Annotated in this window: 95 protein-coding genes and 1 riboswitch (2 of these 96 running past the window's edge); of the genes, 37 read left to right on the top strand and 58 right to left on the bottom strand. The window is 72.9% G+C overall.

Annotation, left to right across the window (positions count from 1 at the left end; all coding sequences use genetic code 11):
- Both QIY60_RS24995 and QIY60_RS24990 read right to left on the bottom strand, forming a co-directional pair.
- Positions 1 to 77, bottom strand: the 5' portion of a protein-coding gene (locus QIY60_RS24995) for a roadblock/LC7 domain-containing protein (protein WP_101387296.1). It extends 364 nt beyond the left edge of the window; the window shows 77 of its 441 coding nt (coding positions 1-77); its start codon is at positions 75 to 77; its stop codon lies beyond the left edge, outside the window.
- Complete coding sequence (locus tag QIY60_RS24990; protein WP_283144425.1) at positions 74 to 2,815, bottom strand: nitrate- and nitrite sensing domain-containing protein; 2,742 nt, start codon at positions 2,813 to 2,815, stop codon at positions 74 to 76. The genes QIY60_RS24995 and QIY60_RS24990 overlap by 4 nt, the downstream gene beginning before the upstream one ends.
- Positions 2,816 to 3,152: 337 nt before the next feature.
- Here QIY60_RS24990 and QIY60_RS24985 point away from each other — a divergent pair, with 337 nt between their 5' ends.
- From QIY60_RS24985 to QIY60_RS24950, 8 genes are all read left to right on the top strand, one after another.
- On the top strand, positions 3,153 to 3,650 hold the full coding sequence (locus QIY60_RS24985) for a hypothetical protein (protein WP_283144424.1): 498 nt from the start codon (positions 3,153 to 3,155) through the stop codon (positions 3,648 to 3,650).
- Between the two features lie 18 nt (positions 3,651 to 3,668).
- A complete protein-coding gene (locus QIY60_RS24980; protein WP_283144423.1) occupies positions 3,669 to 4,484 on the top strand; it encodes an IclR family transcriptional regulator in 816 nt (271 codons plus the stop codon).
- Between the two features lie 154 nt (positions 4,485 to 4,638).
- On the top strand, positions 4,639 to 7,104 hold the full coding sequence (locus QIY60_RS24975; RefSeq protein ID WP_283144422.1) for an FAD-dependent oxidoreductase: 2,466 nt from the start codon (positions 4,639 to 4,641) through the stop codon (positions 7,102 to 7,104).
- Positions 7,105 to 7,172: 68 nt separating this feature from the next.
- Entirely contained in the window at positions 7,173 to 8,378 is a 1,206-nt protein-coding gene (solA, locus tag QIY60_RS24970; protein ID WP_283144421.1) for an N-methyl-L-tryptophan oxidase, read from the top strand.
- Positions 8,375 to 9,517: an aromatic ring-hydroxylating dioxygenase subunit alpha gene (locus tag QIY60_RS24965; protein WP_283144420.1), complete on the top strand. Its 1,143-nt coding sequence runs from the start codon at positions 8,375 to 8,377 to the stop codon at positions 9,515 to 9,517. Before solA ends, QIY60_RS24965 begins: the two co-directional genes overlap by 4 nt.
- 104 nt (positions 9,518 to 9,621) lie before the next feature.
- Complete coding sequence (locus QIY60_RS24960) at positions 9,622 to 11,091, top strand: aldehyde dehydrogenase family protein (RefSeq protein WP_283144419.1); 1,470 nt, start codon at positions 9,622 to 9,624, stop codon at positions 11,089 to 11,091.
- A 116-nt stretch (positions 11,092 to 11,207) separates the two neighbouring features.
- Entirely contained in the window at positions 11,208 to 12,803 is a 1,596-nt protein-coding gene (locus tag QIY60_RS24955; RefSeq protein WP_283144418.1) for an amino acid permease, read from the top strand.
- A 19-nt stretch (positions 12,804 to 12,822) separates the two neighbouring features.
- Entirely contained in the window at positions 12,823 to 14,400 is a 1,578-nt protein-coding gene (locus QIY60_RS24950) for a GMC family oxidoreductase N-terminal domain-containing protein (RefSeq protein ID WP_283144417.1), read from the top strand.
- A gap of 33 nt (positions 14,401 to 14,433) precedes the next feature.
- On the opposite strand, the gene QIY60_RS24945 is transcribed toward QIY60_RS24950, so the two are convergent.
- The 4 genes from QIY60_RS24945 to QIY60_RS24930 all read right to left on the bottom strand — a co-directional run bounded on the left by QIY60_RS24945 (position 14,434) and on the right by QIY60_RS24930 (position 22,746).
- Entirely contained in the window at positions 14,434 to 19,098 is a 4,665-nt protein-coding gene (locus tag QIY60_RS24945; protein WP_283144416.1) for a hypothetical protein, read from the bottom strand.
- Between the two features lie 59 nt (positions 19,099 to 19,157).
- Entirely contained in the window at positions 19,158 to 20,057 is a 900-nt protein-coding gene (locus QIY60_RS24940; protein WP_283144415.1) for a hypothetical protein, read from the bottom strand.
- 382 nt (positions 20,058 to 20,439) lie between these two features.
- Entirely contained in the window at positions 20,440 to 21,963 is a 1,524-nt protein-coding gene (locus tag QIY60_RS24935; protein ID WP_283144414.1) for a hypothetical protein, read from the bottom strand.
- A 78-nt stretch (positions 21,964 to 22,041) separates the two neighbouring features.
- Positions 22,042 to 22,746, bottom strand: a complete 705-nt coding sequence (locus QIY60_RS24930) for a GntR family transcriptional regulator (protein ID WP_283144413.1) — start codon at positions 22,744 to 22,746, stop codon at positions 22,042 to 22,044.
- Between the two features lie 180 nt (positions 22,747 to 22,926).
- On the opposite strand from QIY60_RS24930, the gene QIY60_RS24925 reads away from it, so the two are divergent.
- The 4 genes from QIY60_RS24925 to QIY60_RS24910 are packed head-to-tail and all read left to right on the top strand — an operon-like array spanning position 22,927 to position 26,496.
- A complete protein-coding gene (locus QIY60_RS24925) occupies positions 22,927 to 24,207 on the top strand; it encodes an MFS transporter (RefSeq protein WP_283144412.1) in 1,281 nt (426 codons plus the stop codon).
- On the top strand, positions 24,204 to 24,965 hold the full coding sequence (locus QIY60_RS24920; protein ID WP_283144411.1) for a 5-oxoprolinase subunit PxpA: 762 nt from the start codon (positions 24,204 to 24,206) through the stop codon (positions 24,963 to 24,965). The genes QIY60_RS24925 and QIY60_RS24920 overlap by 4 nt, the downstream gene beginning before the upstream one ends.
- A 14-nt stretch (positions 24,966 to 24,979) precedes the next feature.
- Positions 24,980 to 25,600, top strand: coding sequence for a 5-oxoprolinase subunit PxpB (gene pxpB / locus QIY60_RS24915; RefSeq protein WP_283146063.1), 621 nt, complete (start codon positions 24,980 to 24,982; stop codon positions 25,598 to 25,600).
- Positions 25,597 to 26,496 carry a biotin-dependent carboxyltransferase family protein gene (locus QIY60_RS24910; protein ID WP_283144410.1) on the top strand — a complete coding sequence of 300 codons (900 nt, stop codon included), beginning with the start codon at positions 25,597 to 25,599 and terminating at the stop codon, positions 26,494 to 26,496. Before pxpB ends, QIY60_RS24910 begins: the two co-directional genes overlap by 4 nt.
- Here the strand turns inward: QIY60_RS24910 and QIY60_RS24905 are convergent.
- From QIY60_RS24905 to QIY60_RS24885, 5 genes are all read right to left on the bottom strand, one after another.
- Positions 26,484 to 30,059, bottom strand: coding sequence for a hydantoinase B/oxoprolinase family protein (locus QIY60_RS24905; RefSeq protein WP_283144409.1), 3,576 nt, complete (start codon positions 30,057 to 30,059; stop codon positions 26,484 to 26,486). The genes QIY60_RS24910 and QIY60_RS24905 overlap by 13 nt on opposite strands.
- A gap of 310 nt (positions 30,060 to 30,369) precedes the next feature.
- A complete protein-coding gene (locus QIY60_RS24900; protein WP_283144408.1) occupies positions 30,370 to 31,599 on the bottom strand; it encodes a glycosyltransferase in 1,230 nt (409 codons plus the stop codon).
- Positions 31,596 to 32,711 carry a glycosyltransferase family 1 protein gene (locus QIY60_RS24895; RefSeq protein ID WP_283144407.1) on the bottom strand — a complete coding sequence of 372 codons (1,116 nt, stop codon included), beginning with the start codon at positions 32,709 to 32,711 and terminating at the stop codon, positions 31,596 to 31,598. Before QIY60_RS24895 ends, QIY60_RS24900 begins: the two co-directional genes overlap by 4 nt.
- Positions 32,712 to 32,853: 142 nt before the next feature.
- Entirely contained in the window at positions 32,854 to 34,272 is a 1,419-nt protein-coding gene (locus QIY60_RS24890) for a HEAT repeat domain-containing protein (RefSeq protein ID WP_283144406.1), read from the bottom strand.
- 259 nt (positions 34,273 to 34,531) lie between these two features.
- On the bottom strand, positions 34,532 to 34,924 hold the full coding sequence (locus QIY60_RS24885; protein ID WP_283144405.1) for an ankyrin repeat domain-containing protein: 393 nt from the start codon (positions 34,922 to 34,924) through the stop codon (positions 34,532 to 34,534).
- A gap of 321 nt (positions 34,925 to 35,245) precedes the next feature.
- On the opposite strand from QIY60_RS24885, the gene QIY60_RS24880 reads away from it, so the two are divergent.
- On the top strand, positions 35,246 to 35,440 hold the full coding sequence (locus tag QIY60_RS24880; RefSeq protein WP_067155558.1) for a hypothetical protein: 195 nt from the start codon (positions 35,246 to 35,248) through the stop codon (positions 35,438 to 35,440).
- Between the two features lie 37 nt (positions 35,441 to 35,477).
- Positions 35,478 to 37,031 carry a hypothetical protein gene (locus QIY60_RS24875; protein WP_283144404.1) on the top strand — a complete coding sequence of 518 codons (1,554 nt, stop codon included), beginning with the start codon at positions 35,478 to 35,480 and terminating at the stop codon, positions 37,029 to 37,031.
- 93 nt (positions 37,032 to 37,124) lie between these two features.
- Here QIY60_RS24875 and QIY60_RS24870 read toward each other — a convergent pair whose 3' ends face one another.
- Positions 37,125 to 38,621, bottom strand: a complete 1,497-nt coding sequence (locus QIY60_RS24870; RefSeq protein ID WP_283144403.1) for a PLP-dependent aminotransferase family protein — start codon at positions 38,619 to 38,621, stop codon at positions 37,125 to 37,127.
- 104 nt (positions 38,622 to 38,725) lie between these two features.
- Between QIY60_RS24870 and QIY60_RS24865 the strand changes: the two genes are divergently transcribed.
- The 4 genes from QIY60_RS24865 (at position 38,726) to QIY60_RS24850 (ending at position 42,194) form a co-directional block, all read left to right on the top strand.
- Complete coding sequence (locus tag QIY60_RS24865; RefSeq protein ID WP_283144402.1) at positions 38,726 to 39,394, top strand: hypothetical protein; 669 nt, start codon at positions 38,726 to 38,728, stop codon at positions 39,392 to 39,394.
- Complete coding sequence (locus tag QIY60_RS24860) at positions 39,391 to 40,155, top strand: glycerophosphodiester phosphodiesterase (protein WP_283144401.1); 765 nt, start codon at positions 39,391 to 39,393, stop codon at positions 40,153 to 40,155. Before QIY60_RS24865 ends, QIY60_RS24860 begins: the two co-directional genes overlap by 4 nt.
- A 57-nt stretch (positions 40,156 to 40,212) precedes the next feature.
- Entirely contained in the window at positions 40,213 to 41,565 is a 1,353-nt protein-coding gene (locus QIY60_RS24855; protein WP_283146062.1) for an MFS transporter, read from the top strand.
- A gap of 254 nt (positions 41,566 to 41,819) precedes the next feature.
- Positions 41,820 to 42,194, top strand: a complete 375-nt coding sequence (locus tag QIY60_RS24850; RefSeq protein WP_283144400.1) for an RNA polymerase-binding protein RbpA — start codon at positions 41,820 to 41,822, stop codon at positions 42,192 to 42,194.
- 123 nt (positions 42,195 to 42,317) lie between these two features.
- Here QIY60_RS24850 and fxsA read toward each other — a convergent pair whose 3' ends face one another.
- The 4 genes from fxsA to QIY60_RS24830 form a co-directional block, all read right to left on the bottom strand.
- Entirely contained in the window at positions 42,318 to 42,896 is a 579-nt protein-coding gene (gene fxsA / locus QIY60_RS24845) for an FxsA family membrane protein (protein ID WP_283144399.1), read from the bottom strand.
- A gap of 80 nt (positions 42,897 to 42,976) precedes the next feature.
- Entirely contained in the window at positions 42,977 to 43,744 is a 768-nt protein-coding gene (locus tag QIY60_RS24840; RefSeq protein ID WP_101387320.1) for a polyprenol monophosphomannose synthase, read from the bottom strand.
- Positions 43,745 to 44,156: 412 nt separating this feature from the next.
- Entirely contained in the window at positions 44,157 to 45,836 is a 1,680-nt protein-coding gene (locus tag QIY60_RS24835; protein WP_283144398.1) for an amidohydrolase, read from the bottom strand.
- Positions 45,837 to 45,845: 9 nt separating this feature from the next.
- Entirely contained in the window at positions 45,846 to 46,286 is a 441-nt protein-coding gene (locus QIY60_RS24830) for an Lrp/AsnC family transcriptional regulator (protein ID WP_067155585.1), read from the bottom strand.
- A 203-nt stretch (positions 46,287 to 46,489) separates the two neighbouring features.
- On the opposite strand from QIY60_RS24830, the gene QIY60_RS24825 reads away from it, so the two are divergent.
- Positions 46,490 to 46,918 (top strand): hypothetical protein, encoded by a 429-nt coding sequence (locus QIY60_RS24825; RefSeq protein ID WP_283144397.1) that lies wholly within the window; start codon positions 46,490 to 46,492, stop codon positions 46,916 to 46,918.
- 8 nt (positions 46,919 to 46,926) lie between these two features.
- Here QIY60_RS24825 and QIY60_RS24820 read toward each other — a convergent pair whose 3' ends face one another.
- The 3 genes from QIY60_RS24820 to QIY60_RS24810 form a co-directional block, all read right to left on the bottom strand.
- Positions 46,927 to 48,021 carry a phosphotransferase family protein gene (locus QIY60_RS24820; RefSeq protein WP_283144396.1) on the bottom strand — a complete coding sequence of 365 codons (1,095 nt, stop codon included), beginning with the start codon at positions 48,019 to 48,021 and terminating at the stop codon, positions 46,927 to 46,929.
- 31 nt (positions 48,022 to 48,052) lie between these two features.
- Entirely contained in the window at positions 48,053 to 49,174 is a 1,122-nt protein-coding gene (locus QIY60_RS24815) for a hypothetical protein (RefSeq protein WP_283144395.1), read from the bottom strand.
- Positions 49,175 to 49,288: 114 nt separating this feature from the next.
- Positions 49,289 to 50,461 (bottom strand): acyl-CoA dehydrogenase family protein, encoded by a 1,173-nt coding sequence (locus QIY60_RS24810; protein ID WP_283144394.1) that lies wholly within the window; start codon positions 50,459 to 50,461, stop codon positions 49,289 to 49,291.
- A 359-nt stretch (positions 50,462 to 50,820) separates the two neighbouring features.
- Between QIY60_RS24810 and QIY60_RS24805 the strand changes: the two genes are divergently transcribed.
- Positions 50,821 to 52,056, top strand: a complete 1,236-nt coding sequence (locus QIY60_RS24805) for a glycoside hydrolase family 18 protein (protein WP_283144393.1) — start codon at positions 50,821 to 50,823, stop codon at positions 52,054 to 52,056.
- A gap of 57 nt (positions 52,057 to 52,113) precedes the next feature.
- Here the strand turns inward: QIY60_RS24805 and QIY60_RS24800 are convergent, their stop codons facing one another.
- Positions 52,114 to 52,743, bottom strand: a complete 630-nt coding sequence (locus QIY60_RS24800; RefSeq protein WP_283144392.1) for a TetR/AcrR family transcriptional regulator — start codon at positions 52,741 to 52,743, stop codon at positions 52,114 to 52,116.
- Positions 52,744 to 52,911: 168 nt separating this feature from the next.
- On the opposite strand from QIY60_RS24800, the gene QIY60_RS24795 reads away from it, so the two are divergent.
- The 3 genes from QIY60_RS24795 to QIY60_RS24785 are packed head-to-tail and all read left to right on the top strand — an operon-like array spanning position 52,912 to position 55,261.
- Positions 52,912 to 53,460: a DUF6230 family protein gene (locus QIY60_RS24795; RefSeq protein ID WP_283146061.1), complete on the top strand. Its 549-nt coding sequence runs from the start codon at positions 52,912 to 52,914 to the stop codon at positions 53,458 to 53,460.
- Positions 53,451 to 54,377, top strand: coding sequence for a DUF6114 domain-containing protein (locus tag QIY60_RS24790; RefSeq protein ID WP_283144391.1), 927 nt, complete (start codon positions 53,451 to 53,453; stop codon positions 54,375 to 54,377). Before QIY60_RS24795 ends, QIY60_RS24790 begins: the two co-directional genes overlap by 10 nt.
- A complete protein-coding gene (locus QIY60_RS24785; protein ID WP_283144390.1) occupies positions 54,374 to 55,261 on the top strand; it encodes a hypothetical protein in 888 nt (295 codons plus the stop codon). Before QIY60_RS24790 ends, QIY60_RS24785 begins: the two co-directional genes overlap by 4 nt.
- Here QIY60_RS24785 and QIY60_RS24780 read toward each other — a convergent pair.
- Together QIY60_RS24780 and QIY60_RS24775 are read right to left on the bottom strand one after the other, a co-directional pair.
- Positions 55,239 to 55,400 (bottom strand): SCO1431 family membrane protein, encoded by a 162-nt coding sequence (locus QIY60_RS24780; protein ID WP_107503676.1) that lies wholly within the window; start codon positions 55,398 to 55,400, stop codon positions 55,239 to 55,241. The genes QIY60_RS24785 and QIY60_RS24780 overlap by 23 nt on opposite strands.
- Before the next feature lie 116 nt (positions 55,401 to 55,516).
- Positions 55,517 to 56,890: a peptidase C39 family protein gene (locus QIY60_RS24775; RefSeq protein ID WP_283144389.1), complete on the bottom strand. Its 1,374-nt coding sequence runs from the start codon at positions 56,888 to 56,890 to the stop codon at positions 55,517 to 55,519.
- 177 nt (positions 56,891 to 57,067) lie between these two features.
- Here QIY60_RS24775 and QIY60_RS24770 point away from each other — a divergent pair, with 177 nt between their 5' ends.
- A complete protein-coding gene (locus QIY60_RS24770) occupies positions 57,068 to 57,697 on the top strand; it encodes a hypothetical protein (RefSeq protein WP_283144388.1) in 630 nt (209 codons plus the stop codon).
- 360 nt (positions 57,698 to 58,057) lie between these two features.
- Positions 58,058 to 59,941, top strand: a complete 1,884-nt coding sequence (locus QIY60_RS24765; protein WP_283146060.1) for an AAA family ATPase — start codon at positions 58,058 to 58,060, stop codon at positions 59,939 to 59,941.
- Positions 59,942 to 60,198: 257 nt separating this feature from the next.
- Here QIY60_RS24765 and QIY60_RS24760 read toward each other — a convergent pair whose 3' ends face one another.
- The 10 genes from QIY60_RS24760 to ribD all read right to left on the bottom strand — a co-directional run bounded on the left by QIY60_RS24760 (position 60,199) and on the right by ribD (position 68,672).
- A complete protein-coding gene (locus QIY60_RS24760) occupies positions 60,199 to 61,266 on the bottom strand; it encodes a hemolysin family protein (protein WP_283144387.1) in 1,068 nt (355 codons plus the stop codon).
- Positions 61,263 to 62,597, bottom strand: coding sequence for a hemolysin family protein (locus QIY60_RS24755; RefSeq protein ID WP_283144386.1), 1,335 nt, complete (start codon positions 62,595 to 62,597; stop codon positions 61,263 to 61,265). Before QIY60_RS24755 ends, QIY60_RS24760 begins: the two co-directional genes overlap by 4 nt.
- A 203-nt stretch (positions 62,598 to 62,800) precedes the next feature.
- A complete protein-coding gene (locus QIY60_RS24750; RefSeq protein ID WP_190089803.1) occupies positions 62,801 to 63,256 on the bottom strand; it encodes a PH domain-containing protein in 456 nt (151 codons plus the stop codon).
- A gap of 37 nt (positions 63,257 to 63,293) precedes the next feature.
- Positions 63,294 to 64,142, bottom strand: a complete 849-nt coding sequence (gene hisG / locus QIY60_RS24745) for an ATP phosphoribosyltransferase (RefSeq protein WP_283144385.1) — start codon at positions 64,140 to 64,142, stop codon at positions 63,294 to 63,296.
- A gap of 50 nt (positions 64,143 to 64,192) precedes the next feature.
- On the bottom strand, positions 64,193 to 64,474 hold the full coding sequence (locus QIY60_RS24740) for a phosphoribosyl-ATP diphosphatase (RefSeq protein WP_283144384.1): 282 nt from the start codon (positions 64,472 to 64,474) through the stop codon (positions 64,193 to 64,195).
- Between the two features lie 35 nt (positions 64,475 to 64,509).
- Positions 64,510 to 64,995, bottom strand: a complete 486-nt coding sequence (gene ribH / locus QIY60_RS24735; RefSeq protein ID WP_101387336.1) for a 6,7-dimethyl-8-ribityllumazine synthase — start codon at positions 64,993 to 64,995, stop codon at positions 64,510 to 64,512.
- A 56-nt stretch (positions 64,996 to 65,051) separates the two neighbouring features.
- A complete protein-coding gene (locus tag QIY60_RS24730; RefSeq protein WP_283144383.1) occupies positions 65,052 to 66,341 on the bottom strand; it encodes a bifunctional 3,4-dihydroxy-2-butanone-4-phosphate synthase/GTP cyclohydrolase II in 1,290 nt (429 codons plus the stop codon).
- Positions 66,338 to 66,982, bottom strand: coding sequence for a nicotinamide mononucleotide transporter family protein (locus QIY60_RS24725; RefSeq protein WP_283144382.1), 645 nt, complete (start codon positions 66,980 to 66,982; stop codon positions 66,338 to 66,340). The genes QIY60_RS24730 and QIY60_RS24725 overlap by 4 nt, the downstream gene beginning before the upstream one ends.
- A complete protein-coding gene (locus tag QIY60_RS24720; protein WP_283146059.1) occupies positions 66,979 to 67,587 on the bottom strand; it encodes a riboflavin synthase in 609 nt (202 codons plus the stop codon). The genes QIY60_RS24725 and QIY60_RS24720 overlap by 4 nt, the downstream gene beginning before the upstream one ends.
- Before the next feature lie 2 nt (positions 67,588 to 67,589).
- Positions 67,590 to 68,672, bottom strand: coding sequence for a bifunctional diaminohydroxyphosphoribosylaminopyrimidine deaminase/5-amino-6-(5-phosphoribosylamino)uracil reductase RibD (gene ribD / locus QIY60_RS24715; protein ID WP_283144381.1), 1,083 nt, complete (start codon positions 68,670 to 68,672; stop codon positions 67,590 to 67,592).
- A 160-nt stretch (positions 68,673 to 68,832) separates the two neighbouring features.
- Positions 68,833 to 68,963, bottom strand: a riboswitch (FMN riboswitch).
- A 287-nt stretch (positions 68,964 to 69,250) separates the two neighbouring features.
- On the opposite strand from ribD, the gene QIY60_RS24710 reads away from it, so the two are divergent.
- Entirely contained in the window at positions 69,251 to 71,617 is a 2,367-nt protein-coding gene (locus tag QIY60_RS24710) for a chitinase C-terminal domain-containing protein (protein WP_283144380.1), read from the top strand.
- Positions 71,618 to 71,731: 114 nt separating this feature from the next.
- Here the strand turns inward: QIY60_RS24710 and QIY60_RS24705 are convergent, their stop codons facing one another.
- Positions 71,732 to 72,859, bottom strand: coding sequence for an ROK family transcriptional regulator (locus tag QIY60_RS24705; protein ID WP_283144379.1), 1,128 nt, complete (start codon positions 72,857 to 72,859; stop codon positions 71,732 to 71,734).
- A gap of 107 nt (positions 72,860 to 72,966) precedes the next feature.
- Between QIY60_RS24705 and QIY60_RS24700 the strand changes: the two genes are divergently transcribed.
- Entirely contained in the window at positions 72,967 to 74,187 is a 1,221-nt protein-coding gene (locus QIY60_RS24700; protein ID WP_283144378.1) for an MFS transporter, read from the top strand.
- A gap of 193 nt (positions 74,188 to 74,380) precedes the next feature.
- On the opposite strand, the gene QIY60_RS24695 is transcribed toward QIY60_RS24700, so the two are convergent.
- Positions 74,381 to 75,685: an alginate lyase family protein gene (locus QIY60_RS24695; protein WP_283144377.1), complete on the bottom strand. Its 1,305-nt coding sequence runs from the start codon at positions 75,683 to 75,685 to the stop codon at positions 74,381 to 74,383.
- 202 nt (positions 75,686 to 75,887) lie between these two features.
- Here QIY60_RS24695 and QIY60_RS24690 point away from each other — a divergent pair, with 202 nt between their 5' ends.
- On the top strand, positions 75,888 to 77,306 hold the full coding sequence (locus QIY60_RS24690; protein ID WP_283144376.1) for a solute carrier family 23 protein: 1,419 nt from the start codon (positions 75,888 to 75,890) through the stop codon (positions 77,304 to 77,306).
- Here QIY60_RS24690 and QIY60_RS24685 read toward each other — a convergent pair.
- Positions 77,288 to 78,388, bottom strand: coding sequence for a glycoside hydrolase family 6 protein (locus QIY60_RS24685; protein WP_283146058.1), 1,101 nt, complete (start codon positions 78,386 to 78,388; stop codon positions 77,288 to 77,290). The two genes, QIY60_RS24690 and QIY60_RS24685, sit on opposite strands and share 19 nt — an antisense overlap.
- 188 nt (positions 78,389 to 78,576) lie before the next feature.
- Between QIY60_RS24685 and QIY60_RS24680 the strand changes: the two genes are divergently transcribed.
- A complete protein-coding gene (locus QIY60_RS24680) occupies positions 78,577 to 79,344 on the top strand; it encodes a DUF5995 family protein (RefSeq protein ID WP_283144375.1) in 768 nt (255 codons plus the stop codon).
- Positions 79,308 to 80,237: an LLM class F420-dependent oxidoreductase gene (locus tag QIY60_RS24675; protein ID WP_283144374.1), complete on the top strand. Its 930-nt coding sequence runs from the start codon at positions 79,308 to 79,310 to the stop codon at positions 80,235 to 80,237. Before QIY60_RS24680 ends, QIY60_RS24675 begins: the two co-directional genes overlap by 37 nt.
- Positions 80,238 to 80,304: 67 nt before the next feature.
- Here QIY60_RS24675 and QIY60_RS24670 read toward each other — a convergent pair whose 3' ends face one another.
- Positions 80,305 to 81,999 carry an NAD(P)/FAD-dependent oxidoreductase gene (locus QIY60_RS24670; RefSeq protein ID WP_283144373.1) on the bottom strand — a complete coding sequence of 565 codons (1,695 nt, stop codon included), beginning with the start codon at positions 81,997 to 81,999 and terminating at the stop codon, positions 80,305 to 80,307.
- Positions 82,000 to 82,057: 58 nt separating this feature from the next.
- Positions 82,058 to 82,855: a carbon-nitrogen hydrolase family protein gene (locus QIY60_RS24665; RefSeq protein ID WP_283144372.1), complete on the bottom strand. Its 798-nt coding sequence runs from the start codon at positions 82,853 to 82,855 to the stop codon at positions 82,058 to 82,060.
- 307 nt (positions 82,856 to 83,162) lie between these two features.
- Here QIY60_RS24665 and QIY60_RS24660 point away from each other — a divergent pair, with 307 nt between their 5' ends.
- A complete protein-coding gene (locus QIY60_RS24660) occupies positions 83,163 to 83,729 on the top strand; it encodes a Repetin (RefSeq protein WP_283144371.1) in 567 nt (188 codons plus the stop codon).
- Positions 83,730 to 83,735: 6 nt separating this feature from the next.
- On the opposite strand, the gene QIY60_RS24655 is transcribed toward QIY60_RS24660, so the two are convergent.
- A complete protein-coding gene (locus tag QIY60_RS24655) occupies positions 83,736 to 84,191 on the bottom strand; it encodes an Lrp/AsnC family transcriptional regulator (RefSeq protein ID WP_190089512.1) in 456 nt (151 codons plus the stop codon).
- A gap of 10 nt (positions 84,192 to 84,201) precedes the next feature.
- Complete coding sequence (locus tag QIY60_RS24650) at positions 84,202 to 85,611, bottom strand: amino acid permease (protein WP_283146057.1); 1,410 nt, start codon at positions 85,609 to 85,611, stop codon at positions 84,202 to 84,204.
- A 432-nt stretch (positions 85,612 to 86,043) separates the two neighbouring features.
- On the opposite strand from QIY60_RS24650, the gene QIY60_RS24645 reads away from it, so the two are divergent.
- Positions 86,044 to 86,931, top strand: a complete 888-nt coding sequence (locus tag QIY60_RS24645) for a GDSL-type esterase/lipase family protein (protein ID WP_283144370.1) — start codon at positions 86,044 to 86,046, stop codon at positions 86,929 to 86,931.
- A gap of 208 nt (positions 86,932 to 87,139) precedes the next feature.
- Here the strand turns inward: QIY60_RS24645 and QIY60_RS24640 are convergent, their stop codons facing one another.
- The 3 genes from QIY60_RS24640 to QIY60_RS24630 form a co-directional block, all read right to left on the bottom strand.
- Entirely contained in the window at positions 87,140 to 88,621 is a 1,482-nt protein-coding gene (locus QIY60_RS24640) for a GuaB1 family IMP dehydrogenase-related protein (protein ID WP_283144369.1), read from the bottom strand.
- 98 nt (positions 88,622 to 88,719) lie between these two features.
- On the bottom strand, positions 88,720 to 89,064 hold the full coding sequence (locus QIY60_RS24635; protein WP_283144368.1) for a barstar family protein: 345 nt from the start codon (positions 89,062 to 89,064) through the stop codon (positions 88,720 to 88,722).
- Positions 89,061 to 89,489 carry a ribonuclease domain-containing protein gene (locus tag QIY60_RS24630; protein WP_283144367.1) on the bottom strand — a complete coding sequence of 143 codons (429 nt, stop codon included), beginning with the start codon at positions 89,487 to 89,489 and terminating at the stop codon, positions 89,061 to 89,063. Before QIY60_RS24630 ends, QIY60_RS24635 begins: the two co-directional genes overlap by 4 nt.
- A gap of 58 nt (positions 89,490 to 89,547) precedes the next feature.
- Between QIY60_RS24630 and QIY60_RS24625 the strand changes: the two genes are divergently transcribed.
- Genes QIY60_RS24625 through QIY60_RS24615 form a run of 3 tightly spaced genes read left to right on the top strand, consistent with a single transcriptional unit; the run spans position 89,548 to position 93,590 of the window.
- A complete protein-coding gene (locus tag QIY60_RS24625; RefSeq protein ID WP_283144366.1) occupies positions 89,548 to 91,092 on the top strand; it encodes an ATP-dependent DNA ligase in 1,545 nt (514 codons plus the stop codon).
- A gap of 4 nt (positions 91,093 to 91,096) precedes the next feature.
- Entirely contained in the window at positions 91,097 to 92,425 is a 1,329-nt protein-coding gene (locus QIY60_RS24620; protein ID WP_283144365.1) for a glutamine synthetase family protein, read from the top strand.
- Between the two features lies 1 nt (position 92,426).
- A complete protein-coding gene (locus QIY60_RS24615) occupies positions 92,427 to 93,590 on the top strand; it encodes an amidohydrolase family protein (protein ID WP_283144364.1) in 1,164 nt (387 codons plus the stop codon).
- 186 nt (positions 93,591 to 93,776) lie between these two features.
- On the opposite strand, the gene QIY60_RS24610 is transcribed toward QIY60_RS24615, so the two are convergent.
- On the bottom strand, positions 93,777 to 94,829 hold the full coding sequence (locus tag QIY60_RS24610; protein WP_101387357.1) for a sugar-binding domain-containing protein: 1,053 nt from the start codon (positions 94,827 to 94,829) through the stop codon (positions 93,777 to 93,779).
- 79 nt (positions 94,830 to 94,908) lie between these two features.
- Complete coding sequence (rpe, locus tag QIY60_RS24605; RefSeq protein ID WP_101387358.1) at positions 94,909 to 95,592, bottom strand: ribulose-phosphate 3-epimerase; 684 nt, start codon at positions 95,590 to 95,592, stop codon at positions 94,909 to 94,911.
- Positions 95,593 to 95,889: 297 nt separating this feature from the next.
- On the opposite strand from rpe, the gene QIY60_RS24600 reads away from it, so the two are divergent.
- Positions 95,890 to 97,956 carry an MMPL family transporter gene (locus tag QIY60_RS24600; protein ID WP_283144363.1) on the top strand — a complete coding sequence of 689 codons (2,067 nt, stop codon included), beginning with the start codon at positions 95,890 to 95,892 and terminating at the stop codon, positions 97,954 to 97,956.
- 56 nt (positions 97,957 to 98,012) lie between these two features.
- Here the strand turns inward: QIY60_RS24600 and QIY60_RS24595 are convergent, their stop codons facing one another.
- Entirely contained in the window at positions 98,013 to 99,470 is a 1,458-nt protein-coding gene (locus QIY60_RS24595; protein ID WP_283144362.1) for a transcription antitermination factor NusB, read from the bottom strand.
- Positions 99,471 to 99,572: 102 nt separating this feature from the next.
- Positions 99,573 to 100,502 (bottom strand): methionyl-tRNA formyltransferase, encoded by a 930-nt coding sequence (gene fmt, locus QIY60_RS24590; protein WP_283144361.1) that lies wholly within the window; start codon positions 100,500 to 100,502, stop codon positions 99,573 to 99,575.
- A 280-nt stretch (positions 100,503 to 100,782) separates the two neighbouring features.
- Here fmt and QIY60_RS24585 point away from each other — a divergent pair, with 280 nt between their 5' ends.
- Entirely contained in the window at positions 100,783 to 101,313 is a 531-nt protein-coding gene (locus QIY60_RS24585) for a hypothetical protein (protein WP_101387362.1), read from the top strand.
- Positions 101,314 to 101,555: 242 nt separating this feature from the next.
- On the opposite strand, the gene QIY60_RS24580 is transcribed toward QIY60_RS24585, so the two are convergent.
- The 12 genes from QIY60_RS24580 to QIY60_RS24525 form a co-directional block, all read right to left on the bottom strand.
- Entirely contained in the window at positions 101,556 to 103,703 is a 2,148-nt protein-coding gene (locus QIY60_RS24580; RefSeq protein ID WP_283144360.1) for a primosomal protein N', read from the bottom strand.
- A 98-nt stretch (positions 103,704 to 103,801) separates the two neighbouring features.
- Complete coding sequence (gene metK / locus QIY60_RS24575; protein ID WP_101387364.1) at positions 103,802 to 105,010, bottom strand: methionine adenosyltransferase; 1,209 nt, start codon at positions 105,008 to 105,010, stop codon at positions 103,802 to 103,804.
- Positions 105,011 to 105,251: 241 nt separating this feature from the next.
- Entirely contained in the window at positions 105,252 to 106,469 is a 1,218-nt protein-coding gene (coaBC, locus tag QIY60_RS24570) for a bifunctional phosphopantothenoylcysteine decarboxylase/phosphopantothenate--cysteine ligase CoaBC (protein ID WP_283144359.1), read from the bottom strand.
- A gap of 79 nt (positions 106,470 to 106,548) precedes the next feature.
- Positions 106,549 to 106,821: a DNA-directed RNA polymerase subunit omega gene (gene rpoZ / locus QIY60_RS24565; protein ID WP_003970369.1), complete on the bottom strand. Its 273-nt coding sequence runs from the start codon at positions 106,819 to 106,821 to the stop codon at positions 106,549 to 106,551.
- Positions 106,822 to 106,847: 26 nt separating this feature from the next.
- Complete coding sequence (gene gmk / locus QIY60_RS24560; protein WP_283144358.1) at positions 106,848 to 107,441, bottom strand: guanylate kinase; 594 nt, start codon at positions 107,439 to 107,441, stop codon at positions 106,848 to 106,850.
- 38 nt (positions 107,442 to 107,479) lie between these two features.
- Positions 107,480 to 107,803 carry an integration host factor gene (locus tag QIY60_RS24555; protein WP_016638838.1) on the bottom strand — a complete coding sequence of 108 codons (324 nt, stop codon included), beginning with the start codon at positions 107,801 to 107,803 and terminating at the stop codon, positions 107,480 to 107,482.
- A gap of 275 nt (positions 107,804 to 108,078) precedes the next feature.
- Entirely contained in the window at positions 108,079 to 108,918 is an 840-nt protein-coding gene (gene pyrF, locus QIY60_RS24550) for an orotidine-5'-phosphate decarboxylase (protein WP_283144357.1), read from the bottom strand.
- Positions 108,918 to 110,027, bottom strand: coding sequence for a quinone-dependent dihydroorotate dehydrogenase (locus QIY60_RS24545; protein ID WP_283144356.1), 1,110 nt, complete (start codon positions 110,025 to 110,027; stop codon positions 108,918 to 108,920). The genes pyrF and QIY60_RS24545 overlap by 1 nt, the downstream gene beginning before the upstream one ends.
- A 57-nt stretch (positions 110,028 to 110,084) precedes the next feature.
- Entirely contained in the window at positions 110,085 to 113,393 is a 3,309-nt protein-coding gene (carB, locus tag QIY60_RS24540; protein WP_283144355.1) for a carbamoyl-phosphate synthase large subunit, read from the bottom strand.
- Positions 113,386 to 114,525 (bottom strand): glutamine-hydrolyzing carbamoyl-phosphate synthase small subunit, encoded by a 1,140-nt coding sequence (gene carA / locus QIY60_RS24535; protein WP_283144354.1) that lies wholly within the window; start codon positions 114,523 to 114,525, stop codon positions 113,386 to 113,388. Before carA ends, carB begins: the two co-directional genes overlap by 8 nt.
- A complete protein-coding gene (locus tag QIY60_RS24530) occupies positions 114,522 to 115,112 on the bottom strand; it encodes a hypothetical protein (RefSeq protein WP_283144353.1) in 591 nt (196 codons plus the stop codon). The genes carA and QIY60_RS24530 overlap by 4 nt, the downstream gene beginning before the upstream one ends.
- Positions 115,109 to 115,343, bottom strand: partial view of a dihydroorotase gene (locus QIY60_RS24525; protein ID WP_283144352.1) — the 3' portion only. 1,052 nt of this gene lie beyond the right edge of the window; the window shows 235 of its 1,287 coding nt (coding positions 1,053-1,287); the start codon falls outside the window, past its right edge — the gene reads right to left on this strand; it ends in the stop codon at positions 115,109 to 115,111. Before QIY60_RS24525 ends, QIY60_RS24530 begins: the two co-directional genes overlap by 4 nt.

Here is a 115,343-nt window from a genome sequence, read left to right as displayed (position 1 = left end):
AACTCGTCCAGCAACCAGTTGAGTTCCCCGGCGCCCTTCCCGATGACGTCGTGTGCTGCGGACTTCGGTGCGGTCATCGACCGTCCCCCTCCGGTGTATTGCGTCGTACGCCGCCCAGGGCCTGGTCGGGCCCGTCGGCTGTGGTCTCTGCGCTGGTCATCGCGTTGTGCCGACGCCCGCGCTGCCAACCACGCTGCATCGACGCCATACGGTTGCGCACTTCCTCTGCGTCGCGCTCGGGCTGCGGCTGAGCGCCCGGGCCGCCCGGCCCGGTGCGGTCCGCGGGCTCGGCGGAGGTCTCTTTCAGCTGGGGGGCGAGGCTGGCCTGGCGGACCCGGCGGGGCAGGGCGCCCTGCAAGCCGGTTCCGTCGGCGGCCTCGCGGCCGGGAGCGGGCCGCAGCGGCTCGGGCGCCGGGGCCGGGACGAGCCCGCTGGCGCGCAGCGCGTCGGCCCGCCGCCGCTCCGGGGCCGGCCCGGACGGACGGACCGGCTCCGCCGCGGGCGACGGGTGGTCGCGGCCGGGCTGGTCGTCGACCCGGCGCCCGTGGTCGCTGACCAGGGTCGGCGCGGGCGGACGGCGGCGCGGCAGCGGTACGGGACCGGACGGCCGGCCCGGGGCTCCGGCGCCTTCGTCGGCCGCCTGCTGGTGCTGTCGGCGCTCGGCCGGGACGCCGCGGGGCGCGCCGAGGAAGCCGGTGCGGTCGTCGTCCCGCTCGTCGGCGCCCAGGGGGTGCGGCGTGTCCAGCTCCAACGGGTCCACGGGTGCCTCCAGTTCGACCGGCCCGTCGAGCAGGGCGCGGTCGGGGATGCCCACCGGGAGCGGGGAGAGCGCACGGGGTCCGGCGTCCCGCTCGCGGCGCCCGACGGCGTCGCCGTGGGCCGCCTTGCGGTCCAGGCGGAAGCCGGTGCCGTTGGTGTCCGGCGCGTCGGTGAGCAGGGCCGCCGGGATGAACACGACCGCCGTGGTGCCGCCGTACGGGGAGGGCTGGAGCGAGACGCGGACGTTCTGCCGCTGGGCGAGCCGGCTGACCACGAACAGGCCGAGCCGGTCGGTGTCGGAGAGCTCGAACTCGGGGGTCTCGGCGAGGCGCAGGTTGGCGTCGAGGAGCGCTTCGGGCGTCATGCCCAGGCCCCGGTCGTGGATCTCCAGGGTGAAGCCGTTGGCCACCCGCTCGCCGTGCACCTGGACGGCGGTGTGCGGGGGCGAGAACACCGTGGCGTTCTCCAGGAGTTCGGCCACCAGGTGGGTGAGGTCCGCGACGGCCGGGCCGCCCACGCCGAGCCGGGGCAGTCTGCGGACCTCTATGCGCTCGTAGTCCTCGACCTCGGCCACGGCCGCCCGGACGACGTCCATCAGCTGGACGGGCTTGCGCCACTGGCGGGAGGGGGCGGCGCCGGAGAGGATCACCAGGCCTTCGGCGTGGCGGCGCATACGGGTGGTGAGGTGGTCGAGCCGGAAGAGGTCGGCGAGCTCGTCGGTGTCCTCGGTGCGGCGCTCCATGGTGTCGAGGAGCGTGAGCTGGCGGTGGAGGAGGACCTGGTTGCGGCGGGCCAGGTTGACGAAGACCTCGGCCACCCCGCGCCGCACGTCGGCCTGTTTGACGGCGGCTTCGACGGCCGCGCGCTGAAGGGTGTTGAGGGCCTGGCCGACCTGGCCGACCTCGTCCTTCTCGTAGTCCAGGCGCGGTGCCTCGGTCTCCACGTCGACGTGTTCGCCGGCGGCGAGGCGGCGCATCACGCTCGGCAGGCGCACGCCGGACACCTCGTGCGCCTCCTTGCGGAGCCGGGTGAGGTCGCGGATCAGCTCGCGGCCGATGCGGACGGAGAGGAACAGCGAGAAGACGAGGGCGAGGAAGCCGAGGACGCCCGCGACACCGGCCTTGATGAGGACGTTGAAGGCGACCGGGTGGACGCGGTCGCGGTAGCGGTCGTCGGCGTCCGAGACGGCCTGCGAGAGGCGCGTGAGCAGCGGGGTCGCGGTCTGCTGCCAGCGGGCCAGGTCGACGCGCGGGTTCTTGGTGGGGCCCGCGGTGATGATGTTCTGCTCGGCGGCGCGCAGCGACTCGGAGCCCGCGGCGGCCCAGAACCGCTCGAAGATCTCGCGCTCGCCGCCGGGCAGGTTCTCCAGGCTGATCTCGTACAGGAGCGTGCGGTTGGCCACCAGGTTGACCACCTCGCGCAGCTCGTTCCAGGTGAACTGCGGCGGGGCGACCAGCGAGGAGGCGACCAGGGCGTCCTCGCGCGCCAGCATCTCGCGGGCCCGGGCCAGGCCCACGACCGCGCGGCCCTGCTTGTCCATGTCCACGTTCTCCAGCGCGTGGAGATTGGTCAGGAACGTGTAGCAGGGGTCGATGACGCCGCTGTACGCCTCCAGCGCACGGGTGCGGTTGACGCTGCGTCGGTCGATCTGCTGGCGCAGATCGCCGATGCCGTCGAACTCCTGGAGGACGGTCTTCAGCCGAGCCCGGGCCGCCGGGCGCAGATCGTCGCGCACCTGGGAGTCATTGGCGGCGGAACGAATCTTCGCCACCGCGCGGTCGGTGTCCCGGCGGCGGTTCTGCAGCGCGGCGAGCGCGTCGGCGGCCCGCTGGTCGGCCAAGTAGACGAGCGTCTGACGGCGTTCCTCCTGGATGACCTGGACCGTGTCCTCCATCGGGGAGCCGACCTTGTCCACGATGTACGTGACGTTCAGCAGCTCGTTGGCCTCGCGGCCGGTGATGTAGGTCGTGAATCCCCACAGAGCGGTGAGGGAGACGAGCGGCACCAGCAGCAACGCCACGATCTTCCTGCGGATGGACTTCCCGCGAAAGCGCATGGCCTCCCCCAGATCAACCGTCAACAAACGGCGTGAGCCTACTACTGCCACATAGACAACTCGAAGGCACGTCCGGACGATTTTCGGCCGCCCTCAGCAGAGTTGATCATGGGTTGTCCTGGTATTACGTGAGATCACCTCCAGGGTGTGGCCGAGGACACCCGTAGGGCCGGTGGTTCCCGTCCGGGCCCGGATGGCTGGAATTCTGCCTTCCACGCAAATCCGGGGAATCTTAGGGGAGTTCCGTTCGTCCTTCTGTACGGGGGTTGTGACGGGGATGTACGGACCCGTGCGCATCGGGAGGCATCGATGTGCCGGTGGTGGGGAGTGAGTATCCATGGGCACTGAAGGCATGAGTGCGGACCGCGCGGCCGGAAAGGACTCGCGCGCGGACGGCAGGCATGACGACAGCGGGCACGGCACGGGCGGACGCGGCGCGGGTGAACTGCCGCCGCTGTGGGTGGAGGAGCCCGCGATCCGGCCGCGGCTGCCCGATCCGATCAGGGACGCGGCGGTGCGCTCGGTGCTGATCGTCGCGGTCACGCTGATCCAGGCGGTGATCGCGTTCCTGTGCACGGTGGCGGGCTCCTGGCTGGCCTTCCCGATGGTGCTCAGCAGCGTGGCGAGCACGGTGGTGGCGACCTGGGCGGTCCTGGACGTGTGGGTCACCCGCCAGGTGTGGAACCAGCGCAACGGCGTGGTGTCGGTGCCCAGCAGCACCGCGCGCCAACTGCGCCGCGAGCGGCGCCGGGTGCGGCGTGCGGCCCGGGCGGCCGAGCGGTCGGGGACCGGCCGAATAGGCACGAGCGAGACGGGCAGCCTCTCCCGGGCATAGCGGCCTGGAGGAGTGCCGGTGGGTGAGGTGCAGGAGCCGGACGCGGCCGCGGGCAGACGCCGGGGCGGCGCCGGGGCACTGCGGTCGGTCGACCGCGCGGTCAGCGTCCTTGAGGCGCTGGCCCGGCTCGGCGAGGCCGGAGTCACCGAGATCGCCGATGAGTTGGGGGTGCACAAGTCGACCGCGTTCCGGCTGCTCGGGGCGCTGGAGAACCGGGGCCTGGTCGGCCAGGAGAAGGAGCGGGGGAAGTACTTCCTGGGTGCCGGGATGCTGCGCCTGGCCGGTGCCGCGGCCGTGCGGCTCGACATCTCGCAGGAGGGCGTGCCGGTCTGCCGCGCGCTCGCGGACAGCACGGGCGAGACCGCCAACGTCGCCGTGCTCGACGGCGACGCGGCCGTCAACATCATGCAGGCGCGCGGTGCGGCGGCCGTCACGGCGTTCAACTGGCTGGGCCGGCGCACCCCGCTGCACGCGACCGCGAGCGGCAAGGCGCTGCTCGCCCACCTCCCCGAGGAGCGCCGCGAGGCACTGCTCGCCCAGGGGCTGGCGCGCTTCACCGCGCACACCCTCACGGATCCGGCCGTGCTCCGCACCGAGCTGGCGCGGGTGGTCGAGCGGGGGTACGCGCAGACGGCCGAGGAGCTGGAGGACGGGCTCAACGCCCTGGGGGTGGTGGTGCGCGGCCACGACGGCTCGGTGATCGGCGCGATCGGCGTCTCGGGCCCGGCGTACCGGATGGCGCGGGAGTCACTCCCGGAGGTCGCCGAGCGCGTCCTGGAGGCCGCCCGGGACCTCTCGCGTCGCATGGGGCATCCCGGGCAACACCTGCGCTGACAGCACATCACATTCTGTGTCTGACAGGCGAATTCAGGTCCGGGGAGCCCTCGGACGGCGACCGGTCAGACACTCTTGACGCTCCCCTGGGCCGTCCTCACCATGTCTCACATCGCGCAACCGGTAGTGCTCTGCGCAACAGGAGGGTGAGGCCGTGTCTCACGAGGTCCGCACCGCCCCCGCAGCCGACCCCGCCCACGCGCGCGCAGTCGTCATCGGCGCCGGGATCGTGGGCTGTTCGCTCGCCGACGAGCTCACCGCACGGGGCTGGTCGCACGTCACCGTGGTGGAGCAGGGGCCGCTGCCCGCGCCGGGCGGGTCCAGCTCGCACGCGCCCGGTCTGGTCTTCCAGACCAACGCCTCCCGGACGATGACGGCGTTCGCGGCGTACACGGTGAACACGCTGCGCGGGCTGAGCGTGGACGGCGAGCCCTGCTTCCGGGCGGTCGGCGGGCTCGAAGTGGCCACCACCCCGGAGCGCTGGGCCGATCTGCACCGCAAGGTGGGCCTCGCGGCCGCCTGGGGGGTGCGGGGCGAGCTGCTCACCGCGCACCAGTGCAGGGCGCTGTGGCCTCCGCTCGACAGGGAGAAGGTCCTCGGCGGCTTCCACACCCCCGACGACGGGCTCGCCGACGCGGTGCTCGCCTCCCGGGCGCTGCGGTCACGCGCCCAGGCCCGGGGCGCCCGCTTCCTGGCGCGGCACACGGTCACGGACATCGAGCGGGAGGACGGCCGCGTCACCGCCGTCGTCACCGACCGGGGCCGCTTCCCGGCCGATGTGGTGGTCTCGGCGGCCGGGTTCTGGGGCCCGGTGATCGGACGGATGGCCGGGGTGACCGTGCCGCTGCTGCCGCTCGCCCACCAGTACGCGACGACCGCCCCGCTGGCCGGACTCACCGCACGGGCGGCGGCCGCGCTGCCGATCCTGCGCCACCAGGACCGCGACCTGTACTTCCGTGCGCACACCGACGCGGACGGGGCACGGCTCGGCATCGGCTCGTACGCCCACCGGCCGCTGCCGGTGGACCCGTTCGCGGTCCCGGCGTACGACGACGCGCCCGTCATGCCCTCCTCGCTCGCCTTCACCCCGGAGGACTTCGCGCCGAGCTGGGCGGACGCCACGGCGCTGCTGCCCGAGCTCGCGTACGGCTCGGTCGCGCACGGCTTCAACGGCGTCTTCTCCTTCACGCCCGACGGCATGCCGCTGCTCGGCGAGTCCCGGGAGCTGCGCGGGTTCTGGCTGGCCGAGGCGGTGTGGGTGACGCACTCGGCGGGGGCGGCCAGGGCGGTCGCCGAGTGGCTGACGGACGGCCGCCCGTCCCTTGACGTGCACGCCTGCGACGTCCGGCGCTTCGAGGACGTCCAGCTCACGCCGCGGTACATCGAGGAGCGGGCGGCCCAGAGCTTCGTCGAGGTGTACGACGTCGTCCATCCGCTCCAGCCGATGGAGCGCCCGCGCCCGCTGCGGACCAGCCCCTTCCACGTACGCCAGCGCGAGCTCGGGGCGTACTTCCTGGAGGGCGGCGGCTGGGAGCGGCCGCACTGGTACGAGACGAACGCGCCCTTGGTGGACGGGCTGCACATTCCCGTGCGCGACGCCTGGTCGGCGCGGTACTGGTCGCCGATCGCGGCGGCGGAGGCGAAGGCGACGCGCGAGCGGGTCGCGCTGTACGACATGACCCCGCTGCGGCGCCTGGAGGTGACCGGGCGCGGCGCCCTCGCGTTCCTCCAGCGGATGACGACCAACCAGCTGGAGAAGAAGCCGGGTTCGGTGACGTACACGCTGCTGCTCGACGGGGCGGGCGGGATCCGGTCCGATCTGACCGTGGCCCGCCTGGCCCCGGACCGCTTCCAGGTGGGCGCCAACTCCCCCGCCGACCTGGACTGGCTGCTCGCGCACGCGCCGGACTCGGTGACCGTGCGGGACATCACCTCCGGCACCTGCTGCGTCGGCGTGTGGGGCCCGCTCGCCCGCGAGCTGGTGCGGCCCCTGACCCGCGACGACTTCTCGCACTCCGCGTTCGGCTACTTCCGGGCGAAGGAGACGGTCATCGGGAACGTCCCGGTCACCGCGATGCGGCTGAGCTACGTCGGCGAGCTGGGCTGGGAGCTGTACACGAGCGCGGACCTCGGACTGCGGCTGTGGGACACGCTCTGGGAGGCCGGGCAGCGGCTCGATGTGGTCGCTGCGGGCCGCAGCGCCTTCGAGTCGCTGCGCCTGGAGAAGGGCTACCGCGCCTGGGGCCGCGACATGACGGCCGAGCACACCCCGTACGAGGCGGGGCTCGGCTTCGCGGTCCGGCCCGGCAAGGGCGAGTTCATGGGCCGCGCGGCGCTCGGCGACCCCGCGGCCGTCAAGCGCCGGCTCACCTGTCTGACCCTGGACTCCCGTTCGGCGGTGGTCCTCGGCGCCGAGCCGGTGCTGGTCGACGGCGTGCCCGCCGGTTACGTCACCAGCGCCGCGTACGGCTACACGATCGGGCGCTGCGTCGCGTACGCCTGGCTGCCCGTCCTGGCGCCGGGCACTCCGGTCCATGTCGAGTACTTCGGCGAGAAGGTCCCCGCGACCGTCGCCGAAGAGCCGCTGTTCGACCCGCGGATGGCCCACCTCATGCGTTGACCGGCGTCCTGCGTCGAACCGCGTCACGAGGCGGGCCCGGCCGGGCACCGACCCCTCCGGGAGGAAGCATGGCTCCGACGTACGACGTGATCGTCCTCGGCCTCGGCGGCATGGGCTCGGCCGCCGCCCAGCACCTCGCCGCGCGCGGCGCGCGCGTCCTCGGCCTGGAGCGGTTCGGCCCGGTGCACGCGCACGGCTCCAGCCACGGCGGCTCACGGATCACCCGGCAGTCCTACTTCGAGGACCCGGCGTACGTGCCGCTGCTGCTGCGGGCGTACGAGCTGTACGACCGGATCGAGCGGGATTCGGGGCGCGAGATCGCCCTGCTGTGCGGCGGGATGATGGTGGGCCGCCCCGACTGCCGTACGGTCGCGGGCGCGGTGCGCTCGGCCCGGCAGTGGGACCTGCCGCACGAGATGCTGGACGCCCGCGAGATCCGCCGCCGCTTCCCGACCATGAACCCGCTCGACGACGAGGTGGCGCTCTACGAGGCGCGGGCCGGACTGCTGCGGCCGGAGACCACCGTGGCGGCCCACCTCCAGCTCGCCACCAAGGCGGGCGCCGAGCTCCACTTCGAGGAGCCGGCGACCCGCTGGGAGGAGCTGCCGGGCGGGCGCGGGGTCCGCGTCCACACGCCCGAGAACAGCTACACGGCGGGCCAGCTGGTGATCTGTCCGGGTGCCTGGGCGCCCGAGCTGCTCGCGGACCTCGGTGTGCCGGTCCGCATCGAGCGGCAGGTCATGTACTGGTTCGGGCCCGAGGGCGGCACCGAACCGTTTCTCCCGGAGCGCCGGCCCGTCTTCGTGTGGGAGAAGGCGGACGGGGTCCAGGTGTACGGGTTCCCGGCCATCGACGGGCCCTCGGGCGGCGTCAAGGTCGCGTTCTTCCGCAAGGACGGCGCCCCCTGCACGCCCGCCACCATCGACCGTACGGTGGCCCCGGCCGAGGTCGAGGAGATGGCGGCGGCCATGCGCCGGGTGACCCCCACCCTGCCTGGAACGTTCCTGCGGGCCGTGACCTGCATGTATTCGACCACTCCGGACGAGCACTTCGTGATCGCGCGGCACCCGGCGCACCCCGGGACCGCCACCGTGGCCTGCGGTTTCTCGGGGCACGGCTTCAAGTTCGTGCCGGTGGTCGGCGAGATCCTCGCCGATCTGGCGCTCGACGGCACGACGGCCCACCCCATCGAGCTGTTCGACCCGCTCAGATTCGGTACGAAGGCGCAAACGGGCACCGCGGCCCCCGCGAGCGCCCGTGGCGGCGCGCGATGACCGCCGGGGCCGCCGAGCGCACCCCGAGCCTGCTGGAGACCCTGCCCGGCCGCTTCTACTGCGACCCGGCGGTCTTCGCCCGCGAGCAGGAGCGGATCTTCGAAGCGCTGTGGTTCTGCGCGGTGCGCGCCGCCGACCTCGACCGGCCCGGCGCCTTCCGCACGGTCCAGGTGGGCCGCGAGAACGTGCTGGTGGTACGGACCCGCGAGGGCGCGCTGCGGGCGTTCCTCAACGTCTGCCGACACCGGGGCGCCCGGGTGTGCGCCGAGGAGAGCGGCACGGTCCGGCGCACCCTGCAGTGCCCGTACCACGCCTGGACGTACGACCTGGAGGGCAGACTCGTCGCCGCGCCGAACCTGGCGCGGATGCCGGACGTGGACCGCGAGGAGCGCGGGCTGCTGCGGGTCGCGCTGCGCGAGTGGCTCGGCTACGCGTGGGTGTGCCTGGCCGAGGAGCCGCCGTCGTTCGAGGACACGGTGGTCGGCGCGGCCACCGAGCGCCTGGGCGATCCGGCGGCGGTGGAGCGCTACCGGGCCGCGGAACTGGCCCTGGGCCGCCGGATCTCGTACGACGTGGGCGCCAACTGGAAGCTGATCGTCGAGAACTTCATGGAGTGCTACCACTGCGCGACCATCCACCCCGAACTCACCCACGTACTCCCGGAGTTCGCCAAGGGGTTCGCCGCGCAGTACTACGTGGGGCACGGCGCCGAGTTCGCGCGGGGCGCGGAGGGGTTCACCGTGGACGGCGGCGCGGGGTTCGGGCGCCTCGCGGGCCTGGCGGACGCGCAGGACCGCCGCTACTACGCGATCACCGTGAAACCGCAGGTGTTCGTGAACCTGGTGCCCGACCACGTGATCGTCCACCGGATGTTCCCGCTGGCCGTGGACCGCACGGTCGTCGAGTGCGACTGGCTGTACGCACCGGAGGTCGTGGCGTCCGGCGCCGATGTGTCGCGGTCCGTGGAGCTGTTCCACCGCGTCAACGTGCAGGACTTCGAGGCGTGCGAGCGCACCCAGCCCGCCATGGATTCGCGCGCGTACCGGCGCGGCGGCGTGCTGGTTCCCAGCGAACACCACATCCGGGCCTTCCATGAGTGGGTTCTCACATGTCTGAAGCCTCACATGTCTGAAGTGTGAATACCTGGGTAGCGGCGCCCCGGGGCGCCGATGTGATCACGGCTGCCCTGACTCAACTCTCGTGACCGAGGAGCTGAGGGAACTGACGGAAGTCAAGGAGCGTCATGCCTGAACTGTTCATCGGCGGCCGATGGAGCGCCGCCGTCGACGGGGAGACCCGCGAGATCCGCTGCCCGGCGGACGGCTCGCCGGTCGCCGTGGTCGACGAGGCGGGTCCCAAGGACGCGGCGGCCGCGGTGGCCGCCGCCCGCGAGGCCTTCGACCGAGGCCCCTGGCCCGGGACCCCCGCCGCCCAGCGGGCCGCGCTGCTGCTGCGCGTCGCCGACCTCATCGAGCGTGACGCGGCCGCGCTGGCCCGCGCCGAGTCCCTGGACACCGGCAAGCGGCTGGTCGAGTCCGAGTACGACATGGCGGACATCGCCAACTGCTTCCGCCACTTCGGCCACCTCGTCGCGGCGCAGGAGCCCGGCCGGGTCGTCGACACCGGGAACCCGGTGACGGACAGCCGTACCGTCACCGAGCCGGTCGGCGTCTGCGCGCTGATCACTCCGTGGAACTACCCGCTGCTGCAGACCGCGTGGAAGGTCGCGCCGGCCATCGGCGCGGGCAACACCTTCGTCCTCAAGCCCAGCGAGCTCACCCCGCACACCGCGATCATGCTGATGCGGCTGCTCACCGAGGCCGGACTGCCGGACGGCGTCGCCAACCTGGTCCTGGGCACCGGCCCCGCCGTCGGGGCGCCGCTGGTCGAGGACGAGCGCGTGGACCTGGTGTCGTTCACCGGCGGACTGGCCACCGGCCGGCACGTGATGGCGTCGGCGGCGGCCACGGTCAAGCGCACCGCGCTCGAACTGGGTGGCAAGAACCCCAACATCGTCTTCGCCGACGCCGACTTCGAGACGGCCGTCGACTACGCCCTGACCGCCGTGTTCCTGCACTCCGGCCAGGTCTGCTCGGCGGGCGCGCGCCTGCTGGTGGAGGACTCGCTGCACGACCGCTTCGTCGACGAAGTGGTTCGCCGCGCCCGGCTGATCAGGCTCGGCGGCCCCTTCGACGAGCAGGCCCGCACCGGCCCGCTGATCTCGGCGGCCCATCTCGCCAAGGTCGAGGCGTACGTCGCGGCCGGGCTCGCCGAGGGCGCGGTGCTGCGCTGCGGCGGCGCCCGCCCGGACGACCCGGCGCTCGCGGACGGCCACTACTACCTGCCCACCGTCCTGGACGAGTGCACGGCCGCGATGTCCGTGGTCCGCGACGAGTCGTTCGGACCGGTGCTCACCGTCGAGCGGTTCCGCGACGAGGACGAGGCCCTGGCGCTCGCCAACGACACCATCTACGGCCTGGCCGGGGCGGTGTGGACCCGCGACGAGGCACGCGCGCGGCGGGTCGCCGCCCGGCTGCGCGCGGGCACGGTGTGGATCAACGACTTCCACCCGTACGTCCCGCAGGCCGAGTGGGGCGGGATGAAGCAGTCGGGAACGGGCCGCGAGCTCGGTCTCGCCGGGCTCGCCGAGTACCAGGAGACCAAGCACATCTGGCGCAACACCGAGCCGCGCCCGCAGCGCTGGTTCGACTGAACGACCGCTGCCCGCGGCGCCGTTCCGAGTGAACGGCCGCCGCCCGCGGTGCGGCCCCGCCGAACGCCCGTCCCTGCCCTCCCCTCTGCACGATCCTGTACGAGGAGTGATCCCCGATGACCGCCACCACACCCCCGCCCCCCTCCCCCTCCCCAGCCCGGGCGGGCGCCGACGCCGATGACGCCGCGCTCGCCGAACTCGGGTACAAGCCGGGGCTCAAGCGCACCCTCGGCAACTTCCACACCTTCGCCGCCGGGATCAGCTACATCTCGATCCTGACCGGCACGTTCCAGATGTTCTACTTCGGCGTCAGCCTCGGCGGCCCGGCCTACTGGTGGTCGTGGCCCCTGGTCTTCGTCGGCCAGCTGATGGTCGCGCTCTGCTTCTGCGAGCTGGCCGCCCGCTACCCGGTGGCCGGATCGGTCTACAACTGGGCCAAGAACCTGGGCGGTCCGCACGTCGGCTGGCTGGCCGGCTGGATGATGACGCTGGCGAGCATGGTCTCGCTGGCCGCCGTCGCCCTGGCACTCCAGCTGACGCTCCCTCAGATCTCGTCGTGGTTCCAGTTCGTCGGCGACGGCAGCGGGAAGTACGACGCCGCCGCCAACGCGGTCGTGCTGGCGTGCGGCCTGATCCTCTTCACCACCGTGGTCAACGCGTTCGGCGTCAAGCTGATGGCCCGGATCAACACGGCCGGCGTCTTCATCGAGCTGATCGCCGCGGTGATCCTGGTGATCCTGCTGGCCGCGCACATCACCCGGGGCCCCAGCGCCATCGTGGAGACCCACGGCATCGGCGCCGGCCAGAACCTGGGCTACTTCGGCGCGTTCCTCACCGCCTCGCTCGCCTCCGCGTACGTCATGTACGGCTTCGACACCGCGTCCTCGCTCGGCGAGGAGTCGGTCGACCCCAGCCGCAACGCGCCGCGCGCGATCCTGCGGGCGCTGATCGCCTCGTTCGTCATCGGCGGCCTCATCCTGCTGTGCGCGCTGCTCGCCACACCGGACCTGAGCGCGCCCGAACTCTCCGTGGACGGGCTCCAGTACGTGGTCCTGAGCACGCTGGGCGACACCATGGGCCAGGCGCTGCTGTGGTGCGTGGTGATCGCGGTCGTGGTCTGCGAGCTCGCCGTGCACACCGCGGGCATCCGGCTGATGTTCGCGATGGCCCGGGACAACAACCTGCCGGGCGGCAGCCGGCTCGCCAAGATCAGCCCGCGCTTCCAGACCCCGATCGCGCCCGCCGTGGTCTGCGGGCTCGTCGCCATCGGGATCCTGCTGGTCAACATCAAGCAGCCGCAGATCTTCTCGGTCGTCACCAGCATCGCGATCATCATGATCTACCTGGCGTATCTGCTGGTCACGATGCCCATGCTGGTCCGCAGGCTGCGCGGCACCTGGCAGCCCGCGCCCGGGCGCTTCTCGCTCGGCCGCTTCGGTCTCCCCGTCAACATCGTCGCGGTGCTGTGGGGCCTGGGCATGACCGTCAACCTGCTGTGGCCGCGCGCCGCCGTCTACAACGCGGCGGCCCCGTACCACTGGTACCTGCGCTGGGGCGGCGTGCTGTTCGTCGGCGCCGTCACCGTGGGCGGCTTCGCCTACTACTGGTTCGTCCAGCGCCACCGCACCGGCGTCCTCGCGGACCACGCCGCCGAGAAGCGGGACACCGACCCCACCACCACCCCCGGCACCACCGCCGCCGCCACCGGCTGAAGCAAGGAGCGAAGGAATCATGAACGAGGCCAACACCGGTACGCACACGGACGAGTTCGACTACGTCGTCGTCGGCGGCGGCACCGCGGGCAACGTTGTCGCGGCCCGGCTCAGCGAGGACCCCTCGGTGACCGTCTGCGTCCTGGAAGCGGGCCCCTCGGACGTCGGCGACGACGACGTGCTGCGCCTGGAGCGCTGGATGGGGCTGCTCGAATCGGGCTACGACTGGGACTACCCGGTCGAGCCGCAGGAGCGCGGCAACAGCATGATGCGCCACGCGCGCGCCAAGGTGCTCGGCGGCTGCTCCTCGCACAACTCCTGCATAGCCTTCTGGGCGCCCGCCGAGGACCTGGACGGCTGGGCCGCCGAGGGCTGTACGGGCTGGGGCGCCGAGGACGTCTTCCCGCTCTACCGGCGCCTGGAGAACAACGACGCGCCCGGCGAGCACCACGGCCGCAGCGGCCCGGTGAAGCTGCGCACCATCAAGGGCGAGGATCCCTGCGGCAGCGCGCTGCTCGACGCGTGCGCCCAGAACGGCATCCCCACCACGCCCTTCAACACCGGCCGTACGGTGGTCAGAGGCGCCAACTGGTTCCAGATCAACTCGGACGAGAACAACATCCGCCAGTCGTCCTCGGTCGCGTATCTGCATCCGATCATCGGCAAGCGGCCCAATCTGACCGTACGGACCGGGATCCGCGCCAAGCGGCTGGTGATCGGCGAGGACCGGCGCTGCACCGGGGTCGAGTACCTGGACCCCGACCTGGTGCACACCCGTACCGTCTCCGCGCGGCGCGAGGTCGTCGTCAGCTGCGGCTCGATCGACACGCCCAAGCTGCTGATGCTCTCCGGGATCGGGCCCGCCGACCATCTGCGCGAGGTGGGCGTGGAGACGCTGGTGCACTCCCCCGGCGTCGGCGAGAACCTCCAGGACCACCCCGAGGGCGTCATCATGTGGGACGCCAAGCGGCCGATGCCGACCCGCTCCAACCAGTGGTGGGAGATCGGGATCTTCGCGGACACCGAGCCGGGCCTGGACCGGCCGGACCTGATGTTCCACTACGGCTCGGTGCCGTTCGACATGAACACCGCCCGGCACGGCTACCCGACCAGCGAGAACGCGTTCTGTCTGACGCCCAACGTCACGCACGCCAAGTCGCGCGGCACGGTCCGGCTACGCACCCGCGACTACCGCGACAAGCCGATGGTCGACCCGCGCTACTTCACCCATGAGCACGACGTACGGGTGATGACGTACGGGCTGCGGCTCGCCCGGGAGATCGCCGCGCAGCCCGCCCTTGCGGACTGGGCGGGCGCGGAGCTGGCGCCCGGGCCCGACGTCCGTACCGACGACGAGCTGTTCGAGTACATCCGCACCACGCACAACACGGTCTACCACCCGGCGTGCACGGTGAAGATGGGCGCCGACGACGACGCGATGGCGCCGCTCGACGCCCGTCTGCGCGTCAAGGGCGTACGCGGACTGCGCGTCGCCGACGGCTCGGTGATGCCGGAGCTGGTCACCGTCAACCCGTGCATCACGACGATGATGATCGGCGAGAAGTGCGCGGACATGATGAAGGCGGACGCGCGCTGAGAGGGCCCGGGGGGCGCTTGCGCGCCCCCCGGCTCACGCCGGCTTCTTGAACATCCTGGTGGCCGTGATCTCCCCGTGCACCGACCCGTCCGGGTCCTTCGGGAGGCCCGGCCGCAGGTGCTCCTCGACGCTGATGTACTTCAGCCCCGCCCGCAGGTCCGCGTCATTGCGCAACCGGATGACCAGCGGGAACTCCGCGAGCGCCGTCGTGTCGAACAGGCCCGTGGTGTACAGGAGCTGGACGCCGAGCGCGTCCGACACGGCCCGCTGGAGCTCAAGGAGATACGTGGCGTTGGCCCGGCCGATCGGGTTGTCCAGGAACAGCGTGCCCGCGTGGCGGTGCTTGTCGCGGCCCCGGTCGTTGCTGCGCAGCGCGGCCATCGTGCAGTACAGCGCGATCGCGGCGGTGAGCAGCTGCCCGCCCGAGAACACGTCGCCCATCTGCCCGACCGGGACGCGCTCGGCGCGCAGCACCGCGTCCGGCTTGAGGATCTCCACGGCGATGCCGCGCGGCTCCAGGGCCGCCTGAACTCCCCGCAGCAGCAAGGACATTCCGTCCCGGCGCATGTCGGAGTTCTTCTTCAGGGCCGCGCGCGTCGCCTCGTCGATGACCTCGCCCAGGCGCTCGGTCAGCGTCGCCTGGTCGGGCTCCTCGAACCGGATCCGCAGGAACTCCTGCCCCGACCACTCGCCGAGACCCTCCGGCAGCTGCGAGAGCCGCTGGGCCGAGCGCAGCGTGGTCAGCGCCGACTCGACGAGCCCGCGCAGCCGGTCCACGATCGAGTCCCGGTTGCGCTCCAGTTGCTCCAGCTCGTCGGTGAGGACCCGCAGCCGGGGCGCGAACGCCGCCGCCCACGACGCCGCGTGCTCGGGCAGCGCGGCGGCGGGCAGCTCCCGGATCTGCTGGCGGGCGGGGGTGCGCACCTGCTCGTACCGGGTCGCGTTGGCGTGCCGGACCAGGACGTCCGAGGCCTCCCGGACGGCGGCCTCGGCCGCCGACAGGTCGCCCGCGCAGCCGCGCAGCGAACGCCGGGCCTCGGCGGCCGACTGGCGGGCCTCGGCCAGGTCGCCGGGGAACGGCTCGGGCGTCTGCTCGTCCTCCTCCTGCTGGTGGTCGCGGAGCAGGTCGCGCAGGAGCGCGGCCGTCTCGTCGAAGCCTCCGGCCGCGTCCTCGGCGGCCCGGTGGGCCTGCAGGAGCTCGGCGTGCGCGGCGCGCGAGGTCTCCAACTCGGCGGTGCGGGCGGCCAGTTCGGCCGTGGCGGTGCGCAGCAGGCCCTGCGCCTGCTCGGCGTCGCCGGGCACCTGCTCCTCGGGCAGCTCGGTGTGCGCCTCGCCGTCCTCGGGGGCCAGCCGCTCGGCCTCGCCGCGCAGCCGGCCGAGCTGCTCGCTCGCCGCCGACGCCCTGGTCTCCAGGAGCTGTACGAGGGATTCCGCGCGGGCCGCGGCGGCCTGCCGGGACGGGCCGTCGGCGCCGTCGGTGCCCTCCAGGAGCTGGGCGGCGCGGGTGCGGACCTTGTTGGTGAGCCGGTCCAGCTGGGCGAGCGCGGCGCTCTCGTCGCTCTCCGCGCGCGCCTGCTCGGCGCGCAGGTCGGCGCCGACGCCGACCTTCTCGTACAACTGCGAGGCGGCCCGGTAGGCCTCGCGCAGGGCGGGCAGCGCGGCCTTGGGGGCGTCGCCGTCCGGCTCCGGCAGGTTCTCCGGCGCGCCCGCGATCTCGGCGCGCTCGGCGCGCAGCGCGCGGGCGGTGCGGTGGGCGTCGTCGGCGGCGCGCTGGGCGCCGCGGCGGTCCTCGTCGGCGGCCCGGGCGCGCTCCAGGAGGGACTGGGCGCGGGCCTCGGACTCGGCGGCCTCGTCGACGAGTTCGCGCAGGGTGCTCTGCCAGCCCGCGCGCTCGCGCAGCCGGAAGGCGAGCCCGGCCAGCGCGTCGGCGGCGCGGCGGGCGCGCTGGGCGGCCTCCTGGCGCTCGTCGCGGACCCGGGACGCCTCGGCGGCGGCCTCGTCGGCCTCCGCCCGTTCCGTACGGGCCTCGGTCAGCTCCTCCACGGCGGCCTTGGCGGCGGCGCGCGCGTCCCGTGCGGCCGTGGCGAGCTCGTCGAGCATCCCGGGCGGGCAGTCGGCGCGCCAGGAGCCGATCCGTGCGGCGAGCCCGCGGTCGCCCGCGAGACGGGCGGCGAGGGCGCGGATCTCCTCGTCGCGGGCGGCGGCGCGGGTGCGCAGCGCCTGCCGCTCCTCGTCGGCGGCGTGCTCGTCGTGCATGGCCGGGTTCGGCGGGACGAGGAAGACATCCGTCTCGCCCGCGCCCTGCTCGCCCTGCCGGGGCACCGGCGCGAGCAGCGCGGCGGCGGTGCCGACGGCCACCGCGGACCGGGGCAGCAGCGCGGCGCCGGCCAGCGCCTCGCGGGCCCGGACGTGCGAGGCGGGGTCGGTGATCACCACGCCGTCGACCAGCTCGGGCCGGGCCGCGAGCACCGAGGCGTGGTCGGCCGGGTCCACGGCCTGGGCGAGGTAGCGCCAGCCGGGCAGGGCCGGGATGCCGTGCTCGCCCAGGTACTCGACGGTGGCGAGGACGTCGGGGCCCGGCGGCAGCAGTCCGCCGTCGCCGAGCGCGCCGAGGATGCGGGCGTCGTCGGCGGCGGCGGTCCGCAGCTCGAAGAGGTGCCGCTCGGCGGAGGCGATGCCCTGGTCCAGGAGCTGCCTCAGCTCGTCGGCCTGGCGGTCCAGCTCCTCGGCGGTCAGCGGGCTGTCCGCGCCGTCCGCCGCGAAGGAGGCGGGGGTGCCGTGCACCGCGTGGTGGACGGCCTCCGCCGCGTACATCGTCGCCCTGCGCGGCAGCGGGATCCCGGCCGCCGGGGCGGACGGGAGGCCGAGGAGCTCGGCGAGGCGCTCGTCGGCCGCGATCGACTCGGCGGCACGGCGCTCCGCGTCGTACGCGTTGCCGGCGGCCTCGGCCGCGTCCTGGGCGCGGGCCGCGGCCAGTTCGGCGCGGGCCTGCTCGGCGGCGGCCTCGCGGGCGCGGTCGGCGGTGGCGCGGGCGCTGTCGCGGGCCGTGTCCCAGGCGGCGACCGCCGTCTTCTCGGCGTCGCTCGCGGCGAGCGCGGCCCTGGCCGGGTCGGCGTCCGGGGCGCTGTCGTCCAGCCAGCCCGCCCGCACCGCCTCGGCGGTCTCCTGCTCGACCTCGGCGAGGCGCTGGCGCAGGTGCCCGGCCTCGCTGCGGGCGCGCTGTGCCTCGGTGGCGGCGGCCGTGGCGTCGCGGTGGGCCGCCTCGCTCGCCTCCTGGAGTGCGGCGGACCGCTCCTCCTCCTCGGCGGCGACCCGCTCGCCGTCCTCGGCCGCCGTGTGCAGCGCCCGTACGAGATCGGCGGCGGCGGTGGCGCGGGCGGCGAGCGCGGGCGCGGCGTCCCGCTCGGCCTCGCGGATCGCGGCGGCCACGCGCGCGGAGCGGTCGGCGGCGGCCTTGTGCCGCAGCACCGCCTCGGCGGCCTGCCAGGCGGAGTGCAGCGTACGGGCGTCGGCCAGCTCGCGGCGCTGGGCGGTGGCGGCCTTCTCGGCGACGGCGAGCGCCAGCGAGGCGTGGCGGTAGGCGAGTTCGGAGGCGATCAGGGCGCTGCGGCCGCGCGTCCGCTCGGCCTCGGTGACGGTGTGCGCGGCGGCGGTGACCCGGCCCGCGAGGTCGGTGGCGCGCCCGCGCTCCTGGCCCGCGCGCGCGGAGAGCCTGCGCGCCAGCGTACGGGTACGGCGCTCGGCCCCGGCGTGGACGTCGCGCGCGCGGGAGCGGGCCTCGGCGGCCTCGACGATCCGGTTGAGCAGGTCCACCGAGCCCGCGGTGAACTCGCGCTCGGCGGTCAGCTCTGCGCGGCGGCCCAGCTTGTCGCCGAAGCCGCCGACCAGGTCCGCGAGGCCGTCGGTGTCCCGGGTGTCGGTGACGGCGCGCAGCAGCAGGTCGGTGAAGTCGGAGTCCTTCTTGACCGCGAAGAGACCGGCCGCCTCGCCCTCGTCGGCGTTCATCTCGCGCTGGTAGCGGAAAAGTTCGGGGTCAAGGCCCAGGTCGCCCAGGTGCTCGTTCCAGCGGTCGTGGATCTCCTCCCAGACCACGTCGAGGTGCGGGTACGCCTTGCCCGCCTCGGTGACCGCGTCGCGGAAGCCCTTCATGGTGCGGCGCCTGCCCTGGGCGCCGGACGCGCCCTCGGCGGCCGGGCGCACCGCGCTGGACTCGGCGACCGGCAGCGAGTCCAGGCTCAGGCCCGGGCCGGGCCGGAACGAGTACCAGGCCTCGGCGAACTTCCTCGGGTCGTTGGAGACCTGCCGCCCGCGCCACTCGCTCACCTTGCCGACCACGACCAGCTCGCCGGTGAGGGTGTGCTGCCACTCCAGGGCGACGTGGCCGCAGTCGTCGGCGAGCAGGAACTTGCGTAGCACGCCGGAGCTGGCGCCGCCGAGGGTGTTGCGGTGGCCGGGCAGCATCACCGAGAAGATCAGCTTGAGCAGGACGGACTTGCCGCCGCCGTTCTCCAGGAAGAGCACGCCGGCGGGGGCGGGGCGGCGCGGCGGGCCGACCGGCTCGTCCTCGAAGAACTCCGCCTGGGTGGGCGCCGGGTGGGGCACGGGCGCGCCCACGCCGCGCAGGTCCAGCACGGTGTCGGCGTAACGCGCACCGGCGGGGCCGATGGAGTAGAGGCGGACCCGGGACAGCTCGTACATGGCGGACTCTCGTAGATGTGGCGGGTGGGTGTGTCTGGGGGCGGGTGTGCCTGTGGGGGTCAGGCGTGGAACGGGAGGCCGGCGTCGGCGGCCAGGTCGAGGTCGTCGCCGTCGGGGGGCGGCAGCAGGGTCGCGCTGCCGTCGCTGACCGCGACGACACCGAGCTCCAGGAGCTCGGCGAGGGCGGCGCTGCCCGCCATGTCGCGGACCTGGAGCTGGTAGCGGGCGGTGGTGCGGTAGGCGCCGCCCGCGTCGTCGCCGGTCCGCTGGAGGAAGCCGGACTCGGTGAGGAACGCGACGGCCTTGGCCACGATGCCGGTGGTGGATCCGGCGAGGCGGCGGGCGTCCTTGGTGGCGCCGGTGGAGCTGCGCCGGGCGTAGATGCGCCAGGCGGCCTCCAGGCCGGGGGCGCCGGTCTCGGGGTCGGTGTTCTCGCCCTGCTCGGCGGCGCGCTCCTCCAGGCGGCGGCAGGCCTGGCGTACGAACGCGTCGACGCCGTTGACCGTGATCCGCCCGATGTAGCCGTCGTCGGCCAGGTCCTCGGGGCGGGGGAAGGCCATCGCGGCGACGGCGAGGTGCGCGAGGCCGTGCAGGAAGCGGTCCGCCGAGTCGGTGGCGGCGCGGCGGGCGTAGTCGCCCATGCGGACGGCGAAGACGGAGTCCTCGGCGGCGGTCACGGCCATGCCGGCGCGGGGCGAGACCTCCAGGACGACGAGTCCGAGGCCCGCGGCGACGGCGTCCGCGAGGCGGGCGAACCCGGGGTCCTCGCGGTGGCGGCGGAGCAGTTCCGCGTACTCCGCGTCGCGGGCGGGGAGCAGTTTGGGCTGGAGCCCGAAGGCGACGAGGCGGGCGGCGTCGGCGGCGTCGGCGGGGGTGATCCGCCGGTCGCCCGCGTCCCGGGGCGCGTCGCCGACACCGTCGCCGGCGTCGGGCTCACGCTCGGGGTGGTGGTCGGTCACGGGGTCTCCTTGGGGGGTGGTCGTTCTTTGGTGCGGTGGGGGGTGGGGGGGTGCGGTGCGGGTGGGCGGCGCGGATTCCCCACCCCGCCCCTTCCCTAAAGCCCTCTGGCGGACGGCCGGGTGGTGGGTCGGGGCGGGCTGCTGGGGGCTACGCCCCCAGCCCCCCTGAGTTCGTCTGCGGACCGTGCTGGGTTGCTCGCGCAGTTCCCCGCGCCCCTGAAAGCGCCCCTCCGGGCGCCCCGGGGATTGCCGCGCAGCGGCATCTAAGGGGCGCGGGGAACTGCGCGACCAGCCACAGACGACCCGCAGACGAACGCAGCGGGGTGCAGGGGCCGCAGGCCCCGCAACGGGGGCCGGGAGCGTAGCCCCCGGGGAAACCGGCTCACGCCGCCTCCCGGGCCGCCGCCATCCCCGCCGCGTCCAGCCGGGCCGTTCCCACGATCAGGTCCGCCCCGCCGAACTCCGGGTCGTCCAGCTCCGTCCCGTCGTCGACGGCGAACAGCAGCCGCTCCTCGCCCTGCCGGTACGCCGTACCGACCGGCGGGCTCGCCGCGTGCACCGCGAGCAGCGCGACCAGGTACGGCAGCTCGGGGTCGAGCCCGCGCGCCTCGGCGAGCAGGCCGGACAGCCGGCGCGGCGCGTCGTGCTCCAGGTCGAGCAGCTCCATCGCCGCCGCCAGCTGCTCCTCGCTGAAGCGGCTGTCGTCCGGCGTGGCGATCAGATCGGGCTCGGGCATCTCCGCGCCGAGGTGCTCCCGCTCGATCGGGGGCGTCAAAAGGATGTCGACGAGGTCCGCCACCCGCACCGAGACCGGCGTGCGCAGCCCCGTCCCGCGCGCGAAGAACGCGTCCGTCACCCGCGTCGCGTCCTCGACCGGCAGCGGCAGCAGCGGCGCGACCAGCTGCCCGTACAGGTCGAGGCCGGTCCGGGCGGCCGGGCGCGCGAACGCCTGGCGGTCCTGCTCGGCGCGGAACAGCGGCCCGGCCTCCAGGAGGCGCGACTGCAGCTGCGTGTGGCGCCGGATGCAGTCCTTGACGATGTCGACGAGCTCGGCGGCCCGCCGCTTGTTCTCGGGCTCCTCCGCCTCGTCCCGGGCCTTGCGGATGTTGGTCAGGATCGCGTTCTCGTGCCGGTAGCGGTCGGCCACGTGGTCGAGCGCCTCCGCGATCATGTCCGGGACCGCGTTGAGCCAGTCGACCGCGCGGACGTTGCGCCGGGTCGCCTCCAGGGTGCGGCGCAGGGTCTCCGCGTACTGCACGGTCCGGTAGCGCGCCTGCTCGGCGGCGAGCTGGGCGTCGGCCAGCCGGCCCCGGCTGATCAGCACCTCCAGCTTCACCTCGGCGGCGATCTGCGCGCTGGTGACGTCCGTGTCGAGCGCGCCCACCAGCACGTTCACGGCCTCGTCCGTCGTACGGAGGTAGACGCTGCCCCCGTATCCCGGGACCTCTTCGATCAGTTTGAAGTCGTAGTCCCGGCGGACATAGACGCCGTCCGGGCTGAACGTCCCGTACACCGCGCGGAAGCCGCGGTCCACGCTGCCGACGTTGATCAGGTTCTCCAGGACCCAGCGGGCCACCCGCTCGTGCTCGGCGGCCGGGCGGCCCGGCGCCTGCGCGGCGACGCGCGGGATCAGCCTGGCCACTATCTGCTCGTGGTCGGCGCCCGTGTCGAAGTCCATGTTCAGCGTGACGAGGTCGATCGAGGCGAGGGCGACCTCCGCCATCGCGTACACCGAGTACTCGCCCGCGAGGTTCGCCTTGCGCACGTCCAGGTCGTGCAGCGGCGCGGTGCAGGCGAGCGCGCGCAGCCGACGCGCCAGCCCCTCGTCGGCGGCCGGGCCCGGTGCCGGGCGCGGCCCCGCGCTGAGCTGGGGCGGAACGGGTTCCGTCGAGGCAGGCGAAGTCACGCTGCACAGATTAGGTCCTCGCACTGACAACGGTCGAAACGGCGCAGATACGACCGTGCGGACCGCCTCCGCCGCTGCCTAGCCCCCGGCCGCCACCAGCCCCGCGTACGCCTCCACCAACTGCCTGCGGGAGTCGTCGAGATAGTCGGCGAGCAGCCGGACCGCCCCGTTCCGCTCGCCCGTCCGCAGCGCTTCCAGAATCTCCCGGTTTCTTATGAGATAAGGCTCATGGAGCCGTTTCGGGTCGTCCACCACATGGAAGGCGAGCCTCAGTTCGGCCAGGACACCGCGCATCAGCTCGTCCGTGCGCGCGCTGCCCGCCAGGCCCACGAGCTCCCGGTGGAAGTGGATGTTGGCGGTGGAGACGCCCTTCCAGTCGTGGCGGCGGGCCGCCCGCTCGCCGTCCACGACCGCCGCGTCCAGCGTCTGAAGCGCGTACGGGGGCCCGCCGAGGCCCTGGACGACGGCGCACTCGACCAGGCGTCTGGTCCGGTAGATGTCCTCGACGTCCTCGACCGCCAGGATCCGGACGAACACCCCGCGGTTGAGCTCGTGGACCAGCAGCCGCTCGTGGGTCAGCAGCCGGAACGCCTCGCGCAGCGTGTTGCGCGAGACCCCGAGCGCCTTGCCGATGGCGTCCTCCGCGAGGCGTTCCCCGGGCGGGAAGTAGCCCTCGGCGATGCGGCTGCGCAGGATGTCCGCGACCCGCTCGGCCGTACTGGTGCGGCCGAGCAGCGGGCGGTCCTCCGCCAGCCCGCCGACCTCGGACTCCGTCGTCCCCACGGCATCCTCACTCCCCCGCCGGGCTCCCGGCGACGCACGGCTCCCATCGTAGGACTCGGGCGCGGAACGCAGGACGTGCCGACACGACTCTTGTCGGATTGTTCAACGATCCTCTAGCTTGGGCGGCACCGCACAGCCACACCAGACCCCCCACGCACGCCCTCCCCCTGCGAGGTGCAGATGAGCACGGCCCAGGCACAGTCGGAACAGGGCGAACTCCCCGGCGGAGGCGGCCCGTTCGGGTGGCTGCGGGACCTCGGTCCGCGCGGCCGCCGCGCCTTCGGCGGCGCGTTCGGCGGCTACGCCCTCGACTCCTACGACTACTTCACGCTGCCGCTGAGCATGGTCGCGATCGGCGCGTACTTCGGCCTCGACCACGGCCAGACCGGTCTGCTCACCACGGTGACCCTGGTGGTCTCGGCGGTCGGCGGCGCGCTCGCCGGGATCCTGGCCGACCGCATCGGCCGGGTGAAGGCGCTGATGATCACGGTGATCACGTACGCGGTCTTCACCGTGGCCTGCGGCTTCGCGCCCACGTACGAGACGCTGATGGTCTGCCGCGCCCTGCAGGGCTTCGGCTTCGGCGGCGAGTGGGCGGTCGGCGCGATCCTGGTCGCCGAGTACGCCTCGGCCAAGGAGCGCGGCCGCACCCTCGGCGCCGTGCAGAGCGCCTGGGCGGCGGGCTGGGCGCTGGCCGTGATCGTCTACACGCTGGTCTTCCACTACGTGGACGCGGACACCGCCTGGCGCGTGATGTTCTGGACGGGCGCGCTGCCCGCCCTCCTGGTGATCTACATCCGGCGCCATGTGAGCGATGCCCCGGAGGCCGCCGAGCAGCGGCGCGCGGCCGGCTCCGGGCGCGGCTCGTTCGCCGCGATCTTCAAGAAGGACCTGCTGCGCGCCACGTTCTTCGCGACGCTGCTGTCCACCGGCGTCCAGGGCGGCTACTACACGCTCGCCACCTGGGTGCCGACGTACCTCAAGACCGACCGCGGGCTCACCGTCGTCGGCACCGGCGGCTATCTGACGTTCCTGATCTCCGGCGCCTTCCTCGGCTACCTCACCGGCGGCGTACTCAGCGACCGGCTCGGCCGCAAGCGGAACATCCAGCTCTTCGCCGTCCTGTCCGCGCTCTGCATCCTCGTGTACACGCACATCCCGTCCGGCGCGAACACCCTGCTGCTCGTCCTCGGCTTCCCGCTGGGCTTCTGCATGTCCGCGATCTTCAGCGGGTTCGGCTCGTTCCTGAGCGAGCTCTACCCGACGGCGGTACGCGGGACGGGCCAGGGCTTCACGTACAACAGCGGCCGGGCCGTCGGCGCCTTCCTGCCCACTTTCGTGGGCTACCTCTCCGACAGCTGGGGCGTGGGCGGCGCGCTGACCCTGGGCGCGATCGGCTACGCACTGGCCGTCGTGGCCCTGTTCGGACTCCCCGAGACGCGCGGACAGGAGCTCAAGTGACCCCGGTCATCGACCTCAACGCCGACCTGGGCGAGGGCTTCGGCCGCTGGCGGCTGACCGACGACGAACAGCTGCTGTCCGTCGTCACCAGCGCCAATGTGGCCTGCGGCTTCCACGCGGGCGACGCGGCCACCATGCGGCGCGTGTGCGCCCTGGCGGCCGAGCGCGGGGTGCGGATCGGCGCCCAGGTCTCCTACCGCGATCTGGCCGGGTTCGGACGGCGGGCCATGGACGTCCCGCCGGACGAGCTGGCGGCCGAGGTCGCCTACCAGATAGGCGCGTTGGAGGTCTTCGCCCGGGCCGCGGGCAGCCGGGTCGCCTACGTCAAACCGCACGGCGCGCTCTACAACCGCGTCGTCCACGACGAGGAGCAGGCGGCGGCCGTCGTCGAAGGGGTGTGCCTGGCGGGCGGCGCGCTGCCGGTGCTCGGGCTGCCCGGCTCCTGGCTGCTTGAGCGGGCCGAGAAGGCCGGACTGCCCGTCGTCACCGAGGCGTTCGCGGACCGCGCCTACACCGCGCGCGGCACGCTCGTCCCGCGTGGCGAGGGCGGCGCGGTCGTGGCCGACCCGGACGCGGTCGTCGAGCGGTCGCTCGCCCTGGCAAGCACCGGGACGGTCGTGGCCGCGACCGGCGAGAGCGTCGACGTACGCGCGCGTTCACTGTGTCTGCACGGCGACACGCCCGGCGCCGCCGCCCTCGTCCACCGGGTGCGGCAGGCGTTGGAGGGCGCGGGCGTGCGGGTGGAGGCGTTCGCGTGAGACGTGCCCTGCCGATGCGGACGCTGCCGGTCGGCGACCGCGCGCTCCTCGTCGAGCTGGACAGCGGCGAGGACGCCGAGGCCCTCCACGCCGAGCTGCTGCGCCGCCGCGCCGCCGGAAGCCTGCCGCCGGTACGGGAGATCGTCCCGGCGGCCCGTACGGTCCTGCTCGACGGTCTGGACGACCCGGCGCGCCTCGCGGCGCTGCTGCCCGGCTGGAAGGTCGCGCCGCCGCGCGCGGACGTGGGCGCGGCGGTGGAGATCCCGGTCCGCTACGACGGCCCCGACCTGGCCGAGGTCGCGCGCACATGGGGCGTCTCGCCCGAGGCGGCGGTACGGATCCACCGCGCGGCCGAATTCCGGGTGGCCTTCTGCGGGTTCGCGCCCGGCTTCGGCTATCTGACCGGCCTTCCCGAGCGGTACGGGGTGCCCCGCCGGGCCACCCCGAGGACCTCGGTCCCGGCCGGGTCGGTCGCCCTGGCGGGCCCGTACACCGGCGTCTATCCGCGCTCCTCGCCGGGCGGCTGGCAGCTCGTCGGCTCCACGGACGCCGTGCTCTGGGACCCGGACCGGGAGCCCGCCGCACTCCTCGCACCGGGCACCCGGGTGCGCTTCGTCCCCCGGGGCGGGGCATGACGGACCGGGCCTTCTGCGCGGTGCGGGCCGGTGCGCTCACCTCCGTCCAGGACGAGGGGCGCCACGGCCACGCCCACCTCGGCGTGCCGCGCTCGGGGGCGCTCGACCTGCCCGCGAGCCGCCTCGCCAACCGGCTGGTGGGCAACGCGCCGGGCGCCGCCGTCCTGGAGACGACGCTGAACGGGTGCGCGGTGCGCCCGCGCCGGGCCGTCACGGTCGCGGTGACGGGGGCGCCCTGTCCGGTGTCCGTCGACGGGCGCCCTGCGGCGTGGGGCGCGCCGGTGCGGGTGCCCGCGGGGGCCGTGCTGGACGTCGGCGCCGCCGTGCGCGGGGTGCGCTCCTATGTGGCGTTCGCCGGGGGGATCGCCGTCGAGCCGGTCCTCGGCAGCCGCTCCACCGACCTGCTCTCGGGGCTCGGCCCGGCGCCGCTCGCGGACGGCGCCTTACTGCCTCTGGGGCATCCGGCCGAGCACTACGCGCGCGTGGACGCGGCTCCGGCGCCAGGGCCGCCACGCGAGTTGGTGCTGCGGATGCTGCCGGGGCCGCGCGCCGGCTGGTTCACGGAGAACGCTTTCGCCACCCTCGCCACCGGCCGCTACCGGGTCTCCGCCGCGGGCAACCGCATCGGGCTGCGCACCGAGGGTCCGGCGCTCGAACGGGCGGTCCACGGCGAGCTGCCCAGCGAGGGCATGGTGTGGGGCGCGGTCCAAGTGCCGCCGGACGGGCGCCCGGTGGTGTTCCTGGCCGACCATCCGACCACCGGCGGATATCCGGTGGTCGGCGTGGTCGCCGGGGCGGACCTGCCCGCCGCCGCACAGGCCGCGCCCGGCACGCCGCTGCGGTTCGTGCCCGTACGAGGCCGTCCCGGTTCCGTACGGACGCGTCAGGCGCCGTAGCCGCCGCCTCCGGGCGTGCGGACGACCAGGACGTCCCCGGGGCCCACCTCGACCGTGTCCACGCCGCCCAGCGGCTCGCTGCGGCCGTCCGCGCGCTCCACCAGGTTCGCGCCGAGCCCGCCCGGTGCGCCCCCCGCCATGCCGTACGGCGCCACGCGCCGGTGGCCGGTCAGCAGGGCGACGGTCATCGGCTCCAGGAAGCGGATCCGGCGCTCGACCCCGCACCCGCCCGTCCACCGGCCCCGTCCGCCGCTGCCCTCCCGTACGGCGAAGGCGTCCACCCGTACCGGATAGCGCCACTCGAGGACCTCCGGGTCGGTGAGGCGCGAGTTGGTCATGTGGGTCTGCACGGCGTCCGCGCCGTCGAAGCCGTCGCCCGCGCCCGAGCCACTGGCCACCGTCTCGTAGTACTGCACCCGGTCGTTGCCGAAGGTCACGTTGTTCATCGTGCCCGAGCCCTCGGCCTGGATCCCGAGGGCCGCGTAGAGCGCGCCGGTGACGGCCTGCGAGGTCTCGACGTTTCCGGCGACGGTCGCGGCCGGGTGCTCCGGCGCCAGCATCGAGCCCGGCGGCACCCGTACCTCCAGCGGCTTGAGACAGCCGCTGTTGAGCGGGATGTCGTCGTCCACCAGCGTCCGGAAGACGTACAGGACGGCCGCCATCACCACCGACCGGGGCGCGTTGAAGTTGCCCGGCTGCTGCGGCGAGGTGCCGGTGAAGTCCAGTACGGCGCTGCGGCTCTCGCGGTCCACGGTGACGGCGACCCGGATGACGGCGCCGCTGTCGGTCTCGTACGTGTACGAGCCGTCACTCAGACGCGCCACGATCCGCCGCACCGACTCCTCGGCGTTGGCCTGCACGTGCCCCATGTACGCCTGGACGACGTCGAGCCCGAACTCGTCGGTCATGCGCCGCAGTTCGGCGATGCCCTTCTCGTTGGCGGCGATCTGGGCGCGCAGGTCGGCGAGGTTGGTGTCGGGGTCGCGCGAGGGGTACGCGGCGCCGGTCAGCAGCTCCCGCGTCTCCGCCTCGCGCAGCCGCCCGTCCCGTACCAGCAGCCAGTTGTCGAAGAGCACGCCCTCCTCCTCGACGGTGCGGCTGAAGGCGGGCATGGAGCCGGGGGTGATGCCGCCGATCTCGGCGTGGTGGCCGCGCGAGGCGACCAGGAACCGCAGCTCCTCGCCGTCGAACACCGGGGTCACCACGGTGACGTCGGGCAGATGGGTGCCGCCGTGGTACGGGTCGTTGATGGCGTAGACGTCGCCGGGCCGCATGGCGCCCGTATTGCGGCGCAGCACCTCCTTGATGGACTCGCCCATCGAGCCCAGATGCACGGGGATGTGCGGGGCGTTGGCGATCAGGTTGCCCTCGGCGTCGAAGAGCGCGCAGGAGAAGTCGAGGCGTTCCTTGATGTTGACGGAGTGGGCGGTGTTCTCCAGGCGGACGCCCATCTGCTCGGCGATCGCCATGAAGAGGTTGTTGAAGACCTCCAGCATCACCGGGTCGGCGTCCGTGCCGACGGCGGTGCGGCCGGGGCGGGGGCGCACCCGGGTGAGCAGCAGGTGCCCCAGGTCTCCGGCGGCGGCCCGCCAGCCGTCGTCCACCACGGTGGTGGCGTCGGCCTCGGCGACGATCGCGGGCCCGGTCACCGTGTCGCCCGGCCGCAGGGCGGCGCGCCGGTACAGCGGGACGTCCCGGCGCTCGCCCGCCACGAACAGGCCCACGGTGGCCGAGGGCCCGCCCGCGCCCTCGCGCGCGTACTCCTCGACCTCGGGGGCGCCGTGCGGACCGGCGGCGCCGACCGCCTCCACCGAGACCGCCTCCACGACCAGCGGTTTGTCCATGGTGAAGGCGTACCGCGCGCGGTGTTCGCGCGCGAACGCCTCCTTCATGGCGTCGGCCGTTGCCAGGGCGACCGGAAGGCTCGCGTCCGTACCGGCGTAGCGGAGCAGCACGCGCGCGTGGGTGGTGATCGCCTCGTCCGGGATGCTGTCGGCGCGCAGTTCGGCGCGCGTGCGTGCCGCGAGTGCGTCGCACAGTTCGCGCACCCTTGTGACGGAGTCCTCGTCGAGCTCCGCCTCGACGGACCGCTCGCGCATCGCGGTCGCGTCGGCGAGGCCGATGCCGTAGGCGGAGAGGACTCCGGCCAGCGGCGGTACGACGACGGTGTCGATGCCGAGCGCGTCGGCGACCGCGCAGGCGTGCTGGCCGCCGGCGCCGCCGAAGCTGGTCAGGGCGTAGCGGGTGACGTCGTGGCCGCGCTGCACGGAGATCTTCTTGACCGCGTTCGCCATGTTGAGCACGGCGATCTCCAGGAATCCGGCGGCGACCTCCTCGGGGGTGCGCCCGCCCCCGGTGCGCGCGGCAAGGGCGGCGAACCGCTCCCGTACCACCCCGTCGTCCAGCGGCAGATCGCCGCCGGGGCCGAACACCGCCGGGAAGTGGGCGGGTTGGACGCGGCCGAGCATCACATTGGCGTCGGTGACGGTGAGCGGGCCGCCGCGCCGGTAGCAGGCCGGGCCCGGGACCGCGCCCGCCGAGTCGGGGCCGACCCGGTAGCGCTGTCCGTCGAAGTGGAGCACCGAGCCGCCGCCCGCCGCCACGGTGTGGATGTTCATCATCGGGGCGCGCATCCGCACCCCGGCGACCTGGGTGGCGAAGTCCCGCTCGAAGGCGCCCGCGTAGTGCGAGACGTCGGTCGAGGTGCCGCCCATGTCGAAGCCGATCACGCGCGCGTAGCCGGCCTGTCCGGAGGTACGGGCCATGCCGACCACGCCGCCCGCGGGTCCGGAGAGCACCGCGTCCTTGCCCCGGAAGTGCGCGGCCTCCCGCAGGCCCCCGTTGGACTGCATGAACATCAGCCGTACGCCGTCGAGTTCCTTGGCGACCTCGTCGACATAGCGGCGCAGGATCGGCGAGAGGTAGGCGTCCACCACGGTGGTGTCGCCGCGCGGCACCAGCTTGATGAGCGGGCTCACCTCGTGCGAGCAGCTGACCTGGGTGAAGCCGAGCGCGCGGGCGGCCTCGGCGACGGCGACCTCGTGGTCCGGGTAGCGGTAGCCGTGCATCAGGACGACGGCGGCGCTGCGCAGTCCGTCGCTGCGGGCGGCCCGCAGCCCCTCGGTGACGCCCGCGAGGTCGAGCGGGCGGACGGTGGCGCCGTGCGCGTCGACCCGCTCGGCCACCTCGACGACCCGCTCGTACACCGCCTCCGGCAGCACGATGTGCCGGTCGAACAGCCGCGGCCGGTTCTGGTACGCGATCCGCAGGGCGTCCCGGAAGCCCTCGGTGACGACCAGGACGGTCGGCTCGCCGCGCCGCTCAAGGAGGGCGTTGGTGGCGACGGTGGTGCCCATCTTGACGACGGAGATCCGGTCGGCCGGGACCGGCTCGTCGGGCCCGAGGCCGAGGAGCAGCCGGATCCCGGCGACGGCGGCGTCGCGGTCGCGCTCCGGGTCGTGGGAGAGGAGCTTGCGGCTGACCAGGCGCCCGTCGGGCCGTCTGCCCACCACGTCGGTGAAGGTGCCGCCACGGTCGATCCAGAACTCCCAGCGCCCTGTCATCCCTCCATTCTGGCAAGGCGGGCCCGGCCGGGGGGCACGCTGACGGCCGCGAGCGCGGCGGAGAGCGCCTCCGCGGCGCGCAGATCGAGGTGGGCGGCGGTGCCGCGCGCGGCGTGGCGCAGCTCGGCCCCGGCGAGGGCCTGTCGTCAAACTCCCGTCGTCGCCCGAAGGGCGGCCCAGCCACGCCCCCCCCCGGGCACGGGGTCGCCGACGCCTTCAGTGAGCGAGTCCCCGAGCGCGGCGAACCGCAGGGGCCGCCCGGCGCCGACGGGCGCCGCCGTAAGGGGCGGCAGGGCCGCGACCGACGCGGTCATGCCGCCACGCCCGGTTTCCGGGGCCTCGGGATGGGGGCGTGCGTGCGGGGTGCCTGGGCAACCGATGGTTGAGCGAGAGGCACCCACGCATCCCGCGCCACCCCCGCCGGCGCGTCATGCGCCGCCAGGAACGCCGTCACCGAGGCGTCCCAGCCGAAGAGTTCGGCACGCGCGCGTGCCGCGTGTCTGCGGGCCTCCTCCGGGCGGGACAGGAGCTCCTGGACCGCGTCGGCGAAGGCCGCGCCCGTGTCGGCGGCGGCCAGGCCCGCCGCGCCCACCACCTCGGGCAGCGCCGAGGACCGGCTGCACACCACCGGCGTCCCGCCCGCCAGCGCCTCCAGGGCCGACAGGCCGAACGTTTCAGCAGGCCCCGGCGCCAGACAGACGTCCGCCGCGGACTGGAGGTCCGCGAGCCGCGCCCGGTCTGGGACGTGGCCCAGGAACTCCACCGGCAGCCGCGCGGCCCGCGCCCGGCGCTCCAGGCCCGCCGCCAGCGGCCCGTCCCCGGCCACGACGAGGCGCGCGCGCACGCCCCGGCGCCGCAGCCGGTCGAGCGCGTCCAGGGCGGTGCCCGGCCGCTTCTCCACGGAGAGGCGGGAGCACAGCACCAGCAGCACGCGCTCCTCGCCCAGCCAGTGCTCGCGCAGCGGCAGGGAGCGCCGCCCGGGGTGGCAGCGCACCAGGTCGACGCCGAGCGGCGCGCGCGTGACATTGCCCGCCCCGATCCGTACGAACTCGCGCTCGGCCCACTCCGTGGTGCAGACAACGCGTGAATACGCCCAGGCGGAGCGCCTGTTGAGCCGGTCTGCGGCGGCGCGCGCGAGGTGCCCGGGGGCGCCCCAGGTCCGCAGCACGCCGTCCGCCGTCTCGTGCGAGACCATCACCGAGGGCACCCGCTCGCGCCGCGCCCACTCCCCCGTCCAGCGCAGGGTCGTCCGGTCCGACACCTCGATGCGGTCGGGCCCGAGCGCCTCCAGGACGCGCCGCACCCGGCGGCGGTCGGCGAGCACCCGGTAGCCGCCGGTGCCGGGCAGCACCACGCCGGGCAGGGTGATCACCCGGCCCTGTTCGGTGTGTTCGTCGCGCGCGCGGGTGCCGGGGACGATCAGCACCGGGTCGTGGCCCGCGGCCAGATAGCCGCGGCCCAGCTCCCGCAGCGCCGTGCGCAGCCCGCCCGAGGAGGGCGTGACGAAGTTCGCGAGGCGGACGATCCGCAGCCCGCTCATGCCGCCACCACCGGGCGCTCGCACAGCACGTCGGCGTAGTGGTCGAGCAGTTGGTCGCCGACGGCGGCCCAGGTCCGGCCCGCGACGGCGGCCCGCCCGGCCCGCCCGTACGCCTGCCGCAGCGCGGGGTCCCCGAGCCGCAGCACCGCGTCGCGGACCGCGTCGGCGTCGCGCGGCGCGACGAGCAGCCCGGTGCGCCCGTGGTCCACCAGGTCGAGCGGCCCGCCCGCCGCCGGGGCGATCACCGGCACCCCGCTCGCCATGGCCTCCTGCACGGTCTGGCAGAACGTCTCGTACGGCCCGGTGTGCGCGAAGACGTCCAGGGAGGCGAAGACCCGGGCGAGTTCGCCGCCGGTGCGGCGGCCCAGGAACAGCGCCCCGGGCAGCGCGCCCCGCAGCGCCCCGGCGCTCGGCCCGTCCCCGGTGATCACCACCCGGACCCCGGGCAGCGCGCAGACCCCGGACAGCAGCTCCACCTGCTTCTCGGCGGCGAGCCGGCCCACATAGCCGACGATCAGCTCGCCGCCGGGGGCGAGTTCGCGCCGCAGCGCCTCGTCGCGCAGCTCTGGCCGGAACCTTTCGGTGTCGACGCCGCGCGGCCACAGCCGCACCCGCTCCACCCCGTGCTCCGCCAGATCGCGGACGGCGGCGGTGGAGGGGGCGAGGGTGCGGTCGGCGGCACCGTGGACGGCTCCGATCCGCCGCCAGGCGGTGTTCTCGCCGGTGCCCATGTACGTACGGGCGTACCCGGCGAGGTCGGTCTGGTAGACGGCGACGGCGGGCACCCCGAGCCGCGCGGCGGCCGCCATCCCGCGCACCCCGAGCACGAACGGGCTCGCCAGATGGACCAGTTCGGCCCGGTGGGCGGTGATGGCGGCGCTTACCCGGCGGCTCGGCAGAGCCACCCTGACCTGCGGATAGCCGGGCAGCGGCAGCGAGGGTACGCGGACCACGGGGCAGGGGGCGGCGCCGTCGTCCCCGGCCGCCGCGGCCGGGGCTATGACGAGCGGTTCATGACCGCGGGCGGCGAGGTGCCGGGCGGTCTGCAGGGCGCAGTGGGCGACGCCGTTGACATCGGGCGGGAAGGATTCGGTGACGATGACGACACGCATACCCGTGTTGTCGTCGCCGCCGGGGTGGCCCCGCCGACTTGGATCTTTCCGCCCGGGGAACGTCCCATGAGCTTTTCAGACAGCGTGTCTTTCGGACAGCGCTCCCAGCTCGTTCGGACAGCGCCCGCGGAGCCCGCTCGGCTCATATCACGGGTGCGTCCGGGCCCATCCGGTTGTGGATGGCCGTCTGTACCTCGGCCTCCTCGGCCGGGTCGTCGGCGAGGCGCCGCAACCGCTCGGCCACGCGCGCGTCGACGAGCTCGGCGTACTGCGCGGCCACCTCGCGGGTGGTCTCCTCGCAGTCCCACAGGCACTCGACGGCGAAGCCGGTGGCGAAGGAGGGGTCGGTGGCGGCGAGCGCGCGGGCGGTGCGGCCGCGCAGCTCGGAGGAGGCGGTCTCGCGGTAGAGGTGCCGCAGTACGGGGGCGGCGCAGCCGATGCCGAGCCGTCCCGCCCCGTCGACGAGGGGGCGCAGCAGGGGCGCGTCGGGCCCCTCGGAGCGCACGCACTCGCGCAGTGCGCCGAGGACCAGCTGGGCGTCCTCGGCCTCGCCCCGGCAGGCGAGGACGCCCGCGGCGGCGGCGCCGAGCGCGTCGGGCCGGTGCACCCAGCCGCGCGCCCGGTCGACGGCCTCGGGCCCGCACATCCGCTCGAAGGCGTGGACGGCGGCCTCGGCCACCGTGCGGGAGCCGCCGCCGACGGCGGCCTCGATGAGGTCGAGCACACGGGGGTCGCGTGACTCGGTGAGGTAGTGCAGGGAGGCGCAGCGGGCGCCGTCCGAGCCGGCCCGCGCGGCCTCGACGATCAGGTCGCGGTCGTCGGGCCCGGCCACCGCGCCCAGGCAGCGGGCGGCGGGCAGGGTGAGGTCGGCGCCGCGCTCCAGGCCTTCCTGGGCCCAGTCGAAGACGGCTTGGACGCTCCAGCCGGGGCGGGGTCCGGACGGCCGCATCTGGCGCTGCCAGCGGTCGAAGGACCCGGCTTCCTGGGCGGCGCGCACCCTGGCGCCGACCGCGTCCCGGGTGTCCTCGGCCCACAGCCGCCAGGGCCGGGGCTCGAAGGCGTCCCGGACGGTGGCGGCCAGTTCGGCGTCGCCCTCGGGGGTGCCGGGGAAGCGGGCCAGGACGGGCCCGGCGAGGGCGCGCAGGCCCTCGTCGTCGTCACGCAGCGCGAGCTCGTCCAGGGCCCAGCCCCAGTTGGCGCCGCGCACCGCGTACCGCCGCAGCAGCAGCAGCGCGTCGTCCCTGCCGTAGGAGGCGAGGTGGCCGAGGACCGCGAGCGCGAGACCGGTGCGGTGCTCGTCGGCGTCGAGGACGTCCTCGGCACTGAAGAGGTGGGCCTCGATCTCGTCGAGTCCGCCGTCGAGATCCAGGTAGAGGCGCGCGTAGTACAGGGAGCGGTTCTCCACCTGCCAGTCGTGGCGGGGGTCGCCCAGTACACAGTGGTTCAGGGCCGCCAGGGCTTCTGGGCGCGGGGCGGCGAGCGCGTGCAGGGTGCCGTCGCCGCGGCCCCGCTGCAGCAGGCCGAGCAGCGTACCGCTCGGCGCTATGACCGGATCAAACATGGAAGTAGCCTCACATCAAGCTGTCGACGCAACCGGGATTCGTGCCGTGCCCTAGTAGGCCGCGCGCCAACATGTTCGGCCGTCCGCCGTCTTCCGCTTGCTGTGAGTCATCTTCCTGCCTCTCGTCGTGTGGCCCCCGATGTAAGGACCCTGCCCCTGATGAAGGGGCTCGTCGTCATGATGACCCAGGCATTTCGCCACCGCGACCACATTTACGAGCCCCTCTCACCAGGTACGCAGGGGGCACCCGGCGCAAACCTCAGCGGTCGCCGAAGAGTGCGATCAGTTCTGTCTTGCCGAACATCCGCGCGGTGTCGAGCGCGGACGGCGCTCCGGCGGAAGGATCGGCTCCGCCTGCCAGCAGCGCCTTGACGACCGCGTCCTCGCCCTTGAAGACCGCACCCGCGAGCGGGGTCTGGCCGCGGTCGTTGGCGCGGTCCGGGTCGGCGCCGCGCGCGAGGAGCGCGGAGACCGCCTCCGCGTGCCCGTGATAGGCGGCGAGCATGACGAGCGTGTGGCCCTTGTCATTGGTGAGGTCGGGCGAGACCCCGGCGTCGAGGTACACGGCGAGCGCCTCCGCGTCTCCCCGGCGCGCCAGATCGAAGATCCTGCTCGCCAGCTCGACCACCTCGGGATCGAGGGCATCGCTCATCGCACGGACCGCCTTTCGCTGCGTACGGCGCTCCTCGGAACGCCTGTGACCTGGCCCGTACGGCACCGGGGCCGTACGAGTGAATCGACAGGGTACTGCCCGTCGGACGACATGGTTCGGTCCGCCCGGGGCAAAGCTCACCGCGAGTGACGGCTTCCGGTCCCGCGGCCGCACAGTGTCCCGCCCGCGACCCGGTTCCATGTCCGCCACTCCAGTGAAAATCAGAAAATTTCACCCGATTGCAGCTTTTATCACATAGATACTTCCTGTGATCCTGGAAGAACTCATGGTGACTGTCCCCATCAACCAGGAGAACTCCTCATGATCCTGTCCATCTCAGGCGTCGTCCTGCTCGGAATCATCGTCTTCCTCTTCTTCCGGAAAGACGGTCTGAAGGCGTCGCACGCCATGGTCTGCGCCCTCTTCGGCTTCTACCTCGCGGGCACCGCGATCGCCCCGAGCATCAAGGCCGGCGGCCAGAGCCTGGCCAGCCTGCTGGGCGGGATCAAGTTCTGACCTCCCGCAGTCCCGACCATCCCGTCAGGAGACCGACGTGGCCCGGCGACCACTCCCCCGCATTCTGAGCAGCACGAGCGTGCCGATCGCCCGCAGCCGCGAGATCGCGCGCACGGCCGCCGACAGCGCCACCGACGTCCTGCATCCGCTCATCACGATCAGCCGCGGCCTGCGGCAGATCGCCGCCGCCCTGCGCGGCAAGTGGGCCGCCACACCCAAGGAACGGCGTGGTCCCGCGCTGTTCCTGGTGGCGGCCGTGGTCCTGGTGGTCGCGCTCATCCCGTACGGGCCGCTGCTCGCCCTGATCACGGTGATGGCCGCGGCCGCCTGGAAGGGCCGCGAGCGCACCCCCGTCAGGACCGGCCCCGACGAGGCCGAGACCGGCCGCCTCCAGGCGCTCTACGAGGCGCTGGTGCCGTACTTCTCGGTGGCGGAGGACCCCAGCCCGCTCTTCGCCCACGGCGGGGAGTGGGCCAAGGCCTTCAGCGAGTACGAGTTCGACGACGCGGGCCGCGTCACCCGGCTGCTCATCCGCTACCCCGCGTACTTCACGGACGGCGAGCCCGAGGCGCGCGCCCGTATCGAACAGCTGCTGCACACCAAGTCCGGGCGCGGCCGGGAGTACCGGTTCGAGTGGGACGAGGAGGGCAACCAGCTCGTCATGCGCGTCCTCGACGCGCTCTCCACCTCGATCGCCGCCCAGCGGTTCGTCGCGGGCCCCGGCGAGACCGTGCTCGGGTTCACCGACGCCGACGCGGTGCAGCGGACCGTGCCGGTCACCGAGGGCGAGGACGTGCGCGACGCGCCGCCGGTCGTCTGGCGCACCGGCCCCCGCTCCACCGAGCCGCACCTGCTGGCGGTGGGCGAGCCCGGCAGCGGCACCACGACCCTGCTGCGCTCCATCGCGCTGCAGGCGCTCCAGCACGGCGACGTGCTCGTGGTCGAGGGCAGCGGCACCGGCGAGTACGCCTGTCTGACCGGGCGCCGGGGCGTGCTCGCCGTCGAGTGCGGCCTCGCCGGGGCGCTGGCCACCCTGGAGTGGGCCGCGCACGAGACCGAGCGCCGGCTCATCGCCGCCAACCGCGCCCGCCAGGGCGGCCACCCGACCCCCGACGACATCAAGCGGCCGCTGTGGATCCTGCTCGACCGGCCGAGCGTCTTCGGGCACCTGGCCGACGCCGACGGCCGCCCCGACCCGCAGCGGCTGCTCCAGACCCCGCTGCGGCACGGCCGGGCGGCCGGGGTGACCGTGGTGGTCGCCGAGCAGTTCGACAGCCTGGAGGCGCTGACCGAGCCGGTACGCACGCACACCCGCGCGCGCGTGGTGCTCGGCCCCTGCACCCCGACCCTGGCCGAGTGGGTCCTCGGCGTCCCGCCGCACACCACCCCGACCACCGCCGTCCCGCCCGGCCGCGGCTACGCCCGCCTCGGCACCGGGCCCGTGCTGCGCCTCCAGGTCCCGGCTACGCCGGACCCGTACGACGACGCGACCAGCGAGCAGCACCGCCAGGCGGTCCTGGACCTGCTCCCGGAGCGCGACCTCCCGGTGGAGGCGGCGCCGCCCCAGCAGGCGGTACCGGCGGAGGGCTGACGGCGGACAGGCAGCAGAAAGCAGATGTCGGCGGGCAGATCGCGAAATCTGCCCGCCGATACCCGGTAGCTGACATCTGTCAGCCCATACCTGTCACGCCACGAACGTCCGCGGCGACTCTCCCCCGTTGCTCGCGCCCTTCTCCACCAGACGGGCCGCCGCGGCGAGCCGGACCGCCGCCTCCTCCGCGACCGGGCCGCTGACCGTGAAGGGCAGCCGTACGTACCCCTCGAAGGCGCCGTCCACGCCGAACCGGGGGCCGGAGGGCACCCGTACGCCGACCCGTTCGCCCACTTCCGCCAGGCGCGATCCGGAGATCCCGCCGGTGCGCACCCACAGCGTGAGCCCGCCCACCGGCACGTCGAACTCCCACTCCGGCAGCTCCCGGCGGACCGCCGCCACCAGCGCGTCGCGGTTCTCGCGCGCCTGGGTGCGGCGCAGGTCGACCGCCTGCTCCCAACCGCCCGTGGCCATCAGCCAGTTGACGGCGAGCTGCTCCAGGACCGGGGTGCCGAGGTCGGCGTAGGCGCGGGCGGCGACCAGGGAGCGGATGACGTCGGGGGCCGCGCGCACCCAGCCGATGCGCATGCCCGCCCAGAACGCCTTGCTCGCCGAGCCCACCGTGAGCACGGTCGCGCCCGCCGGGTCGAAGGCGCAGACGGGGCGCGGCATGTCGACGCCCTCGTCCAGCCAGAGCTCGGACATGGTCTCGTCGACGACGAGCACGGTCCCGGCCGAGCGGGCCGCGTCGACCAGGGCGCGGCGCTGGTCCTCGTCGGCCAGCGCCCCCGTCGGGTTGTGGAAGTCGGCGACCACATAGGCGAGCCGGGGCGCGGAGTCGCGCAGCACCTGCCGCCACAGGGGCAGGTCCCAGCCAGCCAGCTCCTCGGCCATGGCGACCGGCACGAGCCGGGCCCCGGCCTCGCGCATCAGCTGGAGGATGTTGGCGTACGAGGGCGACTCGACCGCGATCCGCTCGCCGCGCCCGGCGAAGAGGTGGCAGATGGCGTCGATGGCGCCCATCGCGCCGGTGGTGACCATGATCTGCTCGGGCATGGTGGGGATGCCGCGCGCCGTGTACCGCTCGGCGAGCATCTGGCGCAGCGCGGGCAGCCCGGCCGGGTAGTCGCCGTGGGTGTGCGCGTACGGCGGCAGCTCCTCCAGGGCGCCCTGGACCGAACGGGTCAGCCAGGGCTCGGGCGCGGGCAGCGCCGCGCACCCCAGGTCGATCATGGAGCCCAGCGACTCCGGCGGCAGCGGCTCCAGGCCGCGCGCGGGCAGCGGGTTGCCCGCCGGGACGGCCGTCCAGCTGCCCGCGCCCCGGCGGGACTCCAGGAAGCCCTCGCCGCGCAGCGCCTCGTAGGCGGCGGCGACCGTGGTGCGGCTGACCGAGAGCGCGAGCGCCAGCTCCCGCTCGGCGGGCAGGCGGGCGGCCACCGGCACCCGTCCTTCGAGGACGAGCAGGCGGATCCCGTCGGCCAGCGCCCGGTAGGCCGGTGGCTTGCGGGTGCCCGCCGGGCGGGGCTGCTGCTGTGCGTTGAGCTGACGGGCGAGCTGTGCCGGCCCGACCGCCGAGGTCCACTGCGCCATGGAAGTCAGTCCACCTTCCCCGAATTGGCCATGGTTGGGATGGGTTTCCCAGCCACAGAGTGTCATGCGCCGGTCCACTACCACCAGACAGGGGGGGCACTCACGTGTCCACGCACCTCACCCGCAGGCTGCTCCAGCTCTACGTCGGCCTGACGCTGTACGGCGTGAGCTCCGCGCTGCTCGTGCGCAGCGGGCTCGGGCTCGAACCGTGGGGCGTGCTGCACCAGGGGATCGCCGAGCGCACCGGACTGACCATCGGCGTCGTCTCGATCATCGTGGGCGCGCTGGTGCTGCTGCTGTGGATCCCGATCCGGCAGCGCCCGGGCCTGGGCACGGTCTCCAACGTCTTCGCCATCGGCATCGCGATGGACTCCACGCTCGCCCTGGTGCCGGACGTGCGCGGACTCGCCGCCCAGATCCCGCTCCTGGTCGGCGGGATCCTGCTCAACGGCGTGGCGACCGGCCTGTACATCTCGGCCCGGTTCGGCCCCGGCCCGCGCGACGGTCTGATGACCGGGCTGCACCGGCTCACCGGCCGCTCCATCCGCCTTGTGCGCACCTCGATCGAGGTGGCGGTCGTGGTGACCGGCTTCCTGCTCGGCGGCTCGCTGGGCGTCGGCACGGTCGCCTACGCCCTCGCCATCGGCCCGCTCGCCCAGTTCTTCCTGCGCTTCTTCGCCGTCCCCGAGCCGGAGCGGACGGCCGCCCCGGAGACGACGCCCGCCGAGCCCGTCACCGAGGCGGCACCGGCACAGGCGATACTGCGCGGGTGACTCGCGTACGCCACCCCTATCTGGACCACCCGACGCCGATCGCCTTCGCCCACCGCGGCGGGGCGGCCGACGGCATCGAGAACACCGCGGCCGCCTTCGGCCGGGCCGCGGCGGCCGGTTTCCGGTACTTCGAGACCGATGTGCACACCACCGTGGACGGCCGTCTGGTCGCCTTCCACGACTCCACCCTGGACCGGGTCACCGACTCCGTGGGGCGGATCGCCGATCTGCCGTGGGCCGAGGTGCGCCAGGCCCGGGTGGCGGGCCGCGAGCCGCTGCCGCTCTTCGAAGAGCTCCTGGAGGCGTTCCCCGAGGCGCGCTGGAACGTCGACCTGAAGGCCGAGTCCGCGCTCGTCCCGCTCGTGGAGCTGATCCGCCGGACCGACGCGTGGGACCGGGTGTGCGTGGGCTCGTTCTCGGAGGCCCGGGTGGCCCGGGCCGCGAAGCTGGCGGGCCCGCGCCTGGCCACCTCGTACGGCGTGCGCGGCGTCGCCGCCCTGCGGCTGCGCTCGCTCGGCCTGCCCGTGCCGCTGCGCCGGGGCGCGGTGTGCGCGCAGGTGCCCGAGTCCCAGAGCGGGATCCCGGTGGTGGACCGGCGCTTCGTGGAGACCGCGCACGCCCTGGGCCTGCAGGTACACGTATGGACAATCAATGATCCCGATCGGATGACGAAACTCCTGGACCTCGGAGTGGATGGCATCATGACCGATCATCTGGAGACGCTGCGCAAGGTACTGACCGACCGGGGAACCGGGTTCTGACACCCGGCGCGCGCCCGAGGAACGAACGAGAGGGCGCGGGGTTTGACCGCCGAGACCATGGGCCGGGCCGCCGCACAGGCGGCGCCGGACACCGACCGCCGCCGCGAGCAACGCGGCTGGTACTTCTACGACTTCGCGTGCTCGGTCTACTCGACGACCGTCCTGACGGTGTTCCTCGGGCCCTATCTGACGGCCATCGCCAAGGACGCCGCCGACGCGGACGGCTTCGTGCACCCGCTGGGCGTTCCGGTGCGGGCCGGGTCACTCTTCGCGTACGCGGTGTCCGCCTCGGTGGTACTCGCGGTGGTCCTGATGCCGATGGTGGGCGCCGCGGCGGACCGCACCGGCCGCAAGAAGCCGCTGCTCGCGGCGGCCGCGTACACCGGGGCCGCGGCGACGGCGGGCATGTTCTTCCTGGACGGGCACCGCTATCTGCTCGGCGCGGTGCTTCTGATCGTCGCCAATGCCGCGCTGTCGGTCTCGATGGTGCTCTACAACGCCTATCTGCCGCAGATCGCGGGCCCCGAGGAGCGCGACCGCGTCTCCTCGCGCGGCTGGGCCTTCGGCTACACCGCGGGCGCGTTCGTCCTCGTCCTGAATCTGATCCTCTACTCGGGCCACGACAGCTTCGGGCTCTCCGAGGGCACGGCCGTACGGATCTGCCTGGCCTCGGCGGGGGTCTGGTGGGGCGCCTTCACGCTCGTACCGCTGCGGCGGCTGCGCGACCGGCGCGCGCCCGCCGGGCACGTCCCGGCCGAGGGCAAGGTGGGCGCGGGCTGGCGCCAGCTCATCGCGACGCTGCGCGACATGCGCGCGCGTCCGCTCACCCTCGCCTTCCTGCTCGCGTATCTGATCTACAACGACGGCGTGCAGACCGTGATCTCGCAGGCGTCGCTGTACGGCTCCGAGGAGCTCGGGCTCGACCAGAACACGCTGATCGTCGCCGTGCTGCTCGTGCAGGTGCTCGCGGTGGCCGGGGCGCTCGGGATGGGGCGCCTCGCGCAGACGTACGGCGCCAAGCGCACGATCCTCGGCTCGCTCGCGGTGTGGGCGCTGATCCTGGGCACCGGGTACTTCCTGCCCGCCCACTCGCCCGCGCTCTTCTTCGTCCTGGCCGCGGCGATCGGCACGGTCCTGGGCGGCAGCCAGGCGCTGTCGCGGTCGCTTTTCTCACACATGGTGCCGAGCGGCAAGGAGGCCGAGTACTTCTCGGCCTACGAGATGAGCGACCGCGGGCTGAGCTGGCTGGGGCCACTGGTGTTCGGGCTCGCGTACCAGCTGACCGGGAGCTACCGGGATGCGATCATCTCTCTCGTGATCTTCTTCGGGGTCGGCTTCGTGCTGCTCGCCCGGGTGCCGGTGCGGGCCGCCGTGGCGGCCGCCGGGAACCCGGTTCCGGCGCGGATTTAGACGTTGAAGTGAAAGGCCGGTAGTGTACGCCTTTGGCCTGCCAGGCGGACCGTTACTGCGTGCTCAAGTAGTGAAGACGCTGGGTGACATCTGCTGCCAGATGTGACAAACCGGGCACTGGTGGGTACAACAAGGGGCGGCACGACGGCGACACATGACCCACAACGGGAATCTTTACCGCCGACCGGACGTTGACCGGATGACGACGACAGCGACACCTGTCCTGTGGGCGACAAGCCCGGGAGGCACGATTCATGAGTGAGCGAGCTCTTCGCGGCACGCGCCTCGTGGTGACCAGCTACGAGACCGACCGCGGCATCGATCTGGCCCCGCGCCAGGCGGTGGAGTACGCATGCGAGAACGGACATCGATTCGAGATGCCGTTCTCGGTGGAGGCGGACATCCCGCCGGAGTGGGAGTGCAAGGCGTGTGGCGCCATGGCACTCCTGGTGGACGGCGACGGTCCTGAGGAGAAGAAGGGCAAGCCCGCGCGTACGCACTGGGACATGCTCATGGAGCGACGCACCCGCGAGGAGCTGGAGGAGGTTCTGGCCGAGAGGCTGGAGGTCCTGCGTTCCGGCGCCATGAACATTGCCGTGCATCCGCGCGACAGCCGCAAGTCCGCGTAGGCGCGCGAGCGCGCTTGACGGAAACCGAAGAGAAGAGGGCCGGCCACACCGTTACGGTGTGACCGGCCCTCTTCTCTTGCGTCATGGCCCCGTCGCGCTCAACTCTCGCCGGGCGTACGGACCTCAGTGGGTCAGCGGCGGGCGGTGCTCCCGCTCGTCCTGCTGCGGGCGCCGGTCGTCCCGGATGACCTCGCCCTGGACCACCTTGCCGTCCGGCTGGTGCATCCGGGCCTGCTGGAAGGCGTCGCCCAGGGTGCCGGGGCGGGCGGCGCGCATCCGCTTCTCCAGCGAGCGCTCGGCGTACCTGCCAAGCGCCTTGCGCACCGGCGGCACCAGGCAGAGCAGCCCCAGCACGTCCGAGAGCAGTCCCGGGACCATCAGGAGCAGCCCGCCGAGCATCGTGAAGGTGTTGCCCTCGCTGCCGGGCTGCGGCCCGGCGCCCGGGCCCGCCGCCCCGTACTGCTGCTGCTGAAGCGTTTCCGTGAGGTTCCGGAAGGCCCGGCGCCCGGCCCGCTTGATGACGTATCCGCCGAGCACGGCGCCACCGACCAGCAGGGCCAGCACGGTCAGTCCCCCGGCGGCACTCGCCACCGTCATCAGCAGCCAGATCTCCACGAGGAGCCAGGCGGCGATCCCCAGCGGGACGAGGGTGCGCGCACGGGAGCGCTTGGGCGGGGTGGAGGGCGGGATGCCGGTCGTCATGCTCCCAGTGTGCCTGGGAGCATGCCAGGACGGCGTAAGGGATCCGTCAGCGGTCGGCGAACGGGAGCACAGCCGCCCGCTCAGGACGGCTTGCGGCCCAGGAGCTTGTTGGCGCGCGAGCCGACGCCCCAGGCGGTGACCCGCCAGAGCGCCTCGACGATGATGTCGTTGCTCATCTTGGAGTCGCCGCGCTCGCGCTCGACGAAGGTGATCGGCACCTCGACCACGTGGTAGCCGGCGGCGACGGCGCGGCGGGCCAGGTCGACCTGGAAGCAGTAGCCCTGCGAGGCCACCTCGTCCAGGCCGAGGCCTTCGAGGGTCTCGCGGCGGAAGGCCCGGAACCCGCCGGTGACGTCGCGGATGTCCACGCCGAGCAGCAGCCGGGAGTAGGTGGAGCCGCCGCGGGAGATGAACTCGCGGCTCTTGGGCCAGTTCACCACCCGGCCGCCCGGCACCCAGCGCGAGCCGAGGACCAGGTCGGCCCCCTTGAGCGCGGTGAGCAGCCGGGGCAGCTCCTCGGGCTGGTGGGAGCCGTCGGCGTCCATCTCGACCAGTACGCCGTAGCCCTCGTCGACGCCCCAGCGGAAGCCCGCGAGGTAGGCGGCGCCCAGGCCCTCCTTGCCCTTGCGGTGCAGGACGTGGACGTGGTCGTCGTCGGCGGCCAGCTCGTCGGCGAGCTTGCCGGTGCCGTCGGGGCTGTTGTCGTCGGCGATCAGGACGTGGGCCTCGGGGACCGACTCCCTGACGCGGGAGACGATCGGCTTGATGTTCTCCGCCTCGTTGTAGGTCGGGATGATCACCAAGGCTCTGCCGAGCGGGCCGTATCGCCTCTGACCGCCGTCGTTCACTGCTGCCCCTTATTGTCCGTACGCAGGGCACCACCATAGCGAGCGGTCCGGGCACTCCCGTACCGCGAGGTCCCGGGGTGTCGGAATGGGGGCCCGGCGCCCTTCGGGCCGGCCTGGGACCCGCTGGCTGCGGGCTGCCTGGAGCCGTTGTCTACTGAACGTCCGGGCCCCATCCGGGTCGCACCCTCCCCCGAGCTCCCGCGGAGCAGGGGGGACCCCCCGGACGGCAGAAACCTTCTGTCGGCCGGACGTCCTGTGGTGGACCCGGCCGAACCTACCGGCCTCCGGCCGCTCTCTGTCAACAGTCGTTTGACCTGCGGCGTCGGGCTGAAACAGCAGGTCAGTGAGGAAGATCCGCAGGTGGCGGCGGCGCCGGGAGGGCAGCCCGACGGCCGTACGAAATGTCCCTACGTCACTCGTTCGGCCGGACGAAGACCGTTTGTCCGAACACCACCGTGCGCAGGCAGACCGGCAGCGCCGCCCCGGGGCTGAGGTCCGGCAGTCCGGGCGTGCCCGAGCGCGGGTCGGTCGACCAGCGGGCCACCCGGTCGTCCGGCGCCTGCACCACGAGCTCGTCGGTGCGCCACACCGCGTAGTCGGCGGGCGCGCCCGGCACCAGGGTGCCCGCGTCGTCCCGGCCGATGGCGCGCCAGCCGCCCCGGGTGTGGGCGGTGAAGGCGGCGCGGGCCGAGACCCGGTGCTCGGGGGTCCGGTGGAAGGCGGCCGCGCGGACGGTGCCCCACGGGTCGAGCGGGGTGACCGGCGAGTCCGAGCCGAAGGCGAGCGGCACCCCGGCGCGCAGCAGGGCCGCGTACGGGTTCAGGGTGCGGGCCCGCTCGGCGCCGAGCCGCTGGGCGTACATGCCGTCCTCGCCGCCCCACAGCGCGTCGAAGGCGGGCTGCACGGAGGCGGTGAGGCCGAGCTCGGCGAAGGCGGCGATGGTCTCGGGGGTGAGCATCTCGGCGTGCTCGACGCGGTGCCGGGCGGCGCGGATGCGGGCCAGGCCCACCTTGGCGGCCGCGGCCCGCACACCTTCGACGACCGCGGTGACGGCGGCGTCCCCGATGGCGTGGAACCCGGCCTGGAGCCCGGCCTCGGTGCAGGCGGCCACATGGGCGGCGACGTCGGCCGCGTCCAGGTGGCCGGTGCCGGTGTGCGGGGCGTCGGCGTACGGCTCGTGCAGACAGGCGGTGTGCGAGCCGAGGGCGCCGTCGACGAAGAGGTCCCCGGCCGCGCCCAGCGCGCCCAGTTCGCGGATGCGATCGGCGTCCTTGGGGCCGGCGACCCGCTCGGCCCAGTAGCCGAAGACGCGCGGGCCGGCCTCCTCGCGGGCCAGCTTCAGGAGCGAGGTGAAGTCGTCCTCGTCGGAGATCTCGGGGCCGCCGCACTCGTGGAGGGTGCCGATGCCGAGGGAGGCCGCCCGGTGCAGCGCGGCCCGCTGGGCCTCCTCGCGCTGGCGCGGGGTGATCGCCGCGTGGGCGGCGGCCCGTACCGCGTGGTGGGCGGCGGCGGTCAGCGGGGCGTCCGGGTGGTAGCCGTCGAGCCCGGTGACGCCCGGGATCCGGTCGAGCAGCGCGGTGGTCGCGACGGCCGAGTGGACGTCGATGCGCGGCAGGTAGAGCGGGCGGCCGCCGGTGGCCTCGTCGAGCTCGGCGCGGGTGGGCGGGGTCCGCTCGGGCCAGCGCGCGGAGTCCCAGCCGTGGCCGAGCAGCACGTCGTCGCCGGGGCGGGACGCGGCGTACGCCCGTACCGCCGACAGGGCCTCGGCGCGGGTGCCCGCCGACGACAGGTCGAGGCCGGTGAGCGCCAGGCCGGTGGCCGTGGTGTGCACATGCGCATCGGTGAACGCCGGGGTGACCAGGGCCCCTTCGAGGTCGACCACCTCGTCGACGCCGGACGCGAAGGCGTCGGCCGCGCCCTCGGAGCCGACCCAGGCGACGTGCCCGCGTTCGACGACCATCGCCGTGGCGAACGGGTCGGCGGGGCTGTGGACCTCCCCGCCGCGCAGCAGCACGGTGCGGTGGTCGGGCTCGCCGGTGGACAGCGGGGCGACGGTTCGGGCCGGAAGGGCGGCGGCGCTCTCGGAACTCATGGGAACAGCCTAGATACGCGGCGGCCGTGCCTCGTACGGGGTCGACAGAACGACGGTCGTCCGGGTGGAGACGCCGGCCAGCGAGCGGATGCGGGTCAGCAGGTGCTCCAGCTCCAGGGGGGTGGCCACCCGCACCTTGAGGATGTAGTTCTCGTCGCCCGCGACGCTGTGGCACGCCTCTATCTCCGGCACGTCGGCCAGCCGTTCGGCGATGTCGTCGGGGGCACTCGGGTCGAAGGGCTTGACCGAGATGAACGCGGTCAGCGGCAGCCCCACCGCCTCGGGGTCCACGACGGCGACATAGCCGCGGATGACTCCGCGCTGCTCCAGGCGGCGTACCCGCTGGTGCACCGCCGAGGTGGACAGGCCCGTGGCCTTGCCCAGGTCGGTGTAGCTCATCCGCCCGTCCTTGACGAGCAGATCCACGATCTGACGGTCCAGCTCCTCCATGCGGATCAACCTATTCCCACAGGCCCCATCCGGCACAGTCGGCGGCAACCGGAAGGGGCACCTGCGGGCGGCATGTGACGAAGACCACAGCCTTGTAAGGGCGCTAGGGGGCACGGCGCGGTTACGGGCGGGTCTTGGCGGGAATTGCTTGCTGTGGTCGCGGCGACGTCGCCTTGTCGGCCCACCCGAGGGGGAGAATCCCAATGCAGAACATCAAGCGTGGCGGACGTGTGTCGAATGAACGCACCGATCCGGAGCCCGTCGATCCCACCGTCGAGGACGACCTCGACGACGAGATCGCGGCGGACGCCTACGACACCTTCGAGATGTACCGGGTGATCTGCCCGGACTGCGCCCAGCCGATCGCGCTGCTCGCGGACGAGGCGGTGCTGCCGGAGCACGCGCTGTGCCCGAGCCCGTGGAACCCGTTCGGCCTCACGGTGTGCGCCGGGACCGGCCGCGCGGCCTCGCAGAGCAGGCCCGCGGACACCTCCAAGGACGTCCAGGAGCAGGACACCGCGCTGCTCCTGACACTCCCCCAGGGCCTCGACTGGCGGACGCAGCCCTTCTCGCACGTCGGCGGTCCGGGCTCGCGCCCGATGCGGGTGCCGGGCATGCGGCGTGCGGCGTAGGCCCCGGGTCAGCTCCAGTACGTTCCCCGCACCATCGCCTCCAGGCTGCCCCGGTGCAGGATCAGCGCGTCCGGGTCCCCGGGGACCCGGACCTCGCCGAAGTGCAGCTGCCGGTAGGCGATCCTGAGCATCACCACCGCGTGCCGCAGGGCGGCGTAGAGCGTGTGGAACTCCATGGCGCGCGGCGCGTGCCCGGTCAACTCGGCGTAGCGCGCCTCGATGTGGTCCCGCCGCAGGAAGTCGGGCAGGCCCGGCTGGCCGAAACTCACCGTCAGGTCCTGGAAGAAGCGGTGCAGATAGACGGTCCAGCCGAGGTCGAGTTCGCGCGGGCCGAGGGCCGCCATCTCCCAGTCGAGGACGGCGGCGGGCTCGAAGCCGTCGTAGACGATGTTGCCGATCCGCGCGTCGCCCCAGCAGAGCACCGCCGGGCCTTCGTCGGCGGGCCAGTGCGCGTCGAGCCAGTCGAACGCGGACTCGATGAGCGGCGAGCGCGGCAGCCCGTCCACCACCCAGGCGTAGTACGCCCGTTGGGACTCCACATGGCGGCGCAGGGGTGAGCTCTCGCCCTCCGGGAGCAGGAACGCGGCCTCCTCGGCCGGGAACCCGTCGTGCAGCCGGGCGAGCACCGCGACCGTGGCGTCCTGAAGGCGCGCCCGCTCGGCGTCGCTCGCGGAGTGCAGCCAGTTCCCCTCGTACGTATAGGGCATGACGTCGGGCGGTACGCGCCCCTCGGCGCGCTCCATCACGAAGAACGGGGCGCCGAGCGCGGTGGGGTCCTCTTCCAGCCACAGCACCCGGGGCACGGGGACGTCGGTGTGCTCGGCGACCAGGCGCATCACCCGGTGCTGGCGGGCCATGTCGTAGACCGGGAAGACGGTGTACGCGGCGGGGTCGGCGGCGAGCCGCAGGGCGCAGGAGCGCACCGGCGCGTCGGGGTGGTCGAGGCCGAAGAGCAGGGTCTCGCTCGACATGCCGTTGGAGGCCGGGACCTCGACGCCGGTGACGCGGGCGCCGGGCAGCCGTGCGTCGAGCCAGCCGGTGAGCCTGCGGCCGAGCTCCTGGGGGTCGCGCGTGGTGGTGCGGGGGCGTGGTGCCGTGGCCATGGGCGGTTCCCTTCTCAGGACGCGGAGGGGGTCAGGGCGCGACGGAGGTGTAGTCGGCGAAGCCGCTGGGGTCGTGGCGGCCGAAGCTGCCGTGCTCGAAGATCCCGTACCCGGTGCGCCCGTCGAGCGTGAAGCGGGCGGCGTGGTCGGTGACGCCGTAGGCGGCCATCGGGTGGGCGGCCGGGTCGGAGAGGTCGTAGGCGCGGCGGTCGGTCCAGGCCCGGCCCTGCCAGGTGCCGTGCTGCCAGTCGTCGGCGGGCGGGTAGCCCGCGCCGACGGCCAGCGGCGAGGAGGTGAGCACCTCGACGCCGAGTTCGAGCGGTTTGCGGGCGGCGTCGGTGAGGTGGACGACCGCGCGTTCGGGGTGGCGGGTGCCGGACCGGTAGGTGATGCTGGCCTGGGGCCAGCCCAGTTGGGCGTCGGGGTGGCCGTCCCGTACGAGCACGGCCTCGTTGAGGGTGCGGTAGCCGTCGGCGTCCTCCTGGGCGATCACCATCAGGAAGCGGTCGTCGAAGCGGACCGGCGCCCAGAGCCAGTGGAACCCCTCGGGCCGGTGCTCCTCGGCGCGCCCGTCGCTCTCGCCGGGGATCGGGCGCACCCCCCAGCTGCGGTCCCGGGTGCCGGTCCACTCGCCCGCCGTGACGGGTATCTCCTCGCCCGCGACCCGGATGGTGCCGGTGCAGCGGCCCGCCTGGACGAAACGGCGGCCTTCGAGGGTGAGGCGGTCGCCCCGGCGCTGGACGTGGTGCGGCTCCCAGACGGCCGGGAAGTCGGCCTGCCAGGTGATCTCGTACGAGAGCGGGGCGGGGTCGGCGGGGTCGGGGGCGCAGTGCAGGGTGAGGCGGCGCAGCGGCTCGTCGACGGTGATGCGCAGCGGGCCCACCGAGAGGTTCATGCGGTCGTCGGTGAGCGCGTCGCTCGCCCGGACGGCGTGCAGCCGGTCGCCGAGGCGCAGGGTGGCGTAGGCGTCGATGACCCCGGTGTTGGGGTAGACGCCGAGCCCGGCGATCAGCAGCGCGCGGCCGTGGTGGTCGAAGACGTGGAAGATGCAGCGGTCGTAGGCGTTGCGGTCGCCGGTGGCGACGTGTTTCAGGGAGAGCGGGACCTGGTGGATCGGGTATTCGTCGAGTGCGATCGGACGGTCCTGGGACACGGCGAACCTCCTGGACGACAGGGAAGTTGACGGTACGTCAGAAGCCGTGAAAAACAAGCCCCCAGGAGCCGGGGCGTGCGGATGCGGCCCGCGCGCCCCGGCCCGTACGAGAGGTCAGCGGGTCTCGGGACCGGCCAGGTGGCGGGCGACGACCATCCGCTGGATCTGGTTGGTGCCCTCGACGATCTGGAGGACCTTGGCCTCGCGCATCAGGCGCTCGACCGGGAAGTCGGCGGTGTAGCCGTAGCCGCCGAGGACCTGGACCGCGTCGGTGGTGACCTTCATCGCCGCGTCCGTGCAGAACAGCTTCGCCATCGCGGCCTCCTTGGAGAAGGGCCGTCCGGCGTCCCGCAGCCGCGCGGCCGACAGGTACAGCGCCCGGCCCGCCTCGATCTGGGTGGCCATGTCCGCCAGCATGAACCGCAGGCCCTGGAAGTCCGCGATGGGCCGGCCGAACTGCTGCCTCCCGGTCGCGTACGCCACCGCCTCGTCCAGGGCGGCCTGGGCGACGCCGATGGCGCAGGCGGCGATCCCGAGGCGGCCGGAGTCCAGGGCGGAGAGCGCGATCGCGAAGCCCTGGCCCTCCTCGCCGATGCGGCGGCCGTCGGGCACCCGGACCCCGTCGAAGTGCAGCTGGGCGGTGGGCGAGCCCTTCATGCCCATCTTCTTCTCGGGCGCGGCCGCGCTCAGCCCCTCGGCGTCGCCGGGGACCAGGAAGGCCGTGATGCCCCGGGCGCCCTCGGCGCCGGTGCGGGCGAGGACGGTGTAGAAGTCGGCGATCCCGCCGTGGGTGATCCAGGCCTTGGTGCCGGTGATCACCCAGTCGTCGCCGTCCCGGACCGCCTTGGTCCGCAGCGAGGCCGCGTCGGAGCCCGCGGCGGGCTCGGAGAGGCAGTAGGCGCCGAGCAGACCGCCGCCGAGCATGGCGGGCAGATGGTCGGCCTGCTGCTGCTTGGTGCCGTAGCCCGCCAGGGCGTGGCAGGCCAGCGAGTGGACGCTGACGCCGAGGCCGACCGTGAGGCGGGCGGCGGCGAGCTCTTCGAGGACCTGGAGGTACACCTCGTACGGCTGGTCCCCGCCGCCGAACTCGGAGTCGTACGGAAGGCCGAGCAGCCCGGACTCGGACAGCAGCGAGAAGACCTCGCGCGGAAAGCGTCCGGCGTCCTCCTGCTCGGCGGCATGAGGAGCGATCTCCCGCTGGACGATGTCGCGTACCAGTGCGACGAGGTCCCGGGCCTCCTCGGTGGGCAGCTGTCGGTCCACCGGCTGCGGGGCGCGGTCGGGCATGGCGGCGCTCTCCTCCCTGTCGGGCGCTTCGGCGGACGCGCGCGCAGGGTGTGGCGGCGCCGCCGGTGACTCTGCTGGACAGCCGATGCCTACCCTCCCGGATCACGGAAGCTGCAGGCTGGTGGCTGTGGCGCTGTGAGTATGCCCGATCGGACGCGTCCCGTCACGGGGTCCAAGATCACGTTTAGGGCAGGTCGGTTCGGGGCGCGGACGCGGGGCGCCGGGCGGGAATCCGCGCTTCCGGAGTTGGTCCAAACCATTGACGAAGTGGTCTAGTCCTTCTAGCGTCTGGGCGAACGTCTTACCGCGTTCATGCCAAGCACCCGTGAACGGCTCCCCTCCCCCACGAGGAGATCACGATGCTCAGACCACCTCGCGTGCGCGCCCTGCTCGCCGCCGCGTGTACCGCCGCACTCGGCGCCACCCTGCTCGCCGGGACCGGCAGCGCCACCGCCTCGCCCGAACCCGCCGCCGCCCGGGCCCCGTTGGCCGCCGGGTCCAAGGTCGTCGGATACTTCACCGACTGGGGCGTCTACCAGCGCAACTACCACGTCAAGAACATCGAGACCTCGGGCTCGGCCGCCAAGCTCACCCACATCAACTACGCGTTCGGCAACGTCACCGGCGGCAAGTGCGCCGTCGGGGACGCCTACGCCGACTACCAGAAGACCTATGACGCCGCCTCCAGCGTCGACGGCACCGCCGACAAGTGGGACCAGCCGGTTGCGGGCAGCTTCAACCAGCTGCGCGAGCTGAAGAAGAAGCACCCCGGGCTCAAGGTCCTGTGGTCGTTCGGCGGCTGGACCTGGTCGGGCGGGTTCGGTGAGGCCGCCAAGAACCCGGCCGCCTTCGCCAGCTCCTGCTACTCGCTGGTCGAGGACCCGCGCTGGGCCGACGTCTTCGACGGCATCGACATCGACTGGGAGTACCCCAACGCCTGCGGCCTCTCCTGCGACACCAGCGGGCGGGCGGCCTTCAAGAACGTGATGGCCGCGCTGCGGGCCAAGTTCGGCTCCGCCAACCTGGTCACCGCCGCGATCACCGCCGACGCCTCGGCGGGCGGCAAGATCGAGAAGGCCGACTACGCGGGCGCGGCCCAGTACGTCGACTGGTACAACCCGATGACGTACGACTTCTTCGGCGCCTGGGCGGCGCAGGGCCCCACGGCCCCGCACTCCCCGCTGACCTCCTACAGCGGCATCCCCACCCAGGGCTTCCACACCGACGCGGCCATCCAGAAGCTGAAGGGCCTCGGCATCCCCGCGAGCAAACTGCTGCTCGGCATCGGCTTCTACGGGCGCGGCTGGACCGGAGTGACCCAGAAGGCGCCCGGCGGCACGGCCACCGGCCCGGCGTCCGGCACCTACGAGCAGGGCATCGACGACTACAAGGTGCTCAAGACCAAGTGCCCGGCCAACGGCACGGTCGCGGGCACGGCGTACGCGTACTGCGGGAACAACTGGTGGAGCTACGACACCCCGTCCACCATCGCCGGGAAGATGACCTACAAGAACAACCAGGGCCTCGGCGGCACCTTCTTCTGGGAGCTGAGCGGCGACACCTCCGGCGGTGAGCTGATCAAGTCCATCAAGTAGCCCCGGGAGCGGGGCGGGAGGGGCGGCCGGCCGTGTGGCCCGGCCGCCCCTCCTGCGTCAGGCCCCGGGCGCGGGCGAGGGACAGGCCGGCTCGAACTCGCCGATGGTGTCCATGGTCCGGCGCAGCATCCGCACCAGCAGATCGCGTACGGTCGCGCGGTCCGGCTCCAGCGTCCCCAGCCACTCCAGGGTCACGCTCTCCACACAGCCCATCCAGCCGAGCAGCGCGAGCCGGGCGAGCACCGGAACGTCCCGTCTGCCGTAGGCGCCCTCCGCGATGGTGGCGATCAGCTCCTCGCGGACGGCGTCGCGTATCGCCTGGACCTGGGTGTCGAAGCCGACGCCGCCGGTCACGATCGTGCGGTAGGCCGCCTGGTGGTGCTGGGCGTACAGCAGGTACCCCTCCATCGTGCGGTGGACGCGGTCGGCGCGCGGCAGCTCGGTGTCGCTCGCGGCCCGGGCGACCAGATCGGCCACCGAGTCCTCGACGATGGCCAGGTAGTAGCCGCGCTTGCTCTTGAAGTAGTAGTAGATGAGGCCCTTGGCGACCCCGGCGTGCTTGGCGATGTCGTCCATCGACAAGGCGTCGTACGACGTGTCGGCGAACAACTTCCGCCCCGTCGCGATGAGTTCCGAGCGACGCACCTGGGATTTCTCGGTCGCGCCTCGCTGTTGACTATTATTCAAATTCGGCCCTAGTCTCCAACTGCCACAGGATCTCCGCAGTATGGCAGACCTGCACACGCACTCCCCCTGCACCGCTTGGGCACGGACGTACGGGAGGAACAAGTGAGCGCAGACAGGCGGCCGTTGGCCGAGGGAAGAACCGCCTGGAAGAAGGCGGCGCTCGTGGCGATGCCGGCGGTCCTCGCCGTGGGGGTCATGGCCAATGTGATGGCCGAGGGCGCGCTGGCCGCCTCCTTCGCCGTCTCGGGCACCAGCTTCCAGGTCTCCTCGGGCAAGCTGACGAGCCAGGGCCTCGCCTCCTACGTGCAGACCGACAAGTCCGTGGACGGCAAGGGCCATCCGGTCGCCCTGCTCGGCATCGGGGACGCCCGGCTCAGCGACATCTGCCAGTCCGCCGAGGTCAAGACCCCGGTCGGCACCGTGGTGTTCAAGCTGACGGCGGGCGGCGACGCGGGCGAGGTCACGGCGAGCAATCTGGTCATCGACGGCGAGGACCTGGTCGGGGACGCCCGGTTCGGCACCGCCGAGATCGGCCGGGACGCCTCCACGCTCGACCAGGTGCCCGCTGTCCACGGCGAGAAGGGCAAGTTCGGCCTCCAGGCCGGGGACATCGAGGTCGCCGGGGTGCGCTCGCACGCCTGGTCGGCGACCGGCGGGAACTTCCGGCTGAAGGGCATGCGGGTCGATGTGAGCATCGGCGGCAAGAAGTGCTTCTGAGCGAGAGGTGGCTGGACAGGCGCCTCCCGCTGCCCGGCGCCCGGCGGGCCGCCCGGCGCTGGCGCCGTACCCGGCCCTTCTGGGCCGGGCTGCTCCTGGTCCTCGGGGGCGCGGAGCTGCTGCTCGTCCCGCTCTCCCCGCTGACGATCCTGGTCAGCCTGGGGCTCGGCGGGATCGCGGCCATCGGGATCGGGCTGGCCCTGATCGTCGCCGGGCTCTTCCTGTGGTTCCTGCCGCACACCCGCCACTACGTCTCGATCAACGCGCTGCTCCTGTCGGTGCTCTCGTTCGTCGCGACCAATCTGGGCGGCTTCCTGGTCGGCATGGGCCTGGGCATCGCGGGCAGCGCCATGGGGTTCGCCTGGACACCGGCGCGCGAACCGGAACCGGGGCTCTCCGAGCTGCGGGACGGGCGCGGCACACGCACGCTCGCGGCCGCGCTGCCGGTCGCCCTGCTGCTGGGGCTCGGCGGCCCGGCGGCCGTGGAGCGGGCCCCCGCGCCGGGCGCGGTCGAGGTGCCGCGCGTCCCGCCGACCGTCACCACCACCCTCTTCGCACCGAACGGCTTCCTGCTCGCCGGGGTGCGCACGGTGCCCAGCGCGGGCGGCCCGGTGAAGGTGATGGTCCTCAAGATGGCCTCCGCCTCGCTCACCGACTACCGGCTGCGCACCCACGACGGCCACGACGAACTCGCCCTGGGCGCCGACACGTTGGACCTCAGCGGCCATGTGACGCTCTACCTCACCAGGTTCAGCGGCTGCCTGGAGGGCCTCCTCTGTCTGACCTTCACCCCGGACCGGCTGCCGGTGCCGCCGGTCGTCCCGCCCTTCGTCTTCATGACGGACGTCAGCGCCGAGCAGGCCCTGGTCACCTCGGACTCGATCGTGGCGGGCGGACTGAAGCTGGAGGCCTCGTGATCCAGATCCAGGCCGCGCTGTTCTGGGCGTACGCGACGGGCGCGACCTTCGCCGTCTCGGCGGGGCGCCAGCTGCAGTGGTGGGAGCGTTCGGTGTACGGGGAGGGGGTCCGCACCCGCAGCCGCGCCGCCAACCCGTATCTGGCGCTCACCCTGCTGTACGCGGCGGTGCTGCTCGTCCCGACCGGTCTGTTCATGCTGTGGCGCAACCCGTCCTGGGCGACCATGCAGGTGGCCCGGGACCACGACGGCGTCTGGGCGGGGTTCGTGCTCTTCTACGCGGGCGGCATCGTCGTCGCCGCGCTGCTCGGCTTCCTGGCGGCCCAGCTCCTGGTGCTGGTCGGGGCCGGGTACTGGGCCTACCTCCAGAGCGTCGGCGGCCACTTCCTGCTGTTCGGGACGCTCGTCCACGGCTGGGACGGCAACGGCTACCGCAGGACCCTGACCACCAGCGCCCGGGCCTACCGGGAGTGGCCGCGGGACAGTGTGGTCAACAACGTGCTGCACTTCCTGACCTCGGGCACGTTCCTCGCCCTGCTTGTCCTCGGCTCGGCCGTGCTCGGCACCCTGTTCCTGACCGAGATCGGCTGGCTGGTGGAGGGGTGGCAGCTGCCGGGCGCCGACGAGGAGCGCAAGGTGCCCCGGCCGGTCGCGGTCGCCATCGCGGCGGCCGGGGTCTACGGGCTGCCCTTCATCGGCGCACTGGGCGCGAGTCTGCTCGTACGCCTGGCGGGGTGGCCGCTGGGGCTCGCGGCCTTCGCGGTCCTGGCGGGTGTGGCGCTGCTGACCCGGCGCTCGCCGGTGCGGTGGCTCTACGGCCTGGTGGGCGTCCCGGGCCGGCACTGGAAGGCCGACCCGGAGATCACAGCAGCCCGGTCTGCGTGACCAGCATCGCGAGCACCACCACGAGGGTCCATCCCAGGAAGTGCTCCAGGATCTTGGGGCCGTCGTCGGGGCCGCCGGTGCGGGCACGCAGCTCGGCCAGGGCGCGCGGGTCGTCGGCGGTGGTGGCGTGCAGGGTCATGGGAACTCACTCGGTCGTCTGGCGGTGGACGGTCCCCCCGGGTGCCATTTCAGAGTGCCAGTGGATGCGGCCCCTCAGGGAGAGACGTTGGTCACTGCCGCCGGGGCCGCCGGGTGTCAGGCCCGTACCCCCACCGAGGCCAGTGCACGCCTCTGAGCTGGGGAAACGCGCGCGGGCCAGTACAGGTAGCAGACCCCGCCCGTGCCCGAGACGACCTTGCCGCTCGCGTTGTACCGCTTGGTGCGCAGCCAGATGTTCTCCCACTCGCGCCGCAGGTAGACGCGGCGCACCTCCGGGTCGCTCGGCGAGGCCGGGTCGTTGGCGATCACGTCGCCGTCGGCCGTGAAGCCGACCACCGTCATGAGGTGGCCCGACGTGCCGTACCCGGCGCCGGTCAGCTCGGTCTTGAGGAACGACTGGGACGTTATGGCCGGGATGCCCGCCCGGATCAGCCTCTCCAGGTCGGTCAGGGACTGCAACCGGGTCACCACCGCGCTCATGTCCCGGTACGTGGTGGCGTACGCGGCGTTGAAGGGCCAGTTGCCGCAGCCGCCGTACTGGTAGTCGTAGGTGTACCGGGCCGCGTGGCAGACCTGCGGGTCGGCGAAGGAGGGGTCCACCCAGGCGAGGTCGGCGGCGCTCGGCCTGCGGCCCCAGTACTCGACGATCATCTGCGAGGAGGTCGGGCTGCACCAGGCCTCGCCGCCGTTGTCGTACTGCGGGTACTGCCCCTTGTGGATCTCCTGCGAGTAGCGCGGTACGAGCAGCTCGCCCGCGTACGCCGGGGTGGAGGCGGGCACCGTGAAGCGGTCCGGGACGTCGGAGGCCATCGCGCCGAGCCGCCAGACCGTGGGTGTGAGGCGGGTGCCGGGGGTGCGGTAGAGGGTCAGGCGCAGCCGGTAGAAGGCCAGGCGCAGCCCGCTGGCCGCGTCGTCGATGGCGAAGGTGTCCGTGTAGACGGTGCTCCTGCCGTCCTTCTGGCCGTCGACCGAGGTGCGCCGGATGTCGGCGTCGCCGTCGCCCGCCGTCCAGCGGCCCAGCACGTACGCCGGGGTCGCCGTGCCGTCGGAGTAGGTGCCGAGGAGTTCGACCTGGAGCCAGGTCCCGGCGGGGGCGTGCGCGTTCCAGTGGGCGATGACCTCGGTGGCCGGGACGGCCGCGCGGTGCACCGGCGAGGTCCAGGTGGCGTACTCCCAGGTGGCCGTCTTCCGGGTGTGCGGGTCGGTGTAGTCGGTGCGGCCCGCCGGGCGGGCGATGGCCAGGCCGGGGCGGCGGCCCGGCACGGCCCGCACGCCGGCGGCGTCGCCCGAGCGCCAGTCGGAGCGCGTGGTCCAGGCGCGGTTGTCCACCAGTGAGGGGATGCCTTTCGAGGGCCTGCCGGCGGCGGTCGGCGGGGCGGGGGCGGTCGCGGCGGAGGCCGGGACGGCCGTGCCCGCCGCGGCGGCGAGCGCGGCGGCCAGGACGGTTCTGCGCGGAGTGGAGCCGGTCATGATCGGGACCCCCAGTCGGACGAGGATGGGGCGATGGGCGCGACAGTGGGCCAACTATCCCGGGTCCCGGGCGACTTCTGCCAGTGATGCGCACCGTGCCGTGCCACCGATATGGGTCTGGACCACTGGCACAACCTGCGGCGCCGTCGCCGAGGGATGTCGATCTAGGGTGGAGGCATGGCAGAAATCGACCGAATCGCGGCCGCCGTGCGCGCCCTGCCGCCCTCGTGCGGCCCGGTCCGGCTGGTCGCGGTGGACGGGCACGCGGGCTCCGGCAAGTCCACCTTCGCCGGACGCCTCGCCGCCGCGCTCGGCGGGGCGCCGGTCGTCCGCCTCGACGACCTGGCCACGCACGAGGAGTTCTTCGCCTGGACGCCCCGGCTGCGCGCACAGGTGATCGAGCCGCTGGCGCGCGGGGAGGCCGGGCGCGTCACGCCGTACGACTGGAACCTGCGCCGGTTCGGTGCGCCCAGCACGCTGGAGCCCGCGCCCGTGGTGCTGATCGAGGGCGTCGGCGCGGGGCGACGCGAGGTGCGGCCGTGGCTGGCGTTGCTGCTGTGGATGGACATGGGGGCCGAGGGGTCCTGGGCGCGCGGGCGCCGACGGGACGGAGCGGCGCTTTCCGGCTTCTGGGACGAGTGGACGGAGGCGGAGATGCGCCATTTCGCCGCGGATCCGTCCCGTCCGTATGCGGATGCGCTGGTACGGCAGTGCCAGGAGGGATACGAGTGTCTCCAGAGGCACCATTCCGCACCCCTCGCACACCGTTCCGTCACGGACAGTGAGGAGCTGCCCCCACCGGGCTGAACCGTCGGAAAACCACCCCTCACAGTCGTCCAACTCCGCTTGACCCGGGGGCCGTACAGGTCTTACGTTCTGAATGTGCGGCTTTTCGGAGCCGCCGCAGACGCGAAGCCCCCGGTTGTTCCCCCGTGATCGGGGGCTTCGTTCTGCCTTTCCGGCCCTTTCACCGGGCCGTGCCAGCGGTTTTCGCTCACCCTCGGTCACCGGCCAAGTCGTGCTGCCGCTCCCCTCGCGCCACCCTTCGGTCCGGGGCCCCCTCGCAGGTACGATGCAACTGGTGCGGTCAATTCCCGTCAATTCCATTCGGTAATTCCATTCTGCGAATTGGCGGTTCAGCACGGGGGCACGGTGGTGGGGGACGTGATGGACTTCGGCACGCAGGGCGCGCACGCCCCGGCCGATCTCGCCTGGCTGCGGGGCATCGACGCGTACACCATGGGCGCGTATCCGCAAGCCGAGGAGGAGTTCCGGGCCGCGGTACGGATGGATCCGGGCATGGTGGACGGCTGGCTGGGACTGCATGCGCTGCGGGTGGACACCACCACCGCGCTGCTGCGCATGTACCGCCACCGCGAGCGCTTCGGCGAACAGCGCGCCCGGCACCGACGCACCCTCAACTCCTGGTACTGGCTGGGCTGGTGGGTCCAGCCGGTCCTGGAGAGCCCGCGCGACCTGCTGCTCGCGCACGCCTCGCACTGGCTCGACGGCCGCCATGTGCCGGAGCTGGACCGGGCGCTGGCCGGGCTGCCGCCGGTCGACACCGACCCCCAGGTCCGCTTCCTGCACGCCTGCCGGGCGTATCTGGTCAAGGACTGGGACCAACTGGTGCGCCACACCGAGCCGTTGCTGAACGATCCGCTGCTCGGGATCGAGGCCGGGCTGTTCGGCGGGATGGCGCGGGTGCGCCTGGAGATGTTCGGGCAGGCCGAGCCGCTCCTCTCGGCCGCCCTGATGCGCTGCCGCAGCGAGCAGCCGCAGCGCAAGGAGCTGCGCTACTGGCTGGCCCGCGCCCACGAGGGCACCGGCCGCTCCGCCGCCGCGCTGCCCCTGTACCGGGCGGTGCACCGGGTCGACCCGGCGTTCATGGACACCTCGGCGCGGCTGGCCGCGATCACCGAGTCGGACGGCCTGGACGGGTCGTACGGCTCCGACGACCCGGCCGATCTGGCGGCCGTCTCGCTGGCCGGATTCGGCCAGGACACCGCGGCGGACGGCGGCGAGCCGGAGGCGGCGCCCCTCGAACCGCCGGAGGGGCGCGAGGTGCGGGTGCCGCTCGTCGGCCCTGCGGTGGCGGTGCCGCCGCCCGACGGCGTACGGGAGAAGGCCGGCATCCCGGCCCAGCCCGCCCCGCCCCCGGTGCCGACCGGCCCGACGGACTCGGCGCTACTCGCCCAGGCGCTGGCGGAGCTGGAGCGGATGGTGGGCCTGGAGCCGGTGAAACGCCAGGTGAAGGCGTTGTCCGCACAGCTCAACATGGCCCGTCTACGGGTCGGCCAGGGCCTGCCCGTCCAGCCGCCGAAACGTCACTTTGTCTTCTCCGGCCCCAGTGGCACCGGCAAGACCACGGTCGCGCGGATCCTGGGCCGCGTCTTCTACGCGCTCGGCCTGCTGGGCGGCGACCACCTGGTGGAGGCCCAACGGGCGGACCTGGTGGGCGAGTTCCTCGGCCAGACGGCGGTCAAGGCGAACGAGCTGATCGACTCGGCCCTTGGCGGGGTGCTGTTCGTGGACGAGGCGTACAGCCTCTCCAACTCCGGCTACAGCAAGGGCGACGCGTACGGCGACGAGGCGCTCCAGGTACTCCTGAAGCGCGCCGAGGACAACCGCGACCACCTGGTGGTCATCCTCGCGGGCTACCCCGAGGGCATGGACCGCCTCCTCGCCACCAACCCCGGCCTGTCCTCCCGCTTCACCACCCGGGTGGACTTCCCCTCGTACCGCCCCCTGGAGCTGACCGCGATCGGGGAGGTCCTGGCGGCGGAGAACGGGGACGGGTGGGACGAGGAGGCGCTGGACGAGCTGCGCTCGATCAGCGGGCACGTGGTGGACCAGGGGTGGATCGACGAACTGGGCAACGGCCGCTTTCTGCGGACGCTGTACGAGAAGAGCTGCGCGTACCGCGACCTGCGCCTGTCGACGTACCCCGGCACGCCGGGCCGCGAGGACCTCGCGACGCTGCGGCTGCCGGATCTGATGCAGGCGTACGGGGAGGTCCTGTCGGGGAGGGGCGGACCGGACCCGCTATAGCCGACGGAAGACGGTTTCCCCGGGGGCTGCGGCCCCTGCACCCCGCTCCCCGTTCGTCTGCGGACCGTCTGTGGCTGGTCGCGCAGTTCCCCGCGCCCCTAGGTGGTTAGGGGCGCGGGGAACTGCGCGAGCAACCCAGCACGGTCCGCAGACGAACCGGGGGTCCGGGGGCGAAGCCCCCGGGAAAGCACCTCCGCCCCTCCCCTACCCCCGGAGGGTTTAGGGAAGGGGCGGGGAGGGGCCAAAACCCCGTGGGATCAACCCGCCAGGGCCTGTTCCGCACGCGGCTGGGTCGGGAACGGGCGGTGGGACGGGTCGCGGACCTCGCCGACCAGCATCTCCAGGACGTCCTCCAGAGCCACCAGTCCGAGGACCCGACCGGACGCGTCCGCCACCTGCGCGAGGTGCGCCGCGGCACGACGCATCACCGTCAGCGCGTCATCGAGCGGCAGCTCAGCCCGCAGCGTGACCAGCGGCCGCCACACCTGCTGCGGCACCCCCCGCTCCCGGTCCTCCAGATCCAGCACGTCCTTGACGTGGAGGAAGCCCATGAACGCACCCCCCTCCGCGCACACCGGGAAGCGGGAGTACCCCGTACGGACCGTCAGCTCCTCCACCTGCCGAGGCGTCACCGAGCAGCCCACCGTCACCAGCGACGACCGGTCGAGCAGCACATCCGTCACCGGGCGGCTGCCCAGCTCCAGCGCGTCCTCCAGACGCTCCATCTCCTGAGGGTCCAGCAGACCCGCCTGCCCGGAGTCCTCCACCAGACGGTTGAGCTGCTCGCTGGTGAAGACCGCCTCGACCTCGTCCTTGGGCTCCACCCGGAACACCCGCAGCACAAGGCGCGCGCACGCGCCCAGCGCCACCGTGACCGGACGGCACACCCGGGCGAAGGCGACGAGGCCCGGGCTGAACCACAGCGCGGTCTTCTCCGGCGCCGCCATCGCCAGGTTCTTCGGGACCATCTCGCCGATGACGAGGTGGAGGAAGACGACGAGGGCGAGCGCGATCGCGTAGCCGAGGGGGTGGATCAGGCCCGCCGGAACCCGGGCCGCCTCGAAGACGGGCTCCAGGAGATGCGCCACCGTGGGCTCCGCCACCGCGCCGAGCGTCAACGAGCAGACGGTGATGCCGAATTGCGCGGCCGCCATCATCTGCGGCAGGTTCTCCAGACCGTGCAGCACCTGCCGAGCCCGCGCCGACTGGGACGCGAGGGGTTCGATCTGGCTGCGGCGCACGGACACCAGGGCGAACTCGGCCCCGACGAAGAAGCCGTTCGCCAGCACCAGGAGCAGGGCGAAGAAGAGTTGCAGCACGCTCATCGCACGGCCTCGCTCAGGACGTCGGCGGTGCGGACGAAGCGCACCCGCTCCGCCCGGTACCGCTCGACCCGGCGGACCTGGATCCGCCAGCCGGGCAGCTCGGCGCGGTCACCGGGGACCGGGATCCGGCCGAGCAGATCGGCGACGAGCCCGGCGACCGTCTCGTACGGGCCGTCCGGCGCGTCCAGTCCTATCCGGCGCAGGCTCAGCACCCGGCAGCTGCCGTCGGCCTCCCACGCGGGGCGGCCGTCGTCGCTCGCCACCGCGGCGAGGTCGGGGCCGGTGTCGCCCTCGGCGTCGTGCTCGTCGCGCACCTCGCCGACCAGCTCCTCGACGATGTCCTCCAGGGTGACGACCCCGGCCGTGCCGCCGTACTCGTCGACGACCACGGCTATCGGCTGCTCGCTGCGCAGCCGCTCCAGGAGCTGCTGCACGGGCAGGGTCTCGGGCACCAGGAGCGGCGGCACCGCGATCCGCGCGGCGGGCGTGCGATGGCGCTCCTGCGGCGGCACCGCCAGCGCGTCCTTGAGGTGGACCATGCCGACGACCTCGTCGATCCGCTCCCGGTAGACGGGGAAGCGGGAGAGCCCGGTGGCCCGGGTGAGGTTGAGGACGTCGGCGGCGGTCGCGGAGGTCTGCAGGGCGCTCACCTTCACGCGCGGCGTCATCACGTTCTCCGCGGTGAGCCGACCGAGCGCGAGGGTGCGCACGAAGAGGTCGGCGGTGTCCTGCTCGATGGCTCCGGCCCGCGCCGAGTGGCGGGCCAGCGAGACCAGTTCGCCGGGGGTGCGGGCGGAGGCCAGCTCGTCGGCGGGCTCCACTCCGAGCGCCCGGACCAGCCGGTTGGCGACGGTGTTCAGGAGCGAGATGACCGGCCGGAACAGCCGGGAGAAGCGGCTCTGCGGTCCGGCGACGAACCGCGCGACCTGGAGGGGCCGCGACACCGCCCAGTTCTTGGGGACGAGTTCGCCGATCACCATCTGGACGGCGGAGGCGAGCAGCATGCCGACGACGACGCTCACCCCGGGCACCACTCCGTCCGGCAGGCCGGTCGCGGTGAGCGGCCCGTCGAGCAGTCCGGCGAGCGCGGGCTCCGCGAGCATGCCGACGACGAGCGAGGTGATGGTGATGCCGAGCTGGGTGCCGGAGAGCTGGAAGGACAGCTCGCGCAGGGACTCGACGACGGTGCCGGCGCGGCGGTCGCCGTCGGCGGCGGCCTTTTCGGCGTCCGGGCGCTCCACGGTGACCAGGCCGAATTCGGCGGCCACGAAGAATCCGTTGGCGAGGATGAGAAGGAATGCCGCGGCGAGCAGCAGAAGCGGGATGGTCATGCCGCCGCCTCCTGCGAGGGGGCGGCGCAGGTACTACCGGACGATCCGTCCATTGCTGGAGGGAGTCACTCCTCGGGTCGCTGGTGCCCCGCAGGCCGATGGTGCCGCCTTGTGCGCGGGGCGGGCGCGTTGGGCGCCCACGTCACCAGGGTAGCTATTGAGATCGTCGCCGCAATGCTTGCCCCGGTGCTGAAAAGGGCGGGTCAGCCGTCCTGGCGGGTGCCGTGCGACTCGGCGAGCGCGCGCAGCGCCCGGGCGTCGCGGATGGCCCGCTCCTTGGCGATGCCGGGCTGGATGCCGAGCGCGGGCAGGCTGGTGCCGTCGCTGAGGTCCAGGAACACCCAGGGGTCGCCGGGGCGGAGGTTGACGCGCAGGATCTCCGCCCAGGCGAGCCGCCGCGTCCGGGTGAGGTTGACGACCGTGACGCCCGTGTCGTCGGCGACGACCTTGGGGCGGCTGAGCAGCGCGAGGACCGCGAAGAACATCGCCGCGGTGAACACGAAGCTGGCCCGCTCGCCCCCGCTCATGTTCTCCAGGAGCAGTGCGACGCCGGTGATCACGGCGAACATCACGGCACCCACGCTCAGCAGCACGGCCCGGGTGCGGGTCGGCCGGAACGTGACCGGGAGAGCGGGGAGTTGGGGCGCGGGGGCGGACACGGGGTACGTCACTTCCGTACGGGAGTAAAGGGGTCGGTCAGAGGCGGCAGGCGTGGATGGCCGTGGTGAGGATGGCCCGGGCGCCCAGCTCGTACAGGTCGTCCATGATCCGCTGGGCCTCCTTGGCCGGGACCATGGCGCGGACGGCGACCCAGCCCTCGTTGTGGAGCGGCGAGATCGTCGGCGACTCCAGGCCGGGGGTGAGGGCGACGGCCCGCTCCAGGTGCTCGGCGCGGCAGTCGTAGTCCATCATCACGTAGCTGCGGGCGACCAGGACGCCCTGGAGGCGGCGCAGGAACTGCTGCACCTTGGGCTCTTCGATGTCCGCGCCGGTGCGCCGGATGACGACGGCCTCGGACTTCATGATCGGCTCGCCGATGACTTCGAGGCCCGCGTTGCGCAGCGAGGTGCCGGTCTCCACGACGTCCGCGATGACGTGGGCGACGCCGAGCTCGATGGCGGTCTCGACGGCGCCGTCCAGGTGGACGACGGAGGCGTCGACGCCGCTGTCCTTGAGGTGCTGGGCGACGATCCCCTCGTACGAGGTGGCGATCGTCATGCCGCCGAAGTCGCCGACGCCCTTGGCCGTGCCGGGCTTGGTGGCGTAGCGGAAGGTCGAGCGGGCGAAGCCGAGGGAGAGGATCTCCTCCGCGTCGGCCCCGGAGTCGAGCAGCAGATCGCGTCCGGTGATGCCGATGTCGAGGCGGCCGGAGCTGACGTAGATCGCGATGTCGCGGGGGCGCAGATAGAAGAACTCGACCTCGTTCTCGGGGTCGACCAGGACGAGTTCCTTGGACTCCTTGCGCATCTGGTAGCCGGCCTCATGGAGCATCGCCGACGCAGGTCCGGACAGTGAACCCTTGTTGGGGACGGCGATGCGCAGCATGAGGTCAGCTTCCTTACGTGGAGACGTACGGGGGGAACGTGCGGGTGTGCTCAGAGGTGGGCGTAGACGTCGTCGAGGGAGATCCCGCGCGCGACCATCATCACCTGGACGTGGTACAGCAGCTGCGAGATCTCCTCGGCGGCGGCGTCCTTGCTCTCGTACTCGGCGGCCATCCAGACCTCGGCGGCCTCCTCGACGACCTTCTTGCCGATGGCATGCACGCCCTTGTCCACCAGCTCGGCGGTGCGGGAGGTGGACGGGTCGCCGTTGGCGGCCTTGAGCTGGAGCTCCGCGAAGAGCTCTTCGAAACTCTTGGGGGGTTTGTTCGCCATGATGCTTCTCAGGGTAAGGGGTGCGTCCCTGCCGCTCAGCGCCAGGGTTCGCTGACGGTGCGCAGCGTGGCGGCCGTGGCGACGGCGGCGGTGACCGCTTCGTGCCCCTTGTCCTCGTTCGACCCTTCGAGGCCGGCCCGGTCCAGGGCCTGCTCCTCGGTGTCGCAGGTCAGCACGCCGAAGCCGACGGGTACGCCGGTGTCGATGCTGACCTGGGTGAGACCGTTGGTGACACCCTGGCACACGTAGTCGAAGTGCGGCGTACCGCCCCTGATGACGACGCCGAGGGCGACCACCGCATCGTACCCGCGGCCCGCGAGCACCTTGGCGACGACCGGCAGCTCGAAGCTGCCGGGGACGCGCAGCAGCGTCGGCTCGTCGATGCCGAGCTCGTGCAGGGCGCGCAGGGCGCCGTCGACGAGTCCGTCCATGACCTTCTCGTGCCACTGCGCCGCGATCACGGCGACCCGGAGGTCTGCGCAGTTGCGTACGGACAGTTCGGGTGCGCCCTTGCCACTCACGTGCTACTCCTCAGTGATCTTTCAGCTGTGTACGGGTGTCGCTGTACGGGGTGTCGCTACTGGTTGCCGCAGGTCGACGCGGTCGCGTCCAGCCACGGCAGGTCGTGTCCCATCCGGTCGCGCTTGGTGCGCAGGTACCGCAGATTGTGCTCGCCCGCCTGGACCGGCATCGGCTCGCGGCCGGTGACCTTGAGGCCGTGGCTCACCAGCGCGGTGGTCTTCTCCGGGTTGTTGGTCATCAGCCGCAGGCTGCGTACGCCCAGGTTCTCCAGGATCTGCGCGCCCGCCGCGTAGTCGCGGGCGTCGGCGGGCAGCCCCAGCTCCAGGTTGGCGTCGAGCGTGTCGCGGCCCTGCTCCTGGAGCTCGTAGGCGCGCAGCTTGGAGAGCAGTCCGATGCCGCGCCCCTCGTGGCCGCGCAGATAGACGACGACGCCGCGGCCCTCCTCGGTGATGGCTTCCATGGAGGCCTGGAGCTGGGGGCCGCAGTCGCAGCGCAGCGAGTGGAAGATGTCGCCGGTCAGGCACTCGGAGTGGACCCGCACCAGCACGTCCTCGCCGTCGCCGATCTCGCCGTGGACGAGCGCCACGTGCTCGACGCCGTCGACGGTGGAGCGGTAGCCGTAGGCGGTGAACTCCCCGAAGGAGGTGGGGAGATGGACCTCGGCCTCGCGGCGCACGGTGGGCTCGGAGGAGCGGCGGTAGGCGATCAGGTCCTCGATGGAGATGATCGTCAGGCCGTGCTTGCGGGCGAACGGGATGAGCTCGGGCAGCCGCAGCATCACGCCGTCCTCGCCCGCGATCTCCACGATCGCGCCGGCCGGGGCGAGCCCCGCGAGCCGGGCGAGGTCGACCGCGGCCTCGGTGTGGCCGTTGCGGACCAGGACGCCGCCGGGCTTGGCGCGCAGCGGGAAGATGTGCCCGGGGCGGACGAAGTCCCCGGCGTCCGAGTGCCCGTGGGCCAGCAGGCGCAGCGTGGTGGCGCGGTCGGCGGCGGAGATGCCGGTGGAGACGCCGTGCGCGGCGGAGGCGTCGACCGAGACCGTGAACGCGGTCTTCATCGACTCGGTGTTGTGGTCGACCATCTGGGGCAGCCGGAGCCGGTCGAGCGCCTCGCCCTCCATGGGCGCGCAGATCAGGCCGCGGCACTCGCTCATCATGAAGGCGACGATCTCGGGGGTCGCCTTCTCGGCGGCGATGACGAGGTCGCCCTCGTTCTCGCGGTCCTCGTCGTCGACGACCACGACCGGCCGCCCGGCCGCGATGTCGCGGATCGCCTGCTCGACGGGGTCGAGGGAGAGGTCCTCGCGGTTGTCGGTGGAGTACCAGGTGGGTGTGGTGGCGCTCATGCCGCCGCTCCTTCCAGGACGGGCTGCGCACTCGTACGGGAGCGCAGCCACCAGTCGCGCAGGCCCCACAGGACGATTGCGCCGTAGATGACGTAGACGAAGCCGGAGAAGGCGAAGCCGTTGGCGAAGTTGAGCGGCACGCCCACGGCGTCGACGAGCAGCCAGGCGAGCCAGAACTCGACCATGCCGCGCGCCTGGGCGTACATGGCGACGATCGTGCCGACGAAGATGTACGCGTCCGGCCACGGGTCCCACGACAGCGTCGGGAAGGCGGTGAACAGCCCGCCGACGGCGAGGGTGCCGACGGCCGCGCCGACCACCAGCCAACCGCGCTCGCGCCAGGTGGCGAACCGCACCGCGATGGAGCCGTCCCGCGCCTGCCCCTTGCCGCCCTGCCACTGGTACCAGCCCCACAGGGCGACCACGATGACCACGACCTGCTTGCCGGCGCTGCCGGAGAGGTGGGCGGTGGTGAACGCGGCCAGCAGGATGACGCCGGAGAGGAACTGGGCGGGCCAGGTCCATATGGAGCGGCGCCAGCCGAGCGCGAGGGCGGCCAGGCCCACCGTGTTGCCGATCATGTCGGACCACATGATGTGCTGGTCGAAGGCGGTGAAGGCCTCGGAGTTGAGCCAGTTCACTTGGGGTCCTCCTGGCCGCGTGCGCCGAGCAGCCGCTCGACGTACTTGGCGATCACGTCGACCTCCAGGTTGACCGGGTCGCCGGGCTGCTTGAGGCCGAGCGTGGTCAGCGCGAGGGTGGTGGGGATGAGGCTGATGGTGAAGTAGTCGAGGCCCGCGTCGACGACCGTGAGGCTGACGCCGTCGACGGTGATCGAGCCCTTCTCCACGACGTAGCGGGAGAGCTCCGCGGGCAGCGAGACCTTGACGATCTCCCAGTTCTCCGAGGGGGTGCGCGCGACGATGGCGCCGGTGCCGTCGACGTGGCCCTGGACGATGTGCCCGCCGAGGCGGCCGCCGACGGCCATGGGCCGCTCCAGGTTGACGCGGGAGCCGACGTCGAGGGCGCCGAGGCTGGAGCGCTTGAGCGTCTCCTCCATGACGTCGGCGGTGAACTCGCCGTCGCCGGTCTCCACGACGGTCAGGCAGACCCCGTTGACGGCGATCGAGTCGCCGTGCCGGGCGCCCTCGGTGACGGCGGGGCCGCGCAGGCGGAAGCGGGAGGAGTCGCCGAGCTTCTCGACGGCGGTGACCTCACCCAGCTCTTCGACGATTCCGGTGAACACGCTCATCGCTCCTTGGGAGTGGCACTGATACGGAGATCGGGGCCGATGCGGACGGTCTCGGTCAGTTCGAGCCGCAACGCGTCGGCGATCGTGGTGATTCCGGCGCCGGCCAGGGCCGCCGGGCCCGCGCCGAGCAGGACGGGTGCGAGGTAGCCGACGACCTTGTCGACGGCGCCCGCGGCGACGAAGGCCCCGGCGAGGGCCGGACCGCCTTCGAGGAGTACGGACCGGACGCCGCGCCCGTGCAGGGCGGCCAGCAGCGCCGGGATGTCCAGACCTGTGGCGGCGCGCGGCAGACGGACGACGTCGGTGTCGGCCAGATGGGCAGCATCGGCGTCCTCGGCGACCGCGACCAGGGTCGGCGCGGCGTCGTCGAGGACCCGGGCGCCGGGCCGCACGGCCTTGGCCTCGGTGTCGACGACGACCCGCAGCGGCTGGACGGCGCCCTCGACGCCGCGCACGGCGAGGTGGGGGTCGTCGGTGCGGGCGGTGCCGGAGCCGACCACCACGGCGTCGGCTTCGGCGCGCAGCCGGTGGACGTCCGCGCGGGCCTCGGGCGAGGTGATCCAGCGGCTGGTGCCGTCCTCGGCCGCGATCCGGCCGTCGAGGGTCGCCGCGTATTTCCACAGGACGTAGGGCCGGCCGAGCCGTACGGAGGTGAGCCAGGCGGCGTTGCCCGCCGCGGCCTCCTCGGCGAGCAGGCCCTGCCCGACCTCGACCCCGGCCGCCCGCAGGGTGTCGGCGCCGCCGGTGGCCTGCGGGTTCGGGTCGCCGACCGCGTACACGACCCGGGCGATCCCGGCCTGGACGAGCGCCTGGGCGCAGGGGCCGGTGCGGCCGGTGTGGTTGCAGGGTTCGAGGGTGACGTACGCGGTGCCGCCCCGGGCCCTCTCGCCCGCGGCGGACAGGGCGTGGACCTCGGCGTGCGGGCCGCCGGCCTGCTGGTGGAAGCCCTCGCCGACGACGGCGCCCGAGGCGTCGGTGATGACGCATCCGACGACCGGGTTGGGGCTGGTGGAGCCGAGTCCGCGCGCGGCGAGCTCGACGGCTCGGCGCATGGCGTCTGCGTCGGCTGCGGTGGCCACCGGGTCCTCCTGCCTCTTCGGGCACGGACTCCGGGGCTGTCGATGAACGACAGAGAGCGGGAACAGGGCCGTACAGACAGCTCACGCATGGCCGAAGGACACCGACCGTCGCGGACGACGATCAGCGAAACGGCCGGCATGAGCCCTGAGGGCCCGCCCGCCGCGCACTGCCTCCCATCCGGACTTTCACCGTCGGTCCAGGAATTCCACCTGGTCAACCGGCCACTGGATGCGGCCGGGTCGCGGACTATTACCGCCGGTTCGGAATTACACCGACCCCGGAGTGCGCTGCTGCTGGTACAGGGTCAGTGTGCCACGACTGATCGTCGGCCATACGGGCGAACATCTATGGCCTGGGTCACAGTACGGTCGCGGCCCGTAGCGGAGGTTCACCGTCCGCCACCTCGCATGGCGGCCGCGACCTCCGACATTGGTCCGTACCTATTGACGCTCTGGTCTAGTCCTCTTAATCTCCGTGTCACCTCCGAGGTGAGGCCCGACGGTGTGCGCACGCCCGGGCCGCCGCACGACCGCCCGCAGTCCTGTGTCACACCGACCTCCCCCAGGAGGAACAGATCGTGCTGTCCCCCACTCGTACGAGAGCCGCGCTGCTCGCGACCGGTGCCGCGGTCGCCGGGCTGCTGCTCTCCTCGCTCTCCGCGGGCGTCTCGCACGCCGCCGACAACGAATCATGTCGCCCGGACGGGCTCTACAAGACGCCCGGCGTCGACGTCCCCTACTGCTCCGTGTACGACACGGACGGCCGCGAGAAGATGGGCGCCGACCACCAGCGCCGGGTCATCGGGTACTTCACCGGCTGGCGCACCGGCCAGGACGGGACGCCCGCCTATCTCGCCTCCGACGTCCCGTGGGACAAGGTCACCCACGTCAACTACGCCTTCGCGCACATCGGTTCCGACAACAAGATCTCGGTCGGCGGCGACGGCGAGAAGAACGCGGCGACCGGAATGACCTGGCCGGGCGTCGCCGGGGCCGAGATGGACCCCGCGCTCCCCTACAAGGGTCACTTCAATCTCCTGAACAAATTCAAGAAGCAGCACCCGAACGTCAAGACGCTCATCTCCGTGGGCGGTTGGGCCGAGACCGGCGGCTATTTCGGTGACGACGGAAAGCGCGTCGCCTCGGGCGGCTTCTATTCGATGGCCACCAATGCCGACGGCTCGGTGAACCAGCCGGGCATCGACACCTTCGCGGACTCGGCCGTCGCCTTCATCAAGAAGTACGGGTTCAACGGCGTCGACATCGACTACGAATACCCCACGACGATGAAGGACGCGGGCAACCCGCTGGACTGGAGCCTGTCCAACGCGCGCCGGGCGGGCCTGGTCAAGAGCTATGCGGTGCTGATGAAGTCGCTGCGCGAGAAGCTCGACCGCGCGGGGGCGGCCGACGGAAAGCACTACCTCCTTTCCGTAGCCGCGCCTTCGTCCGGCTATCTGCTGCGCGGCATGGAGACGTTCCAGGTCCAGAAGTACCTGGACTACGTCAACATCATGTCGTACGACCTGCACGGCGCCTGGAACGAATACGTGGGGCCGAACGCCTCGCTCTTCGACGACGGCAAGGACGCGGAACTCGCGGCCGCGGGCGTCTATTCCACTTCCCAGTACGGCGGAATCGGCTATCTCAACGCGGACTGGGCCTACCACTACTTCCGCGGTTCGATGCCGGCCGGGCGCATCAACATGGGCCTGCCGTACTACACCCGCGGCTTCAAGAACGTGAGCGGCGGGACGGACGGGCTGTGGGGCAAGGCCGCGACCACCACCTGCCCGGCCGGGGCCGGGCTCACCAAGTGCGGTGACGGCGCGACCGGCATCGACAACCTCTGGCACGACCTCGACGACAACGGCAAGGAGGCCCCGGCGGGCTCCAACCCGATGTGGCACGCCAAGAACCTGGAGAAGGGCGTCGTCGGCGACTACGTGACCAAGTACGGCTTCCCCGCCGACACCAAGCTGACCGGAACGTACGCCCGCAAGTACGACTCGACGCTGGTGGCGCCCTGGCTGTGGAACGACCAGAAGAAGGTCTTCCTCTCCACCGAGGACGAGCAGTCGGTGAACGCCAAGGCCGACTACGTGGTCGACAAGGGCATCGGCGGCACGATGGTCTGGGAGCTGGCGGGCGACTACAAGTACAACGCGGCCAAGGGCCAGTACGAGCCGGGCTCGACGCTGACGTCCGCGATGTACGACAAGTTCAAGTCGGCCGCCCCGTACGGCGCCAAGCGCTCCACGGTCACGCTGCCGACGCAGGCGCTGAACATCGGTGTGGACTTCGGGCAGTTCCCGCTCGGCGACTCCAACTACCCGATCAGCCCGAAGGTGACGCTCACCAACAACACCAAGGCGACGCTGCCGGGCGGCACGGAGTTCCAGTTCGACTACGGGACCTCGGCCCCGGCGAACGCCAAGGACCAGTCCGGCTTCGGCACGACGATCGTCCGCAGCGACCACAGCGGCAGCAACGTGGGCGGTCTGAAGGGGGACTACAACCGGGTCTCGCTGAAGCTCCCGGCCTGGCAGTCGCTGGCCCCGGGCGCCTCGGTGACGCTCGACTTCGTCTACTACCTGCCGGTGTCGACGCCCTCCAACTGGACGGTGACGTTCGGCGGCCGCAGCTACGCGCTGGCCGGGGACCTCACCCGGGGCGCGACGGTCACCGAGCCGGACACCGGCACGCCGTCCCCGTCGCCCTCGCCGACCGGCGGTACGACGGGTGGCTCGACCGGCGGGTCCACCGGCGGTTCCACGGGCGGCGGCTCCTGCACCGCACCCGCCTGGACGGCCACGGCCGAGTACGGTGGCTCCACGACCGTCTCGTACAAGTCCCACAACTGGAAGTCGAAGTGGTGGACGAAGGGCGAGGAGCCCGGAACCACCGGCGACTGGGGCGTCTGGCAGGACCTCGGCGCCTGCTGATCCCCTGCCCCCGAACGCCCGGCGGCGCGACTCAGGCCCTTGCCGTGGTCGCCGGGCACCCGCTGTGAAGCGCCCGCGCCCCGGCCGGATCTCCCCGGCCGGGGGCGCGGTGCGTCAGAACAGCTCGTCCTGCGCCGCGTCCCGGGCCGCGAGCAGGGCGCCGCGCAGCACCGCCCGGTCGCCGAGTTCACTGGGCCGGACCTCGGCCCCGAGCGGGGTGAGCTCGGCCAGCCGGCTCCGCACCCGGGCGGAGAGCAACGCGCCGCCCGCGTGGCCCAGTTCGCCGCCGAGCACGATCAGACCCGGGTCCAGTACGGAGACCACGGCCGCGGCGCCGATGGCGATCCGCTCGGCCAGCGCATCGAGGAAGGGGCCGGCCGCCTCGCGCACCAGGGTCTCGGCGCTGCCCGTCAGACCGTGTCCGGCGGCGAGGCGCACCACCGCTTCGGCGCCCGCGAGCGCGTGGAACCCGCCGTCGCAGCCGGTCGCGGACGGCAGCGCGCCGGTGCCCGGGACGGGCAGGAAGCCGATCTCGCCCGCGCCGCCGGAGGCCCCCCGGCGCAGCTTCCCGTCCAGGAAGACCGCCGCGCCCACGCCCTGGCCCAGCCAGAACAGCACGAAGTCGGCCTGGCCGCGCGCGGCGCCGAGCCGGTGCTCGGCCATCGCCGCCAGGTTCACCTCGTTCTCCACGAGGACCGCGGCCGACAGCCGCCGCTGCAGGGCGGGGACCAACTCCCGGTGCCAGGCGGGCAGGCCCGTGCTGTCGCGCAGCTCGCCCGTCGCCGGGTCGATCAGACCGGGCGCCCCGATGCCGACGCTGTGCAGCCGCTCGGCGCCCGCCTCCTTCGCGGTGCGCTCCAGGAGCGCCACCGTCCGCTCCACGGCGGGCCCGGTCCCGGCCTCGGCCCCGATCGGGAGGGCGGCCTGGGCAAGGGGCGCGCCGAGCAGATCGGCCACGAGCACGGTGACGCCGTCGGTGCGCACGTCGAGGGCGGCGAGGTGGGCCCGGTCCGCGACGATGCCGTACAGCCGGGCGTTGGGTCCGCGCCGCTCGGCGCCGGACTCCCCCACGACCTCGACGAGCCCCGAGCCCTGGAGCCGTTCGACCAGGTCGGCGACGGTGGGGCGGGACAGTCCCGTGAGCTTCTTGAGCTGACCCGCCGTCAACGGGCCCTCGTCCTGGAGCAGCCGCAGGGCGAGGCGGTCGTTGATGACCCGGGCGGTGCTGGGTGATGCGGGCATGCCGGGAATCCTTCCAGACGACCGAAACCCGATGGACGGCGGAGTATTTATCAGGCAGGGTTCCTGATAGTTTATCGCGCACCGGCATCCAGGGGAGGACCGCGCCGATGGCGACCGAAACGGACGACGGCATACGGCAGTTGAGGCGGGCCAGGATCGCGATCGCCGCGGTGTTCTGCGTCCACGGCACGGTCACCGGCAACTTCGCGACCCGGGTCCCGTGGATCCAGGACCACACCGGGGTCTCCACCGGGCAGCTCGGCCTGGCGCTCGCGTTTCCCGCCATCGGCTCGTCGCTGACGATGCCGCTCTCCGGCGCGATCACCCACCGCTTCGGGGCGCGCCGGGCGCTGCGCGGACTGCTCGCCCTGTGGACCCTCGCCCTCGCGCTCCCGGCGCTCGCGCCGAACCTCTACACGCTCTGCGCGGCGCTCTTCGTGTTCGGGGCGACCGCGGGCATGTCCGACGTGGCCATGAACGCGCTGGGCGTGGAGACCGAGGACCGGCTCGGCCGGTCCATCATGTCCGGGCTGCACGGCATGTGGAGCGCGGGCGCCCTGATCGGCTCGACCGCGGGCACGCTCGCCGCGCACCTCGGCGTCGACGCGCGCGTGCACCACCTCGTCGCGGCGGCCGCCCTCACCGCGCTCGGCGCGCTCGTCTGCGGCGGCGTCCTCGACCTGCGCAGCGCGCCCGACGAGGCCCCGCCGCCGCGGTTCGCCCGGCCGCCCAGGGCGGCACTGGCCATCGGGCTCGTCGCGTTCTGCGCGGTGTTCGCCGAGGGGGCGAGCCTGGACTGGTCGGCGGTGTACCTGCGGGACACCATGGACGCCTCGGCCGGTCTCGCCGCCGCCTCGACCACCGCGTTCACCCTGACCATGGCGGTGGTGCGGATCGCGGGCGACAAGGTCGTGGACCGGTTCGGCGCGGTACGGACGGTCCGCTGCGGGGGCGTGCTCGCGACCGTCGGCGGGCTCGCGGTGGTCCTCGCGCCCGCGCCTGCCGTGGCGATGGGCGGGTTCGCCCTGATCGGCCTGGGGGTCGCGGTCGTGGTGCCGCTGGCCTTCGCGGCGGCCGGGCGCAGCGGCCCCAACCCGAGCCAGGCCATCGCGGGCGTCGCCACCATCACGTACACCTCGGGTCTCATCGCCCCCTCGACCATCGGCGGCATCGCCGATCTGACCTCGCTGGTGGTGTCGTTCGGCCTGGTCACGCTGTTGGCGCTGGGGCTGGTGGCGGGGGCGGAGGTGCTGCGTACGGGAGTGCGCGCCCGGGCGGCGGGCGGGGGCGCGGCGAAGGCGGCGCCGGTGCGGTCCACCGACGCCTGAGCGCTCCGCTGGAAATGGGGTTCGTCGGCTGCGGGCTGTCTGTGGCTGGTCGCGCCCACGCGGCGGAGCCGCAAATGTCACAGCCCCGCGCCCCTGAAGGGGCCGCGGTACCGCACCGGACTTCCGCAAGTCCGCCCAGTAGCCGACGGCCGAACCGTATGGGGGGCGGTTCGGCCGGGGCTCTCCTTCCGCCTCAGCCCGCGATCGAGTCCAGCTGTTCGGCGGCGGGCCGCAGTGCCCAGAGGTCACCGCCGGGCGGTGTCTGGAGCTCGGGCACGGCCGCGCGGGCCTTCTTGTCGCCCGCGTCGGCCGCCGCGTGCACCACGTCGCTCGCCGCGTACCGGCGGAACTCCAGCTCCGGGTGGGGCCAGGCGGCCGCGCCGGTCGCCGCGGGCAGCAGATAGTCGACGGCCTTGAACAGGCTCTGCCCCTGCGGCCCCCGGTAGCCCCACAGGTCCACCCCCACCTGCTTGCCGATGGCGGCGAGCCGCGCGTACGCCACCAGGTCGAAGGTCGAGTAGTGCCAGCTGCGGGTGCGGGCGAGCTCCTGGGGCTGGCTGCCGTCGGCGGCGATCTGCGGATCGACCCGCAGCTTCCCGGCGGCCCGGACCGTCTTCGCCGCGAGGGCCTTGTCGCCGGTGGCCAGCGCGAGTGCGGCGATCTGCATGTCCTGGAAGGTGCCGTGGTTGTTCTTGGCGGCCGATTCCTCCTTGCCGAAGGGCGACGTCAGCAGCCAGTTCAGGAACTTCTTGTTCCAGTCGAGCATCCGCGCACGGTCGTCCGCCCGCCAGCCGGGCGCGCCCAGGTCGAGGACGGCGACCGCGTCGAGGACGCCGGTGTACTGCTGCGAGAAGTCGATGATGCCGATCGCCCGGCCGTCGTACTTGCAGGGGATGAACTGCCCGTGGTTCAGGTTGGGGTTCATCCTGGTCGCCGGATCCAGGAACCAGGTGCGCAAAGCGGTCGAGGCCTGCTCGGCGTACCGCGCCCTGCCGGTGTAGTACCAGGCGAGGCTGAGCGTGGTCACGGAGCCCACGACCTTGCCGAGGTCGGGCCGGTCGGTGCCGGTGTCGACCTCGGGGTTGCGCTGCCCGTCCTTCTGCACGTACGGGCAGCCCCAGGGGTTGTCGGCGGTCTTCGGCTTAGAGGGCCACCAGTACGGGGCCTGGCTGAGGTAGTCGTGGGGGTCGCCGCCCGGCGCGGGCTTCGGCTTGTCCACGACCGTCCAGGGCCCCTGCCCGAGCCGGCCGTCGGCGGCCGCGGTCAGCTTCGCCACGGCGGTGCGCAGCGCCGGGTCGCCGGCGTCGAGCCGCAGCCGCGCGTCCCGCATGCGCGCGCCGTCGACGACCACGGTGTGCGGGGCCTTCGGAGCGGTGCGTTTCGTGGCGGCCGGTTTCGTGGTGGCGGCGTGCGAGGCCGCCGGTACGAGCACCGACGCGAGCACCGCGGCCGTGGCCAGCAGGGCCACGAGCCCGCTGCGAGATCTTCCGCCGTCCATAAGGGCATCCCCTCAGTCAATATTTCACATACCTGAACCCTGTTCACGAATAGGGCGGTTGGAGCGTAGGGCCAGCAGTTCCGGGTGACAATGCCTCGCGCAGGATTCACGGATGGGACCTGGGATCACGGGGCCCACTACCATTGCGCCTGAATTCTTCTCAGCGGATTCTTCTCAGCACGGAACGAACTGGAGCAAACTCATGGGCCTCGGCGTGCGCTGGACCCTGCACGGTGACGGGCGGACCCCCGCCCCCGGCGCCGTCGTCCGTCCCGACGAGCGGCTCTCCTGGCCCCGGACGATCGGCCTCGGCGCCCAGCACGTGGTGGCCATGTTCGGCGCGTCCTTCGTGGCGCCGGTCCTCATGGGCCTGGACCCCAACCTCGCGATCATGATGTCCGGCGTCGCCACGGTCATCTTCCTGCTCGCCACCAAGGGCCGGGTTCCCAGCTATCTGGGCTGCTCCCTCTCCTTCGTCGGCGTCGCGGCCGCAATCCGGGCCACCGGCGGCACCAGCGCCACCGTCACCGGCGCGGTCTTCGTCGTCGGGATCGTGCTGTTCGCGGCGGGCCTCGCGGTGCAGCGGTTCGGCGCGCGGATCATCCACGCCGCGATGCCGCCGATCGTGACCGGCGCGGTGGTCATGCTGATCGGCTTCAACCTGGCGCCGGTCACCGCGTCCACCTACTGGCCGCAGGACCAGTGGACCGCGCTCCTGGTGATGCTCTTCACCGGGCTCGCCGTGGTCTGTCTGCGCGGCTTCTGGTCCCGGGTCGCGATCTTCCTCGGCCTGCTCTTCGGCTACGGCATCTCCTGGCTCTTCGACCGCGTCTTCGGCAAGATCCACTCGGTTCCGGGCGCGGGCGAGGCCACCGACCACTGGCGCCTGGACCTCTCCGGCGTCGGCCGGGCCGACTGGATCGGCCTGCCCTCCTTCCACGCCCCGCACTTCGAGTGGTCCGCCATCCTGGTCGCCCTGCCCGTCGTGATCGCGCTGATCGCCGAGAACGCCGGACACGTCAAGGCCGTCGGCGAGATGACCGGCGACGACCTCGACGACAAGCTGGGCACCGCGATCGCCGCGGACGGCGCCGCCTCGATGCTCTCCACCGCCGTCGGCGGCCCGCCCAACACCACGTACTCCGAGAACATCGGCGTCATGGCCGCCACCCGCGTCTACTCGACCGCCGCCTACTGGGCCGCCGCCGGATTCGCGCTGCTCTTCGGCGTCTGCCCCAAGTTCGGCGCGATCGTCGCCGCCATCCCCGGCGGCGTCCTCGGCGGCATCACCGTCATCCTGTACGGCATGATCGGCCTCCTGGGCGCCCAGATCTGGATCAACGCCAAGGTGGACCTGCGCAATCCGCTGAACCTCGTCCCGGCGGCCGCGGGCATCATCATCGGCATCGGCGGCGTCACCCTGAAGTTCACCGACGACTTCCGCCTCAGCGGGATCGCCCTGGGCACCATCGTGGTCATCACCGGCTACCACGTGCTGCGCGCCCTCGCCCCGGCCCACATGAAGGAGCAGGAGCCGCTGCTCGACGAGGGCACGTCGTCGTACGACGCCGACAGCGGCGAGGGCGACGCGGCCGCAGGGGCTCAGCGCGCCAAGTCGTAGGCGTAGTCGGGGGCGAAGCTGCCCGCCGCGCCCCGGCAGCCGTCGGACTCACCGGGCAGCTTCACCCACAGATAGGCGTCGATGCGCGCCTCGCCCGTGTGCGTGGTCGGGGCGTGGCCAAGCGCCCGCCCGGCCGGGTCGCACCACTCCCCGTCGGGCGGCGCTCCCCTGCCGTTGCGGCTGGTGTCGATCACCGCGCCCAGCCGCGCGGGACCGCCCAGCGCCTTGAGCACCCGCCGCGCGTACGCCACCTCGTCGGACGTGCGGTGGAAGTTGGAGACGTTGGTGAAGACGCCGTCGCCGCTGGTGGCCGCGCCCGCCGCGCGCAGCAGGCCGGCCATCTCCTCGGCGTCGCGCCATCCGGAGTGGCCCGCGTCGAAGTACACCCTGGCCCGGGCGTCGGCGGCGTGGATCGCCCGCCCCGCCCTGGCCAGCGAGGCGAACCGGGCGGCGCGCTCGCCCTCGGAGAGGCAGTCCGACTGGGCGATCGCGTCCGGCTCCAGGACCACGATGACCGGTGAACGCCCGAGCCCCGCCGCGAAGTTCCCGATCCAGGTGTCGTACGCCTCCAGGCTCGGCGCACCGCCCTGCGAGGCGCCGCCGCAGTCCCGGCCGGGAATCGCGTACGGGACGAGCACCGGCACCCGGCCCTGTCCGGCCGCCGCCGAGGTCACCGCCCGCACCTCGCGGGTGATCGCGCCGGGGTCGTACTCGGTGAACCAGACGGCGGTGGGCCGGTCCGCGATCCGCCGCTCGATCAGCGCCCGCCGGGGGTCGTCCGGGTGGGCCCGGACCCAGTCCAGGACCTGCGAGTCGGGCGAGCGGTAGAGCGCGGCGGAGACCACCGACGGTGACGGCGACGGGGTGGCCGAGGGCTTCGGGGCGGGGGACGGCGGGCCCGGGCGCGGCGTCGCGCGCGTGGAGGACGGCGTCGCCGATGCCGAGGTGGGCACGGCGGGCAGGGTCACCGTGGCGGGCGAGGCGGTCGCCGGGGGCCGGGCCGTGTCGTCGCCGCCCCCGAGGGCCGCCACGGCGCCCGAGACCGCTCCGGCGGCCACGACCGCGCAGGCCAGCCCCACCATGGCGGAGCGCCGCCCGGCCGAGCGGCGCGCGGCTCTGTCGTCCCGGCGGCCACGCGCGCGTGACGGCGGTGTTCCCGGCACCGTGAACTCCCCTCCCCCGAGGCCCCGGTGGCCCCGTGTTCACCCGTTCCGGGGAAGCCCCGGGCCCGGCGACGTCCCGGAAAGCGCCGGGCTGGGACGCTGCCCTCATGGTGCTGATCGAACAGCGGGCAGGTGGAACGGCGCTCTCCGGGGTGTCGGTGGACACCGTAGCGGCGCGGATGCGGGCGCTGCGCGCGAGCCTGCCGCCCAAGGACGGCCTGGCCGTCTTCAACCGGGTCTATCTGGCGGTCACCGAGGAGATCGGCCGGTCCGTCGCCCGGGGCGCGTTCGACGACCCTCGGGCCGCGGCGACGCTGGACGTGCTGTTCGCCGGGCGCTATCTGCGGGCGGTCGACGCGGTCGCGGCCGGGCTGCGGCCGCCCGCCTGCTGGCGGCCGCTGTTCCAGTACCGGCGCCACCCCGGCGTACGCCCCCTCCAGTTCGCGCTCTGCGGCATCAACGCCCACATCGGGCACGACCTGGCGCTCGCCGTCGTCGACAGCTGCCGGGCCCTGGAGTGTGAACCGGAGGGACTTGAGCGAGACTTCGAACGGGTCGGCGACACCCTTGTGGCGCTGGAGGAGCGGGTGCGCGAGGAGCTGATGCCGGGGCCCGATCTGCTGGAGGTCGCGGACCCGCTCACCCATCTGCTGGCGTCGTGGAGCCTGGAGCGGGCACGCGACGCGGCCTGGTCGTCGGCCCGGTTGCTGTGGAGGCTGCGGGAACTTCCGGACCTCTCCCGTGAGTTCAGGGAGCGGATGGACGCGGGTGTCGGCCTGGTGGGGCGGTGCCTGCTGACGCCTTACGCAGGCCCTTCTTCCGCACGAGGAGTTCACTCATGGCGATCCGGCTCGGACTCGGCCTTCCGCAGATGAAGCAGTACGACATCGGCCGCGACATCCCCGCGGTCGCGCGCGCGGCCGAGGAACTGGGCTACGAGAGCCTGTGGGTGTTCGAGCGGGTGATCTTCCCGACGCCCATGACCCAGGGGCTGTACGGAATACCGGACCTGGCCTGGCCGGACGCCTACCGGTCGGTGGCCGACCCGCTGGTCTCGCTCACCCTCGCGGCGGCGGCCACCGAGCGGGCGCGGCTGGGCACGAGCGTGCTGGTGGCGCCGCTGCACGTGCCGTTCCAGCTGGCCCGCTCGCTCGCCACGCTGGACGCGGCGAGCGGCGGCCGGGTCCTCGCGGGCATCGGCACGGGCTGGTCCCTCGACGAGTACGCGGCGGCGGCCGTGGCCCCGTTCGAGAAGCGCGGCAAGGTGCTCGACGAGACGCTGGACGTGTTCGCGGCGGTCTGGGGCCCGGACCCGGTCGCGTACGAGGGCGAGTTGACCACCATCGCCCCCTCCGAGGTCGGCCCCAAGCCGGCCCGGCCGATCCCGGTGTACCTCGCGGCGGCGGGCCCGAGGGCGGTGCGCCGCGTGGTGGACCGGGCGGACGGCTGGATGCCGGTGGCCCAGGGCGCGGCCCAGCTCGCCGAGGCGTGGACGGGGCTGCGGGAGCTGGCCGCCGAGCGCGGCCGGGAGCGCCCGATCGAGGCGTGCGTGCGCGTGAACGCGCGGTACACCCCGAAGCCGTACGAGGGCGAGGGGCGCCCGCCGTTCGCGGGCAGCGCGGCCCAGATAGTCGAGGACCTGGCGGCCCACGCCCACGAGGGCATAGGCGAGTTCCTGCTCGACCTCCAGGGCTCCGCGCGCGACGCGGAGGAGCTGAAGGACGTGGCGGCGGAGGTGTACGGGCTGGCGCGCGCGGCGGGGCTGTAACGGCGGACGGGCCGCGAACGGAAAGGGGCCCGGGGTGAAAACCCCGAGCCCCTGTCGTCAACAGCCGTCAGTCCTCCGGCAGCTCGACCGGCGCGATCTCGTCGTACAGGTCGCCCGGGCCGGGGTTGGTGCCGTCCGTCGCGCCGCCGAGGTGGTGCATGACGCCCCACACCGCGTTCAGGGCGGTCTGCACCGCGCCCTCGGCCCAGCCCGCCGTCCAGGAGATGTCGTCGCCCGCGAGGAAGATGCCGCGCTTGTCCTCGGGCAGCGAGTCCTGCATGAAGTGCGTGAACAGACGGCGCTGGTAGCGGTAGTGGCCCGGCAGGTTCGCCTTGAACGCGCCCATGAAGTAGGGCTCGTTCTCCCACGACACGGTCACCGGGTTGCCGATGATGTGCCCCCGGATGTCGACCTTCGGGTAGATCTCGCCGAGCGACTTGAGCATGACCTCCATGCGCTCGTTCGCCGACAGCGGCAGCCACTTCAGGCTGTCGTCGCACCAGGTGTAGGAGAGGCAGATGACGGCGGGCTGGTCCGGCCCGTTGTCCAGGAGATAGGTGCCTCGGGTCATCCGGTCGGTGAGCGTCATCGACATGACGTCCCGACCCGTCTCCTCGTCCTTGTCCAGCCAGAACGGACGGTCCACCGGAATGAAGAGCTTCGAGCTCTCCATGTAGTGGGTGCGCTCCATGGCCGTCCAGTGGTCGATCGGGAACAGCGAGTCGTCGCACTCGATCTTGGACAGCAGCATCCACGACTGCGCGGTGAAGATCGCCGCGCGGTAGGTGCGGATGTCGCCGGAGGCGTCGGTGACGGTGATGCGGTTGCCGGCCGTGCGGTGCAGACGGGTCACCGCCGGGCGCGGGGTGCCGTCGTGCAGGGAGGACAGCGAGGTGCCCTGCGCCCAGTGGACGATCTTCTCGGGCTCGCGCTCCCACAGGCGCAGCGGCAGCTGCTGCGAGCCGCCGACGATGCCGCGGTGGTGGTCGTCCGCCTCGGTGTAGACGACGCGCAGGATCTCCAGGATGGAGTTGGGGAAGTCGGTGTCCCAGCCGCCGGTGCCGAAGCCGACCTGGCCGAAGATCTCGCGCTTGCGGAAGGACTGGAAGGCCTCGGACTTGCAGAGGTAGCCGTAGAAGGTCTCGTCGTCGAGCTTCTCGACGAGCTTGGCCCAGATCTCGCGGATGCGCGGGACGTCCCGCTCGCGCATCGCGGTGTTCATGTCCGAGAAGTCGGCGCCCTCTTCGAGGCAGGCGTTCCACGCCTCGGCGACGTCGCGGTAGACCTGCGGCAGGTCGGCGATGGTCTCGGCGTAGTGCGTCTCGCCCTTGAGGTCGACGACCGTCGACGGGGTGGCCTCGGCGAGCGGGTTCGGGAACGGCTCGGTGACCAGGCCGACGAGGTCGATGTAGTGCTGGAGCGCCGTCGAGGAGGGCGGGAAGCGCATCGCGCCCATCTCGGCGGTCAGACCGTCCGTGCCGGGCCCGTCGAACTCGACGGTGCGCAGCCGCCCGCCGATCTGGTCGGCCTCGTACACGACGGGCTTGAGGCCCATCTTCATCAGCTCGTACGCGGAGATGATGCCGGACAGACCGCCGCCGATGACGGCGACCTCGGTGCCGTGCTCGGTCGCGGGTATCTGGCCGAGCCCGGCCGGGTGGGCCAGGAAGTCGTCGTACGCGTAGGGGAAGTCCGGGCCGAACATGGTGATCGGCGGCTGGCCGTCGGTGTGCGGGACAGCGGTGGGCACCGTGGACGTCATGGGGTACGGACTCCTTGCGCGGTACGAAGGGGGGTGGGGGTGGCCGGAAGGGTCCGGGTCAGACGAGGGAGGTGTAGAGGCCGGGGCGGCGGTCCCGCAGATACGGGTTGTCGGCGCGCGAGGCGGCCAGGAACTCGGGGTCGGCGTCACCGACGACCAGTTCGGCCTCGCGGCCCGCGCGGGCCCGGGCGGTGCCGTCGGGCCCGGCCAGGCAGCTCAGCCCGACGAACTCGAACTCGCCCTCGGGGCCGGTCCGGTTGACGTACGCGATGTACATCTGGTTCTCGAAGGCGCGCACCGGCACCACGGACCGGGCGACGAACTCGGCGGGGTGCATCAGCGCGGTCGGCACCAGGAGGAGGTCGGTGCCGGCCAGCGCGTGCGCCCGGGCGTTCTCGGGGAACTCCACGTCGTAGCAGATCATCATCCCCAGCCGCAGCCCGTTCAGCTCGGCCTGGACGACCTGCTGGTCGCCGGGGGTGAACCACTCCTGCTCGAAGCAGCCGAAGAGGTGGGTCTTGCGGTAGTTCGCCAGGCGCTGCCCGGCGGCGTCGATGAGCTGGGCCGAGTTGTAGACGGTCCCGCCGTCCCGCTCCGGGTAGCCGTAGAGGACCGCGAGCCCGTGGCGCACGGCGATCTCGGCGACGGCCTGCGCCCCGGGGCCGTCGGCGGCCTCGGCGAGCTTCGGCACGTCATCCCCGATGGCGTAGCCGGTGAGGAACATCTCGGGGCAGACGAGGAGCCCGGCCCCGGTCGCCGCGGCCCGGCCCGCCGCCTCCTCCAGCACCTTCAGGTTCGCGGCCACGTCACCCGGACGGCCGGAGCTCTGAAGCAGGGCGGTGCGCAGCGGCGGCATGGCAGACCTCGGGGGGCGTAAGGGGATGAGGGGGTCGCATATGACGGTACGTTCCGGGCTTCGGCCCGGACAAGGCGCGACCGTTGCGCGCCGGAGGATGATTCATTGCGCGTCGACGGCCTTCGGCAGCGATTCGTTGCGTGGCGTTGACGGGGCCCTTACGCCTCGGGGTGTACGTGGGGCCCGCTCCCCCGCCGTACGGCGGAGGCGGTCCCTCCTCGGGTGCGATGCGGCGGACCCCTCAGCGGCGGGAAGCTGAACGCACCCGGATGAACCGGGACACCACGACCGCTTCGGAGGCCCCGCCATGAACCGTCCCGCCTTCTCCCGCCCCCATACCCGCACCCTGGCGCTGGCCGCGGCCCTGCTGATCGGGGCGGGCGCCGCCGGGTCGGCGGCGGCCTCCGGCAACGGGGCCGGGCCGGACGCGCCGCGCGAGGCGGCCGCACTGACGGGCACCGCCAAGCTCTACCGCCCGGCCGGTGACGACATCACCTTCTCCTTCGACGCGCATCTGGCGGCGGAGGACACCAAGGACCCGGAGAAGGCGTTCGGCACGTTCAGCTTCCGGCACGTCTTCCCGGACGGCCGGACCGGGACGGCCGAGGCGGAGGTCGACTGCCTGATCACCGGCGGCAAGGTCGCGGTGGTGACCGGGATCGTCACCGAGAGCGACACCCCGTTCAAGGGCAAGCGCGTCGGTGTCTCGGTCAACGACCAGGGCACGCACGACCGGCTCGGCTACAGCTGGATCGGCTCGGAGGACGAGGCGACGAAGAAGCTGCCCAAGTGCATGAGCGCCGCGCCCTTCGAGAAGGTGAAGGCGGGCACCGGCGACTTCCACGTGGTGCCGTGGCAGGTCCCGTACAACTGAAGCCGGTCAGGCGGGCGAGCCCGACGAGAACCGCCTGAGCAGCGGCGACAGCACCAGGACCGACTTGGTGCGCTCCACGTACGGCTCCCCCGCGATCCGTTCGAGGACCCGCTCGAAGTGGCGCATGTCCGAGGCGAAGACCTGGACGATCGCGTCCGCCTCACCGGTGACGGTGGAGGCGGACGCGACCTCGGGGTACCGCTCAAGGCCGCGCTTGATGGCCTCGGGCGAGGTGTTGCGGCGGCAGTAGATCTCGATGAAGCCCTCGGTCTCCCAGCCGAGCGCCGCGGGGTCCACCCGGACGGTGAATCCGGTGATGGCCCCCTCGGCGCGCAGCCGGTCCACGCGCCGCTTCACGGCGGGCGCGGACAGGCCGATCAGCGAGCCGATGTCGGCGTAGGAGCGGCGGGCGTCTTCAGCGAGCGCGTGGACGATGCGCTCGTCGAGGTCATTGAGTCGCACTGCGGGTGGATCACTTCTCTGCGGATGCGGTCTCCGTGGCCGTGGCCAGTCGGGAGCGGCGGATGCCGTATCCGAAGTAGATCACGAGACCGACGGCCATCCAGCCACCGAAATACTTCCAGGTGATCCCCGGGAGGTTCCACATCAGATAGCCGCAGCTGAGGAAGCCGAGCACCGGGATCACCCAGCCGAACGGCACCCGGAAGGTGCGGTGCATCTCGGGGCGGGTGTAGCGCAGCACCACCACGGCGACGTTGACCAGGGCGAAGGCGAAGAGCGTACCGATGCTGGTGGCGTTCGCCAGCTCGCCGAGCGGGATCGCGGCCGCGAGCACACCGCAGAACAGCGACACGATGACGGTGTTCACGACGGGCGTCTTGGTGCGCGTGCTGACCTTGGCGAAGGTCTTCGGCACCAGGCCGTCGCGGGACATGGCGAAGAGGATGCGGGTCTGCCCGTACAGCACGGTCAGGACGACACTCGCGATCGCGATCACGGCGCACGCGGCGAGGAGCGTGGCCCAGAAGGACTGACCGGTGACGTCCTTCATGATCCCGGCCAGGGCCGCTTCCGAGCCCTCGAACTCCTTCCAGGGGCGGGCGCCGATCGCGACGACCGCAACGAGGACGTACAGCGCGGTGACGATGACCAGCGAGAGCATGATCGCGCGCGGCAGGTCGCGCTTCGGGTTCTTCGCCTCCTCACCGGCCGTGGAGGCGGCGTCGAAGCCGATGTACGAGAAGAAGAGGGTCGAGGCCGCGCCGCTGACGCCCGCGGTGCCCATCGGCATGAAGTCCGAGTAGTTGCCGGACTTGAAGCCCAGGAAGCCGATCACGCAGAACAGCACCAGCGCGGCCATCTTCACGCACACCATGACCGTGTTGGCGCGGGCCGACTCACGCGCGCCGCCGAGCAGCAGCACCATCGCGAGCACGACCACGATCAGCGCGGGAAGGTTGAAGTACCCACCGTCGCCCGGCGGTGCGGCGATCGCGTCCGGGATGGTGACGCCTATCGTCCCGTCCAGGAACTCGTTCAGGTACTGGCCCCAGCCGACGGCCACGGCGGCGACCGAGACGCCGTACTCCAGGATCAGGCACCAGCCGCAGATCCAGGCGATGAACTCACCGAGCGTTGCGTAAGCGTACGAATACGAGGAGCCCGCGACCGGGATGGTGCCGGCCAGCTCGGCGTAGGCGAGGGCCGAGAACAGCGCGGTGAGACCGGCGATGACGAAGGAGATCGTGACGGCCGGGCCGGCCTCGGGAACGGCCTCGCCCAGGACGACGAAGATGCCCGTGCCGAGCGTGGCGCCGATGCTGATCATCGTGAGCTGCCACATGCCGAGGGTGCGGCGCAGAGTGCCGCCCTCGCCCTTGCCACCCTCGGCGACCAGCAGTTCTACCGGCTTGCGCCGCATCAGCGGGTTGCCGGGCCGCTGCGCCCCGGTGGCCGGTGCTGCTGCGGTGGGGGGCGCTGTGCCGTGGTCCAACACTTCAGTGGGCTCCTTGTCGCTGCCTTCGGAAGCCGACGACCGCGACGGTCCGGCCCTTCCCGCACGGAGGGGGAATCCGGGCATGACTGAGCACACCGTGGCCGGTACCGCCGAGCAGGCGGTCGCCGCCACTCCACGTATGGCGAGAAGAGTAAAGGGTTCCGCTTCCCGCTCGTAATGCAGCAACCTTGCGCATCGGTGAATGATCATTGCGCACAAGGGCGACGGATGGGTGTTTGTTGCGCATCAGCGTTCGATCCGTGCGCGAAGGACGCTCATCGCTGTTCGCCGGCGGGGTAGGAGTGAAGTCCCGCACGTCCCTCTCCCAAGGGTCCGAAGACGATCGGTGGTGCCTGGGTGAACTGGCTGGATCCGGAGCCGTTTCTGCGCGGAGTCGCCTGGCGGGGCACGTCGGGGAGGCCGCTGCGCGCCGACCCGGCCCAGCTCGGCCGACTGCCCCTGGACGTCGTCGAACGGGCCGCGCTGCCGGTCGGCGTACGGCTGGAGTTCACCGCCGAGGGCGCGTCGGCGGTCGAGATCCGCTACCGGGCCGAGGTGCCCGCGCCCTCGGAACCGCTCGCCCCGCTCGCCCACACCTTCGCGGTCTGGACGAGCGAGCGCCGGGTGTCCGAGACGACGGTCCCACCGGCCGGGGAAGCGACGGTCAGGCTTCGACTGCGGCCCTGCGGAGGCCCGTTCATCGTCCATCCGCCGCAGGCCGCGGCGCCCCGGATCCTCGGTCTGCGCGGCATCGGCGGCACACTGCGGCCCGTGCCCGCCGGACCGCGCTGGCTGGTCCACGGCGACTCCATCACCGAGGGCTGGTGGTCGACCCGCCCCGCCCACGCCTGGCCCGCCGCGGCCGGACGCGCGCTGGGCCTGGACACCGTCAACCTCGGTTACGCGGGGGCCGCGCGCGGCGAACTGGCCACCGCCGAACAGCTCGCGTCCCTGCCCGCCGACGTCCTGACCCTCGCGTTCGGCACCAACTGCTGGTCGGGTGTGCCGAGTTCGGCGCCTCTGCTGTACGAGACGACGCGCGCGTTCCTGGCCCTGGTGCGCCGGGGCCACCCGCACACCCCGCTCCTGCTGCTCTCCCCGCTGCTGCACCCGGCCGCCGAACGGACCCCGAACGCCCTGGGCGCCACGCTGAGCGCCCTGCGCGCCGCGATGGAGCGGCGGCCCGGGACCGCGCCGAAGACGGCGACAGCCACCTCCACGTGCTTCCTGGCCGCGACCTGCTGACCCCGGCGGACCTGGCGGACGGCCTGCACCCGAACGACGGGGGCCACAGGAAGATCGCGGGGGCGGTGGCGGAGGCGCTGGCCCCCCACATATAAAAACGGGCGGCCCCCCGCGCTGTGCGCGGGGGGCCGCCCGTTTTTTTGGGGCGCGGGGAACTGCGCGACCAGCCACAGCGGGCCCGCAGACGAATAACCGCGCTCCTGGAGCGCTAGCTCCAGCTCGCGTGAAGCGGCTTGCCCTCGGCGTAACCGGCCGCGGACTGGATCCCCACGACCGCCTTCTCCTCGAACTCCGCCAGCGAGCTCGCGCCCGCGTACGTGCAAGACGACCGCACACCCGCGATGATCGAGTCGATCAGGTCCTCGACGCCCGGCCGGGTCGGGTCGAGGAACATCCGCGACGTCGAGATGCCCTCCTCGAACAGCGCCTTGCGGGCCCGGTCGTACGCCGACTCGTCGCTCGTACGGTTGCGGACGGCACGCGCCGAGGCCATGCCGAACGACTCCTTGTAGAGACGGCCGTCGGCGGTCTGCTGGAGGTCGCCCGGGGACTCGTACGTACCGGCGAACCAGGAGCCGATCATGACGTTGGAGGCACCGGCGGCGAGCGCCATGGCGACGTCGCGCGGGTGGCGCACGCCACCGTCGGCCCACACGTGCTTGCCGTACTTCTTCGCCTCGGCGGCGCACTCCAGGACGGCGGAGAACTGCGGTCGGCCCACGCCGGTCATCATCCGGGTGGTGCACATGGCGCCGGGGCCCACACCGACCTTGATGATGTCGGCGCCGGCCTCGATGAGGTCGCGCACGCCCTCGGCGGCGACGATGTTGCCCGCGACGATCGGGACCTGCGGGTCGAGGCCGCGGACGGCCTTGATCGCGGCGATCATCGACTCCTGGTGGCCGTGCGCGGTGTCCACGACGATCGTGTCGGCGCCGGCGTCCAGGAGCTGCTTGGCCTTGCCCGCCACGTCGCCGTTGATGCCGACGGCGGCGGCGATGCGCAGCTTGCCCTCGGCGTCGGTGGCCGGGCTGTACAGGGTCGCGCGCAGGGCGCCCTTGCGGGTGAGGATGCCGGCCAGACGGCCGTCCTTGTCCACGGCCGGGGCGTAGCGGCGGTTGGCGTTGTCGAGCTTGTTGAACGCCTCGCGCGGGTCGATGTCCGCGTCGAGCAGCAGCAGGTCCTTGGACATGACCTCGGAGAGCTGCGTGAAGCGGTCCACGCCGGTCAGGTCCTCGTCGGTGACGACGCCGACCGGGCGCTGGTCGCCGTCGACGACGACACCGGCGTTGTGGGCGCGCTTGGGCAGCAGCGCCAGCGCGTCGGCGACGGTCTGCGTCGGGGCGAGGACGATCGGGGTGTCGAGCACGTGGTGACGCGTCTTGACCCAGGTGATGACGTCGGTGACGACCTCGATCGGAATGTCCTGCGGAATGACGACGATGCCGCCGCGGCGCGCCACGGTCTCGGCCATCCGCCGTCCCGCGATGGCCGTCATGTTGGCGACGACGAGCGGGATCGTGGTGCCCGTGCCGTCGGGCGAGGCCAGGTCGACGCCCTGGCGGGAGCCCACCGCGGAGCGGCTGGGGACCATGAACACATCGTCGTACGTCAGGTCGTACGGCGGCTTGATGTCATTGAGGAAACGCACGTGCAGAACATCCCAGTCGATCGGAGTGACCCCAGGCATTTCAGCCGGGGCTAAACGCACGTACTTCATTGTCCCATGTTCGGATGATTGCGCCGCCCGGGCCGATCATCCAGGGGTTGGACACGGCCCTGGTGGGATCACACGAAGGCGCCGAGCGCGAGCACCACGGCGAGGGTGCCGCCGTCGCCGCTGACGGCCGCCTCGTCCAGCACGTCCCGCGCGGTCTCCCACTCGTCGGGGCGCGCCGCCGCGTACCCTTGCCAGCGCCGCACCACGAGGAGGCGGCCGGGTTCGGCCGGGCCCCAGTCGGGGTCGCCGAGGCAGTCGGCGAGGGCGTCCCAGTTGCGGCCGAACCACTCCGGCAGCCGCAGCGCGCGGGCGCAGCGGTCCATGAAACCGGCCTTGTCGGTGACCCCGGCGAGGTCGAGCACGTCGACCTGCCAGCCGGTGGCCCGTACGGCGTCGAACGGGTCGGCCGTCATCGCAGCACCGCCTTGAACGTCTTGTAGTGGTCGCCGGTGTAGTAGACCTCGCCGCTCTGCCCGGTGACCAGGCGCCGGGCGCCGCGGTCGCGCGACTTCGGGGTGTTGACCGTGTACTCGTGGTAGTAGCCGCGCTTCTGCTGCGGCAGGGCCTTCTCGAAGTTCCCGAAGACCGTGCCGTCCTTGGCGTACGGGAACGGCCCGCCCTGGTCGATCAGCTTCAGGGTCTGCTGGGCCTCGGGCGGCAGCTGGGAGGCGCGGACGGTGGCCCTGCCCTTGGCCCAGCCGGGTGTGGCGGCGGCGCCGGAGGCGGTGGCCCCGGACGGCTCCGCGCCCTTCTTCGACCCGCCCCCGCACCCCGTGAGCAGGAGCGCCAGGCAGGCCAGCAGGACGGAGACGGTCGTTCGGGCGGACCTGGTGAGCATGGGCCGATGCTGCCATCCAGAGCCTGCGGACGCGAACGCGCCGGGTGACGATGGGGCCATGCTCCTCGCCGATGTGGCCACCACCTCCCGGGAGATCGCGGCGACCTCCTCCCGTACGGAGAAGTCCGCCCTGCTCGCCGCGCTGTTCCGCGGGACGGCGCCGGACGAGGCCCCGCTGGTGGTCACCTATCTGGCGGGACGGCTGCCGCAGCGCCGCACCGGGCTCGGCTGGAGCACGCTCAAGGACCGCCCGCCGCCCGCCGCGCGCCCCGCCCTGACGGTCCAGGAGGTCGACGCGGCGCTCGACCGGATCGCGGCCCTGTCGGGCAAGGGAGCCGGGAGCGAGCGCAGGCGGCTGGCCGGTGAGCTGATGGCCGCCGCCACCGAGGAGGAGCAGCGCTTCTTGTTCGGCCTGATCACCGGCGAGGTCCGCCAGGGCGCGCTGGACGCGGCCGCCGTGGAGGGGCTCGCCGAGGCGACCGGCGCCCCGGCGGCGGACGTGCGGCGCGCGGTGATGCTCGGCGGCTCGCTGGGGACGGTGGCCGCGGCGCTCCTCGGCGGCGGCACCGGGGCGCTGGCCGCCTTCCGGCTGGACGTGGGCCGGCCCGTGCTGCCGATGCTGGCGCAGACGGCCAAGGACGTGGACGAGGCGCTGGACCGGCTCGGCCCGTGCGCGGTGGAGGAGAAGCTCGACGGCATCCGGGTCCAGGTGCACCGCGACGGCGAGGATGTGCGGGTGTTCACCCGTACGCTGGACGAGATCACCGGACGGCTGCCCGAAGTGGCGGCGGCCGCCGGGGAGTTGACGGCGGAGCGGGCGATCCTCGACGGCGAGGTGATCGCGCTCGACCTGGAGGGGCGGCCGCGGCAGTTCCAGGACATCGCGGGCCGGGTCGGCTCACGGCTGGACGTGGCCGGTGCGCAGGACCGGTTGCCGCTGTTTCCGGTCTTTTTCGATCTGCTCTCGGTGGACGGCCGCGACCTGCTCGACCTGTCCGTACGGGAGCGGAGCGCCGAGCTCGTACGGGTGGCGCCCGAGCCGCGCCGGGTGCGGCGGGTCACGGTGGAGGACCCGGACGACCCCGAACAGCGGGCGGCGGCACGGGAGTTCGCGGCCCTGACGCTGGAGCGCGGCCACGAGGGCGTGGTGGTGAAGGCGCTGGACTCGGCGTACAGCGCGGGCCGCAGGGGCGCCGCCTGGCTCAAGGTCAAGCCGGTGCACACCCTCGACCTGGTGGTGCTCGCGGCCGAGTGGGGGCACGGCCGGCGCACCGGCACGCTCTCCAACCTGCACCTCGGCGCGCGCCGCCCGGACGGCTCGTTCGCCATGCTGGGCAAGACCTTCAAGGGGCTCACCGACGCGCTGCTCGCCTGGCAGACCGGGCGGCTGCGGGAGCTGGCGGTGGCCGAGGAGCCGTGGGGGGTGCGGGTGCGGCCGGAACTCGTCGTAGAGATCGCCTTCGACGGGGTGCAGAGATCGTCGCGCTACCCGGAGGGGGTGACACTGAGGTTCGCGCGGGTAGTGCGCTACCGCGAGGACAAGAGCGCCTCGGAGGCGGACACGGTCGCCACGGTGAAGGCACTGGGCGGCGGGAGGGACTGAACAAGTGCGGTCGGAGCAGGTGCGGGAGCGGGTACAGCGGGCCCGGCAGGAGGCGGCGCGGCTCGTCGCCGAGGGGGTCCGCGCGGTGGCGCTGACCTCGGTGGACAACGCGGGCATCGCGCGCGTGAAGGCGGTGCCCGCGGGCCGCCTCCCGGCGGTCGTGGAGCGCGGGGTCGGCATGTCGCCGTGCTTCGACGCCTTCCTGGTGGACGACTCGGCCACCTCCAGCCGCTTCAGCGGCGGCCCGGACGGCGATCTGCGGCTCTTCCCCGATCTGGACCGGCTCACCGTGCTCGCCGGACAGCCGGGCTGGGCCTGGGCCCCGGTCGACCGCTACGACCAGCAGGGCGGTGAACACCCGGGCTGCCAGCGGCTGTTCGCCAAGCGGATGACGCGCCGGGCCGCCGATCGGGGCCTCTCGCTGCGGATGGGCTTCGAGACGGAGTGGACGGTCTCGCCCTCCCTCGAAGGCCCGGCGTACGGGATGACGCGGATCGTGGAGCGGTCGGCGTACATGAGTGATGTGCTCGGCGCACTCCTGGAGCAGGGCGTGGATGTGCTCCAGATCCACCCCGAGTACACCGAGGGCCAGTTCGAGGTGTCGGTGGCACCCACCGATCCGGTGGGCGCGGCGGATCTGGCGGTGCTGGTGCGCGAGACGGTCCGCGCGGTCTCGGTACGGCACGGGCTCACCCCGTACTTCGGCCCGGTCGTCACGGCGGGCGGCGTCGGCAACGGCGCCCACCTCCACCTCAGCCTCTGGCAGGAGGACCGGAACCTGTGCGGCGGCGGGGACGGCCGGTTCGCCATGACGGCCGACGGCGAGTCGTTCCTCGCGGGCGTCCTGGCGGCCCTGCCCGCCCTCCTCGCCGTCGGCGCCCCCTCCCCCGCCAGCTACCTCCGCCTGGAACCCTCCCGCTGGGCCGGCGCTTTCCAGTGCTGGGGGCTGGAGAACCGGGAGGCCGCCCTCCGCTTCATCGCCGGCGCGCCCGGCGACCCGGACGCCGCCAACGCCGAGGTCAAGTGCTTCGACCCGGCCGCCAATCCGTACCTGGCGGTGGGCGCGGTGATCGCGGCGGGCCTGGCGGGCCTGGACGCCAAGGCGATGCTGCCCGAGCCGGTCTCGGGCGACCCGGCGGTGGTGGGCGGATGGCCCCGGCTGCCCGCCTCGCTGCCCGATGCGCTGCGCCACTTCACCGCCTCCGAGGTCCTGCGCGAGGCGATGGGCGACCCGCTCTTCGAGGCGTTCGCGGCGGTCCGCCAGGCGGAGGCGGCCCTGTTCGAGGGCAAGTCCGCCCAGGAGATCGCGGACGCGACGCGGGGAAGGTACTGAGGTGGCGGGGACAGGCGCGCCCCGGAACGCGGCGGTCGAGGCACCCCCGGGCACCCTCCTCGACCACCACTGCCACGGCGTACTGCGCACCGACCCCGATCCGGCGGCCTTCGAGGCGTTCCTGACCGAGGCCGACGGGCCCGCCGCGCCCGGGACCAGCTTCTTCGACACCCAGCTCGGCTTCGCGGTGCGCCGCTGGTGCCCGCCGCTGCTCGGTCTGGAGCCGCACTGCACGCCGGAGCGCTATCTGGCCCGGCGCCGCGAGCTCGGCGCCCGCGAGGCGACCCGGCTGCTGCTGCGGGGCAGCGGCATCGGCGCGTACGTCATGGACACCGGCCTCCCCGGAGACATCACCGGGCCCGCCGAGCTCGCCGAGCTGAGCGGCGCCCCCGTCCACGAGATCGTGCGTCTTGAGCGGCTGGCCGAGCTCGCCGCCGACACGACCGGGGACGCGGACGCGTTCCTGGCGGAGCTGGCGGCGGGGATCCGCGCGGCGGCGACCACGGCCGTGGGCTTCAAGTCGGTGGCCGCGTACCGGTACGGGCTCGACCTCGCCCCCGAGCCGCCCGCGCTCCACGAGGTGCGCGACGCGGCGGCGAATTGGCTGAAAAAACGGCCGAAGGGCGACCGTCCGAGAGAGAAGGACGACCGCCTGAGGGATCCGGTCCTGCTGCGCCATCTGCTGTGGTCGGCGGTGGCCACCCGGCTCCCGATCCAGCTGCACACCGGCTTCGGCGACCCGGACCTACGGCTGCACCGCTGCGACCCGCTGCTCCTGACCGACTTCATCCGGGCCACGCGCCGCTCCGGCACCCCGCTGATCCTGCTGCACGGCTACCCGTACCACCGCAACGCCGCCTACCTCGCCCATGTGTACCCGCACGTGTACGCGGACATGGGCCTCACCCTCAGCCACACGGGCGCCCGGGCCGGTGCCGTACTGGCCGAGATGCTGGAGCTCACCCCGTTCGGCAAACTCCTGTTCTCGACGGACGCCTACGGCCTGCCGGAGCTGTACGTGGTCGGCGCCCGCCTCTTCAGGGAGGGCCTGGACGAACTCCTGGAGACCTGGACGGGCTCGGGCGCGTGGTCGCGTACGGACGCGCACAGGGTGGCGGAACTACTGGCGAGCAAGAACGCGGAGCGGGTGTACGGAGCCCCTTAGCAATGCGTGCGTGCAGCGCGCTCCCGTCCCCTTGGCGATGCGGGTGGCAGCGCTCCCATCCCCCTAAGGGGCGCGGGGCTGTGACATTGTGCGGCTCCGCCGCGTGGGCGCGACCAGCCCCTACGGTCCGCAGCCGAACGGGGCCCGGGGCGAAGCCCCGAAATCGGCCCGACACCGACAGGGGGCTCAGTCCCCGTCGGGGTCGGCCCGGTCCAGCGCGGGCCGAGGCTGCGCGCCAGTCTCATGCAGCAGGAAGTCCGCCGCAGCGGTGTCCGTCACCAAACTGGTGACAAGGCCGGACCGCAGCACCGCATCGATCGCCGAAGCCTTCCGCTGCCCCCCGGCGATCGCCACGACCTCCGGAATCCGCCGCAGCCGATCCGCCTCGACCGTGATGCACCGCTCCCCGAGATCCCGGCCGACCCGTCGGCCCTCCGCGTCGAAGAGGTGCGCCGACATCTCCGCCGCGACGCCGAGCGAGGCGTAGTGCGCCCGCTCCTCGTCGGTCAGCATGTCGTGCACCGTGGAGATGCCCGGCTCCCACGAGCCGATGGAGACCGCCGCCACCGTCACCTTGTCGAAGTACTCGAAGGCCCGCGCGATCCCGGTCTGGTTGCGCAGCGCGGCCGCGGTGGCCGCGTCCGGCAGCAGCATCGGCGCGTAGATGGGGTGCGCGTCGCCGCCGGAGACCTGGGCGGCGCGCCGCACCGCCTCCACCGAGCCGCGCTCGGCCGTGCCCGCGTCGTACACCCCGGTGAGCTGCACGACCGTGCACGGCGGCAGCCGGTCGAGGGCCGCGGCCATGTGGATGGTGGACCGGCCCCAGGCCAGGCCGAGCACATCGCCCTCGCTGACCAGCTCGCCGAGCAGGTCCGCGGCGACCTCGCCGAGGTTCTCCGGGTCGGGCGACGACTCGTCCTCGCCGGCCTCCGGGGACTCGACGACGACGGCGTGCCGCAGCCCGTACCGGGCGCGCAGCGCGTCCGAGCGCTCCGCGTCCAGCTCGGCCGGGACGCGGATCTCGATCCGCACCAGGTCGCGCTCCAGGGCGGTCTCCAGGACCCGGGCCACCTTGAAGCGGCTGACGCCGAACTCCTCGGCGATCTGGATCTTGGACTTGCCCTCCAGATAGAAGCGGCGGGCCATGGCCGCCGCCTGCACCAGCTCCGCGGGTCCCATCCGCAGGGCTGACCGACCCGCCGACATTGCAGACACCGCGATCTCCTCACTGCTGTTCACACTCTGGACTCGCTGTTCATCCTGTCAGATCCAACGGTCCTTGATCAGCCCCGTAGGGCCGCGTTCACCGAGCCGTGGCTCAGTGGCCGCATGCCCATGGGGCGCTCGCCGTGCTCCGTTCCGCCATGGAGCGCAGGGTACGCACCGCGTCGGCGGGGTCCTTCGCTCCGTATACGGCCGACCCGGCCACGAAGACGTCCGCGCCCGCCTCCGCGCACCGCTCGATGGTCGTCGCGGAGACCCCGCCGTCCACCTGGAGCCACAGTTCCAGGCCGTGCTTGGAGATCAGCTCCCGGGTGCGGCGGATCTTCGGCAGCATCACGTCCAGGAACGGCTGGCCGCCGAAGCCCGGCTCCACGGTCATGATGAGCAGCATGTCCAGCTCGGGCAGCAGGTCCTCGTACGGCTCGATGGGCGTCGCGGGCTTGAGCGCCATCGACGCCCGCGCCCCCTTGGCCCGGATCTCCCGCGCGAGCCGCACCGGCGCGGCGGCGGCCTCCGCGTGGAAGGTGACCGATCCGGCCCCCGCCTCGACGTACTGCGGGGCCCATCGATCCGGGTCCTCGATCATCAGATGGCAGTCCAGCGGGGTCTCCGTCGCCCGGCGCAGGGATTCCACGATCGGCACGCCGAGCGTGAGGTTCGGCACGAAGTGGTTGTCCATGACGTCCACGTGCAGCCAGTCGGCGCCTTCGACGGCCTTGGCCTCTTCGGCGAGCCGTGCGAAGTCGGCGGAGAGAATGCTGGGGTTGATCTGAGCCATGCCCCAAGCCTGCCATGCCTCGCAGCACTTGCCTGCCACGGTACGGATACGGGGCCCCCGGGAGGCGAGACCTACGTCTCTCCTACGACTCGCCGGAGCGGAAGACTCCGTGTAATCCTGGTGTTTCAGGCCATTTCGGGAGCGGCATCCCGCGCCGACCGCGGGCCCCTGGGGGACGTGATGTCCGACGCGCGCAACCACCCTGACCACAGCGGAGAACGCCCCGCGGCGACCGGGCAGGGCCCCGGCCCCCGCGGAGTCGCGTGGCTGGTATGCGGTCGCCGCACCAAATGGCTGGTGCTCGTCCTCTGGCTGATCGTGGTCGCGGTCGCCTTCCCGCTCGCGCAGAAGCTCACCGACGCCCAGGACAACGACGCCACCTCCTGGCTGCCCGGCAGCGCCGAGTCCACCCAAGTCTTCGACTCCGCCAAGGCGTTCAGGCCGGAGGAGATCCCGGCGATCGTCGTCTACGCGCGCGACGACGGCCTCACCGTCGCCGACAGGCAGAAGATCGGCGCCGACGCGACGGCGATGCGCGCGATGAGCGCGGACGGGATCCAGGGCGCCCGCGTCCAGGGCCCGCAGTTCGACGCCGGCGCGACGGCCGCGCAGATCCTCGTGCCGATCAAGATGGACAAGAACGGCTGGAACCACATCGCGGACGCGGTGGACCGGCTGCGCGACCGGTCGGGCACCGGCGACAGCGGGCTCCAGGTGCACATCACCGGCCCGGGCGGCACCTCCGCCGACTTCGCCAAGGCCTTCTCCGGCATCGACTCCACCCTGCTCTTCTCGGCGCTCGCGGTGGTCGTGGTGATGCTGCTGATCACGTACCGCAGTCCCACGCTGCTCCTGGTGCCGGTGATCTCCGTGGTCTGGGCGCTCTCCGCCGCGCAGGCGCTGATCTATCTGCTGGCCCGGCACGCGGGCCTGACCGTCAACGGCCAGAGCGCGGGCATCCTCACCGTGCTGGTCTTCGGCGCGGGCACCGACTACGCGCTGCTGCTCGTCTCCCGCTACCGCGAGGAGCTGCGCCGCCACGAGGACCGCCACGAGGCGATGGCGCTCGCCCTGCACCGGGCCGGGCCCGCGGTCCTCGCCAGCGGCGCCACGGTCGTCCTCGGCATGCTGGTCCTGACGGTGGCCGAGATGAACTCCACCAAGGGCCTCGGCCCGGTCGCGGCCATCGGCGTCGCGGTCGCGCTGCTCGCCATGCTCACCCTGTTCCCGGCGCTCCTGGTGATCTTCGGCCGGTGGATCTTCTGGCCGGCCAAGCCCGTCTTCGGCTCCCCGGACCCGACCGCACGCGGGGTCTGGGCCCACACCGGCCGCCGCATCGCCGCCCGGCCGCGTACGGTCTGGGTGACGACCGCCGTGGTGCTCGCGGCGTGCTCGCTCGGGCTGCTCCAGCTGAAGGCGAACGGTCTGAGCAACGCGGACTCGTTCACCGGCAGACCGGACTCGATCGTGGGCGCCGAGGTGCAGGCGAGGCACTTCCCGGCGGGCAGCGGCGATCCCCTGGTGATCGTCACGGCGGCCGACAAGGCGGCGGAGGTACGCCGGGTCGTCGCGGCCACCGACGGCGTGGTGCCCGCGTCGATCGGGGTGCCACCGGGCACCGCGGCCGAGCACGACGGCCGGGTCCTGCTCGAAGCCACCATGACCGCGAGGCCGGACAGCGACGCCGCGCACGCGACCGTCGAGCGGGTGCGGGACGCGGTCCACGCGGTGCCCGGCGCGCACGCCCGGGTGGGCGGCGGCACGGCCGCGGTCCTGGACATGGAGAAGGCCACCACGCACGACAACAAGCTGGTCATCCCGCTGGTGCTGCTGGTGGTGCTGTGCGTCCTGGCGATCCTGCTGCGGGCGCTGGTCGCGCCGCTGCTGCTGATCGCGACGGTGGTGCTGTCGTTCGCGGCGGCGCTCGGCATCAGCGCGCTCGCCTTCCGCCATCTCTTCGACTACGCGGGCGAGTCCACCGACTTCCCGCTCTTCGTCTTCGTCTTCCTGGTGGCCCTGGGCATCGACTACAACATCTTCCTGTCCACCCGCATCCGCGAGGAGGCGGCCCGCCAGGGCACCCGCCGGGGTGTCGTGACGGCCCTGGCCGCCACCGGCGCCGTGATCACCTCGGCGGGCCTGGTCCTGGCGGGCACCTTCGCGGTGCTCGGCACCCTGCCGATGGTGGCCTTCGCCGAGATCGGCTTCGCGGTGGCGCTGGGCGTCCTGCTCGACACCTTCATCGTCCGCTCGATCCTGGTGACCTCGCTGTTCCTGGACGTGGGACGGCGGGTGTGGTGGCCGCACCGGCTGTCGCGGGACCCGGAGGAGGGCCCGGTGAGCGCGGGGACGGCCACCGACTAGCCGAGTGGCGCCAACCAACCGAAAAGGGCCCGGAGTTGCGACTCCGGGCCCTTCTCTCACGCCGTGCGCCGCAGCAGCGCCAGATACATCGCGTCCGTCCCGTGCAGATGCGGCCACAGCTGTACGTCGGGGCCCTCGCCCAGGCCCGCGACGCCCGCCATCAGCGGCCGTACGTCGATCCACTCGGCCTCGACGGGAGCCCCGCCCCGGCCCTTGAGCACGTCCTCCACCACGATCCGCGTCTCGGCGAGGTGCGGCGAGCAGGTCGCGTAACCGACCACACCGCCCACCCGGACCGCCGAGAGCGCCTCGCGCAGCAGCGCGCGCTGGAGCGGCGCGAAGCCCTCCAGGTCCTCGGGACGGCGGCGCCAGCGGGCCTCGGGGCGGCGGCGCAGCGCGCCGAGCCCGGAGCACGGCACGTCCATCAGGACCCGGTCGAAGGAGCCCTCCCGCCACGGCGGCCGGGTGCCGTCGGCCGCGATCACCTGGTACGGGCCGGGGTTCCCGGCGAGCGCGCGCTCCACCAGCCGGGCCCGGTGCGGCTGCTTCTCGGAGGCGAGCAGGGCGGCTCCGCGCTCGGCGGCGAGGGCGGCGAGCAGCGCCGCCTTGCCGCCGGGACCCGCGCAGCCGTCCAGCCAGCGCTCGTCCCGGCCCTCGATCGGTGCGTTCGCGAGTGCGACGGCCACCAGCTGGCTGCCCTCGTCCTGCACACCGGCCCGGCCGTCCTTCACGGCGTCCAGCGCGCCCGGCTCGCCGCCCTCGGCCATCCGTACGGCATAGGGCGACCAGCGGCCGGGCAGCGCGCCCTCCTCGCCGAGCGCGTCCATCAGCTCGTCGGTGGTGGACCGGCCGGGGCGGGCGACCAGGGTCACCTCGGGCCGCTCGTTGTCGGCCTCCAGGAGGTCCTCGATGCCCGCGCGGCCGCCGCCCAAGGCATCCCAGAGCGCCGAGACGACCCATCGCGGATGCGAATGCACGATCGCGAGATGATCCTCGGCGTCCTCGTCGTACGGGGGCGCGACCTTCTCCAGCCAGCCGTCCAGGTCCTCCGCCGCGATCTTGCGCAGTACCGCGTTGACGAACCTGGCCCGGCCGTCGCCGAGCACCACACGGGCGAGCTCGACGCTGGCGGAGACCGCCGCGTGGCTCGGGATGCGGGTGCCGAGCAACTGGTGCGCGCCGAGCGCGAGCACGTCGAGGACCGGCGGGTCCACTTCGCGCAGCGGCCGGTCGATGCAGGCCGCGATGATCGCGTCGTAGGTGCCTTGGCGGCGCAGCGTGCCGTAGACGAGCTCGGTGGCGAGCGCCGCGTCGCGCCCGTCGAAGTTCCCGCCCTCGCGGGCCTTGCGCAGCAGCGGCGGCAGTACGAGGTTGGCGTACGCGTCCCGCTCGTCGACGGCGCGCAGCGCCTCGAAGGCGAGGATGCGGACGGGGTCCTTCTTGGGGCGGCGGTACGGCTTGCCGCCGCCCTTGCCGTCGCTGTTCCGGGGACGGCTACGCGGCTGATCGTTCACGTGAAAGGTGCTCCGCTGGTCAGATGGTGCGAACCCGACCAGCGTACGACTCTTCACCGCGCGCCCCCACCCGGGTCGGCGCGCCCGGGTGGGGGCGCGGGCTCAGCCGACGTGCTCGTCCGGGGCGATGCGCACGCCCCGCGCCCAGTCCGCGCCCTTCATCGGCTTCTTGCCCTGGGGCTGGACCCAGAGCAGCTCGACCGCGTGCGAGCCGGTGCCGACGTACACGTTGTTCTTGCCGGCCGACAGCCGGCCCGGCGCCAGGTCCGTGCGGTCCGGGACCGGCACCGCCTGGACGAGCTTGAGCCGCTCGCCGCGGAAGACGGTCCAGGCACCCGGGGCCGGGGTGCAGCCGCGCACCACGCGGTCGACCCGCAGCGCCGGGGCGGACCAGTCGATCTGCGCGTCCTCGACGGTGATCTTCGGGGCGAGGGTGATCCCGTCGGCGGGCTGCGGAACGGCCTTGAGGGAGCCGTCCTCGATGCCGTCCATGGTCGCGGCGAGCAGCCCTGAACCGGCGAACGCGAGCCGGGTCAGCAGGTCGCCGCTGGTGTCGGTGGCGCGGACGACCTCGGTCACCGTCCCGTACAGCGGACCCGAGTCGAGCCCGCGCTCGATCTGGAACGTCGAGGCTCCGGTGATCTCGTCGCCCGCCATCAGCGCGTGCTGGACAGGGGCGGCGCCGCGCCAGGCGGGGAGCAGCGAGAAGTGCAGGTTCACCCAGCCGTGGACCGGGATGTCGAGCGCCACCTGCGGGAGCAGCGCCCCGTAGGCGACGACCGGGCAGCAGTCGGGGGCGATCTCGCGCAGCCGCGCCAGGAAGTCCTCGTCGCGCGGCTTCACCGGCTTCAGCACCTCGATGCCGGCCTCCTCGGCGCGCTGGGCGACGGGGCTGGCCACCAGCCGGCGGCCGCGTCCGGCGGGCGCGTCGGGCCGGGTCACCACGGCGGCGACCTCGTGCCGGCCGGAGGCGATCAGGGCGTCCAGGGCGGGAACGGCGACCTCGGGGGTGCCTGCGAAGACGAGCTTCACTGGGGGGTACCTCGCTTTGTAGAGAGCGACGCCAGTCTATTGGGTGTCCCGGCCCGCCGGTTGGGTGTCCCGGCCGTGCCACCGGCTGTCCCGTCGGGGGTTTCGCCCGCGGTACGGGGACAGGGGCGTGCGCGGCCCGGCGCGCCCTGTGCATATGCCCATACGCCCCCGCAGCGTGACCACAAGAGCAGGTGGCGCGTTGGTCAAGAGAGATTGACCGAAACGGGCCGCGCGTGCGGCCCGATCCCTTTTCAACAACGCCGGTTCGAGAGGCTTGTTCATGGCCGACCACGCAACCCACGACGCCCAGGCACGGGCCAGTCTGCACCTGTTGGTGCGGGACATCGAGCGGGTCCGCCGGCAGGTGGACGCGCTGCGCACCCTCACCGCCCAGCTCGGCAACGTCTACCGTCCGCGCCGCTCCGGCCCGTCCACGGGCTTCGTCGTCTACGGCAGGGCTCCCGCCCCCACCGTCCGGCTCGCCCAGGAGCTGCGGGACAGCGTGGAGACCCTGGTGACCGCGGCGGTGGACTTCGACCGCTCCCTGGGCTTCTCGTGGGACGCGGTGGGTTCGGCGCTCGGGGTCACCAAGCAGGCGGTGCACCGGCGTTACGGGGCGCGGCGGGCCGCCGCGCAGACCGCCGAGGCCGAGCGCCCGGCCGAGGCGACCGTGACCCGCACCCTGCCGGTCCCCGCCGGGATCCCCGCGGTGCCGGCCGCGCGCTCGATGCCGCCCCAGCCGACCGCGACCACGCAGTCGCTGCGCGAGGAGGCCCGTACGACGGCGTTCCCGGGCCCGCGCAACGGCTGACCGCACGCCCTCTTCCGTGCCCTCGCCGCACCTGATGTGCGCCGGGGGCACCTGTCTTTCGCGTGCGCGCCTCCGCAGGGCGTACGGGGCGGGGCGCCCCGGGTGCGACGGCGCGGGGTTCAGGGAGCCGGGCCGCCACCCACGGCGGCCCGCCCGCGCACCCCGCTCGCCGAGCCGCCCCCGCCCAGTGGTTCCGCATCGCCGTCGACCCAGACCGCGCACCCCGCTCGCCGAGCCGCCCCTCAGCCGATGTCCGGCGGATCCACCCTGATCCGCACCGGGTCGCCGCCCCCGCGCGCCAGCCGTCCCGCCTGCGCGGTCTTCAGCGCGGCCGCCAGGGCCGAGCCGCTGCCCGGTGGCACCCGGAGCAGGGCCCGCTCCCAGGTCTCCCCCACCGGCGGGTCGCCGGGGCGCCGGGCCCGGCCCGGCTCGCTCGGCCGCACCGGGACCGGACCGAGCACCTGCGCGTCGGACGGCAGCTGAGCGCCCGTCAGGAACGCCTCGACCGCCTCCGGGCGGCCCAGGACCTCGGCCATCCGGGAGACCGGCGGGAAGCCCAGCTCGGCCCGCTCGGCCAGCTCGCGCAGGGCGTGGCCGACCGGGTCCCAGCGGACCAGGGCCTGGACCGGCCGCAGGGTCGGCTCGGCGACCACCACCACCGTGCCGCCCTCGTCCTGGCCGCGCACCAGCGAGGCCGCGCCGATCCAGCGCCGCAGGGCCTCCTCACCGGCGCGCAGATCGGGCCGCCCGAGCATCGCCCAGCCGTCGAGGAGCAGCGCCGCCGCGTAACCGCCCTCGGCGACCGGCTCGGCGCCGGGCGTGGAGACGACGAGCGCGGGCCGCCTGGGCACGCTGTCCAGCACGTGGTCGCGCCCGGACGTCCGTACCGGCACCGCGGGGAACGCCCGGCCGAGCTCCTCGGCGGTCCGGCGCGCCCCCACGACCCGCGCCCTCAGCCGTACGCCGCCGCACTCCGCGCAGCGCCACTGCGGCTCGCCGCGCCCGCACCAGCCGCACTTCAGGTCCCGCTCGTCCGGCGCCTCCAGGGGCCCGGAGCAGTGCCGGCAGCGCGCGGGCGTCCGGCACCGCTCGCAGGACAGCCGGGGTACGTATCCCCGCCGGGGCACCTGGACCAGGACCGGGCCGCTCTTCAGTCCGTCCCTCACGACCTGCCAGGCGAGGCTGGGCAGACGGGCGGCGCGCGCCGCCTCGTCCCGGGCCAGCTCGCCGTCGCCGACCGTGCGCACCAGCGGCGCCGCCGCCCGTACGGTGGCCCGGTCCGCCACCAGCGGCGCCGCCCAGCCGCTCTCGACGAGCTGGGCGGCCTCGACCGTACAGCTCGTACTGCCCAGCAGGAACGCGCACTTGTCGTGGGTGGCGCGCAGTTCGAGGACCTCGCGGACGTGCGGGAAGGGCGCGTGGTCGTCGCTGTGGCTGGAGTCGCCGTCCTCCCAGACGACGACGAGGCCGAGCTTCTCGACCGGGGCGAACATCGCGGCCCGCGTCCCGACCACGGCCCGCACCGAGCCCCGCCGCACGGCGAGCCACTGCCGGTACCGCTTCTCCGGGCCGGACTCGGCGGTGAGCAGCGCGTGCCGCCCCTCGCCGAGCAGCGCGGTGAGCGCGGCGTCGACCCGCCCGGCGCTGCGCCCGTCGGGCACCACGACCAGCGCGCCGCGCCCGCCCGCGAGGGTGGCCGCGACGGCCCGGGCGATCTCGTCGGCCCAGGACGCCCCGGGCAGCGCGGTCCACACCGCGCGCGGCGCCCCGCCCGCGGCCAGCGCGCGCAGGAACGCGCCCCCGTTCCCGTACCGCACCCACGTCCCCGCGTCCGGTACCGGCGGCGCCCCCGGCGGCTCCGGCGAGGGCTTCGCCTCGGCCCGTCCGTTCCTCGGCGGCACCGCGAGCTGCAGCACGTCCGCCAGGCTGCCCGCGTACCGGTCGGCGACCGCCCGGGCCAGGGCCAGCGTCTCGGGGCTGAGCACCCGCTCCGGCGAAACGACGCTGGCGAGGGCTGCGAGCGGACCCGAGTAGTCGGACTCGGCCAGGCGCTCGACCACGAACCCGTCGATCAGCCCGCCGCCCTCCCGGCGCCCGCCCTGCACGTTGCGCGCCCCGGCCCCGAACCGCACCCGCACCCGCACCCCCGGCTGCGCGTCCGCGTCCAGCTCCTGTGGCACGGCGTAGTCGAAGTACCGGTCGAGGTGGACGCCGCCCTTGTCCACCACGACCCGCGCCACGGGCAGCCCCTTGGCCAGCGCGGCCCCGCGCCAGGTCCGCGGCTTGGCCTTGGGCACCTTGGCCTTGCGCACGGTCTCCCGAATAAGCGCGAGCTGCTCCGCCCCGCCCCCCTCGGCGCCCCCACCCGGCTTCTCGTTCTCGCTGCTCACAGCCAAATTCCTACCAGACGGCACTGACAGCGGCCCGGGCCCGGACGCACCGCGGCCCCGGACCGCAGTGGTCCGGGGCCGTCGGGAAGCCGGGTGGGTTACAGGCCCGCGGCCTTGCGCAGCGCGTCCACGCGGTCCGTGCGCTCCCAGGTGAAGTCGGGGAGCTCGCGGCCGAAGTGGCCGTACGCGGCGGTCTGGGCGTAGATCGGGCGGAGCAGGTCGAGGTCGCGGATGATCGCGGCCGGGCGGAGGTCGAAGACCTCGGCGATGGCGTGCTCGATCTTGTCCGTGTCGATCGTGGCGGTGCCGAAGGTCTCGACGAAGAGACCGACCGGCTCGGCCTTGCCGATCGCGTACGCGACCTGGACCTCGCAGCGGGCCGCGAGGCCGGCGGCGACGACGTTCTTGGCGACCCAGCGCATCGCGTACGCCGCGGAGCGGTCGACCTTGGACGGGTCCTTGCCCGAGAAGGCGCCGCCGCCGTGGCGGGCCATGCCGCCGTACGTGTCGATGATGATCTTGCGGCCGGTCAGACCGGCGTCGCCCATCGGGCCGCCGATCTCGAAGCGTCCGGTCGGGTTGACCAGCAGGCGGTAGCCGTCGGTGTCCAGCTTGATGCCGTCCTCGACGAGCTGCTTGAGCACGTGCTCGACGACGAACTCGCGGATGTCGGGCGCGAGGAGGGAGTCCAGGTCGATGTCGGACGCGTGCTGCGAGGAGACGACGACCGTGTCGAGGCGGACGGCCTTGTCGCCGTCGTACTCGATGGTGACCTGGGTCTTGCCGTCGGGGCGCAGGTAGGGGATGGTCCCGTTCTTGCGCACCTCGGACAGGCGGCGCGAGAGGCGGTGCGCCAGGTGGATCGGGAGCGGCATCAGCTCGGGCGTCTCGTCGCACGCGTAGCCGAACATCAGGCCCTGGTCGCCGGCGCCCTGCTTGTCGAGCTCGTCCTCATCGCCCTCGACCCGCTTCTCGTACGCCGTGTCGACGCCCTGCGCGATGTCGGGGGACTGCGCGCCGATGGAGACCGAGACGCCACAGGACGCGCCGTCGAAGCCCTTCTTCGACGAGTCGTACCCGATCTCCAGGATCTTGTCCCGGACGAGCTGGGCGATCGGCGCGTACGCCTTGGTCGTGACCTCGCCCGCGACGTGGACCAGACCCGTGGTGATCAGGGTCTCCACGGCGACACGGGACGTCGGGTCCTCGCGCAGGAGCGCGTCGAGGATCGTGTCGCTGATCTGGTCAGCGATCTTGTCGGGGTGACCCTCGGTCACGGACTCCGAGGTGAACAGACGACGGGACACAATGCTCCCTGGGGTTGCAGCGGCTGCTGGCTGATCATGGGTGGGACGGGCCGGGGGCTGCGCCCGGCGTCGTTCCACCACCAGTTTATCGGTCGGTACCGGTCGCCGGGCCACTTGTCTCGCACATTGAAAGCACTGTGACCTGCGACACCGCATTCTGCGGTACGAAGATCGGCCCTCGCCAGGGGCCGGGGGACCGGAATTTGGCGGGTTTGGGGCAGCCTCACGGGTGAACGTGAATTTATGCGAAACGCGGGACGACGAGATCCCACACCACGTCCGCGAGCGCTTCCTTGGGCCCGTACGGAACCGGGGTCTCGGCTCCGTCGGCGGCCAGCACGACCGCCTCGTTCTCCTCCGAGCCGAAGGTCTTGCGCTCCCCCACCTCGTTGACAACCAGCAGGTCACAGCCCTTTCGCTGCAACTTCTGGCGGCCGTTGGCAAGGACGTCGTCGGTCTCGGCGGCGAAGCCGACGACCACCTGGCCCGGGCGCGGCCGGTCGGCGGAGAGCTCGGCGAGGATGTCCGGGTTGCGGACCAGGGCGAGCGGCGCGGGCTCCTGCCCGTCCTTCTTCTTGATCTTTCCGGCGGCGTACGACTCCGGCCGGAAATCGGCCACGGCTGCCGCCATGACCACCGCGTCCGCGTCCGAGGCGGCCTTCAACACCGCCTCCCGCAGTTGAACAGCGGTGCCCACCCGGACGACGTCCACCCCGGCCGGGTCGGGCAGCCCGGTGTTGGCCTCGATCAGCGTGACCCGGGCGCCCCGGGCCACGGCGGTGCGGGCCAGGGCGTACCCCTGCTTCCCGGAGGAACGGTTCCCCAGGTAGCGGACCGGGTCCAGCGGCTCGCGCGTGCCGCCCGCGCTGACCACCACGTGGCGGCCCTCCAGATCCCGCTCGGCGGTGCCCCGCGCGAGCACCCTGCGGCACACCTCGAAGATCTCGGCGGGCTCGGGCAGACGCCCCTTGCCGGTGTCGACGCCGGTGAGGCGGCCCACCGCGGGCTCGATGACGACCGCGCCCCGGCGGCGCAGCGTCGCCACGTTCTCCTGGGTGGCGGGGTGCTCCCACATCTCGGTGTGCATCGCCGGGGCGAAGACCACCGGGCATCGCGCGGTGAGCAGGGTGTTGGTGAGCAGGTCGTCGGCGAGGCCGTGGGCCGCCTTGGCCAGCATGTCGGCGGTGGCGGGGGCGACCACCACGAGGTCGGCCTCCTGGCCGATCCGCACGTGCGGCACCTCGTGCACGTCGTTCCAGACCTCGGTGGAGACCGGGTGCCCGGAGAGCGCGGACCAGGTGGCCGCGCCCACGAAGTTGAGCGCCGACGCGGTCGGCACCACGCGGGTGTCGTGCCCGGACTCGGTCAGCCGTCGCAGCAGCTCGCACGCCTTGTAGGCGGCGATCCCGCCGCTGACCCCCAGAACGACCTTCGGCTTGTCCACCGCGTCTCCCCGCATTCGGATACGTACTCCCCTATGACACACCACAGGCCCGGCAGTCGCTCTGCCGGGCCTGTGGTCACACGAAACGGAGGCCTTACTGGGCCGGGCCCTCGATGGCCTCGGAGGTCAGCAGACCCGCGTTGATCTCGCGAAGCGCGATGGAGAGCGGCTTCTCGTGGACGTGGGTGTCCACCAGCGGGCCGACGTACTCCAGCAGGCCCTCACCGAGCTGCGAGTAGTACGCGTTGATCTGGCGCGCGCGCTTGGCGGCGTAGATCACGAGGCTGTACTTCGAGTCGGTTGCTTCGAGCAGCTCATCAATCGGCGGGTTGATGATGCCCTCGGGCGTGGTGATGGAAGAGGACACGTCTGCCTTCCGAAGGGGGAAAAAGATCAAACAACTTTCATCAAGGCTAGCAGCTCGCGTGCTACATCCTCGACGGAGGTGTTGACCAGGGTCGTATCGAACTCCGACTCGGCGGCCAGTTCCACCTTCGCGGCGGCCAGCCGGCGCTCGATGACCTCGGGCGCCTCGGTCCCGCGGCCGGTGAGCCGGCGGACCAGCTCGTCCCAGCTCGGCGGGGCCAGGAAGACGAGCTGGGCCTCGGGCATCGACTCGCGCACCAGCCGGGCGCCCTGGAGGTCGATCTCCAGGAGGACCGGCTCGCCGGCCTCCAGTCGGTCCAGGACGGCGCGGCGCGGCGTGCCGTAGCGGTTGCCCGCGAACTCGGCCCACTCGAGGAGCTCGCCGTTGGCGACGAGCTTGTCGAACTCCTCGTCGTCCACGAAGAAGTAGTGAACGCCGTGGCGCTCGCCGGGGCGCGGCTTGCGGGTCGTCGCCGACACCGAGAGCCAGACCTCGGGGTGAACCTTGCGCATATGAGCGACGACCGTGCTCTTGCCGACCCCGGAGGGGCCGGAGAGCACGGTCAGCCGCGGACGTGCGTCCGGGGGTACGGGGGATGACCCCCGGAGTGAAGCTGCCATGCAGCGATTATTCCAGCTTCCCGGGGGTGCCCGGGACGTCAGGCCCCGGAGCCGCCGAACTCGCGCTCAAGGGATGCGATCTGGTTGGAGCCGAGACCCCGCACTCGGCGGCTCTCGGAGATCCCCAGCCGCTCCATGATCTGCTTGGCCCGGACCTTGCCCACACCGGGCAGGGACTCGAGCAGGGCGGAGACCTTCATCTTGCCGATGACGTCGTTCTCCTGGCCCTGCTTGATGACCTCGTGGAGGGAGGCGCCGGAGTGCTTGAGTCGATTCTTGACCTCGGCCCGCTCCCGGCGAGCCGCGGCGGCCTTTTCGAGCGCGGCTGCGCGCTGTTCAGGGGTAAGGGGCGGAAGAGCCACGCCTACGTCACCTCGGATGTCGAACTGTCGGATACGGACCGGTGAGGAACCTAGTCGCCCCACACCAGGCGAGCAACGAACGACGGACAATGCCCGTTCGCTCGTCTCTGCTCTCGTCGGAGACTAGCGGCCAGGACCGCTCCAGTCAGCGAGAACAGACGAAAAGTCCTGGTCAGCCTCTGCCGACCAGGACATTCGCGACATAACACCCCGGTTTTGGGTAAGGATTGCGTCAACCTTTGGCGCGCGGACTCTCGCGAAGAGCCCGCACACCGCTAGGCCGAGGCCACCGCCGTGCGGATCTCGTCCGCGAAACGGGCGGCCGAATCCCGCAGTCCCGCGAGGTCGGGACCGTGACGCAGAACACCCCGGCTGACGTTCGGGACCACATTGCGGACGGCCGCGCCGAACACCGCCGGAAGGTCCGCGGCGGTCGCGCCCTGCGCCCCGATGCCCGGAGCGAGCAGCGGCCCGTTGATGTCGAGGTCGAAGGACGACAGATCGCCGAGGGTCGCCCCGACCACGGCGCCGAACGAGCCCATCGGGGTCGCGTCCGCGTTCGCGTCCGCCAGGTGCGCCAGCATGGTCGCGCCGATCGTGCGGCCGTCCTCGCGCACCGCGCGCTGCACCTCCGCGCCCTCCGGGTTGGAGGTCAGGGCGAGCACGAAGAGCCCGCAGCCGCTCTCGCGGGCCAGCTCCACGGCGGGCCTGAGGGAGCCGTAGCCGAGGTAGGGCGAGACGGTGAGCGCGTCGGAGAACAGCGGCGCGTCCTTGTGCAGGAAGGTCTCGGCGTACGCGGCCATGGTGGAGCCGATGTCGCCGCGCTTGGCGTCCATCAGGACCAGCGTGCCGGCCGCGCGGGCGTCCGCGACGGTCCGCTCCAGGACCGCGATGCCGCGCGAGCCGAAGCGCTCGAAGAACGCCGCCTGCGGCTTGAAGACGGCCACGCGTTCGGCCAGGGCCTCGACGACCGTACGGGAGAACCGCTCCACGCCCGCCACGTCGTCGCTCAGGCCCCAGTCGGCGAGCAGCGAGGCGTGCGGGTCGATGCCGACGCAGAGCGGACCGCGCTCGTCCATGGCGTGGCGCAGCCGCGCGCCGAAGGGGAGAGTCACTACTTCACGGCCTTTCGGGTCTCGGCGCCGACGGCCTCGGCGAGGGTGGCGTACGGGGAGGCGGCGAGCCGGGCCGCGAGGCCCTTGTGGATCGCCCGGCCCCAGAAGGGGCCCTGGTAGATGAAGGCGCTGTAGCCCTGGACGAGGGTGGCCCCGGCGAGGATCCGCTGCCAGGCGTCCTCGGCCGTCTCGATGCCGCCGACGCCCACCAGGGTGATCGAGTCGCCCACGCGCGCGTAGAGGCGGCTCAGGACCTCCAGGGAGCGCTCCTTGAGCGGGGCGCCGGAGAGGCCGCCGGTCTCCTTCACGAGCGCCGGGTCCGACTTCAGGCCGAGGCCCTCGCGCGCGATGGTGGTGTTGGTGGCGATGATGCCGTCCAGGCCGAGCTCGACCGCGAGGTCGGCGACGGCGTCGACGTCCTCGTCCGCGAGGTCCGGGGCGATCTTGACGAGCAGCGGCACCCGCCGGGAGGTCACCGTGCGGTCGGCGGCCTCGCGCACCGCGGTGAGCAGCGGCCGAAGCGACTCGGTCGCCTGGAGGTTGCGAAGGCCGGGCGTGTTGGGCGAGGACACGTTCACCACGAGGTAGTCGGCGTGCGCGGCGAGCCGCTCGGTCGACTTCACGTAGTCGGCGGCGGCGTCCGCCTCGGGGACGACCTTCGTCTTGCCGATGTTGACGCCGACGGTCGTACGGAACACGGCCTTGCGGGCCGCGAGCCGCTCGGCGACCGCCGCCGAGCCCTCGTTGTTGAAGCCCATGCGGTTGATCAGGGCGCGGTCCTGGACCAGCCGGAACAGCCGCTTCTTGGGGTTGCCGGGCTGGGCCTCGCCGGTGACCGTGCCGATCTCGATGTGGTCGAAGCCGAGCATCGACATGCCGTCGATGGCCACGGCATTCTTGTCGAAGCCCGCGGCGAGGCCGAACGGGCCGTGCATCCGCAGGCCGAACGCCTCGGTGCGCAGCTCCTCGTAGCGGGGTGCGAGCGCGGCCGCGACGAAGGTGCGCAGGACGGGGATCCGGGCGGCGAGGCGGATCCAGCGGAAGGCCATGTGGTGGGCCTGCTCCGGGTCCATCCGCTTGAAGACCAGGTTGAAGAACAGCTTGTACATGTCGGAGTCCTCATGCGGAGGGGGACACCGGATTCCGGTGTCCCCCTCGGGCGGTTGCTAGTCGCGGGCCGCGGTCAGGTGTTCCGCGTGTTCCTGGAGCGAACGGACGCCCACGTCACCGTGGTTGAGGGCGTCGATGCCTTGGACGGCGGCGGCCAGGGCCTGGACGGTGGTCAGGCAGGGGACGCTGCGGGCGACGGCGGCGGTGCGGATCTCGTAGCCGTCGAGGCGGCCGCCGGTGCCGTAGGGGGTGTTGACGATGAGGTCGACCTGGCCGTCGTGGATGAGCTGGACAATCGTCTTCTCACCACCCGGGCCCTCGCCCTCGGACTGCTTGCGCACGACGGTGGCGTTGATGCCGTTGCGCTTGAGGACCTCGGCGGTGCCGGAGGTGGCCAGGAGCTCGAAACCATGGGCCACGAGCTCACGCGCCGGGAAGATCATCGAGCGCTTGTCGCGGTTGGCGACCGAGATGAACGCACGGCCCTTGGTGGGCAGCGGGCCATAAGCACCCGCCTGCGACTTGGCATAGGCAGTCCCGAAAACCGAGTCGATACCCATGACCTCGCCGGTCGAGCGCATCTCCGGACCCAGCACGGTATCGACACCGCGGCCGTGGATGTCACGGAAGCGGCTCCAGGGCATCACCGCCTCCTTGACCGAGATCGGCGCGTCCAGCGGCAGCGTGCCGCCGTCACCCGTCTTCGGCAGCAGGCCCTCGGTCCGCAGCTCGGCGATGGTGGCACCCAGGCTGATCCGGGCGGCGGCCTTGGCCAGCGGCACCGCGGTCGCCTTCGAGGTGAAGGGCACCGTGCGCGAGGCGCGCGGGTTGGCCTCCAGCACGTAGAGGATGTCCCCGGCCATCGCGAACTGGATGTTGATCAGGCCGCGCACGCCCACACCCTTGGCGATCGCCTCGGTGGAGGCACGCAGCCGCTTGATGTCGAAGCCGCCGAGCGTGATCGGGGGCAGCGCGCACGCCGAGTCGCCGGAGTGGATGCCGGCCTCCTCGATGTGCTCCATGACACCGCCGAGGTAGAGCTCGCTGCCGTCGTAGAGGGCATCCACGTCGATCTCGATCGCGTCGTCCAGGAACCGGTCGACCAGCACCGGACGGGTCGGGGAGATCTCGGTGGACTCCGCGATGTAGGACTGCAGGCGCGCCTCGTCGTAGACGATCTCCATGCCGCGCCCGCCCAGCACATACGAGGGGCGCACCAGCACCGGGTAGCCGATCTCGTCCGCGATCGCCTTCGCACCCGCGAAGGCAGTGGCGGTGCCGTGCTTGGGAGCGGGCAGCCCGGCCTCGGCAAGGACCCGGCCGAAGGCGCCGCGGTCCTCGGCGGCGTGGATGGCCTCGGGCGGGGTGCCCACCACCGGGACGCCGTTGTCCTTGAGGGCCTGCGCCAGGCCCAGCGGGGTCTGCCCGCCGAGCTGGACGATGACGCCGGCGATCGGGCCGGCCAGCGACTCGGCGTGCACGATCTCCAGCACGTCCTCCAGAGTGAGCGGCTCGAAGTAGAGGCGGTCGGAGGTGTCGTAGTCGGTGGAGACGGTCTCCGGGTTGCAGTTGACCATCACCGTCTCGTAGCCCGCCTCGCTCAGGGCGAAGGAGGCGTGGACGCAGGAGTAGTCGAACTCGATGCCCTGGCCGATCCGGTTCGGGCCGGAGCCCAGGATGATCACCGCGGGCTTCTCGCGCGGGGCGACCTCGCACTCCTCGTCGTAGGAGGAGTAGAAGTACGGGGTCTTCGCGGCGAACTCGGCGGCGCAGGTGTCGACCGTCTTGTAGACCGGGCGCACGCCCAGGGCGTGGCGCACCTCGCGGACCACGTCCTCGCGCAGGCCCCGGATCCCGGCGATCTGGGCGTCGGAGAAGCCGTGCCGCTTGGCCTCGGCCAGCAGCTCGGGCTCCAGCTTGGCGGCGGCGGCCAGCTCGTCGGCGATCTCCTTGATCAGGAACAGCTGGTCGACGAACCACGGGTCGATCTTCGTCGCCTCGAAGACCTCCCCGGGGGTGGCGCCGGCCCGGATCGCCTGCATGACCGTGTTGATGCGGCCGTCGGTCGGGCGTACGGCGGTGCGCAGCAGCTCGTCCTTGTCGCCCGCCTCGCCGGTGAAGGTGAACTGCGAGCCCTTCTTCTCCAGCGAACGCAGGGCCTTCTGCAGCGCCTCGGTGAAGTTGCGGCCGATGGCCATCGCCTCGCCCACCGACTTCATCGTGGTGGTGAGGGTGGCGTCGGCCAGCGGGAACTTCTCGAAGGCGAAGCGCGGGGCCTTGACGACGACGTAGTCGAGGGACGGCTCGAAGGAGGCCGGGGTCTTCTCGGTGATGTCGTTGGGGACCTCGTCCAGCGTGTAGCCGATGGCCAGCTTCGCGGCGATCTTCGCGATCGGGAAGCCGGTGGCCTTCGACGCCAGCGCCGAGGAACGCGACACCCGCGGGTTCATCTCGATCACGATGATCCGGCCGTCGGCCGGGTCGATCGCGAACTGGATGTTGCAGCCGCCCGTGTCGACGCCGACCTCACGGATGATCGCGATGCCGATGTCGCGCAGCCGCTGGTACTCCCGGTCGGTCAGCGTCATCGCCGGGGCCACCGTGATCGAGTCACCGGTGTGCACACCCATCGGGTCGAAGTTCTCAATCGAGCAGACGACGACCACGTTGTCCTTGGTGTCGCGCATCAGCTCCAGCTCGTACTCCTTCCAGCCCAGGATCGACTCCTCCAGGAGCACCTCGGTGGTCGGCGAGAGCGTCAGGCCCTGGCCGGCGATGCGGCGCAGCTCCTCCTCATCATGCGCGAAGCCGGAACCGGCGCCGCCCATGGTGAAGGAGGGACGCACCACCACCGGGTAGCCGCCGAGGGTGTCCACACCCGCCAGGACGTCGTCCATCGAGTGGCAGATCACCGAGCGGGCCGACTCGCCGTAACCGATCTTCGCCTTGACCGCCTCGACGACACCCTTGAACAGGTCGCGGTCCTCACCCTTGTTGATCGCCTCGACATTGGCACCGATCAGCTCGACACCGTACTTCTCCAGCACCCCCTGCTCATGCATGGAGATCGCGGTGTTCAGCGCGGTCTGCCCGCCCAGCGTCGGCAGCAACGCGTCGGGGCGCTCCTTCGCGATGATCTTCTCGACGAACTCGGGGGTGATCGGCTCCACATACGTGGCATCCGCGATCTCCGGATCAGTCATGATCGTCGCCGGGTTCGAGTTCACCAGGATCACCCGCAGGCCCTCGGACTTGAGGACACGGCACGCCTGGGTACCCGAGTAATCGAACTCCGCAGCCTGACCGATCACAATCGGACCGGAGCCGATCACCAGGACGGACTGGATATCGGTGCGCTTAGGCACGCTGGCCCTCCATGAGCTCTACGAAGCGGTCGAACAGGTACGCCGCGTCGTGCGGACCCGCTGCTGCCTCGGGGTGGTACTGGACGCTGAAGGCCGGCTGGTCGAGCAGCTGGAGGCCCTCCACCACGTTGTCGTTGAGGCAGACGTGGGAGACCTCGGCGCGGCCGAAGGGGGTGTCGGAGACCTTGTCGAGCGGGGCGTCGACGGCGAATCCGTGGTTGTGCGCGGTGACCTCGACCTTGCCGGTCGTGCGGTCCTGCACGGGCTGGTTGATGCCGCGGTGGCCGTACTTCAGCTTGTACGTGCCGAAGCCGAGCGCGCGGCCCAGGATCTGGTTGCCGAAGCAGATGCCGAACAGCGGGGTCTTCCGCTCCAGGACGGCCTTCATCACGGAGACCGGGCCGTCGGCGGTGGACGGGTCGCCGGGGCCGTTGGAGAAGAACACGCCGTCCGGGTTGACCGCGTACACGTCCTCGGCCGTGGCGGTGGCGGGCAGCACGTGCACCTCGATGCCGCGCTCGGCCATCCGGTGCGGGGTCATGCCCTTGATGCCGAGGTCCACGGCGGCCACGGTGAACTTCTTCTCGCCGATCGCCGGGACGACGTACGTCTCCTTGGTGGCGACCTCGGCGGAGAGGTCGGCGCCCGACATCTCGGGGGCCTGGCGGACCTCGGCGAGCATGGTGCCCGCGTCGGGCAGCGCGTTGCCGGAGAAGATGCCGACGCGCATCGCGCCGCGCTCGCGCAGATGGCGGGTGAGCGCGCGGGTGTCGATCCCGGAGATCCCGACGACGCCCTGCTTGCGCAGCTCCTCGTCGAGCGAGCGCTTGGCGCGCCAGTTGGAGGGCACGCGCGCGGGGTCGCGCACGACGTAGCCGGCGACCCAAATCCGCTGCGACTCGGGGTCCTCGTCGTTGACGCCGGTGTTGCCGACGTGCGGCGCGGTCATCACGACGACCTGGCGGTGGTACGACGGGTCGGTGAGGGTCTCCTGGTAGCCGGTCATGCCGGTGGAGAACACGGCCTCGCCGAAGGTCACCCCCACGGCCCCGTAGGCGCGGCCGTGGAACGTACGGCCGTCCTCCAGGACGAGTACTGCGGGAGCCTTGGCTCCCCTGGTGGAGGTCGTCATCGTGCGGCGCCTTCCGTCGTGGTGGTGGGGTGGTTCATGGAGTTGATGGCCTCGATCCAGGCGGCGTGCTCGGACGCCCGGTCGGAGCGGAAGCCCGAGTCGATCAGCTTGTCGCCGTGCGCCCAGGTGACGACCAGCAGGCCGCCCTCCGGGAGGACCTTTCCGGCGATGGCCTTCTCGGACCGGGCCTCGCGCAGCGCGTCGGCCGGGATGAAGAAGTCGTTCGCCCCGGGGCGTACGACGTCCACTCCCTCGGCCGTCAGGGTGAGCTCGGCCTTGCTGCGCACACCCAGACCGTGCGCGACGATCCGGTCGAGCCACTGCCCGGCCGTGGTGGAGCCGTGGTAGCGACCGCTCATGCTCAGTGTCGCCGGGCCGGTCGCCTTGGGCACGGCGGGCAGCTCCGGCAGGTCCGACTGGAGGGTGCCGCGCCACTTCCAGCCCTGGCGCATCAGCCAGTACACGAAGCCGATGAAGATCAGCACGCCGACGACCCAGGCGATCCGGGCCCCCCAGTGCGTCACCTCGGCCGACTTCTGCTCGGCGGCCAGCGTCTGTACGCCGAGATTGAAGAGTGCAGGTGTCATGCCAGCTTCCCGTCCACGACCGTCGCCCTGCCCCGCAGGAAGGTGTGGGTGACGCGCCCCGGCAGCTCACGGCCCTCGTAGGGGGTGTTGCGGCTGCGGGAGGCGAAGCCCGCGGGGTTCACGGGACCACGGTATGCCGGATCCACCAGGGTCAGGTTGGCGGGCTCGCCTGCCGAGACGGGGCGGCCGTGGTCCTCGGCGCCGCCGATCCTGGCGGGCTTGACCGACATG

It is taken from the genome of Streptomyces sp. BPTC-684, from assembly GCF_030028635.1.
In the GTDB taxonomy this organism is placed as follows: Bacteria; Actinomycetota; Actinomycetes; order Streptomycetales; family Streptomycetaceae; genus Streptomyces; species Streptomyces noboritoensis.
Note: the sequence above shows the minus strand (reverse complement) of the source record. Positions and strands in the feature narration are given on the sequence as shown.

Excerpts from the sequence above, each read along its gene's own strand:
- QIY60_RS24765 (WP_283146060.1), top strand. The coding sequence starts at position 58,058 with ATGGACTTCGGCACGCAGGGCGCGCACGCCCCGGCCGATCTCGCCTGG.
- QIY60_RS24680 (WP_283144375.1), top strand. The coding sequence starts at position 78,577 with ATGGTGCTGATCGAACAGCGGGCAGGTGGAACGGCGCTCTCCGGGGTG.
- QIY60_RS24810 (WP_283144394.1), bottom strand. The coding sequence starts at position 50,461 with ATGCCCGACCGCGCCCCGCAGCCGGTGGACCGACAGCTGCCCACCGAG.
- QIY60_RS24870 (WP_283144403.1), bottom strand. The coding sequence starts at position 38,621 with ATGGCGCAGTGGACCTCGGCGGTCGGGCCGGCACAGCTCGCCCGTCAG.
- solA (WP_283144421.1), top strand. The coding sequence starts at position 7,173 with ATGGCTCCGACGTACGACGTGATCGTCCTCGGCCTCGGCGGCATGGGC.
- QIY60_RS24945 (WP_283144416.1), bottom strand. The coding sequence starts at position 19,098 with ATGTACGAGCTGTCCCGGGTCCGCCTCTACTCCATCGGCCCCGCCGGT.
- QIY60_RS24880 (WP_067155558.1), top strand. The coding sequence starts at position 35,246 with ATGATCCTGTCCATCTCAGGCGTCGTCCTGCTCGGAATCATCGTCTTC.
- QIY60_RS24700 (WP_283144378.1), top strand. The coding sequence starts at position 72,967 with ATGGCGACCGAAACGGACGACGGCATACGGCAGTTGAGGCGGGCCAGG.
- QIY60_RS24775 (WP_283144389.1), bottom strand. The coding sequence starts at position 56,890 with ATGACCGGCTCCACTCCGCGCAGAACCGTCCTGGCCGCCGCGCTCGCC.
- QIY60_RS24990 (WP_283144425.1), bottom strand. The coding sequence starts at position 2,815 with ATGCGCTTTCGCGGGAAGTCCATCCGCAGGAAGATCGTGGCGTTGCTG.
- QIY60_RS24670 (WP_283144373.1), bottom strand. The coding sequence starts at position 81,999 with ATGACGTCCACGGTGCCCACCGCTGTCCCGCACACCGACGGCCAGCCG.
- rpe (WP_101387358.1), bottom strand. The coding sequence starts at position 95,592 with ATGGCTCAGATCAACCCCAGCATTCTCTCCGCCGACTTCGCACGGCTC.
- QIY60_RS24630 (WP_283144367.1), bottom strand. The coding sequence starts at position 89,489 with ATGCTCACCAGGTCCGCCCGAACGACCGTCTCCGTCCTGCTGGCCTGC.
- QIY60_RS24635 (WP_283144368.1), bottom strand. The coding sequence starts at position 89,064 with ATGACGGCCGACCCGTTCGACGCCGTACGGGCCACCGGCTGGCAGGTC.
- QIY60_RS24855 (WP_283146062.1), top strand. The coding sequence starts at position 40,213 with ATGGGCCGGGCCGCCGCACAGGCGGCGCCGGACACCGACCGCCGCCGC.
- gmk (WP_283144358.1), bottom strand. The coding sequence starts at position 107,441 with ATGGCAGCTTCACTCCGGGGGTCATCCCCCGTACCCCCGGACGCACGT.
- QIY60_RS24780 (WP_107503676.1), bottom strand. The coding sequence starts at position 55,400 with ATGACCCTGCACGCCACCACCGCCGACGACCCGCGCGCCCTGGCCGAG.
- QIY60_RS24795 (WP_283146061.1), top strand. The coding sequence starts at position 52,912 with ATGCCGGCGGTCCTCGCCGTGGGGGTCATGGCCAATGTGATGGCCGAG.
- QIY60_RS24910 (WP_283144410.1), top strand. The coding sequence starts at position 25,597 with ATGACGGACCGGGCCTTCTGCGCGGTGCGGGCCGGTGCGCTCACCTCC.
- QIY60_RS24675 (WP_283144374.1), top strand. The coding sequence starts at position 79,308 with ATGGCGATCCGGCTCGGACTCGGCCTTCCGCAGATGAAGCAGTACGAC.
- QIY60_RS24960 (WP_283144419.1), top strand. The coding sequence starts at position 9,622 with ATGCCTGAACTGTTCATCGGCGGCCGATGGAGCGCCGCCGTCGACGGG.
- QIY60_RS24690 (WP_283144376.1), top strand. The coding sequence starts at position 75,888 with ATGGGCCTCGGCGTGCGCTGGACCCTGCACGGTGACGGGCGGACCCCC.
- QIY60_RS24900 (WP_283144408.1), bottom strand. The coding sequence starts at position 31,599 with ATGAGCGGGCTGCGGATCGTCCGCCTCGCGAACTTCGTCACGCCCTCC.
- QIY60_RS24530 (WP_283144353.1), bottom strand. The coding sequence starts at position 115,112 with ATGACACCTGCACTCTTCAATCTCGGCGTACAGACGCTGGCCGCCGAG.
- fxsA (WP_283144399.1), bottom strand. The coding sequence starts at position 42,896 with ATGACGACCGGCATCCCGCCCTCCACCCCGCCCAAGCGCTCCCGTGCG.
- QIY60_RS24640 (WP_283144369.1), bottom strand. The coding sequence starts at position 88,621 with ATGCCTGGGGTCACTCCGATCGACTGGGATGTTCTGCACGTGCGTTTC.
- pxpB (WP_283146063.1), top strand. The coding sequence starts at position 24,980 with ATGCGGACGCTGCCGGTCGGCGACCGCGCGCTCCTCGTCGAGCTGGAC.
- QIY60_RS24625 (WP_283144366.1), top strand. The coding sequence starts at position 89,548 with ATGCTCCTCGCCGATGTGGCCACCACCTCCCGGGAGATCGCGGCGACC.
- hisG (WP_283144385.1), bottom strand. The coding sequence starts at position 64,142 with ATGCTGCGCATCGCCGTCCCCAACAAGGGTTCACTGTCCGGACCTGCG.
- QIY60_RS24650 (WP_283146057.1), bottom strand. The coding sequence starts at position 85,611 with ATGCGGCGCAAGCCGGTAGAACTGCTGGTCGCCGAGGGTGGCAAGGGC.
- QIY60_RS24890 (WP_283144406.1), bottom strand. The coding sequence starts at position 34,272 with ATGTTTGATCCGGTCATAGCGCCGAGCGGTACGCTGCTCGGCCTGCTG.
- QIY60_RS24805 (WP_283144393.1), top strand. The coding sequence starts at position 50,821 with ATGCTCAGACCACCTCGCGTGCGCGCCCTGCTCGCCGCCGCGTGTACC.
- coaBC (WP_283144359.1), bottom strand. The coding sequence starts at position 106,469 with ATGCGGGGAGACGCGGTGGACAAGCCGAAGGTCGTTCTGGGGGTCAGC.
- QIY60_RS24545 (WP_283144356.1), bottom strand. The coding sequence starts at position 110,027 with ATGTACAAGCTGTTCTTCAACCTGGTCTTCAAGCGGATGGACCCGGAG.
- QIY60_RS24985 (WP_283144424.1), top strand. The coding sequence starts at position 3,153 with ATGGGCACTGAAGGCATGAGTGCGGACCGCGCGGCCGGAAAGGACTCG.
- QIY60_RS24950 (WP_283144417.1), top strand. The coding sequence starts at position 12,823 with ATGAACGAGGCCAACACCGGTACGCACACGGACGAGTTCGACTACGTC.
- QIY60_RS24695 (WP_283144377.1), bottom strand. The coding sequence starts at position 75,685 with ATGGACGGCGGAAGATCTCGCAGCGGGCTCGTGGCCCTGCTGGCCACG.
- QIY60_RS24895 (WP_283144407.1), bottom strand. The coding sequence starts at position 32,711 with ATGCGTGTCGTCATCGTCACCGAATCCTTCCCGCCCGATGTCAACGGC.
- QIY60_RS24770 (WP_283144388.1), top strand. The coding sequence starts at position 57,068 with ATGGCAGAAATCGACCGAATCGCGGCCGCCGTGCGCGCCCTGCCGCCC.
- QIY60_RS24760 (WP_283144387.1), bottom strand. The coding sequence starts at position 61,266 with ATGAGCGTGCTGCAACTCTTCTTCGCCCTGCTCCTGGTGCTGGCGAAC.
- QIY60_RS24705 (WP_283144379.1), bottom strand. The coding sequence starts at position 72,859 with ATGCCCGCATCACCCAGCACCGCCCGGGTCATCAACGACCGCCTCGCC.
- QIY60_RS24585 (WP_101387362.1), top strand. The coding sequence starts at position 100,783 with ATGGCCGACCACGCAACCCACGACGCCCAGGCACGGGCCAGTCTGCAC.
- QIY60_RS24685 (WP_283146058.1), bottom strand. The coding sequence starts at position 78,388 with ATGGTGGGGCTGGCCTGCGCGGTCGTGGCCGCCGGAGCGGTCTCGGGC.
- QIY60_RS24740 (WP_283144384.1), bottom strand. The coding sequence starts at position 64,474 with ATGGCGAACAAACCCCCCAAGAGTTTCGAAGAGCTCTTCGCGGAGCTC.
- QIY60_RS24660 (WP_283144371.1), top strand. The coding sequence starts at position 83,163 with ATGAACCGTCCCGCCTTCTCCCGCCCCCATACCCGCACCCTGGCGCTG.
- QIY60_RS24955 (WP_283144418.1), top strand. The coding sequence starts at position 11,208 with ATGACCGCCACCACACCCCCGCCCCCCTCCCCCTCCCCAGCCCGGGCG.
- QIY60_RS24830 (WP_067155585.1), bottom strand. The coding sequence starts at position 46,286 with ATGGAGGAGCTGGACCGTCAGATCGTGGATCTGCTCGTCAAGGACGGG.
- QIY60_RS24820 (WP_283144396.1), bottom strand. The coding sequence starts at position 48,021 with ATGGCCACGGCACCACGCCCCCGCACCACCACGCGCGACCCCCAGGAG.
- QIY60_RS24925 (WP_283144412.1), top strand. The coding sequence starts at position 22,927 with ATGAGCACGGCCCAGGCACAGTCGGAACAGGGCGAACTCCCCGGCGGA.
- QIY60_RS24850 (WP_283144400.1), top strand. The coding sequence starts at position 41,820 with ATGAGTGAGCGAGCTCTTCGCGGCACGCGCCTCGTGGTGACCAGCTAC.
- QIY60_RS24730 (WP_283144383.1), bottom strand. The coding sequence starts at position 66,341 with ATGAGCGCCACCACACCCACCTGGTACTCCACCGACAACCGCGAGGAC.
- QIY60_RS24825 (WP_283144397.1), top strand. The coding sequence starts at position 46,490 with ATGCAGAACATCAAGCGTGGCGGACGTGTGTCGAATGAACGCACCGAT.
- QIY60_RS24665 (WP_283144372.1), bottom strand. The coding sequence starts at position 82,855 with ATGCCGCCGCTGCGCACCGCCCTGCTTCAGAGCTCCGGCCGTCCGGGT.
- QIY60_RS24885 (WP_283144405.1), bottom strand. The coding sequence starts at position 34,924 with ATGAGCGATGCCCTCGATCCCGAGGTGGTCGAGCTGGCGAGCAGGATC.
- QIY60_RS24755 (WP_283144386.1), bottom strand. The coding sequence starts at position 62,597 with ATGACCATCCCGCTTCTGCTGCTCGCCGCGGCATTCCTTCTCATCCTC.
- QIY60_RS24965 (WP_283144420.1), top strand. The coding sequence starts at position 8,375 with ATGACCGCCGGGGCCGCCGAGCGCACCCCGAGCCTGCTGGAGACCCTG.
- QIY60_RS24835 (WP_283144398.1), bottom strand. The coding sequence starts at position 45,836 with ATGAGTTCCGAGAGCGCCGCCGCCCTTCCGGCCCGAACCGTCGCCCCG.
- QIY60_RS24905 (WP_283144409.1), bottom strand. The coding sequence starts at position 30,059 with ATGACAGGGCGCTGGGAGTTCTGGATCGACCGTGGCGGCACCTTCACC.
- carA (WP_283144354.1), bottom strand. The coding sequence starts at position 114,525 with ATGACGACCTCCACCAGGGGAGCCAAGGCTCCCGCAGTACTCGTCCTG.